We start from the raw sequence: 115,343 nt of genomic DNA on the forward strand, positions 1-115,343 counted from the left end.
GGCAGGTAGAAGATATCTGGCAGGTTTTGTATAGGGGTGGGTTTTACCGGGGCGGCCCGATCCTCATGAGCGCTATATCAGGAATAGACCAGGCGCTCTGGGATATAAAAGGAAAAGCCCTCGGCGTACCGGTATATGAGTTGCTGGGAGGTGCAGTACGCGATAAGATGAAAATCTATGGCTGGATTGGTGGTGACAAACCAGCCAATGTTGTGGCCGAAGCCAAAAAGAGGATGGAGCATGGATTCACCGCAGTAAAAATGAATGCCTGCGCTGAAATGGAATGGATCGATACACCCGATAAAATCAGGGACGCAGTAGATTGTATAGCAGCAGTGCGTGAAGCCATAGGGTATAATTCGGGCCTTGGCATAGACTTTCACGGGCGCGTCCATAAAGGGATGGCGAAGAGTTTCATGAAGGAGCTGGATTATTTAAAACCCATGTTTATTGAGGAGCCGGTATTATCAGAAAACAAGGAAGCCTTCCTGCAGCTGGCACAATATACCAGTGCGCCAATCGCAACAGGGGAAAGGATGTTCAGCAGGTGGGATTTCAAATCATTGTTTGAACAGGGCGCAGTAGATATTATCCAGCCGGACCTTAGCCATGCAGGGGGAATAACCGAGGTGAAAAAAATTGCAGCAATGGCAGAAGCATACGACGTAGCCCTTGCCCCGCACTGCCCGCTAGGCCCCATTTCATTTGCAGCGGCATTACAAATTGACTTCAACTGCATTAACGCCTTCATCCAGGAAACCAGCATGGGCATCCATTACAACCAGGGCGCCGACCTGCTGGATTATATGGAAAATCCCGAGGTATTTAATATCCATGAAGGATATATCCAACGCCCTGAATTACCCGGCTTAGGCATTGTCATCAATGAGGAAAAAGTCCGCCAGATGGCAGAGACGGGGCACGACTGGAAGAACCCGGTATGGCGCAATAAAGATGGCAGCATTACGGAGTGGTAACCTATACCAGAAAATATTTTAAAGATTAAGTTACAGATGAAAAATTTCATGGTCAGCTGTGATTGGGGAACCACGAAATTCCGGCTTTGCCTGGTAAACAGGGATGACTTCACTGTAGACAGGGAAATAATTACAAAAGACGGGATCCTGGGTTTATTCAATAAATGGAAAGAAGAAACCAGCCAGTCCGGAATAACCTTAAAAGATTATTACCTGGGCGTGTTAAGAACCCACCTGGATAAATTACTTGAAGACGCAGCAGCAGAAACCAGGTCTTTGTCGGTCGTTATTTCAGGTATGGCTTCTTCGAAAGCAGGTATTGCAGAATTGCCATATGCAACGCTACCCTTTTCACTGGATGGGAAAGATGCGGTTACAAAATGTATAGTACCCTTACAAAATTTTCCATTTGAGATCATCCTGATATCAGGGGTAAAGGCCCATGATGATGTAATGAGAGGGGAAGAAACGCAAATGGTGGGCATTGCCAACCTGGAAAGTACCCTGTTAACTGCGGATGAAGCGATCTGTATATTTCCCGGAACCCATTCCAAGCATATCAGGATCAGCAAGGGAAATATAGCCAGTTTCAAAACATACCTCACTGGCGAGTTATTTCAATTACTGTCAACACATAGTGTACTCCAGGGAGCAGTTGCCTTCCAGGATAATAGTGCTGTGCTGGATGAACGGAACATGCAGGCATTTTATAACGGCATAGCGCAATCGAATAAAGAATCAAACCTCTTGAACAAGCTCTTTACCGTGCGCACCAATGAATTAATGGGAATGCTATCGAGGCAGGAAAATTACTTTTACCTGAGCGGGTTGCTGATCGGCTATGAAATAAGGGCCCTTCAGCAGGAAAAGACCTGTCCCGTTTTTTTATGCAGCGGTAATAACATGTTCCATCTTTACCGGCTTGCCATTGAAAAACTCTGGTTAGGTGTACCCGTAAAAAATATTGCCCCGGATTTAATGGACAGAGCAGCAATTTCGGGACAGCTTAAAATCCTCCAAAACCATCACCCCCTAAAATAAAAGATTGTGAACAGCAGTTTGTATTCCAGGGAAAAATTCAACCAGCTTCCGGTTATCGGGATCATAAGAAATTTATCCATTGATGAAGTCAAAGAAATACTGCCCCTTTACAGTAAGGCAGGATTTACAACAGTTGAGATAACAATGAATACACCCGGAGCCGGAGAAATCATCCGGTATGCAGCTGAGGCCTGCAAGGGCAGCCTGAATGTCGGGGCCGGTACCGTCTGTGACCTGCACGACCTGGGACAAGCCCTGCATTCAGGGGCACAATTTATTGTTACGCCAATAGTCAGTGAAGAGGTGATAAATGCCTGCGTGCAACAGAAGGTCCCGGTTTTCCCCGGCGCCTATACAGCAACCGAAATCTATAAAGCATGGTCAATGGGCGCGGAGATCGTAAAAGTATTTCCCGCATCTTCCAGTGGCCCGGAATATATTGCTGAAATCAAGGGGCCACTGGACCGGGTCAAACTGCTGCCGGTAGGCGGCATTAGTCTTGACAATTGCGAAGCCTTTATGCGGGCCGGAGCCAGTGGATTAGGTATAGGCAGCCAGTTGTTCCATAAGAAAATGATCAGGGAGAAGAAATGGGAGGAGCTGTCTGCACATTTTGATTTATTTGCAAAAAAGATGCATCTTATACGGCAATAGATAAAATTCAGCCATGAAACCTGTTTTGATGCGGCATGTCGGGGCGATTTCCGAGTCATTTAAAGCCTGGAAGAATGGCAGTCCCTATGTACATAACCCATTTCATTACCACCCGGAAATCGAAATAACATTTATAATAAAGGGAAGCGGGACACTGATTGTGGGTGATAAAATAATACCCTACGGAGACAATGAGCTGATTTTGATAGGGCCAAACGTTCCGCATGAATGGAAAAGTGATATTACGGATATACCAGACAATTACACGCAAAGCATTTCTGTCCATTTCCTGAAAAATTTCTGTGGTGAAGATTTTTATGGGATACCTGAAGCAGTATTTATTAAACAGTTATTGGACCAGTCGGAAAAATGCTACAGGGTAACCGATACAAAACTGAAAAAACTAACCAGGGAAAGCCTGCAAAAATTATTGGAAGCAAAGGGCATTGATCGTGTTAATATACTGCTATCCATACTAAACCAGATAGCCACAACAGCAGGCATAGAAATACTTTCAGGTGTTGGGTTATCGCATAAAAATGCAGAAGAACAAAACAGCAGGATCAATAAAATAAACAGGTATGTAATGGATAATTTCAGGCACCAGGTATCCATTAATGAAGCTGCTAAAGCAGCGAACTTAACCAGCACTTCCTTCTGCAGGTTTTTCAGGCAAAGGACACATAAATCATTTATCCAGTATGTAAATGAGATCCGGATAGAGTATGCCTGCAAGCTCTTAATGGAAGGTAATGACAGTATCAGCCAGATAGCCCACGAAAGTGGATTTGAAAACATCTCCCACTTTAATACCCAGTTCAAAAAAATTGTACATATTACGCCGACACAGTTTATAAAGCTTACCAGCCCGCGAAAAACCGAAGCTTTTTTATGAAGATTATATTAATGAGTGTGGGCAAATTCCAGGACGCCGGTACCCGCGAGGCCCTGGATGATTTTACCCAGCGGATCAACCGGTATTTTCCCTGTGAATGGAAAATCATCCCTTCATCAAAAGCAACGGATCCGCTGATCATAAAAAAACAGGAAGCCCAAACCATTGCAGCAGCTTTGCAAAAAGAAGATTACCTGGTGCTGCTGGATGAGCGGGGCAAGAATATCAGCTCGCCGGACCTGGCACAACTGGTGCAGCAAAGGGCCAATGAAAGCCGGAAGCAATTAGTATTCCTGGTTGGCGGGGCATATGGGGTGGACAATAGTATTGCCGAAAGGGCCGATTTTACCTGGAGCCTCTCGAAACTGGTTTTCCCGCACCAGATCGTACGCCTGGTCCTTGCAGAACAGGTATACAGGGCCTGCACCATTCTGCGGAATGAAAAATACCACCACAGCTGACCCGGTTTCGCCCGTAAATGAAATTTATTATCTTTCCCGCATGATTAGCATTACCCTATCGATCGTTATCCTTACTGCGATCATTTCATTTACCGCATTCAGCAAAGAAAAAATAAAGGAAGACCTGTTATTCTGGCCGGCGGAAATAGACAGCCGGAAACAGTATTACCGGTTCATTACCTGCGGACTGGTGCATGGTGACCTGATGCACCTGGCATTCAACATGATCTCCCTGATGTCTTTTGGTGAATTCCTGGAGATCAATTTGTTTTCGCACCCTACTTTGTTCGGGGGATCAGGAAAAATAGTTTACCTGGCGCTTTATATTTCAGCACTGATTGTGTCTGTAATTCCGGACTATTTTCAATTCCGCAATAATTATTCCTACCGTGCACTGGGCGCGTCCGGTGCGGTATCTGCGGTCATCTTTTCAGCCATATTGCTCAACCCGTCAACCCCCATCAGGCTGATGTTCATACCCATTGATATCCCCGGTTATATTTTCGGGTTTATATTCCTTGGTTTATCGGCCTACCTGGCCCGCAGGGGTGGAGATAATATTGGTCACCGCGCGCACTTTTCCGGCGCCATTTACGGGGTGATCTTTACTATTGTGATGGCGAAATGGCTGGCACATTATGATGTGATCGGCGCCTTTGTTGAAACCATCAAAGCGCGCTATTAAAATGCAGGCAAAGCAGGGATGAAGTGGAGGGCTTTATCCTGAACCGGTCATCAATACGGTGGCCGATTACCCATACAACCTTACGGTCAGATTCAAGCACCCAAACCTTTTCTTTGAGGTGCCTGGGCAATTTTATATCAATCAGGAAGCGGGCAACTTTTTTCTTTTTGGGCATCCCCAAAGGATAAAAATAGTCGCCGGGTTTCCATGGACGTAACAGCAAGGGATAAGCGATTTTTGAAGCATCAACCCAGGCAATTTCAGGATCCGTTGGAATAGGTTGCTGTTTATTAGTTACGGTTTTCCAATGCAAATGACCTCCACCAAAATGGATATCGCCCTTTTCATCCGGTAACAAAACAGTGGTAGCGTCTTTATGGGATTTTTGGGTCAGTACAAACCAGGCCCTGTTGATGAGGACCCGGTGTGTGGCAGAATCAATGAAATGCCCTGATTCACTTTTTGCCAGTGCTGCAACTTCAGGCATTTGTGCCGGTGAAAACCCGAAAGGTTTCAGCCATGCATATAAGACGGCCGGTGCGCCCGGCAGTTTTCGCCATCGTGCAACGGGTACCTGTTGCTCCTGCCCTTTCAGCACAACGATCTTATGCAGGCATTGCTGCATGGCCTGGTCATAAAACAATTCCATTTCCCGCAAATGACCAGCAGATTCATTCAGTGTTTTTACCAGCGAGGGGTAAGCTTCCTCGATTTGCGGAATAATATTCAGCCGGATATAATTACGGGAATATTTGTCCAGCGCATTAGAACTGTCTTCCACCCAGGTAATATTATTTTGCCGGGCATATTGCAGCAAGTCATTCCTGTTTGCAAAAAGCAATGGCCGCCTGATAAGGTCCCTTGCCGGCAAAATGCCCCTGAGCCCGGATAAACCGGTACCCCGGAAAACATTCATCAAAATAGTCTCAGCGTTGTCATTGGCATGGTGTGCGGTAAGTATACAGTCAAGTGGATTACCGGATGCCTTCCGGTCTTTGATCAAACCCGAAAACCAGTCATACCGCAATTCCCGCGCGGCAACCTGCACCGACACCTTATGCTGGTGGGCGTAGTTGGCGGCATTTAAATGAGCAGTATGGACAGGAACATTCAATTTGCCGGCCAGGGCAATGGTAAACTGTTCATCCCGGTCACTTTCTGCTCCGCGCAATTGGAAATTCACATGCGCTATTTCAAAATAAAAGCCAGATTCCTTCAATAAATGGCAGAGAACTACAGAATCCAACCCGCCACTAACCCCAACCAGCAAACGATTGCTGCCGGTAAACAGCTTATTATTCCGGATATAATCCTTAAAATCTTTTACCAATTCATTCATTTGCCAAAAATTGAGTAGTTCTCCACGTAATTCTACGTTCGCATTTTCCGATTCAGGCTTTACTTTTATAATCGAAAAATCACTATATAACTTCTAACCCATCCTATAAATGCCCGTAAATGGTTTTTTAATTAACCTGATCGATAACCTCACCTTACTGCTAGTCATTTTTACAGTTGGCATTTTACTCGTTAAAAAATGCTGGATGAGCAGGGCAATGACCTGTATCCTGGTCAATTCAGTTTACAGCATTTTCCAGTTTGTAATCGTGTTGCTATTCCCAATGGAAAGTAAAGAAAATGAAATAATCACGAATTTCACCATGCACATAGATACGATCAGTGGTTTTTGCTTTTTTTTCTATCTATGGAACGATAGCAGTTACCGCAAATTCCTGGTCTATACACTAACACCGGTACTGGCAACATGGCTTATCAGTTTTGCCTTCACCCGCGACCTCAAAATACCCTCATGGAATCTGCTCCTTCCCTCTTTGTGGTTTTTCATATCGGCGATATACGCCATGTTATTATTGTACCGCAAATCGAGTTTCCAGGAAAGCGCTTCCTATATCAGCAGGTTCCTGCTGATCACCGGTTTCCTGTTCTACAACTTCATTTACCTGATCGTTGAAACCTGTTATATCTTTTTTAAGAGCGTAAGTAATGTTACCGATGCCTGGAATATTAATTACTGGGGCTATTTCATATTCCGCCTGATGATTTTAGCGGGTGTAATTGCCTGGTACAGCAGGAAACAGGATTCCGCTGTATCCTTTGCAAGGATCAGAAAGTAAGTTCCTCCAGGGCCGATCGCAATTCACCATAAGCATGCTGGTCGCCCGCTTTACGGGCCGCTTCCATCCCTTTTTCATACCAGGCAATTGCCAGGTCTGTTTCACCGGTCCTCTCCAGCAATTTAGCCAGGTGGTAGTAACTGCCGATATACATCGGGTCGGCCTCCAGGATCTCCTCAAATAAGGCCCTGGCACGGCTTTCATCACCAAGCTTAATGTACTCCAATGCCAGTGCATGCTTCAGGAAAGAATCAGCCGGACTGGCTGCCAGGTATTCTATTAATTTTTGAATCCGCTCCATAAATCTTTTACAAAAAAATATTAATGCACATTACCTAAATATCTTAACAGGACTTATATTTGTATACCATTAGTTGCATAAACAACTTTTAAATATACTCAATTGTAGCTGTATGAAAATTTTAGTTTGTATCAGTAAAACGCCGGATACAACGGCAAAAATAGCTTTCGTGGATAACAACACGAAATTCGCGGCAGAGGGAGTTCAATGGATCATTAATCCCTATGATGAATGGTATGCCCTGGTTCGGGCAATAGAGTTGAAAGAGCAGGATCCTTCCAGCATCATCCACCTGGTAACTGTTGGTACGGCAGATGCCGAGCCGATAATCCGTAAGGCGCTGGCGTTGGGTGGTGATGAAGCCATCAGGGTGAACCTTGAAAGTCACGACAGTTTTACGATAGCCAGCCAGATCAGTGCCATTGCCCGGGAAGGTGCTTATGACCTTATATTAACCGGAAAGGAAACACTCGATTACAATGGTGCTTCTATTGGCGGCATGGTAGCAGAATTGCTGGACCTGCCCTTTATTTCCCTGGCAACAAAATTTGACCTTGCCGGCAATACAGCAACAGTAACCCGTGAAATTGAAGGCGGGGAAGAAGTTGCCGAAGTGAACCTGCCCCTTGTAGTCAGCTGCCAGAAAGGCGTTGCAGAGCAGCGTATCCCGAATATGAAAGGCATAATGGGTGCCCGCAGCAAGCCGTTAAAAGTAGTTGAACCTACAGCAACAGAAGCATTAACCAGTATTGTCAATTTTGAACTGCCACCCGCAAAAGCAGGTGTGAAGCTGGTTTCAGCCGACCAACCCGAAGAACTTGTCCGCCTCCTCCACGAGGAAGCCAAACTCTTCTGACCGCTTACTGTTTACCGCTTACCGTTTACCAAAAATTAAAAAAATCTACATCATGCCCGTCTTAATATACATCGACCAGGCCGAAGGCCATATCAAGAAATCATCGTTTGAGGCTGCCAGTTATGGCGCAAAGATTGCCGCATTAACCGGTACAACTGCAGAGGCCGTTGTATTGGGAAAACTAACTGATGACCTGCCCTCTTTAGGAAATTATGGTATCACCAAAGTGCACCATGTAGCAGATGAATCCCTTAACCACCTGGATGCACAGCAGTTTACCCGCATAATTGCCGCACTAGCTACACAGATCAATGCAGGTGTTGTGGTGTTGTCTAATAATGTAAATGGCAAAGCCATTGCGCCAAGGTTATCGGCAAGGCTGAAAGCCGGACTGGTTGCCGGTGCCATCTCCCTTCCTGATACATCAAACGGATTTGTCGTTAAAAAAGGTGTTTTCAGCGGGAAGGCATTTGCCAATATCAACGTCCTGACCCCCATAAAAATCATTGCGCTTACTCCCAATGCTTTTTCGCCGGAGAAAGGCAGCGGCATTGCAGAAGTGGTTGCTTTTACACCATCGCCTGAGCCTTCCAGGGTAAAGCTGGTAGCTACCAACAAGGTAAAGGGACAGGTACCGCTTAGTGAAGCTGAGCTGGTAATCAGCGGTGGACGCGGGTTAAAAGGTCCGGAGAACTGGGGTATGATCGAAGAACTCGCGCAGTTACTGGGAGCGGCAACTGCCTGTAGCCGGGCCGTTGCTGATGCCCATTGGCGGCCACACCACGAGCATGTAGGCCAGACTGGCGGATCCGTTTCCCCTAATATGTATTTCGCAGTGGGCATTTCCGGTGCTATCCAGCACCTTGCCGGCGTAAACCGCAGTAAAGTAATTGTTGTGATCAATAAAGACCCTGAAGCACCTTTTTTCAAAGCGGCTGATTACGGTATTGTCGGCGACGCATTCGAAGTGATGCCGAAAATCATTGCGGCGGTCAGGAAGATAAAAGGGTGAATGGTGAACAGTGAATAGTGAATGGAAAAACCTCTATTCACTATTCACCATTCACTATTCACTATTTTGCCAAAATGCCTTAGTTTCGTGCCTTCATTATGAGGAAGATAGAACTGGAAATTGTTGCTTTATCGCATAGTATTACCCAAACGCATTCATATGCGGTTGTACTTGGGGAAGTAAATGGCTTGCGCAGGCTACCCATTGTTATTGGCGGGTTTGAGGCCCAGGCGATAGCGGTTGCCCTTGAAAAAATGCAACCCAGCCGCCCCCTGACCCATGACCTGATGAAGAATTTCATGAGCGCTTTCAATGTTGACCTCACAGAAATCATCATCAATGACCTGCAGGAAGGTATTTTTTACTCCAAACTGGTTTGTGTAGGCGAAAATGATACTGTAGAAATTGATTCCCGTACCTCCGATGCACTGGCATTGGCCGTGCGGTTCGGTTGCCCCATATATACGTATGAGAATATCCTGGACAGCGCAGGCATCCTGATGGAAGACACTTCCGGCAAAAAGAAAAAACAGGTGGGCGATACTGAAAAGGCCGAACCATCGGCCCATAGTGACCTGCATGCGCTGACCCTGGATGAACTTAATATCCTGTTGAATGAAGTCCTGGAGCAGGAAGACTATATCAGGGCAATTGCCATCAGGGATGAAATTAATAGCAGGAAAAATCAATAACCTTTCCTTAAAAACGGGCTTTGATAGTATTCCCAAATGCCAAAATTAACCTCGGCTTGCAGGTTACTGAAAAAAGACCGGATGGCTACCACAATATCGCCTCAGTTTTTTATCCCCTTGGATTGACAGATATCCTGGAAGCATTGCCGGCTGAAGCATTCTCTTTTACGGCATCCGGCCTTCCTATTGATGCTACCCCCGACAAAAACCTCTGCTGCAAAGCCTGGGAATTGTTGAAAAAAGATTTTTCTCTTCCCCCTGTTGCCATGTATCTCCATAAAATAATCCCGATGGGCGCGGGCCTGGGTGGCGGTTCGTCAGATGGGGCCTATACCTTAATACTGTTAAACCAATTGTTCCGGCTTAACCTGGGCGAACAGCAACTGGTCAACTACGCTTTACAACTGGGAAGTGATTGTCCCTTTTTTATTATCAACCAACCTGTCATTGCCAAAGGCCGCGGTGAAATCATGGAAAAAATTGACCTGCCGCAATTAAAAGGGAAAAAGGTCCTGTTGGTTAACCCCGGGCTTCACATTAATACCGGTTGGGCTTTTTCGCAAATCAAACCACGCGAAAACCCTGAAAGCCTGGCTGCGCTTTGCCAATTGCCCCTTGCAGCATGGAAAGGTAAAATTCAGAATGATTTTGAACCTGGCGTTTTTCATCATTACCCGCAATTGCAGCAGATTAAGGAGCAACTGTATAAATGCGGTGCTGTTTATGCCAGCATGACCGGAACGGGTTCAACTATATATGGCATATTCGACCAGCTACCTGATAATTACAGCGCCTTTTTTGAGCCAGGCTATAAACTAATTGTTGCCTGAATTACTTATCTTGCGTTTAATAGAAAGGATATCAAATCCAGTAATACCATATACGATTTCTTAGCAGGAAACCTCGATTTCCTTGACCATCGAGGTTAGGTCACTACCCCGTCTTTATTACCGTTTCCGCATTAATTACTTCATTTTTAATTATTGTCCATGTCGACAACTACAATTGCATTACCTGAAAAGTCGCAGTATTTTATAGACCTTGAAAATCAATATGGTGCGCATAATTACCACCCAATACCGGTTGTACTCAACAAAGGCCAGGGGGTCTTCCTATGGGACGTTGAAGGCAAGCGGTATTATGATTTCCTGAGCGGGTACAGTGCCGTTAACCAGGGCCATTGCCACCCAAAAATTATCCAGGCGCTGATAGAGCAGGCCGGTAAACTCACCCTGACCTCCCGGGCTTTCCACAATGACCTGTTGGGCGAATATGAAAAATACATCACCGCGTATTTTGGCTACGACAAAGTATTGCCCATGAATACCGGGGTTGAAGGTGGTGAAACTGCCATAAAGTTGGCCCGCCGCTGGGCTTATGTGAAAAAAGGGGTTGCAGAAAACAAAGCCAAAGTCATTTTTGCAGAGAATAATTTCTGGGGGCGGACCATGGCGGCCATCTCCTCTTCAACAGACCCAAGCAGTTACCGGCAATTCGGGCCTTTCATGCCCGGCTTTGAACTGGTTCCCTACAATGACCTGGCCAGCCTGGAGAAGGCGCTGCAGGATCCCAATGTGGCTGCATTCATGGTTGAACCGATCCAGGGCGAAGCCGGCGTAGTAGTCCCCGATGAAGGATACCTGAAGGGGGTCCGTGATTTATGCACCCAATACAATGTGTTATTTATTGCCGATGAGATCCAGACCGGGCTTGCCCGTACCGGCAAAATGCTGGCCTGCGACCATGAAAACGTTCGTCCTGATATCCTCATCCTGGGTAAGGCATTAAGCGGCGGGGCATTGCCTGTAAGTGCGGTACTGGCTGATGATTTTATTATGCTCAATATCCATCCGGGAGAACATGGCTCAACCTATGGTGGAAATCCGTTGGCCTGTGCTGTGGCAATAGCAGCATTGCAGGTTTTGAAAGAGGAAAAAATGGCCGAGAAGGCGGAAGAAATGGGCCAGCTATTGCGGGCAGAACTTGCAAAACTGAATTCCCCGTTTATTAAATTAATAAGGGGTAAAGGCTTGTTGAATGCCATTGTTATTGACCATCCTAATAAGGAGGCAGCCTGGGACCTTTGCCTTCACCTGAAGGACGAAGGCTTGTTGGCCAAGCCGACGCATGGCGACAAAATCAGGTTTGCCCCACCTCTAATTATTACCGGGGAACAAATACTGGAATGTGTTGGCAATATCGGAAAATGCCTGGATAAGCTGGCCTGACCTGGCAAGGCTTATTTTTTTTCTTCAAGCGGAAGGTGCGGGAAGGCTGCCATCACCATTTGCAATGCGGAGGCTGCCAGGAAAACATAGATACCCAATTCTTTTACCGGGCAGTCTCCGCCGTGGCAGGCGGTGATCAGGATATAATTTCGAATTGCCCAGGCGATATTAAATCCGGCAAAAAATAAGTTGGCCCTTTTGGCCCATATTTTTGGGACCAGGAACATCACCATGGCAATAGCGCTCATGATGGCATTCATTAATCCGGGTTTTCCAAAGCGTGTTCCTTCAGAAAAAAATCCACCTACTTTAATACCAAGGTCCGGAATAGTAACCCATATCATAAAACAGGATAATATAACTGCTACTGAGGCAATCACGCCAATATGGTTAAAATATTTCATTGCGTTTAAATCTAATTGGCAAAGATGTTATTAATAATAAAAATAAAAAAACCCGCAACCAGTGCGGGTTTTGCTTTTCAGCTGAAGTGAGGTCCCGAGCAGATTCGAACTGCTGTAGAAGCTTTTGCAGAGCTCTGCCTAACCACTCGGCCACAGGACCCTATTTTTCAATCGGGCACGAATTTAGGGATTTTTATACATTCGTTATGCATTCCTGAAAAATTCTTCCAATTAACGCAGCAAATATGAAACCTATTGCATCATCCGAATTAATTATTAACGAGCGTGGTGCGATCTATCATATCGATCTTCGTCCCGAAGAACTGGCACCAACAATAATTACAGTTGGAGATCCCGGCCGGGTTAAGGAAGTAAGTAAACATTTTGACAGCATTGAGGTCAGGCGCCAGCATCGTGAATTTATTTCGCATACCGGCTATATAGGCCAAAAAAGAATAACTGTTCTTTCAACAGGTATTGGTCCCGACAATATTGATATTGTCATGAATGAACTGGATGCGCTGGTAAATATTGATTTCAGCACCAGGACAATAAAACCAGGCTTAACCACGCTGGATATTTTCAGGCTTGGTACATCAGGTGCATTGCAGGCAGATATTCCTGTTGATGGATTTGTTGCCAGCACCCATGGTTTAGGGATCGATAACCTGTTGCATTTTTACAGGTATGAGCCGAATGACGGGGAACAACAGATGATACAGGCTTTCCTGACCCATACACAGTTCCACAACCAGATTTCGCAGCCATATATCTGCAGTACTTCGGGTTCATTAATTAAACATTTTGTGGAAGGTTTTCACCATGGCATTACGGTTACCGCCCCCGGGTTCTATGGTCCGCAGGGAAGGATCCTCCGGCTTGGCCTCAGTCACCCCGATTTGGTTGACCGATTAACCGACTTTCATTTTGGTCAGCACAGGATCACTAACTTTGAAATGGAAACTTCAGCCATCTATGGCCTTGGGCGTTTGCTGGGGCATCATTGCCTGAGCCTGAATGCCATTGTTGCCAACAGGGTAAACCGGGAGTTTTCGAAAGACGGACAGGCAGCTGTAGAAAACCTTATTAAAAAAGCACTCACCATTATATCCGTTATATAAACCTATAATTGCAAATACATGAAGCTGCACTTTTACAAATACCAGGGAACAGGAAATGATTTTGTTATCCTTGACAACCGCGAAGGTTTATATAGCCAGCTGACAACTGCGCAGGTTCATCATTTGTGCGACCGCCGTTTCGGGATTGGCGCCGATGGACTGATGCTCTTAAACAACAAGCCCGGTTACGATTTTGAAATGGTGTATTATAATTCAGATGGCGGGGAGAGTTCTATGTGCGGTAATGGCGGCAGGTGCCTTGTAAAATTTGCCTTCCACCAGGACATCATAAGGACCACCTATAATTTCCTGGCTACCGATGGTGAACACCTGGCGGAAATAGATGAACATGGTATAGTCCGGCTGAAAATGCAGGATGTAATGTCTGTATCTGACGAGCATGGCGACATGGTATTGAATACCGGCTCACCGCATTATGTAAAAACCGTAAAACACCTTTTGCAATATGATGTAGTAAATAAAGGCCGGGAAATCAGGAACAGTCCGGCATTCCAGCCTGGTGGCATCAATGTGAATTTTGTAGAGGCACAGTCACAGGATGAGATAATGGTCAGGACATATGAAAGAGGTGTTGAGGACGAGACCTTCAGTTGCGGGACAGGTGTTACTGCCTGCGCAATTGTAAATTTCCACAACGAATGCGGCTTCAACGATGTCATTGTGCACACCAAGGGCGGGCGGCTATCGGTTGAGTTTGAACGAAATGCAAATGGCACTTATACCAATATATGGCTTTGCGGCCCGGCAGAGAAGGTATTTGAGGGACTGATCATATTACCGGAATAATGCTTTTTGAAAGTATGGGTTTTATCCGTTATTTGCATTCCCTATTAACCAGTGATTCAGTACTTTAAAAATATCAACCACCAGACCGTTGCCATCAGCAAACCCGAAAACGGTGCCTGGATCAATATTCTCCCGCCCCTTAAGCTGGAAGAGTTTACTGAATTAGCAGAAGAGCTGGATATTCCCGTTGATTTCCTGACCGACTCATTGGATATTGACGAGCGGACCCGTTTTGAAGAAGACGATAAGGTGAAGCTGATTGTCATCAAGACGCCCACTGAAAATAACTCTTTCAATGACAGTGATGCATTTTACATCACTATACCGATTTGCATCATCCTTACGCATAACCACATCATTACAGTAAACTCCTTTGAGAATGATGCGATAAAAAAATTCCTTAACACTTTCCAGAACCGCCATCCCGACAACAGGAAGATGATGGCCCTGAAGATCATGGAAAAAGTGGTGCAGACCAATATGGAATTTTTGAAGGAGATCAACCATCGCAGGAACCTGACGGAACAGAAACTGTATGATGCGCACAGGAACGAGGAGTTATTGCAATTGATGCGGATCCAGAAAAGCCTTGTATATTTTGTAACTGCTTTAAGGAGTAATGAACTACTGCTTATCAAACTCGAAAGGACTAATTTCCTGGGTTTGAATGATGAAGAAAAAGAGTTCCTGAATGACCTTATTGTAGATACTTCCCAGGCCCTTGAAATGGCCAATATATACACCAATATCCTATCCAGCACCCTCGATGCATTCGCAAGTATGATTGCCAATAACCAGAATGAAGTGCTGAAAAGGCTTTCTGTAATTACCATCGTACTAACATTCCCGGTATTGGTATCGAGCATTTACGGCATGAACGTTCCTATTCCTTTTTCGGACTCCCCTTATGCCTTTTATACCCCGGTAATCCTTTCCATAGTTATTTCCCTGGTGATTGGCTGGTTCTTTTTACGCAAGAAATTGTTCTAGGGCTATTCTTTCTTTGGCCTTTTGTCAGTAACTTAAGGAATGCCATTTCTACGGTACTTAATATTGGTGGTGAATGTCTTATTCATGACTATTGCCATGGGGCAAACGACTGACAGCCTGTCCAGGGGAAATTCCAAAGGATATGGCACTATAGCTGTAGGCGTTTCCGGTGCTTATTCTGAAAACAGCACCGGTGATTACAAAAACAGTTTTTACCCGATGCTTTATTTGTCCATTGGCTATAATCAATCCATCAATAAAGATGTATCCATAGGCATCCAGGCACCTTTCAGCTTTTTCGTTCTTAACGGTTTTAATAATATTGCCAGCCAGTTCGGAGGGTTTGCCTTAGTTAATTTTGGCAATTGCGCCTCGCGTGAAAACAAATCCGCGCTTGGCTTTTTCCTTGGCCCGGGCATCCTTTCCCATTATGCGGACATAACCCATTACGACGTTGATCCGCCTCCCCCACCCATGAGGATAACCGGGCTTGCTTACCAGGCAGGCTTAAGGTTTGGATTAAAAGAAGACCGGAAAGCTGGTATCAGTGTACAATTTATATACGGCACCGATTTTCATGTTTCCGGGAAAAAACTTTACGATGTAAAAATCGCAGTATCGGGAATATTCGATTAATTGCAGAAACAATTCAGGCATGTTTAATGTAAGAGTTTATGGTATCCTGGTAAATGATGACAAAAAGGTATTGGTCAGTGATGAGAAAATCAGGGGCAGTTTCTATACTAAATTCCCCGGAGGCGGACTTGAATTTGGGGAAGGCACCCGCGATTGCCTTGCCCGCGAGTTTATGGAAGAAATGAACCTGCGGGTTGAAATTGGCGAACATATTTATACCACCGATTTTTTCCAGATGAGTGCTTTTACCCCTGAGCACCAGATTATCGCCATATATTATTTTGCGCATGCACTGGAACCGATAACTGTTCCGCTGCGCAGCATCCCCTTCGATTTTGATGAGCAACAGTTAAGGCTATACGAAACGACCCAGGAAATTGAAACTTTCAGGTTTATTGACTGGGACCTTTTCGATGAGAACCAGGTCACTCTGCCAATTGATAAGGTAGTGGCATCCATCGTAAAAAATAAACTATAGCAGAAATATCCTTTGGGCCTAAAGGCTGAACCAATAGGTGAATTTCAATACAAGGGCCCTGTTCCTTACTGAAAAATTTTCCGGTAAATAGTTATCAGTATACACAATATAGAAATCTGATGCCGGCTTGTAACGCCATTGCAGCCTGGTATTCAGATTTATATTATGTGTCTGCTCATTGTATTGGCTGAAGGCAGTGAAATATAATTTATTGGTGAAGGTCACATCGAGCCTTGGGCCAACCAGCCAGTAAGATTTGATTCCCCATGGTTGCGGCAGTGAAATATTATTATAACTGGTGCTAAGTGCAATAATGACATAAGGCTGGAACCTGTAACTTAATTCATTGGTCACCTGGAGGCGTTCGCCATTAGCATAATATCCGCCATAGCGGACAAACGCACTAAATGTGAACAGGCTTTTTTGCCTGGAAATATATTCCAGGCTAGCACTATTCCACCAATGTTCAGATCCTGCAGGCAGGGAATCCATTCCAGAGTTTGTAGGATCATAGGGTTTCAGCAACTTAACGTAATCCTTTGCCAGCACTCCTGTAAGCGTACTTTGATTGCGAAAACTAATCCTATAACCCAAAAGGGTTTCATAGTCTGTCGGCTTAAATGATTCGTCATAATAATTCGTGGCGGAAAAAATCGGGCCATGGCTTAAAATTTTGCCTGTGGGTGCAAAAAACAAATAGTTTATTACCGGATTCAATTTGAGGTAGCCCGTACGGGGCACATAACCAACTTCAGCATTAAAATTCTTACCAACAAATTGGTATTGTGCGCCGAGGGCCCAATGACGGCTGGTATAATTCAGGTTGGCAGCATGGGTGTAGGTATCGCTTGTTGTACCCGGACTAAATGACTTAAGCACCATTGCCTTTCCTGTCCAGTAGTTCCCGGGTGAAGCCAGGTTATATTCAAATCCCAGGTTCCTGTTATAATCACTGGCAACAGGTGTAAGGGAATCTTTGTCAGGGGTATAATTCAACGACTGTTTATTCACGAAAAGGACACCGATACTGGACCGCGATTGAACTTTTCGCTGCAGGGAAACCACAGCAAAATTCTGGGCCGGCATGTCTGATTCACTCACACTTTTAGTCTGCATATCCATTACGCCCATACGCCAGTCTTTATTGATCCGGCCGCTTAAACGGGCACCATACTGAATAGGCACATTCAAGCCGATACGGCGCGAGAAGAATGGCCTGATATCGGCATAACCGAAACTTCCGAAGATGTCAGAATTTTCCAGGAAAAACTGCCTTCTTTCAGGGAAAAACAATTCATACCGCTCCAGGTTAGTAACCTGCCTGTCAACTTCAACCTGTGAAAAATCAGGATTCACCGTCAGGTCTAAATTCATTGCAGAAGTGACACTGATTTTCGCATCACCGCCAATTTCCGTACGATATTCAGTGGGTGTCTTATTTTCATAATCACGGGATGCACCGCCTAGTGCATAGGGAATAATTGAAATATTAGACCCGGTTTCAGGAGGTGCCTGGTCCCAAACCAGGTCACCGGTATAGGCTAAGGAAACAGAGGGGAACTGCCTTGGCACAGGAGCCCATGCCGATTTTTCAAAAGTTTTCAGGTCATTGCGGCTGAAATTAATTCCCCATTTGGTAATGCCCTTTTTAAAGCGGATGCTTTTAAATGGAATTGCTGCTTCAAAGACCCATTTGTCCGGGTAATTTTTCACCTCAGAAACCCATTTATTCTCCCAGCTCAAATCCATTTTACCACCTTCATAAATAAATCCATCCCATTGGGCACCTGCTGCGTTTGCCCCAAATGAAAACCCGTTGGTGCGGTCATTAAAGGGATCCAAACAGAATATGAAATTATCATTCTTGCCAAAATTAAAATCACGGCGCAGGGACTCCACCACATAGTCATCAGGAAATGCTTTATAGCAGATGGCCAGCATATAAATAGCCTTATCATCGTAAGTCATCCTGACCTCTGTCTTCACATTGGCCAGGCTGGTATCCATGGGTAAAATCATGAAAAAGTCCTTCGCAACATCGGTCTTACCCCAGGCTGCATCATCTCCCACCCCATCAATTTTAATAGGGCCGGTAGCCTTTTGGATTTGTAACTGGTACTTATCGTTGATCTTTTGTGCAGAAACGGATACACACAATAATAACAAAGGAAAAAAACGTAAAAATCGAGCCATAACGCTCCAAGTTACCAAATCAATGTAAAATTTCAGGCATCAACCTGGCAATATTTCAAATAGGTTTTTTGGTGATATATCATTCCCAAACATTTCCTGATATTTACAACACAACCTGTAAAATACAAACAATGCCATCCCGCAGAGACTTCGCCCGTTACACATTAACAGCAGCAGTAATGGGTTTGCCTTCCCTATTATCAGCTGCTCCGTTACCAGGTGAAAAGAAAAGGAAAATTGTTTGTGTAGGCGGCCACCCGGATGACCCGGAAACCGGATGTGGCGGCACTTTAGCCCTGCTATCAGGTTTGGGCCATGATGTAACCATAATTTATTTAACCAGGGGCGAGGCCGGCATTGATGGCACCGGCCATAAAGAGGCTGCGGCTATCCGTTCAAAAGAAGCAGAAGCTGCCTGCCGCATATTAAAAGCCAAACCGGTTTTCGCCGGGCAAATTGATGGGGATACCGTCGTTAATAATGAATGGGTGATTACCATGAAGGATTTAATCGCCCGGGAAAAACCGGATATTGTTTTTACGCATTGGCCGGTTGACACCCACAAAGACCACCAGTCCGCAAGTTTGCTTACGATCCAAAGCTGGGAAAAACTAAATAAAAGTTTTGACCTGTATTTTTTTGAAGTGTGCACCGGCAACCAGACCCGGGGATTTAAACCAACTGACTATGTGAACATCACCACAGTGCAGGATCAAAAACGAAAAGCCGTGTATTGCCATACCAGTCAGGGCCCTGATGACATTTACAATTCTGATGATTGCAACCATGCATTGATGGAAGCATTCCGGGGAAAGGAAATTAATGTAAAAGCCGCGGAAGCATTTGTAAAACTGGGTGGAAATTCCATAGTATAATCCTTATAAAAAATCATCTGGCAAATAGCCCCATTTCATGTAATTTCCCACTCTCAAATTTATTCCAATGCCAACTATACATGCATATGCTGCCCAGAATGCAACTACACCTTTAGCCCCACATGATATCCAGAGAAGGGAACCCGGAAACCATGATGTTGAAATAGATATCCTGTATTGCGGTGTATGCCATTCCGATATCCACCAGGCGAGAAATGAATGGGGGAATTCAATATTCCCGATGGTACCCGGACATGAAATTGTTGGGAAAGTAACAAGGGTAGGCTCTCATGTAAAAAAATTCAAGGCAGGTGATTTAGCTGGTGTAGGTTGCCTGGTAGATTCCTGCCGCGAATGCAGGAACTGTAAAGAGGGACTTGAACAATTTTGTGAAGCCGGTGCAGTTGGTACCTATAACGCATATGAACGCGATGGTAAAACACCAACCTATGGCGGATATTCTACCCGCATAGTAGTTGATGAAGATTTCACACTGAAAATCCCGTCAAACCTTGACCTGGCTGCTGTTGCGCCATTACTCTGCGCCGGTATAACCACTTACTCACCCTTACGTTACTGGAAAGTAGGTAAAGGACATAAGGTGGGCGTATTGGGATTAGGCGGCCTTGGGCATATGGCGGTGAAATTAGCAGCATCTTTCGGTGCAGAAGTAACCATGCTGAGCCATACTGCTTCAAAAGAAGCCGATGCCCGCAGGTTAGGAGCGCATCATTTCGTATTAACCAGCAATGAAGAACTCCTGAACAAGCACAAAAATTATTTCGACTTCATCATCGATACTGTTTCTGCGCCACATGATTATAACATTTACTTAAACCTGTTGCGCACCAATGGCACTATGATTTGTGTAGGTGCACCACCCGCACCGGCACAGGTTCCTGCATTTAACCTGATCATGAACAGGAGAAGTATTGGAGGCTCACTGATTGGCGGGCTACCTGAAACACAGGAGATGCTGGATTATTGCGGTGAACACAATATCGTATCAGATATCGAATTGATTCCGATCCAGCAAATCAATACAGCCTATGATCGCATGTTGAAAGGGGATGTTAAATACCGCTTTGTGATTGACATTGCCTCCCTTAAATCCTGATAACAATTATTTCAGTAGTATAATAATAACCGAACCAATAATCATAATTGCAGAGCCAACCAGTTTCTGCTGAAGATGCTCTTCCCTGAATATACGGTGTCCAAGCAATACGCTAACTATTGTCGACAACTGGAAAAGTGACAGGGCATACCCAACCTGCATATGGCTAAGCACAAAGTTGGTGGTAAACTGCATAGTACCTATACAGGCCACCAGGAATACATATTTTAAGAACGCATCTGCAGTAAATGGATTTTTCAATCCGGCTATGCTTTGGCGCGCGCTTAATAAAAGGAATAAAGAAAAGATTGCCCCGAACCAACACCAGCTGATGAAGGCAGTCGTTGGGTTTGAAGCCAGGATAATTTTTTTGATGATCACGGCTTCAACGCCTGTTAATATCATTGCCCAAATCCGGTATTGGATTTCTTTCCTTTTAAGCAAAGCCCAGGTAAACCTGTCTTCCGTGGTGTCCAACACAAAGTAGCTGCCCCAGATTATTAATACGACGCCGGATAAACCCCAGATATTGGGGATTTCCCCAAGCATAAATATGCCAATAATAATTCCAACAACTGATTTATAGGAATTTACCGGACCCAAAACTGACAGGTCGCCCTTTTGCAGGGCTTTCACTAAAAACCCATTTCCTAAAGCACCGGCTATACCGCCCGCAATTGAATACCACCAAAACCTTGCTGGTAAATGGATCCAGTCGACCTGGATAGCTAAAAGGATGCAAAAAATCCCCAGGAATAAATACGTGAGGAAGTTGACCAGCAAAGGATGATGCCCCCTTGCCGTGAGTTGCTTTTGAAAGACATTCCCGGTTGGGTTTGACAAAATCCTCAAGATTACTGCCAGTGAGGTTAATAGGAGTTCAGACAATCAGCAACAGATGATCAGTATTTGAATAAATTATAGTCCCAATTTCTCAATGATAAATGTGCCCAATGCCCTACCCTGGGTCCTGCCGTTATAAATAGCAGAACGGAAATGGATCCCACCATACATCCGGCTGATGCAGGCTTCTTCCGAGGCTTTCACAAATGAAGGGAAACTGCGCGTGATCCCTATATAAGGCATTTCATAGTTATCCGTAAAGGCGAAGTTGTCGCCAAATATTTTTGTCAATACAGCTGCAATGGTGGAAGATGCGACACTATGCCCACTTGTATATTCAGGGAAAGGTGGTGTTTGCAGGAAAGGTTCCCAATTGGGGTCAATACTTTCATTGATGGCAGTAACCGGGCGAATATACTGGCTCCTGTATTTTTCATCCCAGCAGGAAATAAATGCATCATACATTGCAGTAGCGGTAAGCGCATAAGTTCTTGCAGATTGCATCCAGTTGAAGTTTGATTTCTGGCAGGCAATTGAAGTAATGTTTATCCAGTGACCACCCGGACTATTCTTTTTATTGGAAAACATGAGGTGTCCGACATGGGTAACAACTGCAGGGTTATCATCCCAGAACCTTGCGATTTCTTTCTGGGCATTATTTAATTGCCTCGAAGTATCATATACTTCTTTCATTTCTTTATAAAACTGTGAATTCTTGTTCAGGTCAAAAGCCGGTGGAGGTACAGGCTTAAACTGGCTGGAACTGTCCATCACCAATGGCTTCATCAGGGTCCAGTATGGCTGCACAGCATCCATATAATCAGGTGGCGTAGTTTTCCAGCGACCAGGAATTTCGGAAACCGAATAGCGGGGCATACCCTGCACTTCTTTGTAATTATCTTTACCTGCCCTTTTAATAATAGAATCTGCAACAGACTTGCCAAATGCAAGTGAGTTTTCATACACCTTTTCATTCATGCCTGCCTTCATTTCGCCTAAAATCTTATCGCGCGTAACCCTTGAAGAATCTTTAGTGAAAGTGTATTTTTCAACAATAGTAAAAAATGCATTTGCACCGGCTAACTGGAAATCAATCACCTGTCCTTTTTCCGGGACCGGCATTTTTGGAAATCCATTCAGTTTATCCGTAATGCTTTTATAACTGCTGTCTGCTCCCCTGCTTGCTTCGTACAAAGCCAGTGTTGAATAGGCGTAAATCCTTGATGCAACAGGAGGTGAGAATATTTCATAGATCACTATATCATTCAGGCGGCCAACCATTGCGTGGGCAAGCTTTGCATCACGGATAGTTATTTTGGACTGGTCCCGGGTGCCGTTTTTGCAACCGATAGCGGTAAGCAGGATTAGCAGGATAGCAACAATATTTTTCATACAATTAATTACAAGAGTTTTATATCAGGGTACCTGGATTGCGCGTTTTTCTCCCCTGCTGTTTATAATATCAACCGAAGAAGTCCCCGGTGGTATTACAATAAACCTGCCGGGTTGTGATAAAAACGAGGCGCCATAATAGCATTCCTGGCGCTGTGTTTTCCCATTTTTGAAATGAATGACCACAGTTACTTCACCAGGTTTCAATCGTTCATATGTCCCTGGTGCAGTGCTTGCGCTAAAAAGTTTCAATGGTCCACGGTTCTGGCTTGCGGCAATTAAATAGTTGTTGTCTTTGCCCAGCAACTTAACCAATGCTTTAGCATTACCCGGAACAAAAAGTCCGGACCTGGATATGCTTAATGGTTGAAATCCACCTTTACCATCTCCTTTTAAAATTAATCCATTCAAGGCATCATACCTTCCAACTGAAACTTCAGTGCCATAGTCATTTCCCACAATGGCTACATCAGTATTTCCATCGCCGTCAAAATCTTCAGCAATCATGCCATTGAGCGTTGAAATCTGCGCCTGCATTGGTAAAGGCTCAATACTGAATTTACCATTACCGTTATTCCTGACCAGGCAGGATTGAAAATCATTTGCTTTCAAAATAAGTGCCCCTGCCAATTGCTCTTTTGTAAAAAGTTTACTCATGGGCGTTTCAGCAAATGAATGGTAATTCGGGAACCTTTCCCTCATGCTGATCATTTGCTTTATGATATCATCCCTTGTCTGTGCGGGGAATTCAGCAACAGTTGGTTCTGAAAATTTATAAGGCAGGAAAAGGGATGGGAAAGCATCATAACTACCATTACCATCAAAATCTTTGGCATAAATGGATACCGGTCGTTCCGGACTTGCCCTGTAAAAGGAATTCAGTCCCATGTTACCAGCTATATAATCAATATCACCATCGTTATCAAAGTCGCCGGGAACAAGGCTGTTCCACCAGCCAATTTTATCGCTGATACCAGTGCCTGCGGTAACATTTTTAAAGACACCCTTATCATTTTTCAGAATGGTAATGGGCATCCATTCACCTGCGAGTATTAAGTCGGGCCAGCCATCATTATCATAATCTGTAAAAACGGCATCGCAAACCAGGCCGAGGTTATTCAGGTCTTTACCGATTGTTGCTGAAACATCCGTGAATTTTGGTACGCCGTTCTTTGAGTCATTTCTCAATAAAAAGCTGGAAACCGGTTTAGGATAAGAACCCGGTTCTACCCTTCCGGCAAGGAACAAATCGAGGTCGCCATCATGGTCGAAGTCCGCCGCCCGTACACAGGATTTACTGGTAAAATTCATGGGCATGGCCAGGGAATCTGTGTGGAAGTTTCCTTTTCCGTCATTAATATAAAGTACGTCGGAATAAGCCGCAGAGCCTGATTTTTGTTCATATCCCCCGCCGGTGGTATAAATGTCATTATCGCCGTCATTATCAGCATCAAAAATTAAAATCCCGAGTTCCTCCCTAAGTTTGTTAGAGGCGTCAGCGCCGGGTACCAAATCCTTCTGGATAAACAGGCCATTGGGCTGCTGGAAAAACAAAGTGCTGCTGTGTGAAAATGAACCGGTTGCTGCAATATCATCCAGCCCGTTACCATCAAGGTCACCAACGGACAATCCGGGGGCGTATTCCGAGAATTTATGCGGGAGTAAACGCTGAATATTAAAATCAATAAAATCGGGTTCGCTATGGATATAATTAATACCGGAAGCAGTGGTCCTGTCAACAAATAAGGCAGGTGTACCGGGAAAGTCCAACCCGTTGATGGAATCGTGGGCGTTGGCATCATTGTAATGTAAAGTAATCGTTTGGTTTGCCTTTGTGTTACGCAAAACCTGGCTTTTGTTATCGGGCCAGATGACCTTTATGGAATCCACCTGGCTAAGGGTATCCAAGCCGAAATGGGCGATCGGCTCAACCGAACTGAGGTAACCGCGGTATGGCGTATTTTCATAAGCCTGGAACAAATGGCCGTCTTTATACAGCCTGACCATCGCACCAAGTCCGCCTTTATTTTTAGCTGACCCATCAAACCGGAAGCGGATATAATTATTGTGGTCTTTTCTTTTATCCGACAGGTTTTCATAGAGGAAGGCTTTATCATCTATATTGTTGACAACATAGTCAAGGTCGCCATCCCTATCAAGGTCAACATAGGCTGCACCATTAGAAAAGGAAGGGATATCCATTCCCCATTTTTTCGTTACATCTTCAAACTGTGCATTTCCCTTATTGTGATACGCATAGTTTGGAATCTTGATCTGGGGTATCTTTTCCATCAGCACATCCCAGGTTGCAAAAGCATCATATTCACCCCTGTAAGAAACGAAATCATTATCGGTAACATCCCTGGGATAACCATTGGTAATGATGATATCCCTTAAGCCATCATTATCGAAGTCGGCAACCGCCGGGCTCCAGCTCCAGTCAGTTTCAGCCACTCCTGAGTAAAATGCCACATCACTAAAAACAGGATAGTGCATGGAATCATTTGCAGCAGAGGATACGAATCCCTGGTTCAATTGCAGGGTATTCCGGACATATTGCAGGGTGTAGCCATATTTGAGCAGACTGGTGTATCCCTGGTAACTATTCGCATTCATATTCATCTTCTTGCGATAGCTGTCCCTTGCATTCATATCCGCAGTGATTACATCAACAAGCCCGTCATTATTGATGTCTGCAATATCATTGCCCATGGCATTGAAACTCGTATGCTTGAAATACTGGTTTACCCGGTCTGTAAAGGTGCCGTTTTTATTATTGATAAACAGGTGGTCGCTGTTATTGAAATCATTGGTTACATAAATATCTTTCCAGCCGTCGAGGTTAATATCCACGATATTTATACCAAGCCCATAACCTTTTTTAGAAATGCCTGCGCTTATGGAAACATCGGTAAAAAAGGGATGACCGGATGCAGAATCGAAATCATTGCGGTAAAGCTTGTCTTCGCTGGAAAATGCGGTATCCTCCCCATAGCGGGTAAAAATTGTCGGCGACCTTTTTATGGGTGTTGTATTAACCATGTAAACATCCAGGTCGCCATCGTTATCAAAATCGAAAAATGCACTGATGACAGTATGGCTTGTATCAGCAAGACCATAGTCTGCGGCCATTTCCTTGAAATCGGGAATGCCTTCTTTTGAAATTCCCTGGTTTACGAACAATAAATTTTTACGGTCTTCGCCTTTAGGTTTAACGCTATTACTCACATAAATATCCAGGAGGCCGTCATTATTAATATCCACCACAGAAGCCGATGAACCCCATTTGCCGGCACTACCGGTATGGCTGGCTGCAGTAACATTCTCGAATTTTAAATTTCCTTTGTTAAGGTAAAGTTCATTTGAAACGCGGCTGCCAGTAAAATAAATATCGGGCAGGCTGTCGTTATTGAAATCCCCTATGGCCACGCCGCTGCCATTGTAGATAAATTCGAGGTTAAGGGGATTTACTTCTTTATCCTCAATAATAAGGTTATTGAAATTAATGCCGGATTTCTCCGCCTCTATTTTCCGGAATAGTTTATCCCCATTATTGCTGCAGGAAGTCTGGACGAGAAGCAGGATAAAAAGATACCCGAAAAAGAAGAATTTATTGGTAAGCATATTGATTGATTAGTAAAGTAAGCAAATATAAAACAGGCATACTTACCAAGCCTATCTTACTGACCTTTTTACAAAAAAGCGCTCCCCGGTTGGGGAGCGCTTATGATAGAATTTTTCTTAAAAATTAGTATCCGTCATTCTGTTTCAATGTACCTTTTGCTAAAGTGATTTCCCTTTCAGGAATCGGATAGTAATGGTTCTTAGTGCCAACAGTATTTGCAGATTTCAGGTACCCTCTCAGGTCTTTTTCTTTGCTTACATAGGCATTCAGGACATCTTCCAAGTATGTAGGTGTTGGACCATTGGGCACACTGTATCTCATCAAATCAAACCAACGAGATCCTTCCATTGCAAGTTCAAACCTTCTTTCATTACGAACCGCTTCGCGGGCTTTGGCCTTATCAGCAAAAGTCGTAACATCTCCGGCTTCAGCATAGGTTTTGATCACGTATTTTGCCGGGCTGTCTTTTACCCAACTGCCTGGATCTTCAGCCCTTTTCCTTACCATATCAACATATTTTTGGGCATTAGCTAAAGAGCCTGCTTCAACTTCACATTCTGCGGCCATAAGGAGAACGTCTGCAAAACGCATTGCATTATAATTCTTGGAAGTAACATTCCTCCAGCCAGTTGCTATAAGTCCTTCAGCTTTATCAGCCTGGGAATAGATATGCTTTTTCGGGCTAAATGGACCAGCATAACCCTGGTCACGAATCCAGAGATACCCCGGGTGTGGACCCCAATCATAAAATGGAACACTACGACGACCTGCTGACCAGTCTACACGGGGATCCATATTTTCGGTTCCAAGAGTAAACGGTTCGTCAGATTTTATACCTTGGTCGTTTTTAACAGGTGTATTCTGGGGATTTGCTTTAGGCAAGCCGTTTGCATCAGTCTGGTAGGAATTAACAAGATTCACTGAAGGTTGCATAAATCCGCAGCAACCAAAATCACCACCATAAGGGAAGGCAAGTCCGTATCCACGGCTACCATCACCTTCCTGGCTACCGGAAGCTGCATATTGAATAGCAAATACTGATTCTGATTTATTCTTATAGCGTGCATCAAAGTTCTGCCAGTAAGCGGGTAATAAGGCGTAAGGGGTACCATCCCAGGTAGTTCCTTCATTTATTACCTTAGTAAAAATTGGCAGGGCCTCAGCATAAAGTCCCTGGTATAATTTTGCTTTACCCAGGTATGCATAAGCCGCCCATTTATTAGGCCTGCCCGGTGCAGACTGCTTTCCATCTGCAGGAAGGTTATCATAAGCAAACTGAAAATCCGCTTCAATCAGCTTCCAGACATTGTCAGCATTACCAGCTGCAGTATTATCCGGCACAGTAGTCGTATCTGACATATATGGAATGTTATTCCACATCCTTTTAGCCTCAAAGTGCTGCCATCCCCGGATAAAACGGCATTCCGCCTTAATTTCCTTTTCATAAGCCTCAGTTACCTCAGAAGGATTTACTTCCTTTGTTGAGGCCAGCAACTTAAGCGTTGTATTGGCTTTGGCAATCCCATCATAAATGGCTGTCCAACGAGTCATGAAAGAACTGTTATTCGGCAGCCAGTTATAGATCTCTACAGCAGTCATCAAGGGCTGGTCATTCGCATCCGTACCTTTATAGGTATCATCCGAAGCGATATCACCAAATACCCAGTTGGTAGCAGTTGCAAACCAGTTTTCACCATACTTAAATTGTGATTCGCCATCAATTGCGCCATATGCGCCAATGAGTACGATATCAATACCGGCTTTTGTTTGAATCTGTTCAGTAGCATATTGCCCATATGGATGGGCGTCCATGAAGTTTTTCTTACAGGCCCAGAGCCCAAGCGTTGCCATCAACAGCAGGGGGACCGTAAACCTGAGTTTAAAATTATTGCTTAAATTTTTCATACACTTAGTTCTTTAATTTTTGCATTAGAAAGTCAGGTTAAGGCCAAAAGTGAGCATACGGGGAACCGGGAAGTTACCTGCATCTACGCCCATGTTGTAGTCAACTGCCTGGTTACGGTAATCGCTACGGCCTGTATTAAAGTTTCCAATCTCAGGATCAAGACCAGTGTAATTTGTAATGGTCAGGATATTTTGTGCCTGCACATAGAAACGGAGTTTATCTAATCCCACTTTACGGATAAGTTCAGGTGATAAAGTATATCCAATACTTAAATTTTTCAACCGCAGGTATCCACCTGGCTCAATATAATAATCAACTACATCCTGTCCGCTTGTACCATCAGCAGCATTTAACCTTGGCAGTTTTTTATTGTCACCAGGCTTTTCCCAGCTATCATACAAAACGCGCCTTGTGCGGTTACCCTGGAAGGTGTTGAAATCAGACCAGTACCGAACATAGTTGGCAATATCCCCGCCACATTTCCAGTAAATGAAAGCAGAAAGGTCAAAACGCTTATAGGCAAGGCCAATGTTAAATCCAGCAGTGAATTTCGGATGCGGGTTACCGATAAAGGTTTTATCAAAACCATCAATTTTGCCATCTGGCTTGCCATCAGGACCACTGATGTCTTTGTATCTCCAGCCACCGATAAATTTACCCCCCTGGTCAAGTTTGTCCAGATCGGCTTGACTTTCGAAGAAGCCATCAATTTTGTAGCCATAGAAACTCATGAAAGGTTGTCCAACTACAGAACGGTTGAACGGAGCAATCCTTGTAGCGCTTCCATCCACAAAATCCCCCACGATTTTATCAACATTGTTCTTGTACATGCTGAAGTTCATACCCACATTAAACCTCCATTCCTTATTGATAGTGCCATTGTAATTAACCGTTAAATCCACCCCATTATTAGTCATTTCCCCAATATTCTGGTACTGGCTCGCAACATAACCATAAACGGAAGGATCCAATTGAACCGGGAAAAGCAGTTTGGAAGTCTTTTTATTATAAAATTCCAGGATCACATTCAATTTGTTGTTCAGCATGGTGGCGTCGATACCAATGTTAGCAGTACCCGCAACTTCCCACTGAACTTTAGGGTTACCAACCTGAGTCAACCTGAATCCGGAATTAGCCGGAACACCACCACTCATTGGGTAAGAAGTATAACCGCTTTCTAAAGAATACAGGTCCTTGTAACCAAATCCGGGAATCCTGTTGTTACCCAGTACACCGTATCCTACGCGAAGTTTCAGGTCATTAAAGAGTTTGCTGTTTTTCATGAAACTCATTTCAGTCATTCTCCAACCTAAACTTACACCACCAAAATTACCATATTTATTATCAGGTCCAAATGCATTAGCATCACCATCCCTTCTATAAGAACCACTAAAGATATATTTACCATCAAAAGTGTAATCAAGTTTGGCAAGGATTGGCGTATACTGCCTATTATCGCTTTCATAGCTATAACCATATGGAGTAGCACTTTGGCCACTGCTAACCTGATAGAAATTCCTGTCAAAGGAGAAGTAAGTGTTTGAAGATCCGCCGGTTCCACGGTACTTGGATTGTTTCAATTCAGTACCTATGAGAGCAGAGATATCACTTTTCCCAAAAGTTTGCTGGTAGCGCAGGGTATTGAACCAGGTCATTTGGTAGCCCCAGTTCATATCTTCATTATAACTACCTGTACCGCCACGACCTTCAGAAGATTCGTAGTGCGGAACATTAAACATGTGGCCATCGTAAGTATTCCAGTCTATCCCAAAATTGGAACGGAAGGCAAAATGTTTTGCAAATTCTATTTCAGCATACACGTTACCGATAACACCTACCCTGCTGCTCTTCCCGTTTTCAGCATTCCTGTAACGGTCAGCTACCGGGTTACCGGCATTACCCAGGTTTGAACCACGGGTACCTGCCCAGTTGCCTTTAATATCATACACGGGAATAATCGGCTGGTTACGGATAGCCATCAGGATGGCATTGCTTTCATCCTGGTTGGTAAAACCAGGTTTCTCATCGATATAATTTATCTGTACGTTTTCGCCAATCTTCACATGGTTTTTAATGTTGAAGTTGGAGTTCATCCTGACTGAATAACGTTTATAACCCGTTTTAACCACCATACCTTGCTGGTCATAGTAGTTCAAACCAAATAGATAGTTGCCTTGCGCTGTACCACCTGATACAGTCAGGGCGTGGTTCATAATAGGTGCAGGCTTAATGATTTCATGCAACCAATCCGTACCTGTCTTATTGGCCTTCATGATCAGGTAGGTCTTACTGGTATCCTCAACATTCTGCAGGTCCAACTTATACCTATTAGGATCTGCTGCAGGATCCCCTTCCATAACACCAGATGAAGTTCCGGCAAAAATATAATCGGGAATTACAGGTGAAGTGGAGCCATTTTTACCGCCACCATACTGGCCGTGTTTAACATACCCGGCTGAATCCTGGCCGGCATTGATAGCCATTTTCCAGAGGTACTGGCCATATTCTTCAGTATTCAACAAGTCAAGTCCTTTATTGAAATACTGTGTGCCGTAATAAGCATCGTAAGAAACTTTTGCAGAACCTGATTTACCCCTTTTGGTAGTAATAATTACCACCCCGTTGGCAGCAGCTGAACCATAAACGGCAGCAGCAGAAGCGTCTTTCAACACCTGCAGTGATTCAATATCACCAGGGTTAAGGTCAGCAATGGAATTGAGCTGCATTCCATCCACAACGAAGAGTGGGTCATTCGAACCGAAAGTACTGAAACCGCGGATCCGGATATTGGCACCAGCACCAGGAACACCTGATGAAGTTACGTTCACACCCGAAGCACGGCCCTGCAGTAAATTCTCTACGTTAGAGTTAGGGTTTTTAGCCATTTCCTTAACATCAACAACGGCAACGGCACCGGTGATGTCTTTTTTACGCTGGGTTGTGTAACCCGTTACAATTACCTCGTTCAAACTTCCGGCAATTGATTCTACAGAAATACTCATTACCCCGGAAGCAGGAACAGTGATTTCCCTGGTTTTTACACCATTTGCAGAAACCACTAATACGGCACCTGGCTCAACATTGAGCGCAAAAGTTCCGTCGTCTAAGGTGGCAGTACCGGTTGTGGTACCTTTCACCAAAACACTGGCACCGGCTATCGGAAGGCCATCCGATCCGGTTACTTTACCAGTAACCTTTTTCTGGGCTAATGCAATCGTACTGACTAGCATCGTTAAGAATAGTAAGAGTACGCCCCTACTCATACCTCTTTGCATTTTTTGTTTCATTCAAAACAGTTAATGGATTGGTTAATGATGGAAATGTGGCAAAATCGTTTGTTAGCCATTCTATAAAAATGTTAATTTTTTAGCAAATCAAGAAAAATAATTTTAAAGATGCTTAATAATTAACCAGTGCGAAAAGCAAATAATAACCAGGGAGATTTTTTAGATAGTCTTATTTTATAATACATAACAAGCATCGTTTAAAAGTATTTATACTCAATCTGGTGCTTTAAGGCAATGAATAAGTGCTAAACGCTGCATGTAATTAAATATTTTTTAACATTGCCAGGATCAATAATACTACCGTGTATGAAATACACTAATTGGCTATTGACATTTCTTTTTATCGTATTTGCCGGCTACAGTACAATGATCCCGATCCATGGCTTTGGGGCCCTATTTACCTATATGCTGCCTGGCTTTGTTTTAGTGCCGGCAGGGGCAAGTATTTCCCAAAGTTTTATCTCGGTGGTATAGCATTTTACCTCGTTTATGCATTTTACCTGTTTGTCGATAAAAACGGCGTCTGGAACTGGGCAACCCGGCATAACGCAGAAAACCTGGTACAAACCATGAAGGCTGAGCGCCCGTGGATTGAGGAAACCCGGGAATTTGGCGGATTATTAATCGTTACCGGTGCTTTGTTGCTGAATTACCTGAAGTACCGGAAAACTGCCAGCATTTAATCATTACCTGCTGTTCAATTCCGGCTAGGTATGGTGGATGGATAATTTTTTGACCATCTCGTCGCTGATACCATCAGAATATACCCCATAGGCATTCACAAGGACACCTTTTTCACCGTGCTTTGATTCTATGGCAAATAATATAGAGGAGTCGGATGGATTGGTTTCCCCTTCAAAGCGATAGACTTCCATAATTTCAAATTCGGAAGGCATCAGGTTTATTGGAGTTTCATGACAAATAATACAGTCATAAGACAAATTGAAATCAATGGTATAACCCCGGCTCTTTAACCCGGCCATTGCCTCAGAAAGGGTATCATAAGCTGTCATAAACTTGAATTGAACTACAATTTAAGTAATCTTCCGCTTCATCGCCACCATTTTGTACAAGGCATCCGAAACCTTACCTTTGCCGCGAAATAAATGATTTCGTATGTCAACTATAACCAAGTCAAACATTGATTTTTCCCTTCCGTATAAAGTAAAAGATATTAGCCTGGCCGAATGGGGCCGCAAGGAAATCAGGCTAGCCGAAGCAGAGATGCCCGGACTGATGGCGCTTCGCGCTGAATATGGTGCAAGCCAACCCCTGAAAGGTGCAAGAATTGCCGGTTGCCTGCATATGACCATACAAACAGCGGTTTTAATTGAAACCCTCATTGCCCTTGGCGCAGAAGTTAAGTGGAGTTCCTGTAATATCTTCTCAACACAAGACCATGCAGCTGCAGCGATAGCAGCCGCGGGCATAGGCGTGTTTGCCTGGAAGGGACAGAGCCTGGAAGAAGCTGACTGGTGTATTGAACAAACGCTTTTCTTTGGTGGTGCTGACCGCCCCCTGAATATGATCCTCGATGATGGAGGCGACCTTACCAATATTGTATTTGACAAATACCCCGAACTGATCCAGTATGTTAAAGGATTAAGTGAAGAAACCACTACCGGCGTTCACCGTTTATATGAGCGCATGGCAAAAGGTACCCTGCCGATTCCCGCTATTAATGTGAACGATTCAGTTACAAAAAGCAAATTCGACAATAAATACGGTTGCAAGGAATCACTGGTTGATGCCATCCGCCGTGCTACTGATGTGATGCTGGCTGGTAAAGTTGCAGTTGTAGGTGGTTATGGTGATGTAGGAAAAGGTTCTGCAGCATCCCTTGCAGGTGCAGGATGCCGGGTTATCGTTACTGAAATAGATCCTATTTGCGCTTTGCAGGCTGCGATGGATGGTTTCGAAGTAAAGAAAATGGTTGACGCAGTTAAGGAAGCCGATATTATTGTAACTGCCTCAGGCTGCCGCGACCTTATTACAGGTGTGCATTTCAAATCCATGAAAGACAAAGCCATTGTTTGCAATATCGGCCACTTTGATATTGAAATTGATGTTGCCTGGCTGAATAACAATTATGGTCATACGAAAGATACCATTAAACCACAGGTTGATATTTATACAATAGATGGTAAAGACATCATCCTGCTTGCAGAAGGCCGACTGGTTAACCTTGGCTGTGCCACAGGCCACCCAAGTTTTGTCATGAGTAATTCATTTACCAATCAAACCCTTGCGCAGCTTGAGCTTTGGACAAACAATGACAAATACGAAAACAAGGTTTATGTGTTGCCTAAGCACCTCGATGAGAAAGTTGCCCGCCTGCACCTGGCAAAAATTGGTGTGCAACTGGAAGAACTGACTACTGAACAGGCTGAATACCTCGGCATACCACAGTTCGGCCCATTCAAACCTGAACAATACAGATATTAGGATTTTGTGTCTGGCACCTAACGGTGCCAGACACCCTACCTACCTGGGCAAATTCTTCGCCTCTTTGGCAATACAATCAGAAGTTTTCATCAGCAATTCCTGCTGCTGGGGTGTAAGTGCCAGTACCGTTTTCTTTTCATATTTATCCGTGAATATTATAGAGACTACCTTTTTTGTGGCCAGTTTCTGTAAAGTTGCCGGAGTATATTGTCCACCTTTCATGGTGATATGGAAATATCCATTACAATTATCCCCGCCGGTATTCCTTACCTCTATCTTCGACTTCCCCCCTTCGAATAAAAATGTTGCTTCCGACTCTTCGCCAATACAATTGGCGTTAGGATTGTGGATTACAAAGAAGTAATCAATCTCCTTCCCGGTTGCATCAATACTCAGGTCTGTTCCCTGGAGGTCTATAAATCCCGAGCTTAGTTTTGGCATACCACTAAAATCATCAGTAGTTTTCTGCAGTTTACACTCCTGCGAGAATCCATTCCCCGCAAACAATAAAAGCAGGCTTAAAAAGCAAATCCTGGTTATTTTCATATTTCAAAATAATAAATTCTCTTATTTTCAACCGCAATAATCTTCCTGTACTTATGTTAAGATCATTTTATTGCCTTCTGCTCCTGCTTTCCAGCTTAGCAAACAATGCACAAGATACTGTAAGCCTTCCACCACTTATTCCTGTCCCGGTCAAAATGCAGCCAGGCGCCGGCAATTATATATTCCCGCAGCAAATGAAAATAAGCATACCAGCAAACAACAATAGCGTAGCATTTGTTGCGAACCATATTGCTGCCAAACTGAAAACGGCAGCAGGTATCAGCGCTGAAATCGCCAGCCAGCCTTCTGCAGATATTGTATTATCCCTCAATAAGAAAGAGGATAAAACATTGGGTAAGGAAGGATATCAACTTGTCGTTAACCAAAACGGGATACAAATAAAAGCCAATGCAGCAGCCGGTATATTTTATGGCGCCCAGTCATTATACCAACTGCTTCCTGCCGAAATTGAAAGCAGGGAAATGGTGCCAGGCATCAAATGGTCTGTCCCATTCGTAACTATCAGTGACCAACCCCGTTTTGGGTGGCGTGGATTGATGCTTGACGTTGCGAGGCATTTTTTCACGAAGCAACAGGTTAAGGATTTTATTGATAACATGGTCCGCTATAAGTACAATATGTTGCACCTGCACCTTACAGATGACCAGGGCTGGAGGCTTGAAATCAAAAGCCTGCCCAGGCTAACTGAAGTCGGCGCATTCAGGGCTGAAAGAACCGGGCGGTGGGGAGAATTCAAACCCCAGGAACCCGGTGAACCCAGCAACTATGGCGGTTTTTACACCCAGGATGATATCCGGGAACTAATTACCTATGCCAGTGAAAGATTCGTAACCATTGTTCCGGAAATTGATATCCCTGGACACAGCCTGGCCCTCGTTGCAGCATATCCTGAATTAAGCTGCACACCAGGCACTTACCAGGTAAGCGTAGGAAACAGGTTTATGATATGGCCGGGCAATGGAACATTCTATGGCACAATAGATAATAATTTATGTCCCGCTAACGAGCAGGTATACACGATACTGGATAAAATATTCACGGAAGTCGCGGCGCTTTTCCCATATGAATATATACATATGGGTGGAGATGAAACCTACAAAGGATTCTGGGAAAAAAGTGATGCTGTTGCAGCATTAATGAAAAAAGAGAAGTTGCAAAATATGCATGAAGTGCAGAGTTATTTTGTAAAAAGGGTTTCGAAAATAATTGCATCAAAAGGCAAAAAAATGATCGGGTGGGATGAGATCCTGGAAGGCGGTGTTGCGCCGGGATCTGCTGTAATGAGCTGGCGCGGTGAAAAAGGCGGCATTGAAGCAGCTGCGCTTAAACATCCTGTTGTAATGACGCCATCCACCTATGTTTATGTAGACCTATACCAGGGAGACCCACTGGCGGAACCACCCACCTACTCTATGTTACGGCTGTCAAAAACCTATAATTTCAACCCTGTTCCCCCAGGTGTTGATTCTTCCTATATATTGGGCGGCCAGGCGAACCTCTGGAGTGAAAGACTGCACACAGTGCGACATGCAGAATATATGCTTTGGCCAAGAGGATGGGCAGTTGCAGAATCAGTCTGGAGCCCGGTGTCGAAAAAGAACTGGGCTGATTTTATAGTAAGGGCTGAAGCCCATTTTAAAAGGTATGATATTGCCGGTATAAATTATTCCAGGAGTATGTACGACCCCATTTTAGATGTGCAAAAAGTAAAAGACAGTACAATACAGGTGGCCTTAACTACAGAAGTGCCCGGACTTGATATTCATTATAGTTTCGATGAGTTTTATCCAGACCAGTATTATCCGGTTTATAGCCAGCCCTTATTGTTTCCGCCAGGGGCATCAAGCCTGAAAGTTCAGACATACAGGAAAGGAAAGCCGGCAGGAAAGCCCATCAACCTGCCATTGTCAGAACTGAAAAAGAGAGTTAAGTTATAATGCATTTAAGGCAGGTCGTCAAATTGCTCTTTAACCAAATACCAGAAGGCATCGAGGGCAATCAACCCTTGTTTTAAAAAAGCAATCAAAGCCGGCCAGTCATTTTCATTTAATACAGATACATTTTCTATCCTGTCATAAATGCGACTGACAATCTGCCCTTCGACTGACGAAAACTGTTCTGTCCATGTCCAGCCCGCTCCTGCCCCGGCTGTAAATAAGGCATGAAAGGTTTGCAGGCGCCTGAAATATTGCACCCGAATTGAAGGATCGTGATGAAATACTTCAATTCCAAATTCACAGCCTTTTTCAGGCATTTCTATGCGAAAAAAAACAGGTTTCACCCCGGTTTTATAATTAATCCAGTTAACAGGTAATCCGCCAGCAGCGGGTACAGGGGCCATATACTGGCCGAGAACAGTAAAAAACCGGCTCCTGGTTTGTGAGCCTCTCCCTTTAGGATACATAACCGCAAAATATGTTAAAAACTTTCCTGATTTATCTTGTTTTTATGAATAAGTAGCACGGGAATTGCTATTGAAATAATGGTCTGGTCCTTTTCAATGTTTATGAAATTTTAAGTAGATGCAATTTGTAAAAAACATACAATTCACCCGTTTGATTAAAGCAGATGGCCGTTTGCGTGAATTCAACTTCAGGAAAATGACCCATTTGCAGGAAACCCTTTTTTCAATTGATGTGGTGGATGACCGGGGTAACAGGATCATGTTCCGCATGCAACGTCACGATACAGACTGGCAGATTATTCCCCAGCCTATCCCTGCCTGGATCCAGCAACAGGAAAAAGTACTCAGTGATATGATCAAGGAAGAACTCAATACCCAAACTTTTACAGTTTATTAATAGATCTGTAATAACTTTCCGGAAAGAGAATCGTAAATTTTACAGATTATGGCCGGAATTTTAGACCTGGTTGGAAACACCCCCCTTGTTGCCCTGAAACATGTTATTGCCAATCCGGCAGTGACGATTTATGCAAAACTTGAAGGAAATAACCCTGGTGGAAGTGTAAAAGATCGTGCAGCATATGGCATGATCAAAGGAGCGATGGACCGGGGAGAGATTAAGCCCGGCATCAAATTAATTGAAGCCACCAGCGGAAATACAGGAATTGCACTGGCTATGATTGCCAGTGTTTTTGGCGTTGAAATAGAGTTGGTCATGCCCGAAGATGCAACCCGAGAAAGGGTTTTGGGCATGGAAGCGTTTGGTGCAAAAGTCATTTTAACCCCTAAGGAAAAATCTATGGAAGGTGCCATAGATTATGCCAACGAACAAGTTAGAAAAGGTGGCTACCTGATGCTGAACCAGTTTGCCAATCCGGATAATTACCTGATGCACTATAAAACAACCGGTCCGGAGATCTGGAAAGACACTAATGGCGCAGTTACCCATTTTGTTTCTGCGATGGGAACAACCGGAACCATTATGGGCGTTTCCCGGTATTTAAAAGAACAGAATAATGATATCCAGATCGTGGGATGCCAACCAACTGATGGCTCCAGGATTCCCGGTATCCGCAAATGGCCGGAAGCATACCTACCCAAAATTTTTGACCGGAAGCGTGTAGACCGCATCATTGAACTAGATGAAAAAGATGCAAGGAAAATGGCCATACGCCTGGCCCGTGAAGAAGCCATTTTCAGCGGGATGAGCAGTGGCGGAGCCGTTCATGCAGCCGTAGAATTATCAAAAGAACTTTCAGGCGGAATAATTGTTTGTATTATTTGTGACCGGGGCGACAGGTATTTGTCTTCTGACCTTTTTGGATGATAAAGCCTTGCTTACCATTCACTATTTACTATTCACTATTCACACCTAATGGTACAAGCATATAATTTTCTCGCATCCTGGCAATTATTTCCTGAGAAATGTGATTACGAAAAAGGCATGCCGCCCAAATCCGGGAATTACCGCATTGAAACGGCAAATAACCAACAGGAACTGGTTGTGCAGATTAATTGGGTAACCCTCGATAATGAAGCCTTCTTTTCGCAATATGATATACGTCCAGATGGTGAACAAAGACCATTTACTGACCAATCCCTTGCAGAGACCATCCGGGCAGAAATTATTAATGCATCTACCATAGAAGTCAATTTCCTCCGTCAAGAAAACCCGGTGTTGCAAATCAGGAAAGAAATACTCAGCAATGGTTATTTAAAAATAACGCAACTGGGCAAAGATGAAGCAGGCCATCCATTCAGAAATATTGATATCTACCACAAGCAGTTAAGCGTACTGCCCTATGCATCTTCAGTGGGCAGTGTAGTGGTTAAGCCTACAGAGGAAGGCGTCATCAGGCACAAGGCATTACAGGCCATGGAAGAGCAGACAAACATGCACCTTGACCAGATCAGGCAACAAATAGAATTACTGGCCAAGCAGGCCCAGGAGATCAGGAAAAGAAAAGAATTATCGCTGATGGTATACCAGGCAAAACTTAATTTCCAACCGGTAATCGGCCACCAGTATTACCTGTACCAGAAAACCGATGAAAGCCATATACTTTCCATGGTAAGTCCGAAAGAATGGGGAGGAAACGGTCCTTTTAAACAGTTCATCGCAGCGGTACGATTGTTAGCAGACCATACCTGGATAGAAGAAAAATCTGCAGCGGCGGGCTCAGGTACTAATTAACAAAACACATGCAACAACAGACCACCACATTTCGTTTATTAATCAGAAAAAGTCAAATCGACGGAAAGGGCTGTTTTGCCGGAATGGCTATACCAAAAAACAGGAAAATCGGCAACCTCGCAGGGGAAATAATATCCGTTAAAGAAGCCCGGAAAAGGATTAAACAACAGCAGCGGCTGGCAATGGTTGAATTTGGTGACGGACGTGCATTGGATGCTTCTGTAAACCCCAATGAACTGAGATATGTTAATCACTCCTGCAAACCCAATACATACATGCGGTGCTGCTATGGCAAGGTTGAATTTTACACGAAGAAAAATATCCGTAAAGGTGATGAAATCACCTGTGATTACGGGGAAACACATCATGATGGAAAGCTTGCCTGCAAATGTGGTGCGGCCAATTGCAAGGGAGCGATTTAAATACAACATTAACAATATCCACAACCTGTGTATAAGTAACTTTGTGAAATCTGTTTAAGCAGAATTATATTTGGTTAGCACCGCCAGAAGGTCCGCAACTATGAAAAGGCCGGTGATGTTGACCATCATTGTGAAAAATAAACCGCAGCGCATTGACAGAAAAAATAATCAACCTCGAAACTGTTAACCCCATTGAATTTTTTGGCGTTAACAATGGAAAACTGGACATCCTGAAGAAAAAATTCCCCCTCCTGAAAATCTTATCCCGCGGAACACAAATTAAACTAAGCGGCGCACCGGAACAGGTAGATACAGCAAAGGAAAAAATTGACCTGATTGTACAGTACCTGGAACGGAATGGCCATATGAGTGAAAACTATTTTGAACAAATACTGGGTGGCGATGATGCAGAAACTGTGGATCATTTTATTGAACGCAACCCTAATGACATCCTGGTATTCGGTCCCAACGGAAAAACTGTAAGGGCACGCACAGCCAACCAGAAAAGAATGGTTTCAGGGGCAGATAAAAACGATGTGCTATTTGCCATCGGACCTGCAGGTACAGGAAAGACCTATACTGCTGTTGCATTAGCGGTAAGGGCGCTTAAAAATAAAATTGTCAAAAAGATAATACTTACACGCCCGGCTGTTGAAGCAGGAGAAAGCCTGGGATTTTTGCCCGGCGACCTCAAAGAGAAAATTGACCCTTACTTACGCCCCTTATATGATGCACTGGATGACATGATCCCGGCAGACAAGCTAGGTTACTACATGAGTAACCGAACAATCGAAATTGCGCCATTGGCTTACATGCGCGGAAGGACTTTAGACAATGCCTTTATCATTCTTGATGAAGCCCAGAATGCGACTGACCTTCAGTTGAAAATGTTCCTGACGCGTATTGGCGCCAATGCCAAAGCAATCATCACCGGCGATCTTACACAGGTTGATTTACCGAAAAACCAAAAAAGTGGCCTTGAAAAGGCCCTTCGTATCCTGAAAAATGTTGATGGCATTTCCCACATCGCACTGGATGAGGAAGATGTGGTTAGGCACCGGCTCGTTAAAGCAATTATCAGAGCGTATGACCGTGAAAAAGAAAGAGAACAGCAGACTTCATGACCGTTGTAGCCGGAAACTCATTGGCGTCAGGTAACTAACCTGACGCCTTTTTATTTATGTTTGCACCTATGAAATACACCATCACCTTAATTCCCTTGCTGGCCGGAATGATTTTCATGGTAGCTTGTTCCGGTGAAGAGCGTTACCGCAAAGCAGAAGATGCAGAAGATGCCGGCAGGGAATTCATCCGGGCTTCACTTGACGGGGATATTAAAAAAGCCGAGTTCTACCTCCTGAAAGATTCTGTAAACCAAATGCTTTTCAACAAATGGAAAACGGATTCATACAATAAGCTTAACCCAGAAGACCGCATGAGTTTCAAACAGGCCAATATACTTCCAATTAAAATTGAAAAAGTGAATGATTCTACCGTGAATTATACTTATTCAAACACCTATAAGAATATAGATACAACCACAATAAAAATCATCAGGGTAAACGGAGTATGGCTGGTCGATTTTAAAGACATTCATTGATAAAAAAATATTGCAATTATGCTGACAGTTTCACATCCATGGCATGGTGTACCGACAGGAGAACATTCCCCCCGGGTTGTAAATGCTATTATCGAAATACCACAGGGGTCAAGGGCGAAATATGAAATTGATAAAGACAGCGGATTATTGAAACTGGACCGTATCATTTATTCATCATTTTATTACCCCTGCAATTATGGATTCATCCCCAGGACCTATGGAGATGATAAAGATCCATTAGACATTTTAGTAATCACCTCACAACCCGTTCAGGCGCTATGCCTTATGGAAGCAAAAGTTGTAGGGGTTATGCGAATGATTGACAGTGGCGATGCAGACGATAAAATCATAGCAGTTGCCGCAAATGATCCCAGCGTGAATTACTATAATAATATTGAAGAACTGCCTAAGCATTTCTTTGATGAACTACGGCATTTCTTTGAAGAATACAAAAAGCTGGAAAACAAAACCGTTGTGGTAAATGAGTTCCAGGATAAAGCTACTGCCCTGAACATTATCCAGGATGGCATTAATTTTTATAAGGAAACTTTCCAGAAATAGTATGGAAACCCAGGCTATCATAACACTTTTGATTATAGGGATAGCAGCCGGGATACTCAGCGGGCTGGTTGGCGTTGGTGGTGGAATCATACTCGTACCTGCCTTGATTTATTTCTTCAGGTACAGCCAGCACCAGGCACAGGGTACATCATTAGGTGTCCTGCTCCTGCCAGTAGTTTTCCTTGGCTTTTACCAGTACTATATTTATTGCAGGGAAGCAGGCACCCCTATTGATTTTAAAATAATCGCCTTACTTGCTGCCGGGTTTATATTCGGTGGATTTTTCGGCGGAAAAATTGCCGCCAGGATAGACACCGCAGTAATGAAAAAAATATTTGCGGTAATACTGATATACACAGCATTAAAGTTGCTTGCCTGGGACCTTTTATTCTTTAAATGGATGAGGCAGTTATTTACGGGAAATAGCGCCTGATAAGACGTAGATGATGCGTCCGGCGCAACTGGTCACGACTGACTATCCCCTCATTATCAATATCGTCGACCCTTACTTTACCGGAAGCATGTATAATTTCATGATCGTTTAACAGCATTCCCACATGGGTAATCCTGCCATCCGGCTCATCAAAGAAGGCAAGGTCGCCACACCTGGCTTCCTCCAGGAAGCCTATTGACCTGCCTTCCGATGCCTGCAGGTAAGCATCCCTGAGCAAATGGATACCCAGCTGGCGATAAACCATTTGGACAAAACCACTGCAATCAATTCCGGCAGCAGTTCTCCCACCCCATAAATAGGAAGCATTTAAATAAGCAAACGCGGTGTTTTGCAAAACATCCCGGAATGAATGCGGATCTGGCACATGGCTGAATTGCAACCCGGTAAAAGATATCCTGAACACACCGGCCCGGATATCTTCTTCATAAACAGGAGTTCCCATGAAAATACTCATCGCTTGCCCGTTAACGTTAGAAATACCCGTTGTACCTGTAAAATAACCCTTTATTTGGGCGGACGGTTGTTTTAGCTGTGCCATTTGTATTTTCTGGCACCAGCCTTCATATCCGTCATGAACAGATTTTACCAGCAGCCACTCTCCCTTGTATTCATCCAGCAACCGGACCTGTTCACCAAGCAGTAGTTGGCTGGTCATTTCACTGCGATGGTCGGCTGCTTCACGAACAGCGCAAACTGCAACAACGGGTATATATAATTCGCCTGAAGGCATATCTGCCAACAATTTATGGAAATACCAGATAACGGCATCTTATAAAAAAATGATAAATTGACCAGGTGAACGAAGACCGATACCAACATATCAGCGAACAGGAGTTGTTGAACAGGTTTTATATAGACCACAATAAAGAATGGCTGGGCATTCTACTTCAACGGTACACCCTGCTATTGCTAGGGGTATGCATGAAATATTTAAAAAATGAGGAAGCAGCCCGGGACGCTGTACAACAGATCTTTTTGAAAGTCATTTCAGAACTGGGCAAATACAAAGTTGATTACTTTAAATCATGGTTATTCATGATTGCAAAGAATCATTGCCTGATGCAATTCAGGGATAAGAACAGGCTTCCGATGGAATTGAACGAACAGGTTTTATTGCAACCTGAAAATGACAAAATCAATGAAATAAAGGAGAAGGAAAAGTTACTCGACTGGATGCATGAAGGCCTCCAGAACCTGGGTCCTGAACAAAAGCAATGTGTAACTTTATTCTATCTTGAAAAGAAAAGCTATCAGCAGGTTGCCCAGGAAACCGGATACAGCCTATTACAGGTTAAGAGTTTTATCCAGAACGGCAAACGCAACCTGAAGATGATGATTGAACGAAAACTGGGGCAAAACGAAAAGCAGTAATGAAATATAACCTCATAAATATTCTATCAAGCAGCAACAAAGAACTGGATAATCAAATGCTGATGGATTATATCAGCGGGAAACTATCTGATACCGACCAGCATGCTGTGGAAGAATGGCTGGAAGAGAACCAGTTTGCTGCAGACGCATTGGAAGGATTAAAAGAATTTGGCAATAAAGAACAGGTACAAGAATATGTATTACAGTTAAACCGCGATTTGAAAGCATTCCTTCAACAAAAAAAACAAAGAAGGGAAAGCAGGAAATGGAAAGACAAACCATGGATTTACATGGCCGTGGTACTAATTCTGTGCCTTATTATCATCGCCTATATAGTGCTTCACCTTCTTTCTGGCAGGCTCCATTAAAAAACTATATAAACCATACATTACTGGTATTGGACATACACAGGCATTGGCTTAAGTTTAACCAGTTCTTCAGGAGTCATCATCCTTGAGGGGGTTTCTTTCAGGTCATTTTTATAAAACAGTTTGAATCCGGTAAACTCTACTGGTTCTTTATAAATAAACTGGCGATAAGTATTGATTTTCCTGGCAGGAGCACCCCATCCATCCATATGCATAACAACCTGAACCTCCGGGCGTGTTTTGATTTGTTTGTAATTGGTAACCATAGCCTGGGTAAACCTGTGCACAATCAGCATTTTGGCAGGCAGGTTATATTTTTTAACAAGGTCTGCCAGGTAATCGGATGCATAGTTTACATCGGCTGCATCAAATGTGCCGATTTTTGATCCAGGCCTGTCACCTCCTTTCATGGAAAATTCAGGATCTATTCCCAGGTGAACATTCGGCATTGAAAGGTAAGGTTCCAGCAAAGGGATTTCTTCTTTTAACGTACTTAAGGCAACCTGCACATCCAGGAAAACGATAGCATCAATTCTCTTAGCCATATGCAAAACTGAATCTATCTGGCTAAAAGGCATTCTCAGGCGGTATTTTCCACCCTTACCCGGACTACCCTGTGCTGTTACAGCAATATAGTGTAAGGCTGGCTGTACAGCCATTGAAGTATCTGCAGCTTCCCATTTTTTTACTTCACCCTTCAGTTTTTCAAGCATTTGATCAGGTGGCAATTCCCCAAGGATGCCCATCCTTGTGCTGTATAAATTACCATAATATGCAATTACCCTCTTGAAAGGCAAAATTGCGCCATTTACAGGAAACCCTGTTTTTACCGGCCACCTGCCTGAAGTATCACCATTGGCAATATGGAATATATTATGGTTGAAAGTTGCCGAATCAGGAATACGGGCCAGCACCATTTTGGCTGGTGCTGCTGCTTCGGTGTTTTTGGTACTGTCTTTTATACTGTCATTTAAAGCATCCGCCTTTTTCTCAGAAAAAGCGTTTACACAGGAAGCAAAAATCATGACGGACGGAATCACAGCTAAATAGCTAAGCAGGGTATTGGATTTCATAAACCAGCAAGTTTTCAAATGATAAGTTGGAAAGATAGAATAAACTATCATTTACCTTTCCAAAAACGTTATTTTTTAAAAAAAATTATAAAAATCCGGGATAAAAAATCAATAATTACTAAACGGTTTTTTCTTTGTCTTCCTCACCCTCAAACCGGTCTTTAATTTTAGCCCACCAGTTTCCTGATTTACCTTTTAGTTCTTCCCATTTTGCTTTCGCTGTATCATCCCAGGTTTCCACTTCAGCTTTCAACTCATCAATTTTATGGGAAGCTTTTGTTTTTAAATCGGCAATTTTCTCATCACTAAAACCAGTCTTAGCCTGAAATTGCTTCCAAAGGTCTTCAGTTTTCTCTGTATCATCCGCGCCTTCGAACCTGTCTTTTATTTTAGCCCACCAGTCTCCTGATTTACCCTTTAGTTCTTCCCATTTTGCTTTGGCTGTATCATCCCAGTTTTCCATTTCAGCTTTCAACTCATCAATTTTATGGGAAGCTTTAGTTTTTAAGTCAGCAATTTTTTCATCACTAAAACCAGTCTTAGCCTGAAATTGCTTCCAAAGCTCTTCGGCCTTATCTTCAATTTTATCAAAGGTTTCCTGGATAGGCCTGGTAGTATTTGTATCTTTTACACTTTCGGTATTTGATGGATTCTCGTTCATAGTAATAATTTTAACTGGTTATGAATTAAAGGTAACCAATTATCACTTTCCATCATATATTACTCCGGAAGTCGGGGTTTCGTGTAGTTCAACTTTTACCAGTAAGGGAAGCTTAGGTTTTACCTGGTCCCAGATATAAACTGCAATTCTTTCGCAAGTAGGGTTTTGCAAACCTTCAATATTATTCAGGCATTTATGGTCGAGAGTTTCAACAACTGGTTTCACAGCATTTTTAAGGTCGGCAAAATCCATTACCCAGCCAAGGTCCTGATGTAATGGCCCTTCCAGCCATACCCTAAGCCTGTAAGTATGTCCATGCATTTCTTTGCACTTATGACCCTCTGGAACATTAGGGAGAAAATGGGCTGAATCGAAAGTAAACTCCTTAAACAATAACATACACAAAAAAATAAGAGTGCAAAGGTAAGATTTGACCCTTATTTATCAGGCTCTTTTCCTTTTGTCCGGAATTAATTCCTCTATTGCCCTTGAAATAGCTGCCGTATTTATTTTACCAGTATAAAGTTGGTCATTAATATAAATCGTCGGAACATCCCTTACTCCCTTGTCAACACCCTCCAGCAAATCTGCCCGGACGGTCCAACCATAAACGGAATCAACCAGTTTTGGGATAAAGTTTTTATCCTTAACACCGGCTTCAGCTGCATATTCCTTTAAGCTGATTGAACCAAGGCGCTTTCTATGGGCAAAAAGCAGGCGATGCATTTCCCAAAAACGGCCTTCCTGAACTGCAGCAACCGCAGCTTCTGCTGCTTTATGGGCATACTGGTGAATTCGGGTGAGAGGAAAATGCCGGTACTGAAACCTTACATTCCCTTTTTTCTGTTTCAATAACTGGTCAATTACTTCCTGGGCTTTTGCACAAGCCTCACTTTCGTAATCCCCATACATTACGAGCGTAACAGGGGCTTTATCTTCGCCGGTCCAAACGGTACGGGGATCGATTATTTCTATTTTTGTCGGATTCATGATCTTGCTCGTTTAAGAGCAGCTGGTTTGGTCATCGCCAATAATAACACTAAAACTTCATGATTGTTCATTTCCCTTTGCCCTAATCATTTCCCCATATCCCCACCCCCTACCTAAAGCATTGATTGCCATTGCAATACGTTTTTCTTTGGTGGGCTCGGATTTGGCAGATTCTATCCATTTACTAAAATAACGTTGGTGGGAACCTGGAAGCCGGTTGAAAAATTTCAAAGCAGCGGGGTCATCTTCAAGGCAAACCAACAGGTCTTTACAGATTTGGTAAGGCTGCTTGTCTTCCTGAATGCTCAGCATAAGACTATCCCCCTTTCGTTTACCAAGCTTTTTACGGAGTTCAGCATTAAGGGGAAGAATAAAATCGCCATTTCCCATTGGAATTAAGGCAAGGCATTCCACCTGCAACCCATCAAGTTTACCTTTTACCCGGAATGATTGCCTGCAGCCGGTTTTTAGCTGGTTAGCAATATTGGCAGGAATCTTAACATAGGTCCAACCGGTTTTTTCCCCCTGCTGGCCGAATTTCTCCAGTATCGTCGAAAATTTCACCATAATAGTCAGTTGGTAATTTCCGGCAGGCCTTCGTATTCCATCGGTTCTGAAGGATCAGGGGCTGTCCTGAAATCTTTAACTATCGTATAGGCTGCCATCTTTTTAGTATCATACTTATAAGCCGCTATTTCCCCAATTTCCTTTTTCGGTAAATATGGGTCGATCCATTTCCAGGCCAGCTCATCCGTTAAAATAAGTGGCATTCTCTTTTTCGTATTATGAACCTGTGCCATCAGGGAATTGGATGCAGTGGTTACAATTGCAAAACTATTGAGATGCTCACCCGTATCCTGGTCTGTCCAGGGTTGCCAGACCCCTGCCATAAAAAATACCGGCTGGCCTGGAAGGTAAACAAGGTATGGAATGGCCAAATCCTTTTTCGCGCCGGTTGGTTTCCAATGCCGCCATTCATAAAATCCACTTGATAATACCAGGCACCTTCTTTTCTGTGCTGCTTCTTTATACAAACGCGATTCAAACAGTTTTTCCCCCACGGCATTCAAAGTAGTATACTGTTGGCGGCTTGTTTCGGCAGCTTTTAAAGATTTAGTCCACGGTGCCATAAACTCCCAATGCCCTTTGACCATCTCCGGACTTTGCTTTTCTTCCGACCAGATAATTATAGGCCAGTCACCAAATTCAAAACCACTCTGCACAGGACGTGAAGTAATGAGTTCATCAGGCCATTCAACCGGGAATTCCCCGATGCTGAAGGCCTGATGAACCGGAACTATGAGCCTGTTATAATAACACATGTGTAAATTTAGTTATTCATTCCTGAATACTACCACACCATCAAAAACATCCACTAAAACGGGCTTGTTTTTATCTATATCACCCATGAGTAAGCGCTTGCTTAGCTGGTTCACGATTTCTTTCTGGATAAGCCTTTTCAATGGCCTTGCGCCAAACACAGGATCAAATCCATTTTCACCAAGGAAATCTATTGCATAATCACTGAACTGCAGGTTGATCCCATTCTTTGCAACCATCTCCTGCAATTGTTTAAGTTGTATGGTGATGATATTCCTGATATCCTTTCTCATCAATGGCTGGAACATGATGATTTCATCAACCCGGTTAAGGAATTCTGGCCTGATGGTTTGCCGCAACAAATCCATCACTTCTGACCTTGTGCGATTAACCACTTCTTCCTTATTGCTTTCTGTAACATCTTCAAAGTTGGCCTGAATAAGGTGGCTGCCGATATTACTGGTCATAATGATAATGGTGTTCTTGAAATCCACTACCCTTCCTTTATTATCTGTAAGCCTTCCATCATCCAGTACCTGCAACATTACATTCCAGACATCAGGGTGCGCTTTTTCAATTTCATCAAGCAATACAACACTATAAGGTTTTCTCCGGACTGCTTCAGTGAGTTGACCACCTTCATCATAGCCAACATATCCGGGAGGTGCACCAACAAGGCGTGATACAGTATGTTTTTCCTGGTATTCACTCATGTCGATGCGCGTCATCAAATGTTCATCATCGAAAAGATAGGCGGCCAATGCCTTTGCCAGTTCGGTTTTACCAACTCCTGTAGTACCCAGAAAAATAAATGATCCAATTGGCTTCCTGGGATCGCTCAAGCCAGCCCTGCTTCTGCGGATCGCATCAGCAACTGCGGTTATGGCTTCATCCTGTCCAACAACCCGCTCATGTAAATGGTCTTCGAGCAAAAGGAGTTTTTCTTTTTCACTTTGCAGCATTTTTGCAACCGGAATACCGGTTGATTTTGCTACAGATTCAGCAATATCTTCAGCATCTACTTCCTCCTTCATCAACCGGTTACCATGAGCACTGAAAGCCAGGAGGTCAGCTGTATGCTCAGCTATGATCTTTTCCTGTTCCTGAACTTTGCCGTACCTGATCTCAGCTACCTTACCATATTCACCGTTTCTTTCTGCACGCTCTGCTTCAAGCTTTAACTCTTCAATCCTGGCTTTTGCAGATTGTATTTTTTCGACCATGTCCTTTTCCTGCTGCCATTTGGCCTTCAGGGTATCTCGATCAACACTCAAATTGCTAATTTCAATATTCAGGTCCCTGAGCTTCTCCTCATCATTTTCGCGTTTAATAGCTTCCCGCTCAATTTCCAGTTGCCTGATCTGGCGATCGAGTTTGTCGAGCTCTTCTGGCATAGAATTCATTTCGAGCCTTAGTTTTGCTGCACTTTCGTCAATCAGGTCTATAGCTTTATCGGGAAGAAAGCGATCTGTTATATACCGGTGCGACAATTCCACTGCTGCAATAATCGCTTCGTCTTTAATGCGAACATGGTGATGGGTTTCGTAACGATCTTTTATGCCTCTCAATATGGAAATGGCATCTTCGACTGAAGGTTCATCGATCATTACTTTCTGGAACCTTCTTTCCAGGGCCTTATCTTTTTCAAAATATTTCTGGTATTCATTCAGTGTTGTTGCACCTATGGCCCTTAACTCGCCCCGGGCTAGTGCCGGCTTAAGGATATTGGCTGCATCCATTGCACCTTCCCCGCCACCTGCCCCAATGAGCGTATGGATCTCATCAATGAAAAGGATGATTTCGCCATCACTTTTCGCGACTTCGTTTACTACACCTTTCAGCCTTTCTTCGAACTCCCCTTTATATTTAGCGCCAGCAATCAACTGGCCCATATCCAAAGCAAAAATTATTTTCGACTTCAGGTTTTCCGGAACGTCGCCATTTACAATGCGCATGGCCAGTCCTTCCGCAATTGCGGTTTTACCAACACCAGGTTCACCAACGAGTATGGGGTTATTCTTTGTCCTGCGGGAAAGGATATGCAGTGTCCTCCTGATTTCCTCATCCCGGCCAATTACCGGGTCCAGCTTACCACTTCGGCCTAATTCGTTAAGGTTCTTTGCATACTTGTTAAGGGTATTAAACTGCGATTCCTGTGTTTGGGAAGTAATAGTTTCACCCTTGCGCAATTCTTTAATTGCGCTGATCAGACCTTTTTCAGTAAGGCCAGAGTCTTTCAACAATTTGGCTGTACTGTCATTACCCTGCTGAATGGCCAGTAAAATATGCTCAGGCGTTACAAATTCATCTCCAAAAGATTTTAGTGCTGATCCTGCTCTAAGGACAATATTATTGGCATCGCGACTTATGGATTGCGCTGGCTCCCCGCCCTGTACCTTTGGCAATTTGTTCAATTGCTGGTCCAGTTGAGATTCCAATTGCGCAACATTTACAGCGTTCTTTTTCAGCAGGTAGGCAACAGGTGAATCCTGCTGGTCCAAAAGTGCTTTCAGTATATGTTCACTTTCGATATTCGCATGCTGCCCGTTAAATGCAATTTGCTGGGATTGCTGAATAATTTCCGCAGCCTTTACTGTAAAATTATTTAGGTTCATAGTTTCTTATTATTCAAGGTTCGATATGTATCAACAAATCGTAATCCAAGCTTAAATTCCGGAAACTCTGTCATAAATTTTTATATTCGCCTGACTGAAATTCAGGTCAGCAAGCCTGATACTGATTTTTTTACAGTTTATGTCATTCCTCCCGATTTTAACGTTATGGGCAGTAATTGCCCCTTAAATTTAAATTCTAAAGCCAGGAAACATGCGAAATCTGCTGAAATCAGGTATTTTCTCCCTTCTGATTGTGCAATCAACATTAAGCTTTGCGCAAGCCAAACCAAACAAATTTGCTGAAATACCTGCTATAACAGCCGGACTTCAAAAATACCAGAAAGAGCTGGGGAATGATTTCGTTGTAATCATACAGAAAGATGGCAAGGAAGTATATAAACATGAGTTTGGCGAATTGAAAGCCACTTCGCAGGAAGCCATCGGTGCAGCCAGCCAGTGGTTAACAGCTGCCCTCGTAATGAGCTTTGTTGATGAAGGGAAATTACAACTCGATGATAAGCTGGGAGATTATTTACCGATCTATGGAAGTTATAGCAAAGGGTATATAACTATACGCCAGTGTTTATCCCACACCACAACTATTGAAACGGATATGCCTGTTTTCAGGACGGCCCTGAAAAAGAAAAAATTCGACACATTGGAAGATGAGGTAAAAAGTTATGCCAAAGACCGAAATATGAAAGGTAAACAAGGCACTCAATTCTACTATGGCAACCTGGGGCCCAATATTGCAGGACAGGTTTTGGAAGTAATCAGCAAGAAAGATTTCGACCGCATTTTTCGCGACCGGATCGGTAAGGCTCTTGGACTACGCCGCACTTCATTCATGAGTGATGACGTATATGCCGAGAGTCCGTCTGCCGGAGCGAAATCCTGCGCAGACGACTATATCAAATTCCTGAGTATGCTACTGAATAAGGGAATGTATAATGGCAAGCAGGTATTGAGTGAAAAAGCGGTCAATGAAATTATGAAAATTCAAACCGGCAACGCAAAAATCGTGTATACTTCGCCGATTTCACAAGGCAATGCTTATGGCTTAGGCTGCTGGTTGCAGGAAAAAGATGAACAGGGAAATGGCACCCTTGTAAATTGTCCCGGGATCAGCGGATCCTGGCCCTGGATACACCGTGGCAAGGGATATGCAGCCATCATTTTTACAAAAGGAGAAATGCCCGACCAACAGCGGGTGATCTTTGAGGAAATCCGCACATTGATCGAGCAGTCTATTCAATAATATTTATTCTATTTTCACCAGTACAGCTTTTGCCCTGTCGGCTTTAAAAACCTGTTCATAAAAATTGAGTAAATTATTATAATCAGCCGCCGCGAACTTCCCCTTGTTTAATGCCAGTGACCTGGAAAAATAAAGTTTGTCACCCTGAACTGAACAACTTGATTTATACTGTCCGAAAGGTGTTTGTATATCTAAAGGTTTAGGCAGGGACTCCGTAATATATCCTTCAGGAATTGTCAAAACAACCGAGTCTTTTTCAACCTTTTCTTCAGATAATTCAACAGGATAAAGCCGGGCAGTATCGGCAACGAGCCGCGTATCCCAACGGTTAAGTATATTCGGCATTATGAAAAGCCGTTTACCTGTTACCTGTGCATAATTAGGGGCACTGATAATTAAATTTTCGGTGATAGAAGGAACCCTGCCGACTGTTTCCTGGTAATCAAAATTGACTACATCATAATGAGGGATGTCAAGATTTTTTTTCAGGTAAATAAGTTGTTCTTCCCTAGACTGTGCATGGATGCGCATTTGCAATTGATCACTGCATTGTGCCTGGTAAAAATTCTTCGCCTTAAGATTAAGGGTTCCGGCTCCATCAACAGTTCCGGATAACTCACAGTTTTGGATATTCTGGCGTTTATCGTAGGTAGGCGTTGAAACTAGTTTACCTCCTTCTTCAGTTATTAAAAGTGCGTGCCGGTTGCCGGTAAAACTTCCCATATAGCCAGGGGGTGTAGTCTGGCTGGTACATTCCAGCCAAATTGTATCATTCACCAGTGGCACAGCACAAATGGCATGATTAAAATTTGAAGCAGGGAAATCAACAGGGATGTCCCTTTGATAAGCACCACCATTTATCAATACGTAATACGCCTTAATACCGGCAACCTTTAGTAAGGCAACCATATAATTTGATAAGGCTTTACAGTCACCATAGCCCTTTGATGCTACATAACTAGCCGGAAATGGCCTCCAGCCACCTATGCCCAGCGATATACTGATATAATGTGTGTTTTGCTGTAAAAAAGCATACAACCGGTTTACCTTTTCTTCATCGGTTTTTGCCCCGGCAACAATTTGATTTACCCTTTCTATGATAGGTTCGGGCAATTCTCCAAGACCCTCGTTCAGTTTACTGATAAATCGACCAAAGTCCTGCCAGGTGCGCATTGAACCTTTAAAATCATCCAGCTTGAAATCTGACGCACCAAAACTTATATAAGGGGCAAGTTCGTGTAAAGGCGGCGCTGCAAATTCTTTGGCAATTGCAGTTTGCGCATTAATTTCCCAAACCATAGTCTTTGCCTTTCCGTTAATAGTTACAACAGGTGGTTTAGGAAGGTTATATGCCCTGGTCCTGATTTCATAATCAGGATCTGCAACAAGGGTAAAACTGCTTTTTTCAACTGATATACTCCTGCCAGGTAATGGCGACCAATCGGGCAGGAACATTGTTTCATCATTGGTTACCTCTGCATCGTATTCAACAGTATAAGGAAATTCCTTATGGTTGAAATTATGGTACTTAATTCTTCTGTCCATCACCATACTTACCTGGGATGCCATTGGCTCATCCTGGATTTCACTTTTCTTAAGGCTCCTTATTTTATTCCCCAGCGCATCATATAAATTGCCGTCAATATGGTCAATAGACCGCATTTTGGAATAGTAGTCCTGCCAATAGGCAAACTGCTCACCAGCTTCATTTAAAATAGTAATCACATAATGATCACGTACCGTAACCTTATTCAACGAACGGATCTCAACAACCTGCTCTTCCTTCCTGATAACAGCATTTGCATGAGTCAACATTGACTTAGGGATAGCAGAAACGGGATATTCTCCAGCCTTCAGATATCCGGGAAGGATGAATAAAATAAAGATAACAAGAACAGATTTTAATTGCCGCATCAGTTAGATTTTTTCTTTAGTACAATTTGTTCCGCCTGCTTTTTTACAACATAGCCGAAAAAATCACGTAACCCTCCATAGTCTTCAGCAGGAAAATTCGCTTTTGCTAATATGAGCCTTGTACGTAATTGAAGTGTTCCTTCATTAACAGACACAATATATTCAAATGAACCTTCGTCACCATTAAATTTAACCCGGGTAGATTTTGGTAACTCATCTACAAGGTAACCTTCAGGCAATTGCATATTTAATATGTAAGTATCGTCAATACAATAGGGGATTTCAACAGGATACCTCCGGATGGCAGATTCAAACGGGTTATCCTTATACATCTGAACAAGCATCGGGTTAAAGTAAATAATATCCTCGTCAGTTTCCTTTAAGGCAATATCATAGAATATCTTAATTGGGTCATTCAATTTTTTAAGGGAATCAATACCTGTGTTGCTGATCACATAATCACTGCCATAGTTCGTTTGTATTTTTTCGAATAATGCAGCTTTCCCTTTTTCGCGAATAAATTCCCGTTTATCCAGCGATTCGAAATAGCCGGGACTTAAAGTTACTTTCCCCTTCAATTGATTCTTTTCAGCAACTACTATCGCCATACTAATACTTTTTTCCATTACAGAATCTGCAGACAGCATAATAGGAATTGCATCATCTGTTAGTACCCTGGCATGACCATTATAACATTCAGTTGAAAGCCGGCCAAATGCAAGATCAGGAATAGTGGCATCCAACAAATAATCCTGTGATCCGATAACGGCATTACAAATAACATAGTTAAACCGGTCCACTATAGGATAAACCGGATTTGTTATACCATGGCCCCTGGTGGATAAAATAACCGGATAGCATTCTATTTTTTCATGTTTCAGCATTGCTATTAATAATAAATTCATGTCTGCAACATTCCCACTCTTTGTTTTCAACATGCTCTTTAATCCGGTTGAAAGATATTTTCCACTATGCTGTTTACAAGTGAAATTATCCCTGACATAATTAAATATCTTAACAGCCTTTGCCAATGGGGATGATTCCCCACGAACCACCGGTTCAATCACATCATCAAGCCAATTATTTTCCCGGTTCAGCAACGAACCAAAATCCTCTGATTTCATAAAATCAGTGGTCACTTTTGGCCAGGATTCCATAACCATTTCAACTGGTTGTTGCGGATATTTAATGGATGAGAGCTGAAATTCAATCTTACTGCGGTGATTCTCAATAGTAGTGGTAAAATTTTCTTCTTTTATTGATGGAACATCCTTCATTACCCATCTTCTCTGGGTTACAAAACCATCCAGGGAAAACGTTTTATCAAGGCTGGATTCTGCAGACCTGTTATTACGAATCATAAATGTCCGGGCATTCTGCGATGATTTCACAATGTGGAAAGGCTGATAGCCCTGGGTAAGGAAAACATAATCATAATACTCGGGAATTTCAACCTCATAATCACTCCATAAGCAGGGATAATCATGCTGAAATTCCCAGGGCCTGAAATCAAAAATAAAATCTGAGCTAATGATATAACTGATTTCAAAAATAGAGCCTGCTTTTAGAGCAGGTAAAGAAAATTTCTTTTGCTGAAAAGCATCACTTTGCTTTTCCGTAAAAACCTGGTTATTTTCAAGTTTGGTCTCCACGATTTTACCGGCTTCCAGGTTATAGGTAACTGCCTTTAGTGAGAGCAATTCTTCCCTTGAAGTACTGGTCTTTGATCCATAAAGCGGAATCTCAAATTTACCGGCATCTACGCCATTTATATCAACGATTTTCATCCGTAATTTGCGTTGGAACTCATAGCCGAAACCACCCTTATTATTTGGGGTTATTACCGAACTTCCAACATCCCCTATAATAATAGCATGTGCGCCACTATCAAATGCAGGAACCGGTATACTAAAATCTGCCAGATTGACTTTACCAAATTTATAAGCGGGTTTATCTTGTGCTGATACAGAAAGGAGATTAACCATCAGGCACGTAAAAATGAGCATCGAAGTGCGGATTGGCATATAGTTTAAGGTTTAATTCCGGCAAAATAACAGAAATTTGTTAAATATCATAACGTATCTTAACGGATATGGTTACACTAAGCCAAAAAATAAAGCAAATAAGTTCAGACCTGGGGTTCGCATATTGTGGCATTTCACCCTCGAAAAAACTTGATGAGGATGCAAGGCGTCTTGAATCCTGGCTAAACAAAGGCTATCATGGAACCATGGAATACATGGGGAATCATTTTGATCTCCGGATTGACCCTTCGAAACTTGTTCCGGGTGCAAAGTCGGTCATTACATTACTCATAAATTATTTTCCGGAAAAGGAACAACCCCCATCAATCCCAAGAATTTCAAAATATGCTTATGGCAATGATTACCATGAAATAATCAGGGGGAAACTAAAAGAGCTTTTATTCAGGACAAGGGAAATTGCCGGGAATGTTAATGGGCGTGGGTTTGTCGATTCGGCTCCTGTTTTGGAAAGGGCCTGGGCCAGGGAAAGCGGACTTGGCTGGGTTGGGAAAAATGGAAACCTGATAACAAAAAAGACGGGGTCCTACTTTTTTATTGCAACATTAATTACGGACCTGGTTCTTGACTATGATGATGCATTCGCCCGCGACTATTGCGGAACTTGCAGGAAATGTATAGAAGCCTGTCCGACTGATGCAATATTGGAAAATAAAACCATTAATGGCAGCCAGTGTATATCCTATTTCACAATAGAACTGAAGGATCAATTCATCCCGGATGATCTGAAAGGCAGGTACAAGGACTGGATTTTTGGTTGTGATATCTGCCAGGACGTATGTCCATGGAACAGGTTTTCAACTCCCACAAGAGAGCCTGGGTTTGCTCCTTTACCTGAAATATTTGATATGACTGTGGCTGATTGGGAATCACTAGGCGAAGAAAAATTCTCATCCATATACAGGCATTCCCCTTTAAAAAGAGCGAAATACAAAGGAATTTTGCGCAACCTTCATTTTGTCAGTCCCCTCCCAGTTGAAAAAACCGGAAAAAATGAGCAGAAATAAAATTTTCCCGGTTTACTTATTCAGTAATAGCCTGGTAGCAAAACCAAAAAGCATTAAATGTTTATCAGAATTGGTTTTATCGAGATTATTCAATTGGTATTGGGCAAAAGGGCCGGCAGCGATTGCAATTTTGGGTGTTCTGTAAACTTTGTAAGTGATTGAACTAAATACACCTGACTGCCACTTGCAAAAAACTGAATTATCACTGTAGTAAACTCCGGCATTACTATTATATTGAAGTGCATTTGTGCTGACCAAATAGCCAAAACTTACACCACCAAGCCAATTCCAGCGGTCCTTTGAACCCATAGCAAAGCTGACTTCAACCGGCGCCTGGATTAAATGATACTGGTTATTATATGCCGTAACAGAATTGCCTGAAGCGGTAAATATTGAGGATGCAGAAACCCTGTCCTGGCTGCTATTATAAATTGGTATTGCCGCACTAGCGGGCTCACCTACCTGGATTTGATTAGAGAAGTAAGCATATTGAAGACCGGCACCAACACTGATTTTCTTCCCTACAAAACGATTAACCTGAATACCTAACTGGTATGCCGGACCTGGCTTTACACTAGGTTCAGGAACTGATAAAGCAGCTGCCGTAGCCTGATTGTTCAATAAGTTTAGGAACTCGTTAGTTGCAACCTGATTTTCCTGTATTGTGGATTGGTATAAAGGACTAATGCCAACTAAAGCATGAATAACACCCTGCCATTTCAATTGTGGATTCGATTTTGTATCCGGCTTTTTCGTAAATGCAGGAGTTAAACTTCCCGAACTTTTTTTTGGCCCTGCAATAACAGGCTGATTCAATGCAGGCAAATTAAGATTGACCAATGACACCCCTGGTTCTATATCAGCGATTTCGATAATGCCTATTGCTTTGGCCGTTTTATTGCTTAGGTGTGGACGCATTTTGTTCTCAACAATATTTGGTGCTTTTTTGGCAATAGTCAAATTAGGATTCATTGTAGATTTATCTTCAATATTTTGTTGATTTATGTGATCAGCAGGTAAGCCCGAAGGACCTGCAATATCGCCTGTTACAGCAGTTTTTGAAATTATCTGTTCTTTATGAATATCCTGACCCGAAAGCATGGATGGCCTTTGTTTCATGAGGATTATAGCGCTGAAAATTACCAATCCGGATAAAAGAGCAGCTGTGCTGAATATCCAGGCTGCTATTCTTCTCTTCCTGCGTTCCTGCAATTGTTTCTCCACCTTACCCCAGATTTCGGGTGAAGGCTCAAGACGCAATTGCTGCGCTTTTTCCTGCAGGACTTTATCAAAATCATGACCTGGCATAATGAGCTAATTTTATTGATTCATTTTCTTTTTGTAACCACGTGATCAGCAGGTTGCGGGCACGGGCATACTGGGAACGGGATGTGCCCTCATGGATACCCAGGATGGCACTAATTTCAACATGAGTATATCCCTCAATGGCATGCAGGTTGAATATTGTCTGGTAACCGGGAGGCAACTGCCTTACCATATCTACCAATTCTTTTGTATTGAGGGTAATTTCCGGATTTTCCGGAGATACAGGGTGCAGAAAAACCTGTTGCTCCGCATTAAAAGAAAGATCATATTGATACGGACTATTCTTCTTCAGGTAATTGATGGCCGTGGTAACCATAATCCTCCTGATCCAGGCCCCAAGGTCCCCTTCTCCCCGGAACTGACCAAGGTAGTTAAAGACCTTAATAAACCCTTCCTGCAATACATCTTCAGCATCCGCCACTGATTTTGTATACCGGTAACATACCCCCAACATTTGGGCAGCAAAATGCGTATACAGCGCTTTTTGTGCTGATGGCTTCCCTCTTAGGCATTCTTTCACCACCTGGTGTTGATTGGTCATATATCTAAGTGGCTGACAAGATAGTGTTCACATTCGTTGCATATGTGTTAAATCAAAGTTGCGGATTATTTGGGATGGTGATTTTTTGCTTCTTCAAAACATCCATTTTGCAGTATTTTCGACCTATGAACTGGCTCGAACAGGATAAAAATTATATCTGGCATCCGTTTACCCCACAAAAATCGGCCCCCGATCCGGTTTTTATTGAAAAAGGGAAAGGATCCTGGTTATACGATGACAAGGGTAACCGTTACCTTGATGCTATAAGCAGTTGGTGGGTAAACCTGCATGGACATGCGCACCCTTATATCGCTGAAAAATTATACCAGCAGGCCCTTAAACTCGAACATATTATTTTCGCAGGCTTTACGCACCAGCCTGCGATCGAGCTTGCTGGAAGATTGTTACCGCTGTTACCGGGCAACTTTTCAAGAATATTTTATTCTGATAATGGATCAACAGCAACTGAGGTGGCTTTAAAAATGGCCATTCAATTCTGGTGGAACAACGGTAAAGCAGAACGAAAAAAAATCCTGGCATTTAAGAATTCCTACCACGGCGATACTTTTGGCGCGATGTCGGTAAGTGACAGGAGCGTTTTCACTCTTGCCTTTCATGATTTGTTATTTGATGTAATTTTTATAGACGTCCCGTTGGTTGAAAACATAGAAAAACTTCAATCAATTATACAAAAGGAAGGAAAAAATATAGCAGCTTTTATTTACGAGCCCCTGGTACAGGGGGCAGGTGGCATGAAAATGTATGATGCAGCTTTATTGGAAGAGATATTGATCCTGGCGAAAAAACAGGAAATCATTTGTATCGCCGATGAAGTTATGACAGGTTTTGGCAGAACCGGGAAACTTTTTGCTTCAGATCACCTGGCACAAAAACCCGACATAATATGTTTGTCAAAAGGGTTAACCGGAGGAACGATGGCTCTTGGTGTAACAGCTTGTACCGCTAAGATTTATTCAGCATACCTGGATGATGACAAAAAAAAGACCTTTTTCCACGGGCATTCATTTACTGCAAATCCATTGGCCTGCACTGCAGCGTTAGCCAGTCTTGACCTGCTTGAGAAAGACGCCCTGAGTGGAATAAACCGATTGTGTTATTGGAATGGGGAATTCAGCAAAAAGCTCAGGGACAAGTTCCCAGACCCTTTTTTAAAAGTTCAAAATATCAGGCAAACCGGTACAATATTAGCCTTTGAAATCAACCGTGGTGAAAATGTATACCTTAATCAGGTTGGCGCAGAAATTACCAGAATAGCTATGGAAGAAGAAGTTTACCTGCGCCCATTAGGAAATACTGTTTATTTTATGCCGCCAATTTGCTTAACTGAAGAGGAATACTTTAAACTGGCAGATGTTACTGAAAGCATATTAAACAAGTTATAAAAAAAGCTGCCTTTAGGGCAGCTCTTTACAAAATGATGTAGTTCATATCAGGATGCAGGGACAGAAACCTGGGTTTTATCCCATTCAAAAGTTATTTTACCACCGGCTATTTTAATTGTAAATGATTCAGTTGAAGCACCAAGCATATTTACAGGAGCTGAAACTTCCAATACGTTCTTAGCTTTATTTTTCTCGTAATCAAAAGCACCCCACTGCTTAAGCTGGCTATTCAGGATAATGGTCCAGGATTTCTCGGTTGGGGTAATAAATAAGGTATAAGTTCCTGCTTTAACAGCCTTTCCGCCCAATGAACCATCTTTTTTGAAGGTAATTTCCGTGGCTTCATCTGCACCAGCCCGCCATACCTGTCCGTAGGGCACCAGGGCACCAAATATTTCACGGCCTTTCTTTGCAGGGCGACCGTATGTAATACTAATATTTCCACCGGTAACAGTTTCATGTGGACTTTTCCGTTCTTGTGCACAGGCAGGCAAAATTGAACTAATGGCAACAATTGCCAGAAACAGATATTTCATATGCTAGTTTTTATTTATTAAAGTTAAGGATTCGATTCTATAAGCTGCTTCAAATTAATTAGGCTTTCCTGCATAACCTGCCCCATTTGGCGATCATAAACTATACTGCCAATTTTCTCCCAGGGATACCATTTCAGGTGAAAATCAAAATACCATTGAACGGTAAGTGTACCCTCCCTTGTCTCGTATAATGCCAGCCCACTGTAAAATTCTTTGCTTCCCACCTTCCATTTGCTGGTTACCAGGCTATCGGTAACTGCAGTTAAGGTTATTTTAAAATGGCCACTTGAATCCCTGGCATATGCATTCCAGTCAGGCCAATGAGATAATTGTTGCAAATAAGGCAAAGCAGTGCTTTTTTTCCCTGAAATATCAATTGCCCTTGAAATCCTGATATGCGATGGGATTAATAAAGTAAAAGCGGATAGTAAGAGAAAAAAAAAGACAGCGCTGAGAATTGCAAGTTTAATAAGTCGCATTGAGTTTGGATTTATTCCCAACGGAAAATTTTAATGGCGGTAGAATAGACAACCAAACCCCATAGGAGCAGCACGCCAATTTGTTGCCAGCAGTCTGTTAAATGCGCGCCTTCAAAAGCAATTTTCCGCATTGCATCATTGAAATAAGTGAGAGGAAGAATTTTACAAAAAGGCTGCAACCATTGAGGGAAAACTTCAATAGAAAAAAAAGTACCCGCCAATAGAAATTGCGGCAGGGTAATAACGTTCGCAAAAGGTGGAATACTGCTTTCAGTTTTTGAGATACTGCTGACAATAAAACCGAAACCCATAAATACAAGTAAAGCAATAAAACTCAAAACCATGATTTCCAGAAAAGTTATCCATCCATGCACAAGTGTGAAATGAAATAAAAAATGGCCTATACCGATAATAATAATAGCAGTAATCAATTGAAAAATAACCCGGCTTAATCCTTCTCCTAAAACGATTGAAGTTTTACTGACCGGTGTTGCAAAAAACCTTTTGATAACCAGCTGCTGACGTAGGTTAAAAAATAAAAATGCTACACCAAAAACACCTGAACTCAGTAAAGAAAAACCTAGTTGTCCGGGTAAAATGAAGTCTATGGTCCTGTATTCACGAACCTGCCTGATAGTTGGAATTATCTGCGCTGTGGATGGCGGATTATTGGGCCTGTTTTTGTCAATCTTTGAAATAATATTTTCAAGTAAGGGCAAAAATGTTGAGAATTTATCAGCACTTGCTGTAGTTGTATTAAAAAACAGGGAATAATTCGAATTCCCGCTTAAGTCTTTGTTTTTCTGAATATTTAGCACGCCGGTTATTCTACCCTTTACCAGTTCCGATTCCAGGCTGGTGCTGTCCTTAAAACTGACAATGCGAATATTCCTGAATTGCTTCAAACTATCAAATATGGCATTACTAGTATCAGATCCGGGGGTAATGGCAATCTTGTAAAGCGGTCCGCCCCCATTTCCTATAAAACCAAAAACTAAAATAAATATTAACGGAAAGAAAACACTGAAAATCACTGCTGAAGGGCTTTTTAAAATTGCCCTGAAGCTGGCTTTGGTTATTGCCAGCATTGCCCTGGTTTGGCTGTATGGTTTGGACATAAATATTACTTGGAAAACATTTTATTTATTTAACAATAATACGGTAAGGCATTTTCGTCTGTGCCTTGCCAACAGAGGTTTTAACCTGCTGCCAGTCTTCATACAACTGGAAAGCTTCCTCTCCCATTTCCTTTTTCAGGGACTGGACGCCAACAGTCTGCTTATATGCCCCGGTAAGTTTATCTATCAGGCTAATTTGTTCAGGATATTCTCTCACCCTGTAATCTTTTAGTTTAGCGAGTTTTGCTGCGGCACCCATAGCATCACTCAACCCGCCAATACGGTCCACCAATCCTATGGTAATCGCCCGGCTACCGGTCCAAACGCGGCCCTGGGCAATACTATCCACCATGGCTACCTGCATTTTACGTCCGTCTGAAACCCTCGTTAAAAAAGTTTGGTAAATACTATCCACCCCATCCTGAAAAAACCGGCGTTCGCTATCTGTTAATGGCTCTGCAATAGAAGGTGAGTTGGCGTAAGGGCCAGTTTCGACGCCATCGAATGTCACGCCCAGTTTATCCTTGAAAAAACCCTGAAGATTTGGAATAATACTAAATACTCCTATCGATCCTGTAATTGTGGTTGGTAAAGCAAAGATGCTATCTGCATTGCAGGCCATATAATACCCGCCGGAGGCAGCTACATCTCCATAACTTACAACAACTGGTTTGTCTTTCTTTGCAAGGCTTATTTCGCGCCACATATTTTCGCTGGCCATAGCACTGCCACCGCCAGAATTAATTCGAATTACTATAGCTTTTACTTTATTGTCAAGTCTCGCTTTTCTGATGTATTTACGAAACCGGTCACCACCAATCTGGTTTTCATCACCCGGACCATCTACGATATCGCCCTGGGCGTAAATCAATGCAATACGATCAGTGCCTTTCCCTCCTTTATAATTAACAGCTTCTGAATACTTGGACATGGATACAAAATGGATATCATCGATACTGGAGCTATTTGTATTGCGCCGGATTTCTTCTTTAACCTCGTCTTCATATTTAACCCCGTCGAGCAATCCGCCAGCTACAGCATCCTGGGCTGTGCGGATAGCATAATTATCGGCCATGGCACGCAGTTTCGCGGAATCCAGTTTTCTCGCCTGGGCCGCGCCAAAAATAAAATGCCTGTATAAATCGTCCAGTAAAACAAGCGACTGCAACTTATTGGCGGGTGTCATTTGTTCTTCACGGAAAGGTTCAGTGGCACTTTTATATTTACCGGCATAAAATATCTGTGGTTGTATTTCAAGTTTATCCAGCGCTTTTTTAAAGAATATATATTGTATCCCGAAGCCCTTCCAATCAATACCCCCTTTAGGATGGGCATAAACCTTATCTGCCACATCAGCAACATGATAGGACTTTTGCGGGATAACTTCCCCATAAGCAATTACAAATTTCCCGGATTGCCGGAAATCCTTTAGTGCATTCCTCAATTCTTCATTTGTGGCAAACCCATTGGAATTTGACCCGCATTTCAGATAGATCCCATCAACCAGGTCATCTGATTTGGCGTAGTGTAACATTTGCACAACATCGTATAAACCGGGATTTTCCTGTTCATCCTCACCTGTTAATGCGGCAAACGGGTTTTCCCGGGATTGTTCCCTTATCTGCTTTCCAAGATCAAGGTACAATACAGAGTGGGGTTCCAAAACGACTTTATCTTTTGAAGCTATCGCTCCCGCAAGGCCTATTACCAGGAAAACCAATAAAAGGCAAAAAACAAATAAAGCCAAAAGTGCTGCAAAAAAGTATTTAAAGAATTGTGCCATAGATTCGAATTGTTAGAACCGGATTACCAGATATTTGGGCTGTAAAGTACAGAATCTATGCATAAAGCTTACCTGCTGGTAGGGGGGAATGTGGGCAACCGGCAAAAATACCTGCAAGAAGCCGGTGAATTTATTGGCAAACGGGCCGGGAAAGTTCTGGAATGCTCAGCTATTTATGAAACAGCAGCCTGGGGTAAAACTGACCAGGCTTCTTTTCTCAACCAGGTTCTGGCCATTGAAACTGCGTTAACAGCATCAGGTTTAATGACCAAATTACTACAGATTGAAGAAAAAATCGGAAGAAAAAGGGGTGACCGGTATGGCCCCAGGATAATTGACATTGATATCCTGCTTTTTGATAAAGAAGTTCACAATAGTGAACATATTAAAATCCCGCATCCGGAAATGACCAGGCGCAGGTTTGCACTTGTACCACTGGCGGAAATAGCCCCTCAGATATTGCACCCCATATCAGGCAAAACCATAAAACAATTGTTGGAAGAATGTCCGGATTCCCTGAGTGTGCAAAAAATCTGATCAATCATAGCAATGTTTCCATTTTCTTTGTAGAACACCCATGAATTATCATTTTATCACAATCGAAGGAAATATCGGAGCTGGTAAAACAACGCTGGCGCATTTATTATCTAAGCATTACAATGCCAGGCTGGTGCTGGAAGCTTTTGCAGAAAACCCTTTCTTACCGAAGTTTTATGAAAATCCCGCGCAGTTTGCATTCCCGCTTGAATTATTTTTCATGGCAGAGCGGTATAAGCAGCTAAAAGAATTAATCCATACCAAAGACCTGTTCCAAAGTGTAACCATTTCAGACTACCTGTTTACCAAATGCCTTTTATTCGCCAAAGTAAATTTACCCGAAACGGAATTCAGGCTTTACCAAAGCCTATTTGATATTATACACCAGCAATTGGTGCAACCAGATATCCTGATTTACCTGCATGCACCCGTTCAAAAACTGCAGGTCAATATCAGGAAGCGAAACCGGCCTTACGAACAGAATATTGCGGATGAATACCTTTTCAATATCCAGGAAACATATACTAATTATATAAGGCAACATAATATAAAAACACTTTTCATAGACACCAGCAATGCCGATTTCCTGGGCAATGAAAAACACGTGAAGGCTGTTATTGACGCCCTTGAAAAAGATTATGAAAACGGGCGCCACTTTATAGCACTTCCCTAACCAAGACGCATGACCGAAATTAAAAACAGCATCCAAGAGCAGGGCGATCCGATGGCCAGCATACGATTGCCAGAATTTCGGCGATTGATGATGGGCCGGTTTCTGTTTATTATGGCATTACGAATGATGGGGACTTTGGTCGGTTGGTGGCTTTATGAACTGACCAATGACCCCTTAGCAATGGGATTGGTAGGACTTGCAGAGGCAGTTCCTGCCATATCAATGGCATTGTATTCTGGCCATATTATCGATTTGTCTGACAAACGTAAATTGCTCATCAAGGGAGTATTGGGCTATCTAAGTTGTGCAATAGTATTATTAATCCTATCCTATTCCTACCAGCATGGTTCCTTAAAACTGGTTACTGTTGCCGGCATTTATACAGTTATTTTTTTTACAGGATTAATAAGGTCATTTACCGGTCCTTCTTTTTCCGCTATCCTCGCCCAGGTTGTTCCCCGTGCATTATTAGCCAATGCAACCACTTGGAACCAGGGCACCTGGCTTACGGCTTCAGTAAGCGGACATGCCACTGCAGGTTTTTTAATTGCAGGATTTCAGACGACGGGTACATTAGCTGTGGTTTGCACCTTTATTGGCATAGGATTATTATTCATATCCAGGTTATCGCCAAAGCCTCCAGTTTCGATAGCGGTGAACCAGAGGACCTGGGATAGCGTACTTGATGGCATTCGTTTCGTAGTTCATACAAAAGAAGTCCTGGGTGCATTAACCCTTGATCTTTTCGCTGTTTTGTTTGGCGGTGCGGTTGCTATGGTACCGGTTTTTGCCAAGGATATTCTGAAAGTCGGACCAATCGGGTTTGGGTGGCTCAATGCGGCAGCAGATATTGGTGCAATTTGCGTGGTGCTGCTGCTTGCCCTGTTTCCCATGAGAAAAGAACAGGGAAGGAAGTTGTTTTTTGCAGTTGGGGGGTTTGGCGTTTGTATAATCGTATTCGCAGTTTCAAAAATTTTCTGGCTATCTTTTGTAGCACTGTTACTCAGTGGCATTTTGGATGGGGTAAGTATGGTCGTCAGGGGAACAATCCTCCAGTTAAAAACGCCTGACAAAATGCGCGGCCGGGTAATGAGCGTAAACAGTATGTTCATTAATAGTAGTAATGAGATCGGCCAATTTGAAAGTGGTGTTGCAGCTAAACTAATGGGATTAGTGCCTTCAGTAGTTTTTGGGGGGTGCATGACCCTTCTGGTTGTTTTTAGCACCTGGGTGAAATCGCCATCATTAAGAAAAATGGAATATTAAGTCCCCACTTAGATATTTTGCGAAAGTTTTTCCAGCACATAATAAACTGCCGGACAGAAGCTGCTGTTTTTGAGTGTAAGTTGGGGGCGCTTCAGTAAAACGTCTTCATCAGTATAAGGAAACCGGGTACAATCTGAAGGCCTGACAGCATAAATACTACAGGCATTATCTGCCCCTAAAAATGGGCAAGGTTTGGATTTTGCGACATAATCACCTTCCTCATCGAGTTTCAGGTAGGTCTCAATAAATATGCTTTCCTTCATTTTCAGCGTTTTGCTGATCCGCTTTATATCTGTAGTCTTGAACCGGGGGGAATAATTCTTACAGCAGGCAGCACAATCCAGGCAATTGATATGGCTGAAGGCTTCGGCATGTAATTCGGGTAAAACCTCATAGGTTTTCCGGGGATTGAGGGTTTGTAATAACCGTTTATAATGTTTTTGCCGCTCAGCACTCTTTTTTTCCCAGTCCTGCAATATTGGAATTTCTGCCATTTAATAAAATCTATAATATTCCTGCAAATTACTGTTTAAAGCAGAAGATATATCCATCCTATTTCTTAAAACCATTACATTAAATTTTTTCATAATTAAAAATTTCACGCCGGGTGGAAAAATTGGGAACAAACGATTACCGGATGGCCGAACAAACAGGGGATTGTTTCGGAGCCAAATTGTACCTTTGCGAATCCCAAAAAAGGTCAACCTGATACATTTATGAATTTATTCCAATTACAATCAAATGAATTTCCAGCGCGCCATATAGGCACCATCCATTCAACTCAGAATTTGCTGGCTACCATTGGATATAATAGCCTTGAAGAGCTCATCAACCAGACAGTACCGGCATCTATCCGTAAAAATGACCCTCTGGCTGTTCCGGATGCGGTAAATGAAGCTGAACTGCTAAAAGAATTAAAAGAAATTTCCTTAAAGAATAAAGTTTTTCGTAGCTATATCGGGCAGGGATATTATGACACCCTGACCCCCAGTGTAATTTTAAGAAACATCTTTGAAAACCCGGGATGGTACACACAGTATACACCTTACCAGGCCGAAATTTCCCAGGGAAGGCTGGAAAGCTTACTGAACTACCAAACAATGGTCTGTGACTTGACCGGTTTGCCCCTCGCCAATGCATCCTTATTAGACGAAGCAACCGCAGGTGCCGAAGCTATGAACATGTTTTTCCACCATGTTAACAGGACCGAGGTAATTGCCCAACCCAGGTTTTTCGTTGACAACGATGTTTTTCCTCAAACAAAGGACCTGATCATTACCCGTGCCACGCCAATTGGCATTGAAGTGGAATTTGGTGATTACAGATCTGCAACTATAGATGGTCGTTATTTTGGTGCCCTGGTGCAATATCCAAATGACAAGGGTAGCATTGAAGATTATCGCGGCTTTATTGAAAAAATTCACAGCGTTGGGGGCTTTGTTGCAATGGCTACCGACCTATTGGCACTTACCCTGCTTACTCCACCTGGCGAATTAGGGGCTGACGTTGCATTCGGATCAGCACAACGATTTGGTGTTCCACTGGGTTATGGTGGCCCACATGCGGCTTTTTTTAGTGCTAAGGATGAATTTAAGCGGGCACTTCCGGGAAGGATTATTGGTATTAGTATTGATGCAGAGGGTAACAGGGCATTGAGAATGGCTTTACAAACACGTGAACAACATATCAAACGTGAGAAAGCCACTTCAAATATTTGTACTGCCCAGGCCCTGCTGGCAAATATGGCAGCCATGTACGCGGTATACCATGGTCCGGACGGCTTGCAGAATATTGCTAAAAGAATTGCTTTATTAACCAGAAGCCTTGCAGAAGGATTGAAAGAACTTGGCATTCCCCTGGTAAACGATACTTTCTTCGACACAATTACGATTTCCGTAAGCAATAAGACTGCAGTTCAGCAGGCAGCGATTACAGAACAAATCAATCTTCGCTATTCGGACAACAATTCGATTAGTATTTCTTTAGACGAAACAACAACCCAAAGGGATATCCTGGACATTATTCATGTGTTTTCTGTAGTTGCAGGCCTCAATACCTCAGGGATCAGTTTTGATAATGAAAGTGCATTATACAATATCCCTTCTTCCTTAACCCGCACTTCAGAATTCCTTACGCATCCTGTGTTTAATACGCATCGCAGTGAAAGCCAAATGATGCGTTATATCAAATCACTGGAAAATAAAGACTTGTCTCTTAATACATCGATGATTTCCCTCGGCAGTTGCACTATGAAACTGAATGCTGCAACAGAAATGATGCCTTTGAGTTGGAGTCATTTTAGTAAAATACACCCTTTTGCGCCTGCTGATCAGGCAGCCGGATATCACCAGATCATCAAGGAACTTTCTGATTTCCTTTGCAGTATAACAGGTTTTGATGCCTGCAGTATGCAGCCAAATAGCGGGGCCCAGGGAGAATATGCAGGATTGCTGACCATCCGGAATTTCCATTTGGCAAATGGAGATGATCACAGAAATGTAATTCTTATCCCCATTTCGGCACACGGAACCAACCCGGCTTCTGCAGTAATGGCCGGTATGAAGGTTGTTGTGGTAAAAGCCCTTGAAAACGGGTATATCGATGTAGCCGATTTTAAAGCTAAAGCAGAGCAATACAGTAGTACACTTGCCGGCACAATGATTACATATCCAAGCACCTACGGTATTTTCGAAGAAAGTGTAAAAGAGATCTGTGAGCTTGTTCACCAGCATGGAGGACAGGTTTATATGGATGGTGCCAACATGAATGCGCAGGTGGGGCTCACTTCACCCGGATTGATCGGTGCAGATGTTTGCCATCTCAACCTGCACAAAACATTTGCAATTCCACATGGTGGTGGTGGCCCTGGAATGGGTCCGATTTGCGTTAAAGCCCATCTTGCGCCGCATTTGCCCGGCCATTGGATTTTAAGTGGTGAAAATCATCAGTCAGGTGCTGTTTCCGCAGCACCTTACGGTTCAGCATCTATATTACTGATCAGTTACGCTTATTGCAGGATGTTAGGCGCTGAAGGCCTTCGCAAAGCAACCGAATTTGCTATTCTTAATGCGAACTATATGAAAGCCCGGCTCCAGCAGGCTTACCCGATCCTTTATACCGGTCACAACGGAACCTGCGCACACGAATTCATAGTTGACCTTCGTCCATTCAAAACCACTGCCGGCATTGAAGCAGAAGATGTAGCGAAAAGACTTATTGACTATGGCTTCCATGCTCCAACCATGAGTTTCCCGGTTCCTGGAACAATTATGATTGAACCTACTGAAAGCGAGGATAAAGCAGAACTTGACAGGTTTTGTGATGCGTTATTGGCAATCCGGGAAGAAATCCGGTCCATTGAAAATGGCACAAATGATAAAGTCAGTAATGTGCTGAAGCATGCACCACATACCCAATTTGTCATTACCAGTGATGAATGGAGCAGGCCCTATACCCGTCAGGCTGCAGCTTATCCCCTGCCATATGTTAAGGAAAATAAATTCTGGCCAAGCGTAAGCAGGGTTAATAATACTTATGGAGACAGGCACCTGATTTGCACATGCGAGCCGGTTAGCTCATATGCCGAAGAATAAATTTTAAAAAGCCATATGCGCAAATCTAAAACAGAAAGCTGCCGGTGATTTATGCCGGCAGCTTTCTGTTTTATAATAAGTCCTTTATAACTTTCAATTAATCTAACCTCTTCTTCCCATTCATAATTCACTATTTACGATTTACTTAAAACATGCATTCATATGCTTAATCAATTGGGGACCATTAAGATCACCGGTTACAATTATTCTTCGAATGGTATATAAAGGTTCTGCCTGGTCTCTCGCAACTGATAATTGAAATGCCGCTTTCAATCCCCTGTTTTTTAATTCCGGAATAACAGACTCATTCCATAAACCAAACGGATACGCAAAAAACTGAACCGGCTTACCTATGATTTTTTCCAGCTGCACTTTTGGCTTTTCAATTTGTTTTTCCCAATCAGTACCCTGGTATTTTTTCACATTATGGTGATCCCAGGTATGTAAGCCAATAGAATGCCCTTCATCGGACAATTGCCTGATTTGTTCAGCCTTCATATAATTTGGCCTGTTAACTGACACGGTCATAATAAAAAAACTAGCCTTAAAATGTAACGGGTCTAATACAGCATGCGTAACATCAAACTGTTCATCACAGCCATCATCAAAAGTGATCAGCACAGGATTTTGAGGCAATGATTCTCCTGTTGCCAGGTATTTATATAACTGTTCCGGCAATATTGAAGTATAACCATTAGCAGCCAAAGCCTTCATCTGGGCTTCAAATACCGAAGGGGGAACTATATAGTCTTTTGAAGACCGGGAATCCGTAGCACGGTAATCGCGTACCTGGTGATAGCATAAAATGGGAATTTGTGGCCTCGCAAATATCTTATCACTGGACGCTATAACAACAGGGTCAGCAACAGGCAAACTCACTTTTTCAGTGGCAGTTTTTTCCGTAGCAGACCGAAAAGCCTCCTTTTCTACAGTTTTTTTATCAGGTATGCTGATTATGCTGGCCTGCGATGATGGGCCCTCCCAATTACAGGATTGAAGGCCAATTATAGTACAAAACATAAAAAAAACCAGCCGAAATGTCGGATTACCTAAATTTTTCATACGATAAATGGATATTGATCATTATTAAAAACGATGCAATATCCTATTTCTTGTACAGAATCTGAAATTACCTGTGCAATCATACCTTTGTAAGTCAAGTATGGTAATTAAGGATTATTACGAAATCCTGGAAATACATCCCGGAGCTTCCCCCGCGCAGATAAAAAAGGCTTATCGCAAGCTGGCAATGCGGTTTCATCCCGATAAAAACATTGGCAATCCTTATGTAATTCGCCATTTCCACGAAATCCAGGAAGCTTATGAAGTTCTTTCGAATCCGGTAAGGAGGAATGAATACCACCAAAAAAGGTGGCAATATCCCGAAATGAATATTCGTTCCCACACCAATTATGAAGTTACTCCTGAACTATTGCTTCAGGATGCCTTAAAGACCGAAAAATATGTACAGCGATTGGATGTTTTCAGAATGAATTATGCTGCCCTGAATGTTCAACTGGAACAATTATTGAACGACAACCACTTAAACTTGTTGTTAGACCGGCAAATGGTGGATACCAATGAAAAAATAATCAAGGCTGTACTCAATGCTGCTAAACCACTTCCCTATAGGTACTATTCTGCATTATCAGGCAAACTGGTAAAACTGGCAGGCACAGGTAATGACATCATCTTTATAATTTATAAACAACTCCAGAAAAAAAGAAAACAATATTTGTGGGATAAATACAAGGGGATACTGATGATTTCAATAGCTTTAGTTATCTGTTATCTCATTTATAAAATTGCTTAAAACCAGCACATGCGTTCGAAAATTAATACCTGGCAAATACTTCCTGCTTTTACTTTAATGTTTTTATGCCAGGCTCTTTCGGCTCAAAAATATTATCTGTTCACGGGCACCTATACAAAGGGAACAAGTGAAGGTATTTATGTATACAGGTTTGACGCAGGTTCAGGCATGGTAATACCGGTTGATACAGCAAAAAATATCCAGAACCCATCTTATCTTACAATTTCCAGGGATGGAAAATCAGTTTATGCAGTAACAGAAAACGGCGGAGATAAACCAGGCCAGCTTAATGCTTTTTCTTTTGATTCCCGACAGGGTAAACTGCGTTTACTGAACCAGAAAAACAGCCAGGGGGATTATCCCTGTTATATAACGGTATCCAGTAATCGTAAATGGGCAATTGCAGCTAATTATGGTGGTGGAAGTCTCGTTGCTTACAAATTGAACAAAGATGGAAGTCTAACAGACCAGTACCAATTGATAAAACATAGCGGTAGCGGACCAAATAAGGACCGCCAGGAAAGTCCACATGTTCATTCAACTGTTATTACTCCGGATGGTCATTACCTGTTGGTGCCTGACCTTGGAATAGACAAAGTAATGATCTACCAGTTTAATGAAGCATCAACTGAAAATCCGCTAAGGCCGGCTTCAAAGCCTGCCATTACAATAACTCCCGGTAATGGCCCAAGGCACCTGGCCTTTCACCCAAATGGGAAATGGGTTTATCTAATGGAAGAAATGGGAGGACAGGTAAGTAGCTGGACGTACAAAAATGGCAACCTCACCAATTTTCAGCACATAGATGCGCATCCGGAAAATTATACAGGTGAACGTGGAAGCGCTGATATTCATATATCCCCGGATGGGAAATTTCTTTACGCATCCAACAGGTACCAGGCCAATAACCTTGCCATATACAGCATCGATCCATTATCAGGCATGTTAAAACTGCTGGGATTTCAGGATGTTCTTGGTTCAAAACCCAGGAATTTTATTATTGAACCATCTGGCAAGTATATCCTTGTTGCCAACGAAGAGTCTAATGACATCAGGATATTCAAAAGGGACAAAGAATCAGGATTATTGAAACCAACCCAAACCATTATTACCGTTGGCAATCCTGTTTGCCTGCAGTTACTGCCAATCAAATAATCAGGGCAAGGCTGAAATAATGCGGGAAAGAAAGCCACTGGCATCAAACCAATCGCCCGCAGTCTGTCCCAATCGGACCACTACCAGTTTTTTTGAAGGGATTATAAATACGAACTGGCCTTCATAGCCATCAGCATAATACATATCCGATGGCAAATCTGGAAATTTCCGGTTAACCGCATTCCCGGCTTGTCCTGCATTTAACCAAAACTGGTAGCCATACTCACCCTGGGGCGCAACCGGACAAGGCGTCGTTGCCTCCTTCACCCAATTTTCAGGTAATATCCTTTCGGTTCCCCAAATACCGTTATTAGCATAAAAGAGTCCAAATCTTGCCCAATCACGTGCATTAGCAAATACATAAGAAGATCCTACAAATGTCCCTGATGCATCCGGCTCCATCACTGCACTGAACATACCCAGCTTATGAAATAATACTTTGGCCGGAAAAGCATGATATTCCTGTTCTCCCACAGTCTGCCTGATAATCCGTGACAATACATTCGTGTTACCACTGGTATAATAGAATTTAGTTCCCGGCCTATCCCTATAAGGTATTGAGGCAGTAAAAGCGCCCATATCTGCCCTGCGAAATAACATATTGGTTGCACTAGAAGATTTTGAATAATTTTCTTCGAAGTCCAACCCGGAAGTTTGCTGCAATAAGTTCTCAAGGCTGATATTTTCACGACCATCCTTAACCGAACGCCATTCCTGAACAGGAGCCGGTTGGTGAACATTCAATTTACCCTGCCCGACCAGGATGCCAATAAGTGTACCGGTAATACTTTTTGCCATAGACCAACTGAGCATGGGTGTATGCCTGTCAAATCCTGGCGCATAATGTTCTGCCACCAGCTTCCCGTCATACAATACAATTACCCCGCGGGTCCGCCACAATTTCCCGGGGTCTTTTTCGGTAAATGCATACTGGACAGCCTTTTCAAGTTTTTCCCTTTGTACGCCAGGGGGAAAACTATCAGGTAAAAGATCACCCTGCGGCCATGGTATGGTATCCTGGTTAATGTCGGGATGGGTTGCAAGCTTTATTAACTGACGGCGAATTTCCGCTTCCGGAATTTCATTCACCAGTGTACATCCCAATCCCGGACGATATATGGCTTTCTGACGGGCCATGCCAAATAAAGATGCCGTAACCGAATGGTCGCTGGTATCTAATTTTATACTGGCCATTTTTAACGGGAAACTTCCAAGTTCCTCTGCTTCTACATTTTCCAATTCGCGTCCACTCAGGAAAACGCAGGAGCAAGCCATTTTTGCATTATATCCTGTTATAATGGGAAAAGATAACCAGGCATAACGAACGCCATACAACAGTAAAGCAAGAAATAAAAGTACAGCTGTGCGTTTCAGCAATCCAACAGACACTTTTTTCATTATTCCCTAGGTTTAAAGTCAAGAAATTTCAAATATTTCATTAGCCTTGGGCCAGGTAAAAACCGTCTCGAAAGCGTTAGCCTTAAATTTCCGGTACTGAAATAGTACAAATCAGGTGTGCTTTCACCACGAACCGCTATCCTGTTACCCACCCAGGAGAAATTCAGGTTCCATAAGCGACTACTATAACCAATTACTCCCCTGTAGAGCAGGTTGGGCCTGATACTCAACTGGTCCCTGAAATCTTCCTGCAAAAACTCCCTGGAAAATCCGAGATCGAGGGTTGCTGTAGCCGAACCCATTATAAAAAAATGTTTCTTTATAACTATCGTGTACGCATAGCCTACACCCGGACCAAGTTCAAAGAAACCGATGGTACTCACATTCCTTTGGGCATATTGTTCCTTAAGCTGCGAAGGTATAATCGCGCTATCACCTGAAACTGAACCACCATATACCTCTCCACCAATAAGCCAGGTACCCGAGGATTTTTGCTGCCATTCGCTTTGTAATAATGCAGCCCTGTAAGAAAATTTACGGCCATTCAGCATGTTATAGACAGTTAATCCAAAAAGTTTCGCGCTTAAATCAGGACGGAGATAATAGGCATCACTATTATTATTACCAAACCCTTTTGGAAAAAGGAAATAGCCCTTGTACAGCTGGCCGTTAAAGTCTATGGACAATTTCCTGGTGTAAATATGGCTTTGAAGATCAAGGTATCTGGTATCCCCCTTTTGGTTATCACGATTCATAAAGGGAAAACCATATGCCAGGTTAAGGGTAAGCAATTTGTAAGTGGCACCAATTCCAATGTTAAGGGTAGTGTTGGGCCTGTACCGAACGCTTTCAATTCCTTTGGCACCGCTTAGTTCAATCGCGGTATACTTTTGGGAGAAAAAGAACCGGACAGGCATTTCAGTCCCAAAAGTCTTTATGTATTCAGTATCGACCCCAAACCGCCGTTTGATCAGTGCACTGTCTTGCGAGAAAATGATTCCCGGGAAGTAAATCAGCGCAAAGCCAAACAATATTTTCAGAATGGTATAACGAACTAAATACATACGTTAACCTGCAAAATTGCAGGAATTAAATGTAATAACCCGACTTATCTTTGCAGCATGCATTACGTCTCTGTTGAAGGATTGGCCAAGAGTTATGGTATCAAACCATTGTTTGAAAATATTTCATTTCATATTGAAGAAGGTGATAAAATTGCCCTCGTCGCAAGGAATGGATCGGGTAAATCTACACTATTAAAAATCCTTTCCGGTAAGGAAGTGCCCGACCGGGGTAAAGTATGGATCAACAAAGATGTTACCGTAGCACTTTTTGACCAGGAGCCTGAATTTGTGGATGAATGGTCGGTATTAAACAACATTTTCCACCACGACCATCCCACCCTGAATGCCATAAAAGCATTTGAAGCTGCCAGCGATGCAGAAGACGGCGAAGCGATGTCGGAAGCCATTTCCCGAATGGACGAAACTGGTGGCTGGGATTTTGAAGTTAAGGTAAAACAGATCTTGGGAAAACTGAATATCCATCACCTGAATCAATTGCTCGGAACATTATCAGGCGGACAAAGAAAAAGGGTTGCCCTTGCGCGTACACTAATTGATATTGGTTTTGAACACAAGCACACCCTGCTGATTATGGATGAGCCTACCAACCACCTGGATGTAGAAACCGTAGAATGGCTGGAACATTACCTGAACCAGGAAAAAGTGACGCTTTTATTGGTTACCCACGACCGCTATTTCCTGGATGCTGTTTGCGAAGAAATATGGGAGCTTGACGGGAATGACATCTTCGTATGTAAAGGAAATTATGAATTGTTCATGGAAAGAAAAGCTGCGCGTGCTGAACAGCAGGCTTCAACGGTGGATAAAGCCAGGAACCTGTATAGGAAGGAACTTGAATGGATGAGGAAACAGCCAAAGGCAAGAACCACAAAATCAAAAAGCAGGCAGGATAATTTCTACGAGGTAGAAGCCAAGGCAAAGCAGCGACTGGAAGAACAGCAACTGCAATTGCAAATGAAAATGAACAGGCTCGGAGGAAAAGTTATTGAGCTGAAAAAGATTTATAAGCAATATGATGGAAAAAATATTTTAAAAGGATTTGATTACACTTTTAAAAAAGGTGAACGAATTGGAATTGTCGGGAAAAACGGGGTTGGTAAATCTACCTTCCTGAACATTATACAGGGACTTGAGGAACCGGATAGCGGAAAAGTAAATATAGGTGAAACAATAGTTTTTGGATACTATTCGCAGCAGGGTTTGCAATGGAAAGAAGACATGCGGGTAATAGAATATGTGAAAAGCTTTGCAGAAAGTTTTCCGCTTGCAGGTGGAGGCAGTTTAAGTGCCGCTCAGTTTCTGCAACTGTTCTTATTCAATCCGGATCAGCAATACAGCTATATAAGCAAGCTAAGCGGAGGTGAAAAGAAAAGGCTTTTATTATTAACCATGTTATTCCGTAATCCCAATTTCCTGATCCTGGATGAACCTACCAATGACCTTGATTTGCCAACTTTATCAGTCCTTGAAAATTTTCTTTCGGAATACCAGGGTTGCCTGCTGATTGTGTCACACGACCGGTATTTTATGGATCGACTTGTAGACCACTTATTTGTTTTTGAAGGCGATGGTTTTATCAGAGATTTCCCGGGTAATTATAGTTTATACAGGATATGGCTAAAGGAACAGGAATTCATCCAGGAAATAAAACCAGCCACAGTTAGTGCTCCTGTCAATGCCCCATTATCTGCAATAGATAACACTCCAAAAAAGAAATTTTCCTTTAAGGAAAAAAGGGAATTTGAATTATTGGAAGAAACGATTGCTAAACTTGAGCAGGAAAAATCTTCGTTAAGTGAACAGTTGGCCAATGGGCAGCTAGAGTATGAAACCTTGCAAAATATTGCAGCGCGGATTGGCCAGGTGTCACAGGAACTGGAAGAAAAGGAAATGCGTTGGCTTGAGTTAAGTGAGATGGCCGGTTAAGTATCATTATGTTTCACGAAGCCTTGTCCTTAATTGCCAAAAGATAAAGGCTACAAAAAGAGCGATACATCCAATTACAACCCAGGTAAGGCGGAATCCGGCATGTTCGGCCAATTGCGCTGACAACATGGGTCCCATGGTTTGCGCAGCAGACCAAGCCATAGTATATAAAGCGGCGTATTGTCCGCGATTGTATGTCTTACTGCGACCTATCCAATAACTATTCATAAAAGGCATCGATAAAATTTCACCGATAGTAATCAGTGCAATCAGCAGTAAGGCCGGGACATGTCTGATTGGGCCGGTACCCAGTAGCAAATAAAAGATAGCAACAAGGCCAACACCAATGGCTATATAGGTTATCTGGTTTTTTCTTCCTTCTAATTGATGAATAATGACCATTTCTACTACCACAATCAAAAGCCCATTTGTAGCCATCAACAAACCAATAAATGGTTCCGAAAAATCCAACTCCTGCCGAAAATATACTGAAACGTTAGAAAACAATTGAAAAAAGCAGGCTCCAAATAAAGTAACAAGCCCAATAAAAATAAGGTACTGCCGGTCTTTATAAGCCGATTCCAGGTGTGGTTGTAAGTCTGAATCTGCAATGTTCCGGGTACTGTTTTTTAATTTTTGGTGCTGAAAACCTGCTTGCCTTAAAAGGCGCCACATCAGTACTGCAGCATTAAGGTTCGTGAATCCATCAATCCAAAACAACCATTCATAACTAAAGCGGGCAATAATTCCCCCCAATGCACTTCCAAATGCCCAGCCCAGGTTTACTGCAAGCCGATTAAGTGAGTATGACCTTGTGCGGTTTTCTGCCGAACTGTAATAAGCGACAGCAGTTGAATTTGCAGGCCGAAAAGCCTCATTGACAAAACTGAGCAGGAAAGTAAAAATACAAATCAGGTAAAGGCTCTTCATCTGGCTGAGTACAATAAATAAAATCGCTCCGCCAATTAATGTCATCATTTGTACAGCAAAAAAACCAATTTTATCAGTCAGCCTGCCACCAAAATAAGCGCCGCTAAATGCCCCTGCACCAAAGCAACCAAAGACAAATCCGGCCTGGCCAATAGAATACCCCATTCCCTTGCTGGTCAGATACAGGGTAAGGAAAGGAACGACCATGGTTCCGCTTCTGTTGATCAGCATTATCAACGACAATATCCAGGTATCCCTGGACAATCCAGCATAGGCTATGCGGTAAAGGGAAATTGTTTTGGTTAACATGAATGGCACAAAGGTATTTTGCACCATCATGTTAATGAGACAATTAAGGAAATTAATTATTTACCTTTTGCCAAACACTTTTTGCAAGATGTCTGAAACCCGGGCAGCAGGATTGGTGCGAATTTTTTTCTCCTCCTCGGCAACATAATAGAAAATTCCATTCATTGCTTTGTCGGCAACATATGCCGAAAGATCAGGATTAACAGGTTTTATTGAAAAGCGGTTGTAGGTATCAAAAACATCTTTCCAATATTTTGTAGCCCCTGTTTTTTGCAGAGAGGAATCTATAACAGGATGAAATGCTGCCATAAGTTCTGGTGATGTGGATTTGCGCAAATATCCTGTTGCTGCTGTATCTGCACCCTGAAGTATACTTAATCCATCCTGTACAGTCATTTTTTTCACAGCATTAATAAAAATGGGAGTAGCTGATTTCGATGCATCCTCTGCGGCTCTGTTCATGCTCAAAATAGCATCATCCACCAATTTACCCATTCCTAGCTGGCGCAATTTCTGCTCAACTTTCCTGGCTTCTTCGGGCATCAGTACTTTAACAGCAGCATCTTTGAAAAAACCATCTGCTGCTGATAATTTTCCCGTGCTGTTTTTGGCGCCTACCACTAATGCTTCCTTTAATCCGGCTACAATATCATCACTGCTAAGGGAATTTGAACCAGAACCGGTTTTCCCAAATAAACCATTGGCTTTTTTAAGCAATGAACCGGTACTGCTTTCTGAACTTTGTGAAAAAGCAGCCGAAAATAGAAACAAGACGGTCGCAGTCATATAGAGTTTTCGCATAGGGATTTTATTTTTATTATAACGAAGATTGTCATTTTAATGGTATACAAATATTACCAATGGGATATTTAACACCTTTTCTACAATAATTAACCGTTTTCATATATTGATCAGCCCAATTCGACAAGATTTAATCAAGCAGATTATCCTAATTTCGGGCCTTCAAAATAAATTCATGCGAAAAACCCTTTTTACATCCGCGATTTTACTGGCTGCAATTGTGGGCAATTCCCAGGCAACAAAACCGGGAACAAAACCTGTAGCCAAGAAATCGGGACAGGCTCCTGCACCTGTTTTGAAAAACAGTATTGATTCTGTTAGCTATGCTATAGGTATAAGCCTTGCTTCCTTTTATAAAGAACAGGGAATTCAAAAGGTCAATACCACAATGGTTTCCAGGGCATTGAATGATGCCATGGCCGGACAAAAAACATTACTCACTGAAGAACAATGTAACATGAGCATTTCAAATTACCTGCAACAACTGAAAAAAGAAAAATCTGCTGTAGCAAGAAAAGCTGGGGAAGAATTCCTGGCAGCAAATAAATCAAAACCGGGCGTAGTAACATTACCCAGCGGGTTACAATACCTGATAGTACAGGAAGGAACCGGGCCCAAACCAGTACTTACAGACAAAGTTAAGTGCCATTACCATGGTACGCTAATTGATGGTACTGTATTCGATAGTTCGGTAGATCGGGGCACGCCGATTGACTTTCCCGTAAATGGTGTAATAAAGGGTTGGGTTGAAGCTCTTCAACTTATGCCTGTAGGAAGTAAATGGAAATTGTTTATCCCGGCTGACCTTGCTTATGGAGATAGCCAGGCAGGTGCTAAAATAGCACCGGGTTCAACATTGATCTTTGACGTTGAACTGATTGAAATAGTGAAATAATAAAAAGTGGTTAGGTATAAGTATTTATGATGACAAATACTTATGCCTAACCTTCTTAATTAAGTACGATCAACCAGGTTAGTCTTTAATAGCCATTTTAACTTCATCTGAGCTTACTGCTCCTCTATCGTCTGTTACCGTTAAGCGGAATGTATAATCTCCTTTAGCATAACCCTGTAATGCAGTGATAGCCGCATTTGGATTTACAATTGTAACAGGCGTGCCGGCTACCTGGCTCCATTGATACCTGGAAATGATGCCATCCTGTTCACGGGAGGAAGTTCCATCCAACTGAACAATTTCTTTAGAAGAAACAGTCAGGTCATTGCCAGCATTAGCCTGGGGAGGTATATTTTTCACAACTTTCACCGGGTCGTTTTGGTGAAAAGAAAAAGAAGAAGTCAACGAAAGAATTATAATAATCGCTTTCATAGAGGGGATTTTTAATGATAAATAATAACGCAGGTCCATTCGCTATTATTATGCCAGAAAGGCATAATTATTTATCAAAATTTCCTTTCATTTCCTGGATCTGTCGCCTGGTGCCAAGTAAAAATATTTTCATTCCCTCCTTAAGTTTGGTGTAGTCTGGTGGATTAATGATAAATTTTCCATCGCTGTTTTTGATACCAATGCAATTAACACCGGTCTTTTTCCAGGACATGATTTCACTTAGGCTGCCATCTCTTATTTCCATTGGAATCTGCTGATAATCAATAGATTCCATATGAATCGACTCCCCTTCCTCACCACTCAGGTAGTCAATAAACTCAATTACGTCGGGTTTGGAGACCAGGGTAGCCATATGTGTACCACCGATTTTATCGGGCATAATTACGTGGTCGGCACCCGCTTTTTTAAGTTTTGGCGTAGCGGAGCTTGCAGAGGCCCTGCTGATTATCCTGATATCAGAATTTAATGACCGGGCTGATAAAACAATAAATACATTGTCTGAATCGGCAGGTAGGCTGCAAATTAGGGAATGTGCCCTTTCAATACCAGCTTTCCGCAAAAGATCATCATCGGTAGCGTCACCTACCAGGTATATCAGATTGGGGAATTCAAGTGAACTTTTCTGCAATAATTCCTCATTTTTTTCAATAACAACAAAGGATTTATTATGGTAACTAAGCGTTTGGGCCACTTGTTGCCCATTACGGCCAAATCCACATATTATCACATGATTCTTCAGTTTATCAATACTCCCCATAATTTTCCGGTTTTTGAAGTATTTATTGACCTCTCCATTGATAATATATTGAATGATCCTTGTTATAGCCCATGCAAGAGCTATATAACTCAGGATCAATAAGAAAATTGTAAATAACTTTCCATTGTCAGACAAGGGCTTCACTTCAGTAAAACCAGCAGTCGTAATTGTGATAACCGCCATGTATAGGGCGTCCAGGAAGCGGAAATCCTCAACTACCATATATCCTATTACACCAATAGCACCTACTGACAATAATAACAACAAAGGCAGAAGTAAGTCCTGGAGTCTGGTTTGCAATGGTCCTGTTTTCTATAAATTTAACATACCGCAGTAATTACTGAAAGTTGACTTTAATACGGTGCATTGTAAAGAAGATCATAATACTCATGGGCCATCCGGTTACTTTCGAATTGATAACGGACATCCCGCATACCATTTTTAACAACCTGGCGCCAGGTATCGCGATTACTATAATACAGAGGCAATACCTGTTCTTCCAGGATTTTATACATCATTTCAAGGTCGTATTCATCCTGCTCCTGGGTATTCATATTCGCATAATCGGCTTTGGGAATTACGAAACCATTGTTTCCATGATTAACGAATTCCGGTATCCATCCATCATCTGTACTAAAATTAACGGCTCCATTCATAGCTGCAGTCATACCGCTAGTCCCTGATGCTTCCCTGGGTACCCTGGGGTTATTCAGCCATAAATCTGCGGCTTGTTTCAGGCGCTTAGAAAGACCTAATTCATAGCCAACCAAAACAGCCATATTCTTGTAATTCTTGCTCAGGTGAACAAGATTGTTGAATTCGTTGATTGCAGGATAGTCCATAGGGTATGGCTTCCCCGCCCAGATAATCTGTACAGGGTATTTTTTACTTTCCAATAATGCTGTAAACCTTGCGATATTGCGGGTAATCATTTCAGCCCGCTTATAACCAGCAAAACGACGTGCCCAAACAATAGTAAACACATTAGGATCATACACCTTTCCGGTTTGGTCTGCAACAATTTCAAAAGCCCTGCTTTTCAGGTATTGTTTGCGGTCATCAAAAACATGGTCATTACCTTCTTCCATTGAACGGTACAATTGCTTGTCTGCCCAATAGCGCCAGTTTTGTGCATTTGTTATAGAAAGAATCGGGCAAATGCCACTATATTTTTCCCATAAAGCCCGGGAAACATGACCGTGGAGTTGAGAAACTCCATTGGCAATCCTCGCAAAACGGAGCGCAACAAGGGAATGGTTAAACTGGTCGTCCTGTATTCCTGTCAATTCCCTCACTTCATCTAAATTAAGGCCACAGAAATAACTCATCTTCAGACATAAATAAATATCATGTTTTTCATTCCCTGCTTCTTCTGGTGTATGCGTTGTAAATACCAGTCTTTTCTTAACTTCTTCCAGGTTATTGTTATACTTGCGATAAAGGTAAAATCCCGCACTGATACCATGTGCTTCATTTAAATGATACACCTCAGGATTAAAGTTAAGTTCATCCATTAGTTTAGCCCCACCAACACCCAGAAGAATGAATTGCGCAACTTTAGTAGCCACATTCGCATCATATAACCGATGGGTTATGGTTTGAGATACATAATCATTCTCCGGAAGATCTGTACTTAGTAAAAACAGCGGTGCAGATTTAAAGGTTTCAGGATTTAAATAATACACTTTAACCCAAACTGGATGATCATGAATATCAATCTGAAATTTAATGCCGGTATCTTCCAAAAAACTATATTGTTTTTCCATCCAGGTAACCTGCAGGGTCTGGTCCTGGTTGCGGGCCTGGTCATAATATCCATATTTCCATAAAATACCAATTCCAACCAGGTTTTGCCTTAATTCATAGGCACTCCTCAAATGCGAACCCGAAAGAAATCCTAACCCGCCACTATATATTTTTAAGGGTTGATGAATGGCGAACTCCATGGAGAAATAGGCCACTTTTTTGTTATAATGATCCTCGCTCTGGTATGGTACTTTATAATTTCTAAAACTCATAATTGTCTTTTTCTAATTCTATCGTGTATCGGGTACGCAATATATAAGATTATTTGAAATCCATTACTTACTTCTTTTTCTTCGGGTTTTTCTGTAATGCCTTTTTCTTGCGTGTATAATTACCTTCAAAAAAACATTTAATGTCCCGGTAGGAGCCGCATCCCTCTATTTCTTTCATAGTTACAGTATTGCCCGAAAAGCTAAAATCAATGGAACAGGTACCAGTACTTTCCGTATAGCGGGCAGAATTGGGCGAAGTAATCTTTGCATCACCCTTCAATTCACCTTTACATGCCCCACCATCTTTTTCAAAATGAATAAAAAATAACAGAAATCCAGCTTTTCTTCCATCCCTGAAACTCACAATATTCTTCCTATCCTGCATGTAATCGCCTGTCAGCTTATGCATGGTGGCAAGGGTATCAATTGGATTAATTATCCTGGCTTCAGCATTATTACGGTCATTTGATTCTGTCAGTATCATTGTAAATACACCCGCATTATTATATACATAAACCTTTTTATTATATACCACCTGCCCATCCGCTGCTGTTTTCTGCCTCAAAGTTGTTATTGTATATCGGCTGTCCATATTTACCAAAGAGCGGTCATTGGATTTGGGAATACCGTTAATGACAACCGCAGGCATGGCAGTTACAAATTTCTCCTTTTCAAATACTGCAATTACAGCTGCCTGCTTCGCTGCCTGAACTGCTTTCACGAACACATAAGTTTCACCATCTTTTACCTCAATTTTTCCGATTGGGAAAAACTGTGGTTTGGATCCTTTTCCAAAAAGAAATTGTGCTACACTATCAGGAACGAACTGATTAAAAATTTTATTGCCAATCCGGCGAGAATCAGGAGTTTTTGTCAGGAGGCTGGTATCAGAAAATTCAAAAGGCAATTTAATAACTGGGAAAAAATCAATAAAATCAGCAAATACTACAGGCTCGGAATCAGACAACTGCTTTTTCTTTTCTTTACAGGCAACCAGTAATATCAAATATAAAAAAACCGAAATACAGCGGTTTATTCTCATAGCAATTCTTTTCCGTGATTCGCTAAAATAACCCTTTTACATTTTCTTGCCTTTTTTGATTTGTTTATTTTTTTTAGATTTGTCTAAATAAATATTTAGTTCAATTGAAATATTCAAGCAGCAAGGAAAATTATATTAAGGCCATTTTCCACTTGCAACAGGAAGAAAATGTGGTTAGTACAAATGGACTGGCCAGGGCATTATCGACCAAACCGGCATCGGTTACTGATATGCTTAAAAAATTAAAAACACAGAAATTGTTGCAATACCAGCCTTATAAAGGGGTAAAATTGTCAGCAGAAGGAAAGAAGCTTGCCCTTCAAATTATAAGAAAACACAGGCTTTGGGAATATTTCCTGGTCGAAAAACTGGGATTTGGCTGGGAAGAAGTACATGAAATAGCGGAAGAACTTGAGCATATAAGCAGTAAAAAACTGATAGAAAGGCTCGATATATTCCTTGGTTTGCCAAAAACCGACCCTCATGGTGACCCGATTCCTGATGGTCAGGGAAGAATGCCATTGATTGAGCAAACATCCTTACTGGAATTACCGCATAATATTCCGGCTAAAATTGTAAGCGTAAGCAATCAATCGACAAGTATGCTGGAACTATTGCGGCACAATAAAATCGGCATTGGAACAAAATTATCCATTATCAGGCGCTTTGAATTTGACCATTCCCTTGAAATCAGCATTACCGGACAACCTTTTATAACAATCAGTGAACAGTTGGCTGCGAATTTATACGTATCATATGATGCAACAGGCAAACCGTGATGTTTCGCTAAGCGAAGTTCACGGATCAATAGACACGACCCAACAGAAAGGCTTCTGGAAGAAAGTGCTTTCATTCTTTGGACCAGCATACCTGGTGAGTGTTGGTTATATGGATCCAGGAAACTGGGCAACTGACCTGCAGGGTGGTAGTCAATTTGGCTATTCATTACTGTGGGTGCTGCTTATGAGCAACCTTATGGCAATTCTGCTGCAGGGATTATCAGCCCGGCTGGGAATTGTACGCGGTCGCGACCTTGCCCAGGCTAACCGGGAAACCTACCCCCGCACTATTAATTTCCTGCTCTATATACTTGCTGAAATTGCAATAGCAGCCTGCGACCTGGCTGAAGTACTGGGAATGGCAATTGGCATCCACCTGCTTACCGGTCTTCCAATCCTGGGAGGGGTATGTATTACTGTATTAGATACTTTCCTACTATTATGGCTTCAAAAATTAGGGATGAGAAAGATGGAATTGTTCATTATTGGACTGATTACCATCATTGGGTTCTCTTTTTTAATTGAAATTATTATGGTAAAGCCCCATTTGCCGGAGGTTGCAAGGGGATTAATTCCGGGTATTCCCAATAATACTGCCTTATATATTGCTATTGGTATTATTGGTGCAACAGTGATGCCACATAACCTGTACCTGCATTCTGCCCTGGTACAAACCCGCAAAATTCACAACAATGATTCAGGTAAACGCAAGGCGATCCGGATGAATATGATAGACAGTGCGATTGCACTGAACCTGGCTTTCTTCGTAAATGCGGCGATCCTGATACTTGCTGCAACAGCTTTTCACAAAGCCGGACAAACCCAGGTTGCTCATATAGAGGAAGCACATCAATTATTGCATAACCTGCTGGGAAGCAAACTGGCCCCTGCCCTTTTCGCTATAGCCCTGATTGCCGCCGGGCAAAGTTCTACCATTACCGGCACACTTGCCGGTCAAATAGTAATGGAAGGCTATCTAAGGTTGCGTATCAATCCATGGCTGCGCAGGCTATTGACCCGTTTAATTGCCATATTACCTGCATTACTGGTGATCTATTATTTTGGGGATGATGAAATAGATAGCCTGCTGGTACTAAGCCAGGTAATCCTGAGCCTTCAACTGGGATTTGCAATAATTCCGCTCATTCATTTTGTTAGTGACAAAGAAAAAATGGGCAATTTCAAAATAGGTACAGTTACAAAAATAATGGCATGGCTGGTAGCAACCATATTGGTCTATTTGAATCTTCGGATGGTAATCAATGAAGCTTATACATATATCAGTAACAGTAAATCTATCTGGATGGATGCCTTGATTATTGCAGGTTTGCTTCTACTGGTCGCACTATTGGTAACCGTAATTCTTTATCCCTGGATCAGCAAAAAAAGAAAGGCTGTCCCATTGGCCATCCACGAAGACCTCAGATCCCTGGAAATTAAAAACCTGCCAGATTACAAACGAGTTGCAATTGCCCTGGAATTCAGCCAGCATGACAGTACATTAATAGCACATGCCATGTCACAAACCAAACCTGGTGCAACACTTATCCTAATCCATGTTATTGAAAGTGTAACGGCAAAATTTTATGGTAATGATAGCGAAGACATGGAAACACAACAGGATACACGGCAACTTGACCAATATGTACAGCAACTTAAAGCAAAAGGCTATGCTGCAGTTGCGAGATTGGGGCACCAGCAAAGGAAGTCTGAAATCGTAAGAATAACCCAGGAAGAAAAAGCACAATTACTGGTAATGGGTGCCCATGGCCACCGTGGCATGGAAGATATCCTTTACGGAGACACCATTAATAAAGTTAGGCACGAATTGCGTATACCCGTGCTTGTTGTAAATGTTTAATTTCCCTTTTTTTGCTGCAGCAGATGCTTTAACCTGCTGAATGTTTCCGGCTTGATATGAAGATAAGAGGCAAGGTATTTCTGGGAAACCCTCTGTAGCATTTCAGGGTGGCGTGTTACATATTGTAAAAACCTTTCTTTGGCACTAAGCCGCAGGAAGGACAGATCACGCATTTCCTTTTTTACATACATCTCTCCTATCATTAGCCTTGCCAGCTTATTCAGTTCGGGTATTTCAGTATACAACCTTTCCAGGTCATCATAATGAATTGAAAAAAAAACAGTTGGTTCAATCGGTTCAATAAAACAATCTGCTGGTGCCTTAGTAAAAAAAGATGATTCAGCGTGTATAAAATGGCCTTCGGTAGACAATTGTAGGGTCACTTCCTTTTTTCCTGAAAAGATATATTTACGAACAACGCCCCGAACAATAAAATTAAAGTACTCGTCAACTTCTCCTGGTTTAACCACCATTGTCTTTCTCTTAAACTGGCGGATCAGGAAAAATCCGGATAAACTATTAAACCGCTCCCGGCTCATGCCAATATTGGAATGAATATAGGCATATAAGGCATCAAGAGCCTTCTCGTATTGTTTAAACGCCTGTATAGGCATCAGCTTCGGTTTCAAATGGCTCAATATGAAAATCAAATAATTTCTTATACCGGCTAAAGGTTTCTGGTTCAATATTTAATAATGATGCCAAGTATTTCTGGGGTACCCGTGATAACAGTTGCGGTTTTTCCTTCAATAAAGCCAGATATCGCTCTTTCGGCGTATTAATCATTCTTGATGTATCCCTTCTTTCTTTATCCAGCATCCATTCCAGCAGGATCAGGCGGCCCATTTTTTCAAAATTATGGCTATAAGAATACAGGGTTTCGAGCGATGATTTGGTAATAAATGCCAGCGTGGCTGGCTCTAAAGTTTCAATTACATAATCTGATAAAACGCCCGACAAAAAAGAAACATTTGAAGAAATCAGATCGCCTTCAAGGGCAAGTTGTACGGTCACTTCAAAATTATCACGGCAAAAATATTTCCGAACTATTCCCTTCTGGACAAAATAAACATGCTGTTCCAGTTCACCAACACTTGTAAGCACCTGTTTTGGGAAACAGGTCATGATTTGCAAATGGCTCCCGAAAAGCGTTTTTTCTGCTTCAGAGAGTGTTACAAACCTTGAAATATATGAAAAAGCATCACTCGACATCATCTGGCACATTGAAGTAAAATTACGACAATCTTGCATTTGACATTTTTACCATTTGTTTTTTTATTCATTTCCCTTAGGTTTGCAGACTTGCAATAAAACAGCTAAATATGAGTACAAAAATCAAGGTAACCAATCCTGTTGTTGAGCTTGATGGAGATGAGATGACAAGAATCATCTGGCAATTCATCAAAGATAAACTGATCTTACCCTATCTTGAACTGGACATTAAATATTATGACCTGGGCATAGAATATCGTGATGCCACTAATGACCAGGTTACTGTGGATGCAGCCAATGCAATTAAAGAATATGGCGTAGGTATTAAATGTGCCACCATTACTCCCGACGAAGCCAGGGTTAAAGAATTCAACCTCAAGCAGATGTGGAAAAGCCCGAATGGAACTATTCGCAATATCCTCGATGGTACGGTTTTCAGGGAACCTATTGTAATTAATAATATCCCAAGGCTTGTAACTAACTGGACCGCCCCCATAATTGTCGGCCGGCATGCTTTTGGTGACCAATATCGTGCTACAGATACTGTTATAAAGGGAAAGGGTAAACTGACCATGACATTTACCCCGGAAGACGGTAGTGCTCCCCAAGTCTTTGAGGTGTTTAATTTCAAAGGAGATGGCGTAGCGATGTCTATGTATAATACCGATGAAAGTATTATTGGATTTGCCAGGAGTTGTTTCAATATGGCACTTAGCAAAAAATGGCCTTTATACCTGTCCACAAAGAACACCATACTAAAGAAGTATGATGGCAGGTTTAAGGACATATTCCAGGACATATACGAGAAAGAGTTTAAGGGAAAATTTGAGGCGGCAGGAATCGTTTACGAGCACCGTCTCATTGATGACATGGTAGCCAGTGCCTTAAAATGGAATGGTAATTTTGTTTGGGCCTGTAAGAATTATGATGGAGATGTTCAGAGTGATACGGTTGCCCAGGGATTTGGATCTCTCGGCTTAATGACTTCCGTGTTAATTACTCCCGATGGTAAAACAATGGAGTCTGAAGCTGCCCACGGAACAGTAACAAGGCACTACCGTGATCACCAAGCTGGCAAGCCAACTTCAACAAATCCGATTGCCTCTATTTTTGCCTGGACCAGGGGATTAGCTTTCCGCGGTAAATTAGATGGCAATCAACCTCTTGTTGATTTCTGTAATGCGCTGGAAGCAGTTTGTATTGAAACTGTAGAAAGTGGAAAAATGACCAAGGATCTTGCTGTTTGTGTTCACGGAAATAAAGTGAGGCATGGCGAACATTTCCTGTACACACAGGAATTCCTTGATGCACTCGATGAAAACCTGAAAAAGAAAATGGGTTTATAAAAAATGGGGCCGCCTCAAACTTTTGAGGCGGCCGCTTTTTTATTTATTAGAAACAACTGGTTGTAAGGTTCTTCTATTATCGATTGGTTGTGACTGAGGCACCTGGCTTTTTTCCTGCTCCGCCCTTTTCAACTGCATTTGTTGTTGGCGTGCCGCTGCCCGCATCGTTTCAATTTTGCGCTCCAAAATCCTTTTATCGGGCATTGGTCTGTTGCTGGGCAATTTAGCTTGTTCCGCGGTACGGATTGATTGTGCTTTCAAGCCGCCCGAAACAATTACAAGGAAGGTCGAGGCAATTAAAATCTTAGTATATTTTTTCATTTTCAATGATTTTGGGATTATTTATTTTACGCTAACCAACACATTAATTTTTCCAATTCCATTACCGGAAAAATCCTGCAAGGCCTTACCCAATACCTGTCCAACCCTCACTTTATCCGGATCTGCTTTCATCGCAACTCCGGAAAGAGAAGAAGTAACCAACAAATCACCTCTCTTTATAGCACCACCTTCAAGGCAAACTTTAGTAGGGATAACACCTATTACACCCATTGGAACACCATTGTCCAGGGCACTATTTACTGCATCTTCTTCTGTAAGTAAGAGCCCGGGTTTGGTGGCATAAACACCTGCAACAAGAGTCGAATATGGTCCGGAAGATTTTACAACCTGGCGATCAGCATCAGTTGAAATTTCCAATACATCACCTGGCTCATAACCAGCTAAAGCACCCTGTACGCCAAAGAATTCAGCAACATCAGCACCATTGTTCTGGGTACCGCCATTAAAAAATGCCTTTCCGGTCCTATCAATCCTTGCTACATTGGATAAGCCCACCTTAAAAATTGCGAGGTTACCAGTTCCGGCTGCCTCAAGTCTTGCTACAAAAGCAGTTCCTGTGGTACCGCCATCTGTATTTGATTCAGCAAGCACACCAATACCTGAAGGTGAATTACCACGTACCCCGGCATAATTCCCATAGTTCGTACCTGCAATCGCACCCGCAATATCACTGATGGTTTGACCGGTTACACCTTCCCCACCCCCTACATGAACACCATACAAACCTGCCCCTGAAATATCGTTTGCAACACCAAATACACCAGTTCCTTTTATGCTGGAAGCACTTATAGCGTTATATTGTTCATTGGTTACCAATAAAGCATCACTTCCGTTTGCTGCATTGGTAATATCAAAGAATCCGGCAGTTCCACTGGTGCTTGAACCATAAACCCCATAAACATTTTCACTGAAACCACTAATTCCATATCCATTCACAGAATAGCCTGACACACCCGGTCCATTAACAGAAGTACCATTTACTCCGGTTCCGGAACCATTGTGCTTTCCCCAAACACCATATCCATTGGCAGTTGCTGCATTAATAACACCATAAACACCAATTGCACTTGCAGCAGGAGCAGCAGCAGTAATTCTTCCTGCAACTCCGGTAGCGCCTGCACCAGGTGAGCTATTTGAGCCAGCAAGTGCGGTACCAAAATCAGTATTGGTCAATCCGAACATATCACTGGTTGTTGCTATACTAGCGGTAAATGGAAAAGTGAGTCCGCCACCACCTGTATTATCAGCAGCTGGCGCCCATTGTGTACCATTGTATTTAAGAACCTGTCCGCTTGCTGGAACAGTAGCACTTAATGCCACACCATTTAATTTACCGATAACGGGGTTGGGATATGTTCCACTTAGATCCCCTCCGGCTGCGCCAGAAGGAGAAAATATGGTAGGTATAACACCAGGGGCCAGTTTTGCAGCAGTAATAGAGGCATCTGCTACTTTAGTAGTAGTGATGGCATTTGCAGCAATCGTTGGGTTAGGGTAAGTTCCGGTCAGGTCACCACCAGCTGCACCGCTAGCAGGTAAGCTGGTTGGGATAACACCCGGGGCCAGTTTAACCGCAGTAATAGAGGCGTCGGCTACTTTAGTGGTAGTAACTGCATTATCTGCAATTTTAGCATTGGTTACTGCAAGCGCATTCAGTTTTATTGTAGTTATTGCATTATCGGCAATTTTAGTCGTATTTACAGCATTTGCACCAATTGTCGGATTAGGGTAAGTCCCGGTCAGGTCACCACCTGCTGCACCGCTAGCCGGAAGACTGGTCGGAATAACGCCAGGAGCCAGTTTAGCCGCAGTAATAGAGGCGTCGGCTACTTTAGTAGTAGTGATCGCATTTGCACCAATTGTTGGATTAGGATAGGTACCTGTTAGGTCACCACCAGCGGTACCGTTAATTGGTAAGCTGGTTGGAATAACACCAGGAGCAAGCTTTGCCGCAGTAATAGAGGCATCAGCCACTTTGGTAGTAGTGATAGCATTATCGGCCACTTTAGCATTTGTAACTGCGTTAGCACCAATCGTTGGGTTAGGGTAAGTTCCGGTCAGGTCACCACCTGCAGCACCGCTTGCAGGTAAACTGGTTGGGATAACGCCCGGAGCCAGTTTAACCGCAGTAATAGAGGCGTCGGCTACTTTAGTGGTAGTAACTGCATTATCTGCAATTTTAGCATTGGTTACTGCAAGCGCATTCAGTTTTGTTGTAGTTATTGCATTATCGGCAATTTTAGTCGTATTTACAGCATTTGCACCAATCGACGGATTAGGGTAAGTCCCGGTCAGATCACCACCTGCTGCACCGCTAGCCGGAAGACTGGTCGGAATAACGCCAGGAGCCAGTTTAGCCGCAGTAATAGAGGCGTCGGCTACTTTGGTAGTAGTGATCGCATTTGCACTAATTGTTGGATTAGGATAGGTACCTGTTAGGTCACCACCTGCTGTTCCACTTACCGGAATAGAAGTTGGAATAACCCCGGGAGCAAGCTTCGCAGCTGTTATAGATGCGTCAGCCACTTTAGTGGTAGTAATCGCATTATCTGCAACTTTGGCATTAGTAACAGCAAGCCCATTCAATTTCGTGGTAGTAATTGAATTATCAGCAATTTCAGCTGTACTAACAGCATTTGCAGCAATAGTTGGATTTGGATAGGTTCCGGTAAGATCACCACCTGCAGTACCGCTAACAGGTAAAGAAGTCGGGATAACACCTGGAGCAAGTTTTGCCGCTGTAATAGCCCCATCTGCTACTTTAGTAGTGGTAATAGCATTAACCCCAATTGTCGGATTTGGAAATGTTCCGGTCAGGTCACCACCCGCTGTGCCACTAACCGGCAGACTGGTTGGGATAACACCAGGGGCTAATTTGGATGCAGTAATTGATCCATCAGCAATTTTTGCCGTAATAACTGCATTATCAGCCAGTTTTGAACTATTTACAGCATTTGCACCTATTGAGGGGTTTGGGTAGGTACCAATTAAATCCCCTCCAGCTGTTCCACTAACAGGCAAACTGGTGGGAATAACACCCGGAGCTAATTTGGCTGCGGTAATTGATGCATCAGCTACTTTTGAAGTAGTCACAGCATTATCAGCTAGTTTAGTATTATTCACTGCATTGTCTGCAATTTTTGAAGTATTAATAGCATTTCCAGCAATAATTGGATTCGGGTAAGTTCCGGAAAGATCTCCACCTGCCGTACCACTAATTGGGATTGATGTTGGAATTACTCCTGGCGCCAGCTTTGAAGCTGTAATTGCCCCGTCTTTGATAGTTGGATTAGGGAAATTACCACTTAAATCGCCACCAGCTTGTCCTACTGGTGAAGCAGATTCGGCCCTAAATGCGAACGGAACGCTGGTTAATGGCGAAGCACCTAAAAAACTGAATTGTGTGCCACCTTTAGGATCCATTTCAACTTCCAGGAACTTTGCAATTCCATTGGCCCAGTTTACCCCCGAAAGACTACCGGAAACAGCAGTTGCCCCATCACTACCAATGGCAGTTGCAAAAAGCCCAAACTGATTGGTTTGAACACTACGGGTTTCCTGATACATTACGGTGCCGGATGCACTGGACTCCCGTATTGTTAAACGAAGGGAGAGGGACTGATTGGCTAAAGCCGTCCCATAAGCGTTTCTGGCAATTCCCTGGTAATTAATTTGTTTTGGCACCTGTGCCATGAGAGAACTGCATAAAAACAGGCCTACCACAAATGGCATAACTTGTTTTATCATTGGATTTGGATTTAAGCGGGTTAATCGATCTTTAATATCTTGAATGAACCTTTTCTGACCACTGGCCCTTCTGTAGGCTCAAGCTCTACGTATAAAAAATATGTTCCAGTTGCTAATTTTGCCATATTGATAGACTGCGTGTAACCATATCCATAATAAGTAAAGCTGGTTTGGTAAAGGCGTTGCCCTTTTTCGCTGAACAACATGCACCTCACATAACCAACCTGACGGAGGGACAGTTGTAATTGAAGGATAGATTTAACTGGATTGGGCAATATTTTAATTTCACCAGGCGTAAAAGCAGGATCAGCAACAAAAACAACCTGTCGGCCAAGGTCGGGTTGAAGGAGGCCCTGTGTAACCAAAAGGGAATTATTGGGAGACGCCTTTGTATCAATCCTTGATAATTCCCCAATGCTCCAGTCAACAATGAGTTTGTCATTACCGAAACTCCCGCCGGCTGCATTTATGGTCCCACTATGGCTATCCTGGGCAGAAACTGCGCCGAATACCAAACAGCAGAATTGCAGGCATACTAGTGGCTTTTTCATCGATAAGAATTTCATAGGCTGAGTTACAATTATTTTTTAGGGGTAAGGACCATTTTTTGGGTAAATAATTTTTCACCCACCTGAACCTGAACCGGATAGATACCGCTGCTCCAATTTCCAAAGTCCTGGAAGCTTATAATATTGTTTCCGGTAATTAAGGATACCCTTCTCATTTCCAATAACGAACCAAGTGCATTAAAAATTTTAACAACACCTACCTGATTTTTTTCAGCCTGAATAATTATCTGCATTTTACTTGAAACAGGATTTGGGGAAATTATAAATCCTGTTAGTTGGGAAGAGGATCTATTAAGTAATAAAGGGGACGAATACCGGGTACTGCCATCTATCCTAACTATCTTAACCCGATAATATAACTGGTTCCCCTCCAATTGAGAAATATCATCATCTATTAAATAAGAGGAAAATCCTGAATTATTATTAGCATTCAATGTTTTAGAGATTTTATATGTTTTTCCATCTAAGCTCCTTTCAACGGTATAATACTTCACATTTTCATTGGAAGAAACCTCAAAATCAAGTTTTGCTACCTGCCCCTGGATATTGCCTTTCAAGTCAATCCTGTTTTGTGGTAATAATGCACAGGTAGGGTCTAGTTTAACCACCACCGTATCTGCCGCATATTGGTTGCATCCACTTAATAATTGTTGCCGGACAATATATGTACCTGGCGTATCTACTGTTATCTGGTAACCAAATGTATCACCCAATATTTTTCCGTCGGGTGTTACCCATGAATATGTTGAAGTTGGTAATGGGTTGGTTACGCTAATAGTACTGATCATATTATCCCCACAAATCATGGGAATGTCTGCTGCCGCATCTGCAGCTTTAAATTCAAAGAAATCGAAAGGCCCGACAAAATCTTTTAATTCAGCGGTAAAAGCAGAGGATGACCTGGATTTAACCAGTATCCTGCGGAATGGTAAACCACAGGGATCACCACCTAAAAGGGAAATGGGGTCTAAACCCAGTGTACCCATATTCACAGAGAATTCCAAAAACTGGTTGGGATCGTATGTTGTTTGTACTGAATTATCTGCCCTAACCAGCTGGAATGGTCCAGACCAGGTGGCAGTACTATTTTGGAGACCAGTATAAAAGAATTGGTTTGTTTTAGGTACAATACTGGCGTAACCAAAAGTCGAACTGGAAGTAGCTCCATCAAAAGTACCGGCCCAGTCAAAGTTTGGCGAATTAATTAATAAAGCACTTTTATTTACCCAGATTCTGGCCACGAGGTCTTGCAGACCGCTTCCCCCAAAATTGGCGGAAAAAATAACATCACCGGGCTTTGTAACGGCACCAGTCACCGGGTCAAACTGCCAGCTTGTATGTCCTGCATCGGGACCATAACCTGTAAAAGAAAGTGTAGAACGGTTATAGAATATATCAGTTTGATATAATTCAAAATCAAAATAACGGTTTCCGGCAGTAGCATCCAGCGAAATTCCTCCTATAAACCACAGGGAATCCTGAAGTCTCGGTAATGATCCTGCTCTCCTTACATGTACAAACATGTCGAGGAGGTCATTTTTATCAGGAACATTTTGGGATGCTGCGCCACTCCAGCTCTGCGGACTGTCCCCATTTTTATTAGACATTGCAAAAGTTGTGGAGTCTATACCATGGTAATCCCTGATATAAACCGCATCAATGAGCATTCTTCCATCCAGTATTGTAAACGGATCATACTTTAAAACCCTGAAAAAAGGCAGTTTCCTGAAGTTAAGATCTGTAACATACCTGGCTGTAATGGCAGCTGCGCCTGTCGTATCTATCATAAAACGGGGGGGGCCGGAAATTGTATTGGCAAACCAATCATGGGAAGTTGCCGCGGGCTGGGGAAGCAGTCCAAGAAAACTAGCCCTTACTTCTCCGTCAACCCCAAAATTGGCTTTATTTGTTGGTGAAGTAATCTGGCTTATTGCATTTGGCAATCCAAATAAACTTAATATAATAATGATTATAAGCTTCTTCATAAGGATTAATTAAAATTAAAAAACTACTAAATTGTCTTTAGTAATAAATCATTCTATTAACCACAATGAATTGACTTGTAATTGCTTAGAGAAGAGGTGGCAAATCGATTAAATAATTCGCCTGTAATAGGTATAAGTAAATCTGTTTTCATAAGGATTTATTTTGCGTTGGATCAGGATATCTTTAATAACAACGACTAAATAAGTGGAAATATTCTTTGAAAACTAATTATTTACCATGATTTTTTGAGGATTAGTATATTTTCAAAATAACCCTCGTAAAGCTTCGAATAAATTGCATAAATTACCCATATACCCTAACAAAAAAATAGTCGATACTTAAGTATCGACTATTTTTTTACAAGCTGGTAGAAATGCCATCCTGCGAACAGGACGGCATCTAACATTTGCTTGCCATATGAAAAATTTTACTTTTTCGGTGCTTCAACCTGGGCTTTTACAGTATCAACAGCAGCCTTTGCAGTTGAATCGATAGTTGCTTTTGCACTGTCAACAGTAGCAGTAACAGCAGAATCAACTGCAGCTACAGTAGAATCAGCAGTAGCTTCAGTAGTTTCAGCAGCATTGTTACAAGCTGCGAATGCGCCAATAACCAGAACAAAAAGGAGCTTTTTCATTTGATCTCTTTTAAATTTTTTGAATGAATGATTTGGTATTTATACTATAATCAGAAAAAGGTAACCCTCACATTAATTTATTTTTTTGCCGGGCTTTCCGGGTTACTATTTGTTATTTTGGGTATTAAATAAAGCAGCGTGACGACAGATCCATTTGAAAAAACATTGCTGAAAGGATTGGCAGAGAATGACCGGAGGGCAACTGAAACCATATACAAAGACAATTATCCTATGGTTCAATCGCTGATTATTAATAACAATGGAAGTGTAGATGACGCCAGAGATATTTTCCAGGAAGCGATGCTCGTTTTGTATGAAAAAGCAAAGTCAGAAAAATTCGAACTGAGCTGCCAAATAAAAACATATTTATATTCTGTATCCAGAAGACTGTGGCTCAAGCGTTTACAACAATTACAGAAGTATTCATCTGAAGTAGAGGGCTTTGCTGAAGTTGTTCCAGTTGAGGACGAACTGGAATTACATGAAATGAAAAATATGGAATTCCAGGTAATGGAAAAAGCAATGATGGGATTAGGTGAACCCTGCAGAAGTTTATTGGAAGCCTATTATTTGCAGAAAAGAAGCATGATTGAAATAGCTGGTAATTTTGGCTATACTAATGCAGATAATGCGAAGAACCAGAAGTATAAATGCCTGACCCGATTGAAAAAACTGTTTTTTGCTCAATATAAAAACCAGGTAATATGAACGACGATGTACAAATTTTGGAAGCTGTGGAAAGATATATCCTGGGTGAAATGAATATTCAGGAAAAGGAATATTTTGAGCAATTGCGCAGAACAAACCCGGAAATCGACCAACTTGTTGTTGAGCATGCTATTTTTTTACAGCAGCTAACGCATTTCGGCGAAAGGAAGTCTATTAAGGGTTTATTACACGAAACCCATAACCATCTTATAAATACTGGCGAGATCAAAGATGTAATGCCTAAAATCCGGGTTTTACAACAGGTAAATAAGTATAAAAAGGTTTTTGCTATGGCAGCGTCAATTGCCGGACTAACTGCTTTGGCGATCAGTGGCCTTGTTGCTTTCCTGAGTCCGAAAAGCAGTCCTCATGAAATTGCTCTGCTTAAAAAAGAGATCAATGCAGTAAAAATATCCCAAAAACAAACCCAAAAGGAAATTAGTTCGTTTAAATCAATACCTAGTAAGCCAGATGCACCTGGTAAATTTGGTGGAACCGGATTTTTAATTGACGGTAAAGGTTATCTCGTAACATCAGCCCATGTAATTTCAAAAGCCGATTCCATTTATATTATTAATAATAAAGGAGAATATTTTAAGGCAAAGACAATGCTTGTCAACGATAATACCGATATCGCCATACTCAAAATTGACGACAACCGCTTTGTTCCTGTTGACCATTTACCATACGGCATCCGTAATGGAAAGGCTGAACTGGGGGAGCAAATATTTACGCTTGGATTCCCTCGTACAGAAATTGTGTACAATGAAGGTTATCTTAGTGCTAAAACGGGATTTGATGGTGATACAATTACGTACCAGATTGCAATTTCAGCAAATCCAGGTAACTCAGGTGGTCCAATCTTTAACCATGCAGGAGAAGTAATTGGTGTTTTAAGCGGAAAACAACTGACTGCAGAAGGCGTTGTATTCAGTAGCCAGAGTAAAAATATCTTCGCCGCCCTCGATTCTTTAAAAGTTGATAGTTCGCTATACAGCCTCAAAGTGCCTACCCGTTCCAGTGTAAAAGGCATTGATCGTGTACAGCAAATTAAAAAGATTGAAGATTGTATTTACAACGTGATGACTTACTAAGTATTAGGCAGCATTAAATACTGCCTAATACTTAATGTTCATCATTTTCCTATGAAACCCATAGGTTTTGTGGATACTCACCCTTTTCAACCAGTGCATCTAGGCTTGCCTGCACACTTGGAGCGTCTTCCTTATAAGTCACACCAAACCAGTTTGATGATGTAGGTATAACCGGTATTACACCCAAGCCTGATTTAGTAAATTTGTCTGCGACAATCGGTATAAAAAACTCGGATTTGGGGTTATTTGCATTTTCCTTCAAAAAAGCATCAAACATTTCCTGGCTAACCGCAAAAACCGAAGGATGAAAACACCAGAAATTCATGGATACACTTGATTTTAACGGCAATACCTTGGGCTCCAGGTTGTCATCGCACTGGATTTGTCCATCCTTTAATGAAATATTCAGCCTTTCTGCTATGGATTCAAGATTTCCTTTACTGTCCACCTGGCAAACCCCTCTGTTTACGGTTCCATGCTCAGAAAGTGTTTTTAATAATTCATATCCAATGATCGCATAGGTTTTTTCATTACAATCTCGAACTAGGAACCTATAAGCCTGCTCAAAAGCATCCCGACCATAAAAATCGTCTGCATTGATTACGGCGAATGGTTCATTCACTGCAGTTTTTGCACAGAGTACTGCATGGGCTGTTCCCCAGGGCTTAGTTCGGTCTGCAGGAACTGGGGCACCATTTAAGAATGCATTCAGGTCCTGAAACACATAATCAACCCTTACCCTGCCCTGCAATTTTTCCCCAAAAATTTCCCTGAAGTCCTGCTCAAATTCCTTTCTGATAATAAATACTACTTTTCCAAAGCCGGCACGGATAGCATCATAAATTGAATATTCCATGATTGTTTCTCCACTCGGTCCAAATGATTGGATCTGCTTAAGACTCCCATACCGGGAAGCCATTCCCGCAGCCAGTATCACAAGTGTTGGTTGCATTCTTCTATTTTTGTTTAAAACACGAATATAAATATTCCGATATGAATTTACCGGTAACAAACAATATGGCAACAATGCAACCGGTTGAGTTTTTCCGGAAACAACGGATACAGGTTGATTTATTGCGGCTGGATAAAATCCATACGGTTATTTCCGGTAATAAATGGTATAAGCTAAAGGAATGGTTGAAAATAGCTATAGAGCAAAGAAAAGAAGGGGTATTTACAGCAGGCGGAGCATATTCTAACCATATTGTTGCAACCGCATGTGCAGCCCAATACGCCGGATTGAAAAGTGCCGCGATAATCCGGGGAGAACAGGGAGAAAAACAAAGCAAAACTCTGGCTGATGCACGTTCTTATGGAATGGAATTGCACTTTTTCTCAAGGAAAGATTATGGCTTGTTGAAAACCGGTTTGGAAAATTCCGGACTTATACCTGCTAACTGGCTGGCAATCCCGGAAGGAGGACAAGGGCAGCCCGGCGTTTTGGGTGCTTCTTCAATTCTTGATATTGTGCCCTCATTGCATGACTACAGCCATATTATTTGTGCAGTTGGAACAGGCACAATGCTTGCTGGCCTTACAAATGCAGCATTTGGGCATCAAAAATTAATAGGCATCAGCAGTTTAAAAGGGGATGACAACCTCACTAGTGAAATTAAAAAATGGCAAAACGAAAATGCAGCCCCTTTTAGCCTGCTTTATGATTATCATTTTGGCGGTTACGCTAAACACCCCCCCTCCCTTCTCAATTTCATGAACGAACTGTACCGCATAACCGAAATACCCACTGATATTGTTTATACCGGTAAAATGCTGTTCGGCCTTCAAGACCTGGTTAAAAAGGGCCATTTTCAGGATTCCGACAAAGTATTAGCCATTCATAGTGGTGGGCTTCAGGGTAACCGTTCGTTAAATTCCGGCCAATTGATTTTTTTATAAGGGATTAAAATTGCCCTACCTTATATTTGCCGCGATGGCAAGTATAAACTGCAAAACTCGAATATTTGTAACTGTACTTATTGTATTATTCTTAGATTTCAATGCTCATGGACAGGATACTTTACCTTCTTTTTCAGCAGTAATCAGGTCGGGCAATAAAGTATTGATCAGCTGGACCAATCTTTTTGGCAATAAAACCAAACAATTAAGTATACAGCGTTCCCGGGATAGCCTGCGCCAGTTTAAAACTATAGTTTCCATTCCGGATCCAACTGTTTTATTAAATGGATATGTTGATAATAAATCAACTGATAGCAATTATTACTACAGGTTGTATATTTTATTAGATAGCGGACGATATTTATTTAGTCCATCGAGGAAACCTACAAAATACATACCTCCGACGCCCAAAAAACAAATTGACAACCCTGATCCTTCCAATAAAAACAAATCAAATTATCCGGATGCGGGAGTCGTTCCACCACGTCCTGTGCTAACTGAAGTAGACCTTCCCAATAAAGCAAAGGGGCAAATGAAAGAACCTGAAAAAACTTACACTATCAAAAAGGGCAGCCTGATTGTTGACAATTTAAAGGAATCTGAACTTAAACGTTTCAGGGATTCTGTTTCCCTAAAAACCAAGGACACGATTTCGAGCATTTCGAAGGATACAATATTTATTAAACCATTTATTCCCAAAGATGTATACAAATTATCTAAATATATCTTCCCCGATAAAACAGGTTTGCTGCATATAGAACTTCCTGATGCACAAAAAAGGAAATATCAAATCAGGTTTTTCGATGAAAACAAAACTTTCTTATTTGAGGTGAAAAACATCAGAGACCCGGTATTATTGCTTGACAAAGCAAATTTTGAACATGCCGGCTGGTTTCTTTTTGAATTATATGATGACTATACGCTGATTGAAAAGAACCGTTTTTTTATTGGCAAGGATTTCTAAACCTGGACCTAAAGGTCTTGTACAAGTTTAACAGCGAAAACATCCTCGAAATTTTTTTTAACACTGTCTTTTACAAGGTTAAAAGGAATTAATCCGCCCAATTCTTTCTCCATTGAGGTAACCGATTTTTGTTGTATACCACAGGGTATTATATGGTCAAAAAAAGAAAGGTCCGTATTTACATTCAGGGCAAAACCGTGCATGGTGACCCAACGGCTGCAACGTACGCCCATAGCGCATATCTTCCTTTCTTTACCTGGCAGGTTCGCATCAAGCCAAACCCCCGTTTCCCCTGGTGACCGTTCACCTTTTAAGCCAAAATCGTTTAGGGTCTGGATAATAACTTCCTCGAGGCTCCGCAGGTAACGGCCAATATCGGTATAGAATTTTTCCAGGTCCAGTATAGGGTAACCAACCAATTGTTGCGGCCCATGGAAAGTAATATCACCGCCCCGGTTTATTTTAAAAAATTCAATACCCCGCTGGATTCTAGTATCCTCATCAATCAGCACATGCTCCATCTTGCCACTTTTACCAAGCGTATACACAGGCAGGTGCTCTACAAAAAGCAAATGGTGGATAGTATCCTCGCCCGACTCCTGCCTTTCAGCCTTTTTTCTGAGGTTTTCCTGCAACAAGACCTCCTGAAGGTCCCAGGCCGATTGATAATTCATTATTCCCAGGTCATTGAACATTACTTGCTGCATCCGGCAAAATTAGCGGAAGGCTGGCTACAGTTGCCTATTTTTGTCAAAATTTCTTAGCCCATGCTCATTGATCCTGTTGCAGAAGAACTTGAAGACCAGGTAGATTCAACAGAAGAACTTTACGAACAGCATACCCTTACAATCGATGCAGGCCAGGAACCCATCCGTATTGATAAGTTCCTTGTTGCAAGAATTGAATATGCAACCAGGAATAAAGTACAGAAAGGCATTGAAGCAGGGAGGGTTACGGTAAATGGGAAACCGACCCAATCAAATTACAAAATCAAGGCTGGAGATGAAATTGTTGTTTATTCACACCGCGAAAAGAAAGGGGAACATATTGTTCCTGAACAAATGCCCCTTAATATTCATTATGAGGATAATGATATCCTGATTATTAATAAACCAGCCGGACTTGTTGTGCACCCCGCATCGGGAAACCCCGGTGGGACGTTAATTAATGGCATAGCCTGGTATCTTCAACAACAAAATAAAGAAATTACAGAAGAAAACCTGCCAAGGTTTGGGATGGTACACCGGATCGATAAAAATACAAGCGGTTTAATGGTACTGGCTAAAACTGACCGGGCAGTGACTTCCTTAGCCAGGCAGTTTTTTGACCATACTGTCTACCGGCGTTATATCGCCCTGGTTTGGGGTGACCTTGCGGAAGAGGAAGGAACGGTGATTGCCCATATTGGCCGCCATAAAAGATTTAGAAAACTTTTTGACGCCTATCCGGAAGGTGAATATGGTAAGGATGCAATTACCCATTATAAGGTACTTGAGAGATTTGGATATGTAACCCTGGTTGAATGCCGTTTAGAAACCGGCCGCACCCACCAGATAAGGGTCCATATGCAACATATTGGCCACCCTTTATTCAATGATGATTTTTATGGCGGGGACAGGATTGTAAAAGGCACTGTTTATACTAAATACAGGCAATTTATTGACAACTGCTTCAGTATTTGCCCAAGGCATGCATTACATGCAAAAAATATTGGTTTCAAACATCCGGGAACTGGGGAGCAGGTTTTTTTTGAGAGTGAATTGGCAAAAGATATGGAAGAGCTGATTGAAAAATGGCGGAATTATGTAAAGTTCAAAGGGAAAAATATGGAAGATTAAGTTTTACTGTTTTCTTCCCTTTTATTTTTTTGCATTAAAGATTGTAGCGGTAAATACCCCCCGCTCCCTTTTTTTAAATGCCAGTTTCCAGTTGCCCGTATACCGGATTAAAGAAGGCAGCCAGATATCTTCCAATGGGCTAATCTCCACTTCCATCTGAACATCAAAATCATAAACCGCGGCATCATAACTGAGGTCATACCTGCGTGCAACAATACTCATTTTTTGCTGGTCAAACCAGGTGGTTATGCTATTAAAAACAACTTTATCCTTCTCAAAACCTGAAAGGTCTTTTTTCGCTGAAATGGTAAATACATAGCAGTTTTGCCCGTGATATGGCTGGATATCTAATTCGAAGTCATAATATGAAGAATTGGGTTCTTCATATATATTGATTTTATCACCGATAAATGGTATACCCGGAATACGCCGCCCTGGATTAAAGAACATCATTTTTAGCTGCTCCTTGTGTTTTTCCAGTCCGTGCTTATCATGCAGACTCAATTCAGATGCTTTTACAGAAGTGTTTTCCCCGCAAACCTCCCCCTGGGTGAAAAATAAAGCGGCATACATTTCGGCGGTATAATAATTCCAATCGCCACCAGGTGTTTTTATATCACCACTGCTTTGTTCTTCCAATACAGCCATTCTGCGGCAGCCATTGCTAAAGTCCTGCTGTGTCTTACTTTGTAGGGATGCCTTTAATTCACCTTTCTTATCGAGCATCCTTACATCATTAAGTGCAGTATAACTTATTTCATGTAAATTTTTGAAAGCCCGGTAAAAACTGGTATCAAGCTGGATGCGGCGAATAAAGGAAGGAACGTCCATATTACTGCGTACTACCACTTCCTTAAGTGTAATCACTTTCTGGTTTATAATTACCATTGAATCCTGCGCACTGATTTGCAGGGCAGCCAGGCAACATAAAAAAATGCTTATTGCAATAGTTTTCACTTATTTGGCGAACATCATGCGGTAATCAACCCTTACTTTCCCTTTGGAAATATCATCAAGCTTGCCTTTAAGTAATTTTCGCTTTAAGGGCTTAATATGGTCAATAAAAAGCTTTCCTTCCAGGTGGTCATATTCATGCAGAATAACCCTTGCCGTTATTCCATTAAAAGTTCTAGACTGAGGCTGGAAATTTTCATCAAAATATTCAATAGTCACTTCCTCAGGCCGTAATACATCTTCCCTGATTTTGGGTATGCTAAGGCAGCCTTCATTGTAAGGCCAGTCTTCTCCAGTCAATTCTTTAATATGAGCATTTATAAAAACAGACTTAATGCCTTCGTCGTCAGGGTATTCTTTCTTTTCATCTGGTTCAAGGTTATCAAAAATCTGGGCACTATCCACGACAAAAAGCCTGATATCCCGGTTAACCTGGGGAGCTGCGAGCCCAACACCATTACTATAATACATTGTTTCCCACATATCCAGAATGAGTTGGTCCAGGGCCGGGAATTCGGGGGTAATATCTTTAGCTACTGTTCTTAAAACCGGATGACCATATGCAACAATGGGTAAAATCATGCTTCTCTCATTTTTCAAGGTGCGAAGGTAAGAAAAGAAGGAAGACAGTCCTTGGGTTGTGGCTTATAGATTGGTTAAAAGCTTCTGCCGAGGTATTCCTGCAGCATAATTGTTGCAGCGATTTCGTCAACCAGTGCCTTGTTCCGGCGGTCTTTTTTTTTCATGCCGCTTTCCAGCATGCTTTGTTTGGCCATTTTAGAGGTATATCGTTCATCTACTTTAAGGATAGGCTTATCGGGGAAGTTCTTTTTAAGGCTTTTAATACAGGCTTCAACAAGCGGGGTAGCATGGGTATCTGAATCATCCCAGTTTTTGGGTTCACCGATGATGATAAGTTCTACAACTTCCTGCTGAAAATAGTTCTTCAGGAAAGCAATGAGTTCACCTGATGGTACCGTAGTAAGTCCGCTTGCGATAATCTGGAAGGGATCAGTAACTGCCAGTCCGGTCCTTTTACCACCATAATCAATTGCTAATATCCTGGCCATTTTAATGTACAATTAAATCAGTGATGACAAATCCTGCAAAAACAACGCTGGCTATACCATTGGCAGTCATGAAGGCAATGTTCACACGGCTCAGGTCATTGGGTTTTACAATGGAATGCTGGTACAGGAGCATTCCTGTAAAAATTAATACACCCAGCCAATACCACCAGCCAAATTGACCATAGATGCCTGCCAGGACAACAGCCGTGGCACTTAGCGAATGCAGGAATTCTGACACCCGGAGGGCTTTTATCCGGCCAATTGCGGCCGGAATGGAGTGAAGTTCCTGGGACCGGTCAAATTCTTCATCCTGCAGCGCATAAATGATATCAAAACCGCTTACCCAGAAAATTACAGCAAATGAAAAAAGAATGGGCAGCCAGTTAAATGTACCCGTTACCGCCAGGTAGGAACCTATTGGTGCAAGCGAAAGCCCCAATCCTAGTACAAGGTGGCAGAGCGCAGTGAATCTTTTTGTAAAGCTGTATCCGAGTATTACCAGCAAGGCAATTGGTGAAAGGAAAAAACAGAGCGGGTTTATCAACCAGCTGCAAACTACAAACAGAAGGCTACAAATAATGGTAAACAATAATGCGCGGTCTGCGGAAATTATACCTGCGGGAATTTCCCGGATAGCGGTTCTTGGGTTTTTCGCATCGAAATGCCTGTCCAGGTAACGGTTAAAAGCCATAGCTGCACTTCTGGCCATTACCATGCAGGCAATAACCAGTGCAAGCTTTTTAATAATTACCTGACCGGATAAGTGCGTACTCAAATCCATTGTTTCATTCAATGTCCCATATAAAGGGGGCTTGAAAACGGCCAGGAAAAAACCGATCATTGCAAAAGGCATAGCAAAAATGGTATGCGAAAATTTAATGAGGCTCAGGTAATTCTTGATCAGTGACATTTTAATTTCCCAATTAGTTAATCAATAAGCTTAGAGCCTTTCACGCATCAGTTCCCACATAACTATACCAGCCGCAACTGATATATTCAGGGAATGTTTCATGCCAAGCTGGGGTATTTCAATAGAGCCGTTGCATTGCTCTAAAACTGCGGCATCTACCCCAACCACTTCATTTCCAAAAACAATAGCCAGCTTTTCCTTTGGTTCAATATCGAGCTGGTTCAATAAAAAACTACCGGTAACCTGTTCAATGGCATAAATCCCATATCCATCCTTTTTTAAATACTCCACTGCATTGAGTGTTTGGGGGAAATACTTCCAGGTTACAGTTTCTGTTGCGCCAAGGGCCGTTTTATGAATATCACGATGTGGTGGCACAGGTGTATATCCACAAAGTAAAACAGCTTCTACCAGGAATGCATCTGCAGTGCGGAACACGCTGCCAACATTGTGCATACTGCGTACATTATCCAAAACAATTACAATAGGCGTTTTCTGGGAATTCCTGAACTCTTCTACACTCTTACGATCGAGGTCATGCATGGACTTTTTCTGCATGCAGCAAAGATAAGTGCTTAATAAACTGCATTAAGCGTCCCACTTCCTTAATTTTGCCCACTTTCCGGTGAATCCGGTGGAATTCCCTATTTTTCAGTTATGTCGAAAAGCAGCGCCGATACCCCCCTAATGCAGCAGCACAAGGCTATCAAACAAAGGTATCCTGATGCAGTGCTGTTGTTCAGGGTGGGTGATTTTTATGAAACCTTTGGACAAGATGCAATAATTGCTTCCCAGGTTCTGGGCATTACCTTAACCCGCCGTAATAATGGTGCTGCTTCATCTTCTGAACTGGCTGGTTTTCCTTACCATTCCCTGGATACCTACCTACACAAGCTGGTAAAAGCAGGTTACCGCGTGGCTATTTGTGATCAGCTGGAAGACCCCAGGCAGGTAAAAGGAATTGTCAAAAGAGGTGTAACAGAAATGGTTACACCGGGTACAGCTACCAATGAGAAATTGCTGGAGCACCATTCCAATAACTTCCTGGCCAGTTTATGTTTTGTGAGCGATGATAGTTACGGGATCGCTTTCCTGGATATTTCAACAGGTGAATTTTTCATTGCTGAAGGTGACCGCGAGTATGCCGATAAATTGCTGCAAAGCTTCCAGCCTGCGGAAGTGTTGTTCCAACGTCACCGGCAAAAGCAATTCAAGGAATATTTCGGCACCAAATTCTATACATACACCCTGGATGAATGGATATTCCAGGATAACTATGCAAAGGACATTCTGCTAAAACACTTCCAGACCCATTCGTTGAAAGGATTTGGCGTAGAGAGCCTTACTAACGGCCTGATTGCAGCTGGTGCCATTTTACATTACCTGAAAGACACAGAGCATCCCAACCTGCAGCATATCACATCCATGCAAAGGATTGACAAGGAGGATTTTTTATGGATGGACCGGTTCACGATCAGGAACCTGGAATTACTTGGGGTACCAAACAGTGAAGGACATACGTTATTGAAAGTGTTGGACCAAACAGTATCACCAATGGGTGCCCGTCTCTTGAAACGCTGGATCGTCTTCCCATTGAAAGATGCCGTACGGATTAATGAGCGGCTCACCCTTGTGGAACACCTTATAGGTGCGGTTGATCTTCGCACCCACCTGGCACAAAATATTAAACAGTGTGGTGATGTGGAAAGGCTGGTGAGCAAGATTCCCCTGAAAAAAATTGGCCCGAGGGAAGTGCTGCAGTTGTCAAGGGGACTACAACAGGTTGCCGCCATTAAGGATTTGTGTGGCGGAAGCAGTAATGATTATTTGAGAAGGCTTTCTGACACACTGAATCCCTGCACTTTTATTGCCGGGAAGATTCAGGCCGAACTGGTAGAAAACCCACCACCCACAACGTCAAAAGGAAGTTTTATCCGGCAGGGAATACATGGCGAACTGGATGAGCTCCGCCAGATAGCAAGTAATGGCAAAGAGTACCTGGTGCAAATGCAGCAACAGGAATCCATAAATACAGGAATACCTTCCCTTAAAATCGGGTTCAATAATGTATTTGGTTACTTCCTTGAAGTAACAAATACCCATAAAAACAAGGTACCCGCAAGCTGGACGCGTAAGCAAACCCTTACCAATGCAGAACGATATATTACCCCCGAGCTTAAGGAATATGAGGAAAAAATCACCGGGGCAGAAGATAAAATCTTCCAGATTGAACTTGCATTATTTGAAGCATTGCTAAATGAATTGCAGGATTACCTTTCGCCTATACAAACCAATGGTAATATCCTGGCCATCCTGGATTGCCTGCTTTGCTTCGCGCAAAATGCCCTCCAGTTTAATTACAAGCGGCCACGAATACACGATGGCGAGGAATTAATAATAAAAGCTGGCAGGCACCCTGTAATAGAACGGTTTTTAAATGCAGGAGACCAATACGTTTCCAATGATATTGTACTAAACAAAACAGACCAGCAAGTTATAATCCTGACTGGTCCGAATATGAGCGGTAAAAGCGCTTTGTTACGACAGGTGGCAATAATTACCCTGATGGCCCATATGGGTTCCTTTGTTTCTGCTGACGATGCATTTCTGCCTGTAACTGATAAAATTTTTACAAGGGTAGGCGCTTCAGATAACCTTAGCGGGGGGGAATCTACATTCATGGTTGAAATGAATGAAACTGCCAGCATCCTGAACAATGTAACCAGCAGAAGCCTTATTTTGCTTGATGAAATTGGCCGTGGTACATCAACCTATGATGGAATTTCCATAGCATGGAGTATCGTGGAATACCTCCATCAGGCAGCACAAATGCCATTGACTTTGTTTGCCACCCACTACCATGAACTGAATGAACTGGAGAACAAATGGCAAAGGGTAAAAAATTTCCATATCACCAATAAGGAAATAGGCAATAAAATCATTTTTTTAAGGAAGCTGGCACCTGGAGGCAGTACACATAGCTTTGGTATACACGTGGCGAAAATGGCAGGTATGCCCGCACCCCTGATTACAAGGGCCAATGAAATTTTATTACAGTTGGAAGCAAAACAGGTAGGTGATGTAACCGAGAAAGTTAAGGACCTTGGCGGCCCACGAATGCAATTGTCGATTTTTGATGTACATACTCAAACATTCGACAATATCCGGAAAATGCTGGAAGGCCTCGACATTAACAGGCTTACCCCAGTAGAAGCACTACTTAAACTTCAGGAGATCAAAAATATGATCCATTAAATCATCCTCTTCAATTTTTCAACGACAAGGTCAATTTCTTCTTTTGTATTGTGCCGGCTAAAGGAGAACCTTACGGCAACAAGGTTGGGATTATTGTTAATATGCCTTATCACGTGCGAGCCCATATCCACGCCGCTGGTGCAGGCGCTTCCGCCGGAAGCACAAATCCCATTGATATCGAGGTTGAATAATATCATTTCAGACTTTTCTGTCTTAGGGAAGGAAACATTCAAAACAGCATACAGGCTATCACCAAAAACATCTCCGTTGAAATGAACGCCTTCAATATTTTGCTCCAATTGCTCTGCCATATATTTTTTCAATACGGTGATATACATCCGATCTTCATCGTAACTGTCCGTGGCCAATTCCAGGGCTTTCGCAAAACCCACAATTCCATAAAGGTTTTCTGTGCCGGCCCGCATATTCCTTTCCTGTGAACCCCCATGGATCATTGGCTTAATTTGCACATTCTCATTAATGTATAAAATCCCGACCCCCTTGGGACCATGAAATTTATGTCCGGCCCCGGTAATAAAATGAACAGGGGTATTCCTCAAATCAAAAGGATAATGGCCAACGGTTTGAACAGTATCGGAATGAAATATAGCGTTGTGTTTTTTACAAAGTTCACCAACTGAATGCATATCGAGCAGGTTGCCGATCTCATTATTGGCATGCATCAGGCTGACCAGGCATTTCTCAGTACTTTTTTTAAGTAATATTTCCAGGTGACTCAAATCTATATGCCCATCAGGTTTAATTTTTACATAACTCAAAGCTGCTTCACCATTGTGGGACAGGTATTCTACAGTATGTGTTGTTGCATGATGTTCAATAGGCGAACTTATAATATGCCTGCAACCAAGATCCCGGACCGATGCACAAATAGCGGTATTGCTGCTTTCAGTTCCCCCTGATGTAAAAAAAATTTCTGCAGGATGTGCACCTAGGATTTTTGCTACTGATTTACGGGCGTTTTCAATGGCGAGGCGGCTTTCCCTTCCATAGGAATAAATTGACGAGGGATTGCCGAATTTTTCCGTCAGGTATGGCATCATGGCCTCTAAAACCCGGGGGTCGAGGGAGGTTGTTGCTGCGTTATCCAAATAAATCCTTGCCACTTGTTGAATTTTATACAAAAAAAGCTCCCCTAATCCCGGGGAGCCGCAAATTTCCGTAAATATTTTGACTTATCAGATGAACTCTTTTATATCCTGCATCAGCCTGAGGGCTATATTATTTGCAGTTGTCTCGAAATTACTTTCTGCATAAATGCGAATAATCGGCTCTGTATTTGAGGTGCGCAAATGCACCCAATCATTATCAAATTCGATTTTCAGTCCGTCTTCCGTATTAATTGGCTGTTTTTTATACTTCTTTTTAATTTTATCAAATATATCAGCCACATTAATGTGTTTCTCCAGTTCAATTTTATTCTTTGAGATAAAATAGTCGGGGTACCTGGTCCTGAATGACTTAATCCCGTTTTTATGCTGGGCCAGTGCGCTCAGGAAAAGGCCGATACCAATCAGCGCATCCCTGCCGTAATGGAAGTCTGGGACGATAATACCGCCATTTCCTTCTCCACCTATTACCGCGTGTTTTTCCTTCATACGATTAACCACATTCACTTCACCTACCGCTGAGGGGAAATATTCCCCGCCATGCTTAAGGGTTATTTCCTTAAGTGCTTTTGTGGAAGACATATTTGAAACACTATTTCCAGGCCTATGCGACAGCACATAATCTGCAACTGCAACAAGGGTGAATTCTTCACCGAACATACTACCATCTTCGCAAACGAAGCAAAGCCGGTCTACATCGGGATCTACTGCTATGCCAAAAGATGCCCCGTTTTTTTTCACTTCAGCACTCAATTGCACCAGGTTTTCCGGCAAAGGCTCCGGATTATGGGCAAACCGGCCATTTACTTCTTCATTTAATACAATAACATCATCTACACCAAGTGCTTTGAGCAAACCTGGGATAGCAAATGCCCCCGATGAATTGATCGCATCAACCACAACTTTAAAATGCCTGGACCTGATAGCCGCGGCATTTACCAAGGGATAATGCAAAACCGCATCAATATGCTTAACGAGGTAATCCTTATTGATAGCATAGCTGCCCAATTTATCAACGCTTATAAATTGAAACGCATCGCGTGCGGCGAGGTCAAGTACCTGCCTGCCTGCTTCTGCTGAAATAAATTCACCGTCTTTATTTAGAAGTTTCAAAGCGTTCCATTCTTTGGGGTTATGGCTGGCGGTAATAATAATACCACCATCTGCTTTTTCCCAGGTGACTGCCAATTCAACAGTTGGGGTCGTAGATAACCCAAGGTCAACGACATGGATGCCTAGTCCAATTAATGTTTGTACAACCAGCTGGCTCACCATTTCACCAGATATCCGGCCATCACGGCCAATAACCACCTTTGGGGTTTTATTTTGGACAGCAAGCATAGTGCCGTATGCTGCTGTGAACCTGACGATATCAAGCGGCGTTAAATTTTCCGTAGGATGCCCACCAATGGTGCCACGAATGCCAGAAATGCTTTTTATCAATGCCACAGTTTCAGAGGTTTAATTGTATCAAAAATAAGCGATTCCTTGGAGTGTCGAACAGATTTGGATATTAAGATTTCCGATAATTTGCCCCCGCCACATTACTTTTGGTGAAAATTTAGGTACATGTCGACCGGCAGTTGGTTCCAGGATTGGTTTAGCTCTCCATATTATCACCAGCTTTACTTCAAACGTGATGAGGCAGAAGCCGATAAATTTATCAATAAGCTGATTAAACACCTGAAACCCGCACCGGGAGCAACTATGCTGGATGTTGCCTGTGGCAGGGGCCGGCATGCAAGGAGCCTGGCAGCCATGGGCTTTGATGTTACCGGCATTGATATTTCTAAAGATAGTATTGCTGAAGCATTACTTGCAGAAAATGAAAACCTCCACTTTTACAAACACGACATGCGCCTTCCTTTTAGGGTGAATTACTTTCAATATGCGTTTAATTTCTTCACCAGTTTCGGATATTTCAGAACTGAAAGGGAACACTATAATGCCATACGCACCATTGCCCAATCTTTAAGTGCCGGCGGGACTTTTGTAATGGATTACCTGAATGTGCATTATGCTGAAGACCACCTTGTTTTTAAACAGGACGAGCAAATTGACGGGGTGAACTATTATATCACAAAATGGCACGATGAAACCCATTTCTATAAAAAAATAATCGTGGAAGATGAAGCACTCGGCGCACCATTGGAATTCATGGAGAAAGTCGCCAAATTTTCGCTTGGCGACTTCAACGATATGTTTTCCTTCCACCATTTGCAGATCCAGGAGGTTTTTGGCGATTATGATTTTGGTAATTACGACGTAAAAAAATCACCCCGGCTAATTATGATTGCCCGGAAACAGGCCACCTGATCTCCCCTATTTTTTATTGTGCAGCAACATATACCGGGCTGTTTGGAAATATGCCTGCGACCACCATTCATAATCTGTGGTTGCAGGAATTGTTCCCTCCGGCCGACGGTTAAAATCAGCCCATACCATGGCACTGGCCTTCCCCTCCATTTTTTTTGTATAATAATATGGTTCCTGGATAACGCCAAGGCTTTTATTGTTGTAATCCAGAATAAATGCCTTGTTGTGGAGGCCATTATCCAACTGATGAGACACCAAAAGGTCGCGCCCGAGGCTGGTATTCCGGTAAGGAATATTAGCAATACCTGCTATGGTAGGCAAAACATCTACCTGGGAGGCAAGGTCATGTAACCGGGCTGCTTTGATTTTACCCGGAGCATAAAACAAGAGGGGAATATGATGGGCTGACAAATGGTTTTCTGTCCAGGACTTTGGAAACAAGGGGCCTGCATTGCCGGCAATGCCATGGTCACCTACAAATACAAAAATGGTATTTTCGAAATAGGGTGATTTCCTGGCCGCTTCCATAAACTGTTTGAAACAATAATCGGTATACCTGAAAGCATTCAGTTCGTCATTCGATTCAAAGCCGTATTTGTGCAGGCTGTCAGTAGGGAAATTGATCAGTCCCACTCCTGCCCTGTCTTCCTCCGGTATAGTATACGGCCTGTGGTTATCAGCAGTTTGAATTACTGCGAAGAATGGCTTGTCTTCCTTTTGTAATACTTTATCTGCTTCCAGGAAAAGATTTTTATCACTGATTCCCCAAACATCAACTTTTGGCACATCATAACTTCCCTCCTCATATATATTTAACCCATGTATATTATTAGTCAATATACCCCGGATATTTGCCCAGCTGGTACTTCCACCCAGGAAATAATACTTCTTATGCTGATCGAAATTATTAATGATAGTATGCTGATCAACCATCATTGGATTTCGGCTGGCGGTTTTTACGAGTTCAACATCAGGAATGCCGGTAAGTGTAGCCCAAACGCCTTTTGCTGTACCGATAAGCGGACTGAAACAATTGTCAAAAAACAGCCCATTTTTGCAGAGTTCTGCGAAATAGGGTGTAGTATTCAGGGGGCTGCCCCACATTGAGCTCTTATAACCACTAAAACTTTCACAGATTACCAGGATAATATTCGGTTTGCCTTGCCCCTGCCAGTTTGCAATGGTATCAGGCTGAACCTGCCTTTCGAAAGTAAACTTCGTGCTATCGGGATGTTCAACGCCAAGATAGGCGGCCATTGCCGGGTATACCTGTTTAAGTTTCGCAGCATCATAGGAAGAAGACCGAAAACTAAATGAACTGAAAAAGGATTGAACGGGATTGAGTGCAATATTGGCCTTAAAATCATTGCCCAGGTTAAAAGCATCGCTCCACCTGAGGGGATATTGGCCAACACGCCCAAAAATACAAACCGCAAAAAACAAACCGCAAATAATGCTGGAACTGATACCCATCCACCTGGCTTTAACCAAAGTGCCATTTGCAATTGACCGGAATAAGCTTTTAACAAAGCGATAAAACAGCCAGGTGGCAATAATAACGACCAGGAATATTCGAAGTACCGGGTAGGTCTGCCAAACCATACCAGCAGAGATGGAAGTATCTTCCAGGTAAGTAAGGGCACTTGCATTCAAGCGCTGGTTCAGATAGCGAAAATGTAAAAAATCAACTACATAAAACAAGGTCAGGGTGAGGCAAATGATGACAAAAAACCAGTTCCATCCCCTGATTGCACGGGGATTCCGAAAAGGGTTAAGCACTGGAAAACTGCATAATAATAGTATAAACAGGCCTATTGCTGCTGCCACCCTGGCATCGTAGCGAAGTCCCAGCCAAAAGGTGGGCCCAATCCCCCCGCTTTCAACTACAGGTATACGAAAAACATACCAGGCAAAAATCCGAGCAGCAGTCATTGCCAAAAGCAATATGCCGAAAATCGTAAGGGTCCATCTAACGGGACGGGGCACTTTATTCATAGTATGCAAAAGTCGGAATTATT

The 115,343-nt window shown here is 42.5% G+C and carries 108 protein-coding genes and 1 tRNA gene (1 of these 109 only partly in view); 53 read left to right on the top strand and 56 right to left on the bottom strand.

Annotation, left to right across the window (positions count from 1 at the left end; all coding sequences use genetic code 11):
- The 6 genes in view from dgoD to LAQ65_RS04900 are tightly spaced (at most 36 nt apart) and all read left to right on the top strand, a layout consistent with a single transcriptional unit that may run on beyond the window.
- Positions 1 to 977 carry the 3' portion of a galactonate dehydratase gene (gene dgoD / locus LAQ65_RS04875; RefSeq protein ID WP_224115818.1) on the top strand. Its footprint begins 172 nt before the window's first position, so 977 of the gene's 1,149 nt are visible here — the last part of the coding sequence; its start codon lies off the left edge, out of view; its stop codon occupies positions 975 to 977.
- A 36-nt stretch (positions 978 to 1,013) separates the two neighbouring features.
- Positions 1,014 to 2,018, top strand: coding sequence for a 2-dehydro-3-deoxygalactonokinase (locus tag LAQ65_RS04880; protein WP_224115819.1), 1,005 nt, complete (start codon positions 1,014 to 1,016; stop codon positions 2,016 to 2,018).
- Between the two features lie 6 nt (positions 2,019 to 2,024).
- Positions 2,025 to 2,672 (top strand): bifunctional 4-hydroxy-2-oxoglutarate aldolase/2-dehydro-3-deoxy-phosphogluconate aldolase, encoded by a 648-nt coding sequence (locus LAQ65_RS04885; protein ID WP_224115820.1) that lies wholly within the window; start codon positions 2,025 to 2,027, stop codon positions 2,670 to 2,672.
- Between the two features lie 13 nt (positions 2,673 to 2,685).
- A complete protein-coding gene (locus LAQ65_RS04890) occupies positions 2,686 to 3,567 on the top strand; it encodes an AraC family transcriptional regulator (RefSeq protein ID WP_224115821.1) in 882 nt (293 codons plus the stop codon).
- A complete protein-coding gene (locus tag LAQ65_RS04895; RefSeq protein ID WP_224115822.1) occupies positions 3,564 to 4,028 on the top strand; it encodes a 23S rRNA (pseudouridine(1915)-N(3))-methyltransferase RlmH in 465 nt (154 codons plus the stop codon). The genes LAQ65_RS04890 and LAQ65_RS04895 overlap by 4 nt, the downstream gene beginning before the upstream one ends.
- A complete protein-coding gene (locus tag LAQ65_RS04900; RefSeq protein ID WP_224115823.1) occupies positions 4,006 to 4,713 on the top strand; it encodes a rhomboid family intramembrane serine protease in 708 nt (235 codons plus the stop codon). Before LAQ65_RS04895 ends, LAQ65_RS04900 begins: the two co-directional genes overlap by 23 nt.
- Here the strand turns inward: LAQ65_RS04900 and tilS are convergent.
- Positions 4,697 to 6,052 carry a tRNA lysidine(34) synthetase TilS gene (tilS, locus tag LAQ65_RS04905; protein WP_224115824.1) on the bottom strand — a complete coding sequence of 452 codons (1,356 nt, stop codon included), beginning with the start codon at positions 6,050 to 6,052 and terminating at the stop codon, positions 4,697 to 4,699. The two genes, LAQ65_RS04900 and tilS, sit on opposite strands and share 17 nt — an antisense overlap.
- 109 nt (positions 6,053 to 6,161) lie before the next feature.
- On the opposite strand from tilS, the gene LAQ65_RS04910 reads away from it, so the two are divergent.
- On the top strand, positions 6,162 to 6,848 hold the full coding sequence (locus tag LAQ65_RS04910; protein WP_224115825.1) for a hypothetical protein: 687 nt from the start codon (positions 6,162 to 6,164) through the stop codon (positions 6,846 to 6,848).
- Here the strand turns inward: LAQ65_RS04910 and LAQ65_RS04915 are convergent.
- Positions 6,838 to 7,149, bottom strand: coding sequence for a tetratricopeptide repeat protein (locus tag LAQ65_RS04915; RefSeq protein WP_224115826.1), 312 nt, complete (start codon positions 7,147 to 7,149; stop codon positions 6,838 to 6,840). The genes LAQ65_RS04910 and LAQ65_RS04915 overlap by 11 nt on opposite strands.
- 112 nt (positions 7,150 to 7,261) lie before the next feature.
- On the opposite strand from LAQ65_RS04915, the gene LAQ65_RS04920 reads away from it, so the two are divergent.
- From LAQ65_RS04920 to rocD, 5 genes are all read left to right on the top strand, one after another.
- Positions 7,262 to 8,005, top strand: coding sequence for an electron transfer flavoprotein subunit beta/FixA family protein (locus LAQ65_RS04920; protein WP_224115827.1), 744 nt, complete (start codon positions 7,262 to 7,264; stop codon positions 8,003 to 8,005).
- Between the two features lie 52 nt (positions 8,006 to 8,057).
- Positions 8,058 to 9,017 (top strand): electron transfer flavoprotein subunit alpha/FixB family protein, encoded by a 960-nt coding sequence (locus LAQ65_RS04925; RefSeq protein ID WP_224115828.1) that lies wholly within the window; start codon positions 8,058 to 8,060, stop codon positions 9,015 to 9,017.
- A gap of 98 nt (positions 9,018 to 9,115) precedes the next feature.
- The gene (locus tag LAQ65_RS04930) at positions 9,116 to 9,709 is read left to right on the top strand and encodes a bifunctional nuclease family protein (RefSeq protein WP_224115829.1); all 594 of its coding nucleotides are present in this window, start codon (positions 9,116 to 9,118) and stop codon (positions 9,707 to 9,709) included.
- A gap of 20 nt (positions 9,710 to 9,729) precedes the next feature.
- The gene (gene ispE, locus LAQ65_RS04935) at positions 9,730 to 10,539 is read left to right on the top strand and encodes a 4-(cytidine 5'-diphospho)-2-C-methyl-D-erythritol kinase (protein ID WP_224115830.1); all 810 of its coding nucleotides are present in this window, start codon (positions 9,730 to 9,732) and stop codon (positions 10,537 to 10,539) included.
- Between the two features lie 159 nt (positions 10,540 to 10,698).
- Positions 10,699 to 11,937: an ornithine--oxo-acid transaminase gene (gene rocD, locus LAQ65_RS04940; RefSeq protein ID WP_224115831.1), complete on the top strand. Its 1,239-nt coding sequence runs from the start codon at positions 10,699 to 10,701 to the stop codon at positions 11,935 to 11,937.
- An 11-nt stretch (positions 11,938 to 11,948) separates the two neighbouring features.
- Here rocD and LAQ65_RS04945 read toward each other — a convergent pair whose 3' ends face one another.
- Together LAQ65_RS04945 and LAQ65_RS04950 are read right to left on the bottom strand one after the other, a co-directional pair.
- A complete protein-coding gene (locus LAQ65_RS04945; protein ID WP_224115832.1) occupies positions 11,949 to 12,341 on the bottom strand; it encodes a hypothetical protein in 393 nt (130 codons plus the stop codon).
- Between the two features lie 89 nt (positions 12,342 to 12,430).
- Positions 12,431 to 12,501: transfer RNA gene (locus LAQ65_RS04950), tRNA-Cys, on the bottom strand.
- A gap of 85 nt (positions 12,502 to 12,586) precedes the next feature.
- Between LAQ65_RS04950 and LAQ65_RS04955 the strand changes: the two genes are divergently transcribed.
- The 5 genes from LAQ65_RS04955 to LAQ65_RS04975 are packed head-to-tail and all read left to right on the top strand — an operon-like array spanning position 12,587 to position 16,373.
- Positions 12,587 to 13,462 (top strand): nucleoside phosphorylase, encoded by an 876-nt coding sequence (locus LAQ65_RS04955; protein ID WP_224115833.1) that lies wholly within the window; start codon positions 12,587 to 12,589, stop codon positions 13,460 to 13,462.
- An 18-nt stretch (positions 13,463 to 13,480) separates the two neighbouring features.
- Positions 13,481 to 14,269 carry a diaminopimelate epimerase gene (gene dapF / locus LAQ65_RS04960; RefSeq protein WP_224115834.1) on the top strand — a complete coding sequence of 263 codons (789 nt, stop codon included), beginning with the start codon at positions 13,481 to 13,483 and terminating at the stop codon, positions 14,267 to 14,269.
- Positions 14,270 to 14,320: 51 nt separating this feature from the next.
- Positions 14,321 to 15,259: a magnesium transporter CorA family protein gene (locus LAQ65_RS04965; RefSeq protein WP_224115835.1), complete on the top strand. Its 939-nt coding sequence runs from the start codon at positions 14,321 to 14,323 to the stop codon at positions 15,257 to 15,259.
- Positions 15,260 to 15,298: 39 nt separating this feature from the next.
- Complete coding sequence (locus tag LAQ65_RS04970; RefSeq protein WP_224115836.1) at positions 15,299 to 15,895, top strand: hypothetical protein; 597 nt, start codon at positions 15,299 to 15,301, stop codon at positions 15,893 to 15,895.
- A 19-nt stretch (positions 15,896 to 15,914) separates the two neighbouring features.
- Positions 15,915 to 16,373: an NUDIX domain-containing protein gene (locus LAQ65_RS04975; RefSeq protein ID WP_224115837.1), complete on the top strand. Its 459-nt coding sequence runs from the start codon at positions 15,915 to 15,917 to the stop codon at positions 16,371 to 16,373.
- Positions 16,374 to 16,391: 18 nt separating this feature from the next.
- Here LAQ65_RS04975 and LAQ65_RS04980 read toward each other — a convergent pair whose 3' ends face one another.
- A complete protein-coding gene (locus LAQ65_RS04980) occupies positions 16,392 to 18,566 on the bottom strand; it encodes a DUF5916 domain-containing protein (protein WP_224115838.1) in 2,175 nt (724 codons plus the stop codon).
- Between the two features lie 131 nt (positions 18,567 to 18,697).
- On the opposite strand from LAQ65_RS04980, the gene LAQ65_RS04985 reads away from it, so the two are divergent.
- Together LAQ65_RS04985 and LAQ65_RS04990 are read left to right on the top strand one after the other, a co-directional pair.
- Complete coding sequence (locus LAQ65_RS04985) at positions 18,698 to 19,441, top strand: PIG-L deacetylase family protein (protein WP_224115839.1); 744 nt, start codon at positions 18,698 to 18,700, stop codon at positions 19,439 to 19,441.
- 67 nt (positions 19,442 to 19,508) lie between these two features.
- Positions 19,509 to 20,558, top strand: a complete 1,050-nt coding sequence (locus tag LAQ65_RS04990; RefSeq protein ID WP_224115840.1) for an NAD(P)-dependent alcohol dehydrogenase — start codon at positions 19,509 to 19,511, stop codon at positions 20,556 to 20,558.
- A 6-nt stretch (positions 20,559 to 20,564) separates the two neighbouring features.
- Here LAQ65_RS04990 and LAQ65_RS04995 read toward each other — a convergent pair whose 3' ends face one another.
- The 5 genes from LAQ65_RS04995 to LAQ65_RS05015 all read right to left on the bottom strand — a co-directional run bounded on the left by LAQ65_RS04995 (position 20,565) and on the right by LAQ65_RS05015 (position 31,611).
- A complete protein-coding gene (locus tag LAQ65_RS04995) occupies positions 20,565 to 21,401 on the bottom strand; it encodes a DMT family transporter (RefSeq protein ID WP_224115841.1) in 837 nt (278 codons plus the stop codon).
- Between the two features lie 75 nt (positions 21,402 to 21,476).
- The gene (locus LAQ65_RS05000; RefSeq protein ID WP_224115842.1) at positions 21,477 to 22,793 is read right to left on the bottom strand and encodes a vanadium-dependent haloperoxidase; all 1,317 of its coding nucleotides are present in this window, start codon (positions 22,791 to 22,793) and stop codon (positions 21,477 to 21,479) included.
- A 24-nt stretch (positions 22,794 to 22,817) separates the two neighbouring features.
- Positions 22,818 to 26,417 carry a VCBS repeat-containing protein gene (locus LAQ65_RS05005; RefSeq protein WP_224115843.1) on the bottom strand — a complete coding sequence of 1,200 codons (3,600 nt, stop codon included), beginning with the start codon at positions 26,415 to 26,417 and terminating at the stop codon, positions 22,818 to 22,820.
- Between the two features lie 124 nt (positions 26,418 to 26,541).
- On the bottom strand, positions 26,542 to 28,323 hold the full coding sequence (locus LAQ65_RS05010) for a RagB/SusD family nutrient uptake outer membrane protein (protein ID WP_224115844.1): 1,782 nt from the start codon (positions 28,321 to 28,323) through the stop codon (positions 26,542 to 26,544).
- Between the two features lie 24 nt (positions 28,324 to 28,347).
- Entirely contained in the window at positions 28,348 to 31,611 is a 3,264-nt protein-coding gene (locus LAQ65_RS05015) for a SusC/RagA family TonB-linked outer membrane protein (protein ID WP_224115845.1), read from the bottom strand.
- A gap of 320 nt (positions 31,612 to 31,931) precedes the next feature.
- Here LAQ65_RS05015 and LAQ65_RS05020 point away from each other — a divergent pair, with 320 nt between their 5' ends.
- Complete coding sequence (locus tag LAQ65_RS05020) at positions 31,932 to 32,294, top strand: transmembrane 220 family protein (protein ID WP_224115846.1); 363 nt, start codon at positions 31,932 to 31,934, stop codon at positions 32,292 to 32,294.
- A 24-nt stretch (positions 32,295 to 32,318) separates the two neighbouring features.
- Here LAQ65_RS05020 and LAQ65_RS05025 read toward each other — a convergent pair whose 3' ends face one another.
- Positions 32,319 to 32,624, bottom strand: a complete 306-nt coding sequence (locus LAQ65_RS05025) for a phosphoribosylpyrophosphate synthetase (protein ID WP_224115847.1) — start codon at positions 32,622 to 32,624, stop codon at positions 32,319 to 32,321.
- A 103-nt stretch (positions 32,625 to 32,727) separates the two neighbouring features.
- Here LAQ65_RS05025 and ahcY point away from each other — a divergent pair, with 103 nt between their 5' ends.
- Positions 32,728 to 34,056, top strand: a complete 1,329-nt coding sequence (gene ahcY, locus LAQ65_RS05030; RefSeq protein ID WP_224115848.1) for an adenosylhomocysteinase — start codon at positions 32,728 to 32,730, stop codon at positions 34,054 to 34,056.
- A 39-nt stretch (positions 34,057 to 34,095) separates the two neighbouring features.
- On the opposite strand, the gene LAQ65_RS05035 is transcribed toward ahcY, so the two are convergent.
- Positions 34,096 to 34,602: a hypothetical protein gene (locus LAQ65_RS05035; RefSeq protein ID WP_224115849.1), complete on the bottom strand. Its 507-nt coding sequence runs from the start codon at positions 34,600 to 34,602 to the stop codon at positions 34,096 to 34,098.
- 53 nt (positions 34,603 to 34,655) lie between these two features.
- On the opposite strand from LAQ65_RS05035, the gene LAQ65_RS05040 reads away from it, so the two are divergent.
- Positions 34,656 to 36,560 (top strand): beta-N-acetylhexosaminidase, encoded by a 1,905-nt coding sequence (locus LAQ65_RS05040; RefSeq protein ID WP_224115850.1) that lies wholly within the window; start codon positions 34,656 to 34,658, stop codon positions 36,558 to 36,560.
- A gap of 5 nt (positions 36,561 to 36,565) precedes the next feature.
- Here LAQ65_RS05040 and LAQ65_RS05045 read toward each other — a convergent pair whose 3' ends face one another.
- Positions 36,566 to 37,027 carry a DUF4268 domain-containing protein gene (locus tag LAQ65_RS05045; protein WP_224115851.1) on the bottom strand — a complete coding sequence of 154 codons (462 nt, stop codon included), beginning with the start codon at positions 37,025 to 37,027 and terminating at the stop codon, positions 36,566 to 36,568.
- Between the two features lie 118 nt (positions 37,028 to 37,145).
- On the opposite strand from LAQ65_RS05045, the gene LAQ65_RS05050 reads away from it, so the two are divergent.
- The 8 genes from LAQ65_RS05050 (at position 37,146) to LAQ65_RS05085 (ending at position 42,237) form a co-directional block, all read left to right on the top strand.
- Entirely contained in the window at positions 37,146 to 37,424 is a 279-nt protein-coding gene (locus tag LAQ65_RS05050) for a hypothetical protein (protein WP_224115852.1), read from the top strand.
- Positions 37,425 to 37,472: 48 nt separating this feature from the next.
- Positions 37,473 to 38,354: a cysteine synthase CysM gene (cysM, locus tag LAQ65_RS05055; RefSeq protein WP_224115853.1), complete on the top strand. Its 882-nt coding sequence runs from the start codon at positions 37,473 to 37,475 to the stop codon at positions 38,352 to 38,354.
- Positions 38,355 to 38,402: 48 nt separating this feature from the next.
- Positions 38,403 to 39,221 carry a DUF2452 domain-containing protein gene (locus LAQ65_RS05060; protein WP_224115854.1) on the top strand — a complete coding sequence of 273 codons (819 nt, stop codon included), beginning with the start codon at positions 38,403 to 38,405 and terminating at the stop codon, positions 39,219 to 39,221.
- Between the two features lie 8 nt (positions 39,222 to 39,229).
- Positions 39,230 to 39,643, top strand: a complete 414-nt coding sequence (locus LAQ65_RS05065) for an SET domain-containing protein (protein ID WP_224115855.1) — start codon at positions 39,230 to 39,232, stop codon at positions 39,641 to 39,643.
- Between the two features lie 152 nt (positions 39,644 to 39,795).
- Complete coding sequence (locus LAQ65_RS05070; protein WP_224115856.1) at positions 39,796 to 40,767, top strand: PhoH family protein; 972 nt, start codon at positions 39,796 to 39,798, stop codon at positions 40,765 to 40,767.
- 68 nt (positions 40,768 to 40,835) lie between these two features.
- Positions 40,836 to 41,243, top strand: coding sequence for a hypothetical protein (locus tag LAQ65_RS05075; RefSeq protein ID WP_224115857.1), 408 nt, complete (start codon positions 40,836 to 40,838; stop codon positions 41,241 to 41,243).
- Positions 41,244 to 41,261: 18 nt separating this feature from the next.
- On the top strand, positions 41,262 to 41,804 hold the full coding sequence (locus LAQ65_RS05080) for an inorganic diphosphatase (protein WP_224115858.1): 543 nt from the start codon (positions 41,262 to 41,264) through the stop codon (positions 41,802 to 41,804).
- 1 nt (position 41,805) lies between these two features.
- Entirely contained in the window at positions 41,806 to 42,237 is a 432-nt protein-coding gene (locus LAQ65_RS05085; protein ID WP_262901401.1) for a TSUP family transporter, read from the top strand.
- On the opposite strand, the gene LAQ65_RS05090 is transcribed toward LAQ65_RS05085, so the two are convergent.
- Entirely contained in the window at positions 42,218 to 42,988 is a 771-nt protein-coding gene (locus LAQ65_RS05090) for a C40 family peptidase (RefSeq protein WP_224115860.1), read from the bottom strand. The genes LAQ65_RS05085 and LAQ65_RS05090 overlap by 20 nt on opposite strands.
- 65 nt (positions 42,989 to 43,053) lie before the next feature.
- Here LAQ65_RS05090 and LAQ65_RS05095 point away from each other — a divergent pair, with 65 nt between their 5' ends.
- The gene (locus LAQ65_RS05095; protein WP_224115861.1) at positions 43,054 to 43,629 is read left to right on the top strand and encodes an RNA polymerase sigma factor; all 576 of its coding nucleotides are present in this window, start codon (positions 43,054 to 43,056) and stop codon (positions 43,627 to 43,629) included.
- A complete protein-coding gene (locus LAQ65_RS05100) occupies positions 43,629 to 43,997 on the top strand; it encodes an anti-sigma factor (protein ID WP_224115862.1) in 369 nt (122 codons plus the stop codon). Before LAQ65_RS05095 ends, LAQ65_RS05100 begins: the two co-directional genes overlap by 1 nt.
- Before the next feature lie 20 nt (positions 43,998 to 44,017).
- Here LAQ65_RS05100 and LAQ65_RS05105 read toward each other — a convergent pair whose 3' ends face one another.
- From LAQ65_RS05105 to clpB, 7 genes are all read right to left on the bottom strand, one after another.
- On the bottom strand, positions 44,018 to 45,070 hold the full coding sequence (locus tag LAQ65_RS05105) for a hypothetical protein (RefSeq protein WP_224115863.1): 1,053 nt from the start codon (positions 45,068 to 45,070) through the stop codon (positions 44,018 to 44,020).
- Between the two features lie 118 nt (positions 45,071 to 45,188).
- Positions 45,189 to 45,731 carry a hypothetical protein gene (locus LAQ65_RS05110; RefSeq protein WP_224115864.1) on the bottom strand — a complete coding sequence of 181 codons (543 nt, stop codon included), beginning with the start codon at positions 45,729 to 45,731 and terminating at the stop codon, positions 45,189 to 45,191.
- Between the two features lie 42 nt (positions 45,732 to 45,773).
- Positions 45,774 to 46,130, bottom strand: a complete 357-nt coding sequence (gene queD / locus LAQ65_RS05115) for a 6-carboxytetrahydropterin synthase QueD (RefSeq protein ID WP_224115865.1) — start codon at positions 46,128 to 46,130, stop codon at positions 45,774 to 45,776.
- A gap of 45 nt (positions 46,131 to 46,175) precedes the next feature.
- Positions 46,176 to 46,721, bottom strand: coding sequence for a DsbA family protein (locus LAQ65_RS05120; RefSeq protein ID WP_224115866.1), 546 nt, complete (start codon positions 46,719 to 46,721; stop codon positions 46,176 to 46,178).
- Between the two features lie 57 nt (positions 46,722 to 46,778).
- A complete protein-coding gene (locus LAQ65_RS05125; protein WP_224115867.1) occupies positions 46,779 to 47,288 on the bottom strand; it encodes a YdeI/OmpD-associated family protein in 510 nt (169 codons plus the stop codon).
- A gap of 5 nt (positions 47,289 to 47,293) precedes the next feature.
- On the bottom strand, positions 47,294 to 48,043 hold the full coding sequence (locus tag LAQ65_RS05130; RefSeq protein WP_224115868.1) for an SOS response-associated peptidase: 750 nt from the start codon (positions 48,041 to 48,043) through the stop codon (positions 47,294 to 47,296).
- A gap of 12 nt (positions 48,044 to 48,055) precedes the next feature.
- On the bottom strand, positions 48,056 to 50,656 hold the full coding sequence (clpB, locus tag LAQ65_RS05135) for an ATP-dependent chaperone ClpB (protein WP_224115869.1): 2,601 nt from the start codon (positions 50,654 to 50,656) through the stop codon (positions 48,056 to 48,058).
- 211 nt (positions 50,657 to 50,867) lie between these two features.
- On the opposite strand from clpB, the gene LAQ65_RS05140 reads away from it, so the two are divergent.
- Positions 50,868 to 51,914, top strand: coding sequence for a serine hydrolase domain-containing protein (locus tag LAQ65_RS05140; RefSeq protein ID WP_224115870.1), 1,047 nt, complete (start codon positions 50,868 to 50,870; stop codon positions 51,912 to 51,914).
- A 3-nt stretch (positions 51,915 to 51,917) separates the two neighbouring features.
- Here LAQ65_RS05140 and LAQ65_RS05145 read toward each other — a convergent pair whose 3' ends face one another.
- Positions 51,918 to 53,828, bottom strand: a complete 1,911-nt coding sequence (locus LAQ65_RS05145) for a DUF3857 domain-containing transglutaminase family protein (protein WP_224115871.1) — start codon at positions 53,826 to 53,828, stop codon at positions 51,918 to 51,920.
- Positions 53,828 to 55,852, bottom strand: coding sequence for a DUF3857 domain-containing protein (locus tag LAQ65_RS05150; protein WP_224115872.1), 2,025 nt, complete (start codon positions 55,850 to 55,852; stop codon positions 53,828 to 53,830). Before LAQ65_RS05150 ends, LAQ65_RS05145 begins: the two co-directional genes overlap by 1 nt.
- Before the next feature lie 68 nt (positions 55,853 to 55,920).
- Between LAQ65_RS05150 and queG the strand changes: the two genes are divergently transcribed.
- On the top strand, positions 55,921 to 56,877 hold the full coding sequence (queG, locus tag LAQ65_RS05155; RefSeq protein ID WP_224115873.1) for a tRNA epoxyqueuosine(34) reductase QueG: 957 nt from the start codon (positions 55,921 to 55,923) through the stop codon (positions 56,875 to 56,877).
- Positions 56,878 to 56,889: 12 nt separating this feature from the next.
- On the opposite strand, the gene LAQ65_RS05160 is transcribed toward queG, so the two are convergent.
- Positions 56,890 to 58,185, bottom strand: a complete 1,296-nt coding sequence (locus LAQ65_RS05160) for a hypothetical protein (RefSeq protein WP_224115874.1) — start codon at positions 58,183 to 58,185, stop codon at positions 56,890 to 56,892.
- Complete coding sequence (locus LAQ65_RS05165; RefSeq protein ID WP_224115875.1) at positions 58,172 to 58,744, bottom strand: RNA polymerase sigma factor; 573 nt, start codon at positions 58,742 to 58,744, stop codon at positions 58,172 to 58,174. Before LAQ65_RS05165 ends, LAQ65_RS05160 begins: the two co-directional genes overlap by 14 nt.
- Before the next feature lie 125 nt (positions 58,745 to 58,869).
- Between LAQ65_RS05165 and bioA the strand changes: the two genes are divergently transcribed.
- The gene (gene bioA / locus LAQ65_RS05170; protein WP_224115876.1) at positions 58,870 to 60,147 is read left to right on the top strand and encodes an adenosylmethionine--8-amino-7-oxononanoate transaminase; all 1,278 of its coding nucleotides are present in this window, start codon (positions 58,870 to 58,872) and stop codon (positions 60,145 to 60,147) included.
- 47 nt (positions 60,148 to 60,194) lie between these two features.
- Here bioA and LAQ65_RS05175 read toward each other — a convergent pair whose 3' ends face one another.
- From LAQ65_RS05175 to sppA, 4 genes are read right to left on the bottom strand one after another with little or no spacing between them, the layout of a single operon-like run.
- Positions 60,195 to 60,683: a DUF2911 domain-containing protein gene (locus tag LAQ65_RS05175; RefSeq protein ID WP_224115877.1), complete on the bottom strand. Its 489-nt coding sequence runs from the start codon at positions 60,681 to 60,683 to the stop codon at positions 60,195 to 60,197.
- 23 nt (positions 60,684 to 60,706) lie between these two features.
- Complete coding sequence (locus LAQ65_RS05180; RefSeq protein WP_224115878.1) at positions 60,707 to 61,162, bottom strand: SRPBCC family protein; 456 nt, start codon at positions 61,160 to 61,162, stop codon at positions 60,707 to 60,709.
- An 11-nt stretch (positions 61,163 to 61,173) separates the two neighbouring features.
- On the bottom strand, positions 61,174 to 62,280 hold the full coding sequence (locus LAQ65_RS05185; RefSeq protein WP_224115879.1) for an ABC transporter permease: 1,107 nt from the start codon (positions 62,278 to 62,280) through the stop codon (positions 61,174 to 61,176).
- A 25-nt stretch (positions 62,281 to 62,305) separates the two neighbouring features.
- A complete protein-coding gene (gene sppA / locus LAQ65_RS05190; RefSeq protein ID WP_224115880.1) occupies positions 62,306 to 64,063 on the bottom strand; it encodes a signal peptide peptidase SppA in 1,758 nt (585 codons plus the stop codon).
- A gap of 57 nt (positions 64,064 to 64,120) precedes the next feature.
- Here sppA and folK point away from each other — a divergent pair, with 57 nt between their 5' ends.
- The 3 genes from folK to LAQ65_RS05205 are packed head-to-tail and all read left to right on the top strand — an operon-like array spanning position 64,121 to position 66,539.
- Positions 64,121 to 64,600 carry a 2-amino-4-hydroxy-6-hydroxymethyldihydropteridine diphosphokinase gene (folK, locus tag LAQ65_RS05195; RefSeq protein WP_224115881.1) on the top strand — a complete coding sequence of 160 codons (480 nt, stop codon included), beginning with the start codon at positions 64,121 to 64,123 and terminating at the stop codon, positions 64,598 to 64,600.
- Between the two features lie 40 nt (positions 64,601 to 64,640).
- Positions 64,641 to 65,273 (top strand): deoxynucleoside kinase, encoded by a 633-nt coding sequence (locus tag LAQ65_RS05200; RefSeq protein ID WP_224115882.1) that lies wholly within the window; start codon positions 64,641 to 64,643, stop codon positions 65,271 to 65,273.
- 9 nt (positions 65,274 to 65,282) lie between these two features.
- Positions 65,283 to 66,539: an MFS transporter gene (locus LAQ65_RS05205; RefSeq protein WP_224115883.1), complete on the top strand. Its 1,257-nt coding sequence runs from the start codon at positions 65,283 to 65,285 to the stop codon at positions 66,537 to 66,539.
- Between the two features lie 8 nt (positions 66,540 to 66,547).
- On the opposite strand, the gene LAQ65_RS05210 is transcribed toward LAQ65_RS05205, so the two are convergent.
- Entirely contained in the window at positions 66,548 to 67,033 is a 486-nt protein-coding gene (locus LAQ65_RS05210; RefSeq protein WP_224115884.1) for a YkgJ family cysteine cluster protein, read from the bottom strand.
- 222 nt (positions 67,034 to 67,255) lie between these two features.
- Between LAQ65_RS05210 and gcvP the strand changes: the two genes are divergently transcribed.
- Positions 67,256 to 70,132 carry an aminomethyl-transferring glycine dehydrogenase gene (gene gcvP / locus LAQ65_RS05215; RefSeq protein WP_224115885.1) on the top strand — a complete coding sequence of 959 codons (2,877 nt, stop codon included), beginning with the start codon at positions 67,256 to 67,258 and terminating at the stop codon, positions 70,130 to 70,132.
- Between the two features lie 141 nt (positions 70,133 to 70,273).
- Here gcvP and LAQ65_RS05220 read toward each other — a convergent pair whose 3' ends face one another.
- Positions 70,274 to 71,194, bottom strand: coding sequence for a polysaccharide deacetylase family protein (locus LAQ65_RS05220; protein WP_224115886.1), 921 nt, complete (start codon positions 71,192 to 71,194; stop codon positions 70,274 to 70,276).
- A 100-nt stretch (positions 71,195 to 71,294) separates the two neighbouring features.
- Between LAQ65_RS05220 and LAQ65_RS05225 the strand changes: the two genes are divergently transcribed.
- Together LAQ65_RS05225 and LAQ65_RS05230 are read left to right on the top strand one after the other, a co-directional pair.
- Positions 71,295 to 71,945 carry a J domain-containing protein gene (locus tag LAQ65_RS05225; protein WP_224115887.1) on the top strand — a complete coding sequence of 217 codons (651 nt, stop codon included), beginning with the start codon at positions 71,295 to 71,297 and terminating at the stop codon, positions 71,943 to 71,945.
- Between the two features lie 9 nt (positions 71,946 to 71,954).
- Positions 71,955 to 73,100 carry a lactonase family protein gene (locus LAQ65_RS05230; protein WP_224115888.1) on the top strand — a complete coding sequence of 382 codons (1,146 nt, stop codon included), beginning with the start codon at positions 71,955 to 71,957 and terminating at the stop codon, positions 73,098 to 73,100.
- Here LAQ65_RS05230 and LAQ65_RS05235 read toward each other — a convergent pair whose 3' ends face one another.
- The gene (locus LAQ65_RS05235; protein WP_224115889.1) at positions 73,101 to 74,498 is read right to left on the bottom strand and encodes a serine hydrolase domain-containing protein; all 1,398 of its coding nucleotides are present in this window, start codon (positions 74,496 to 74,498) and stop codon (positions 73,101 to 73,103) included.
- Complete coding sequence (locus tag LAQ65_RS05240; RefSeq protein ID WP_224115890.1) at positions 74,498 to 75,562, bottom strand: DUF4421 domain-containing protein; 1,065 nt, start codon at positions 75,560 to 75,562, stop codon at positions 74,498 to 74,500. Before LAQ65_RS05240 ends, LAQ65_RS05235 begins: the two co-directional genes overlap by 1 nt.
- 57 nt (positions 75,563 to 75,619) lie before the next feature.
- On the opposite strand from LAQ65_RS05240, the gene LAQ65_RS05245 reads away from it, so the two are divergent.
- Positions 75,620 to 77,509: an ABC-F family ATP-binding cassette domain-containing protein gene (locus LAQ65_RS05245; RefSeq protein ID WP_224115891.1), complete on the top strand. Its 1,890-nt coding sequence runs from the start codon at positions 75,620 to 75,622 to the stop codon at positions 77,507 to 77,509.
- A 6-nt stretch (positions 77,510 to 77,515) separates the two neighbouring features.
- Here LAQ65_RS05245 and LAQ65_RS05250 read toward each other — a convergent pair whose 3' ends face one another.
- Together LAQ65_RS05250 and LAQ65_RS05255 are read right to left on the bottom strand one after the other, a co-directional pair.
- On the bottom strand, positions 77,516 to 78,748 hold the full coding sequence (locus LAQ65_RS05250; protein ID WP_224115892.1) for an MFS transporter: 1,233 nt from the start codon (positions 78,746 to 78,748) through the stop codon (positions 77,516 to 77,518).
- A gap of 60 nt (positions 78,749 to 78,808) precedes the next feature.
- Positions 78,809 to 79,549: a DUF4197 domain-containing protein gene (locus LAQ65_RS05255; RefSeq protein WP_224115893.1), complete on the bottom strand. Its 741-nt coding sequence runs from the start codon at positions 79,547 to 79,549 to the stop codon at positions 78,809 to 78,811.
- A gap of 175 nt (positions 79,550 to 79,724) precedes the next feature.
- Here LAQ65_RS05255 and LAQ65_RS05260 point away from each other — a divergent pair, with 175 nt between their 5' ends.
- On the top strand, positions 79,725 to 80,444 hold the full coding sequence (locus LAQ65_RS05260; RefSeq protein WP_317196986.1) for an FKBP-type peptidyl-prolyl cis-trans isomerase: 720 nt from the start codon (positions 79,725 to 79,727) through the stop codon (positions 80,442 to 80,444).
- Positions 80,445 to 80,522: 78 nt separating this feature from the next.
- Here LAQ65_RS05260 and LAQ65_RS05265 read toward each other — a convergent pair whose 3' ends face one another.
- The 4 genes from LAQ65_RS05265 to LAQ65_RS05280 all read right to left on the bottom strand — a co-directional run bounded on the left by LAQ65_RS05265 (position 80,523) and on the right by LAQ65_RS05280 (position 84,714).
- On the bottom strand, positions 80,523 to 80,876 hold the full coding sequence (locus LAQ65_RS05265) for a PKD domain-containing protein (RefSeq protein WP_224115894.1): 354 nt from the start codon (positions 80,874 to 80,876) through the stop codon (positions 80,523 to 80,525).
- Positions 80,877 to 80,943: 67 nt separating this feature from the next.
- Positions 80,944 to 81,954 (bottom strand): potassium channel family protein, encoded by a 1,011-nt coding sequence (locus tag LAQ65_RS05270; RefSeq protein ID WP_224115895.1) that lies wholly within the window; start codon positions 81,952 to 81,954, stop codon positions 80,944 to 80,946.
- A gap of 53 nt (positions 81,955 to 82,007) precedes the next feature.
- Positions 82,008 to 83,672, bottom strand: a complete 1,665-nt coding sequence (gene glgP / locus LAQ65_RS05275; RefSeq protein WP_224115896.1) for an alpha-glucan family phosphorylase — start codon at positions 83,670 to 83,672, stop codon at positions 82,008 to 82,010.
- 67 nt (positions 83,673 to 83,739) lie between these two features.
- On the bottom strand, positions 83,740 to 84,714 hold the full coding sequence (locus LAQ65_RS05280) for a hypothetical protein (protein ID WP_224115897.1): 975 nt from the start codon (positions 84,712 to 84,714) through the stop codon (positions 83,740 to 83,742).
- 104 nt (positions 84,715 to 84,818) lie between these two features.
- Between LAQ65_RS05280 and LAQ65_RS05285 the strand changes: the two genes are divergently transcribed.
- Together LAQ65_RS05285 and LAQ65_RS05290 are read left to right on the top strand one after the other, a co-directional pair.
- Positions 84,819 to 85,493 (top strand): metal-dependent transcriptional regulator, encoded by a 675-nt coding sequence (locus LAQ65_RS05285; protein ID WP_224115898.1) that lies wholly within the window; start codon positions 84,819 to 84,821, stop codon positions 85,491 to 85,493.
- Complete coding sequence (locus LAQ65_RS05290; protein WP_224115899.1) at positions 85,471 to 87,354, top strand: Nramp family divalent metal transporter; 1,884 nt, start codon at positions 85,471 to 85,473, stop codon at positions 87,352 to 87,354. Before LAQ65_RS05285 ends, LAQ65_RS05290 begins: the two co-directional genes overlap by 23 nt.
- On the opposite strand, the gene LAQ65_RS05295 is transcribed toward LAQ65_RS05290, so the two are convergent.
- Both LAQ65_RS05295 and LAQ65_RS05300 read right to left on the bottom strand, forming a co-directional pair.
- Complete coding sequence (locus LAQ65_RS05295) at positions 87,351 to 87,968, bottom strand: Crp/Fnr family transcriptional regulator (RefSeq protein ID WP_224115900.1); 618 nt, start codon at positions 87,966 to 87,968, stop codon at positions 87,351 to 87,353. The genes LAQ65_RS05290 and LAQ65_RS05295 overlap by 4 nt on opposite strands.
- Complete coding sequence (locus LAQ65_RS05300) at positions 87,949 to 88,605, bottom strand: Crp/Fnr family transcriptional regulator (RefSeq protein ID WP_224115901.1); 657 nt, start codon at positions 88,603 to 88,605, stop codon at positions 87,949 to 87,951. The genes LAQ65_RS05295 and LAQ65_RS05300 overlap by 20 nt, the downstream gene beginning before the upstream one ends.
- A 71-nt stretch (positions 88,606 to 88,676) precedes the next feature.
- Here LAQ65_RS05300 and LAQ65_RS05305 point away from each other — a divergent pair, with 71 nt between their 5' ends.
- Positions 88,677 to 89,912, top strand: a complete 1,236-nt coding sequence (locus LAQ65_RS05305; RefSeq protein ID WP_224115902.1) for an isocitrate dehydrogenase (NADP(+)) — start codon at positions 88,677 to 88,679, stop codon at positions 89,910 to 89,912.
- Between the two features lie 39 nt (positions 89,913 to 89,951).
- On the opposite strand, the gene LAQ65_RS05310 is transcribed toward LAQ65_RS05305, so the two are convergent.
- The 5 genes from LAQ65_RS05310 to LAQ65_RS05330 all read right to left on the bottom strand — a co-directional run bounded on the left by LAQ65_RS05310 (position 89,952) and on the right by LAQ65_RS05330 (position 97,193).
- Positions 89,952 to 90,233 carry a hypothetical protein gene (locus LAQ65_RS05310; protein ID WP_224115903.1) on the bottom strand — a complete coding sequence of 94 codons (282 nt, stop codon included), beginning with the start codon at positions 90,231 to 90,233 and terminating at the stop codon, positions 89,952 to 89,954.
- 21 nt (positions 90,234 to 90,254) lie between these two features.
- Entirely contained in the window at positions 90,255 to 94,001 is a 3,747-nt protein-coding gene (locus LAQ65_RS05315; protein ID WP_224115904.1) for a beta strand repeat-containing protein, read from the bottom strand.
- 20 nt (positions 94,002 to 94,021) lie between these two features.
- Positions 94,022 to 94,552 carry a T9SS type A sorting domain-containing protein gene (locus LAQ65_RS05320; protein WP_224115905.1) on the bottom strand — a complete coding sequence of 177 codons (531 nt, stop codon included), beginning with the start codon at positions 94,550 to 94,552 and terminating at the stop codon, positions 94,022 to 94,024.
- Between the two features lie 29 nt (positions 94,553 to 94,581).
- Complete coding sequence (locus LAQ65_RS05325; protein WP_224115906.1) at positions 94,582 to 96,555, bottom strand: T9SS type A sorting domain-containing protein; 1,974 nt, start codon at positions 96,553 to 96,555, stop codon at positions 94,582 to 94,584.
- Positions 96,556 to 96,983: 428 nt separating this feature from the next.
- Positions 96,984 to 97,193, bottom strand: a complete 210-nt coding sequence (locus LAQ65_RS05330; protein WP_224115907.1) for a hypothetical protein — start codon at positions 97,191 to 97,193, stop codon at positions 96,984 to 96,986.
- A gap of 138 nt (positions 97,194 to 97,331) precedes the next feature.
- On the opposite strand from LAQ65_RS05330, the gene LAQ65_RS05335 reads away from it, so the two are divergent.
- Both LAQ65_RS05335 and LAQ65_RS05340 read left to right on the top strand, forming a co-directional pair.
- Entirely contained in the window at positions 97,332 to 97,901 is a 570-nt protein-coding gene (locus tag LAQ65_RS05335) for an RNA polymerase sigma factor (protein ID WP_224115908.1), read from the top strand.
- A complete protein-coding gene (locus LAQ65_RS05340) occupies positions 97,898 to 98,995 on the top strand; it encodes a S1 family peptidase (RefSeq protein ID WP_224115909.1) in 1,098 nt (365 codons plus the stop codon). The genes LAQ65_RS05335 and LAQ65_RS05340 overlap by 4 nt, the downstream gene beginning before the upstream one ends.
- 49 nt (positions 98,996 to 99,044) lie before the next feature.
- On the opposite strand, the gene LAQ65_RS05345 is transcribed toward LAQ65_RS05340, so the two are convergent.
- On the bottom strand, positions 99,045 to 99,947 hold the full coding sequence (locus tag LAQ65_RS05345) for a nucleotidyltransferase family protein (protein ID WP_224115910.1): 903 nt from the start codon (positions 99,945 to 99,947) through the stop codon (positions 99,045 to 99,047).
- 41 nt (positions 99,948 to 99,988) lie between these two features.
- Here LAQ65_RS05345 and LAQ65_RS05350 point away from each other — a divergent pair, with 41 nt between their 5' ends.
- Together LAQ65_RS05350 and LAQ65_RS05355 are read left to right on the top strand one after the other, a co-directional pair.
- On the top strand, positions 99,989 to 100,891 hold the full coding sequence (locus tag LAQ65_RS05350; protein WP_224115911.1) for a 1-aminocyclopropane-1-carboxylate deaminase/D-cysteine desulfhydrase: 903 nt from the start codon (positions 99,989 to 99,991) through the stop codon (positions 100,889 to 100,891).
- A gap of 34 nt (positions 100,892 to 100,925) precedes the next feature.
- Entirely contained in the window at positions 100,926 to 101,855 is a 930-nt protein-coding gene (locus LAQ65_RS05355; protein ID WP_224115912.1) for a hypothetical protein, read from the top strand.
- Between the two features lie 8 nt (positions 101,856 to 101,863).
- Here the strand turns inward: LAQ65_RS05355 and lipB are convergent, their stop codons facing one another.
- Positions 101,864 to 102,562 (bottom strand): lipoyl(octanoyl) transferase LipB, encoded by a 699-nt coding sequence (gene lipB / locus LAQ65_RS05360; protein WP_224115913.1) that lies wholly within the window; start codon positions 102,560 to 102,562, stop codon positions 101,864 to 101,866.
- 60 nt (positions 102,563 to 102,622) lie between these two features.
- Between lipB and LAQ65_RS05365 the strand changes: the two genes are divergently transcribed.
- Positions 102,623 to 103,693: an RluA family pseudouridine synthase gene (locus LAQ65_RS05365; protein WP_224115914.1), complete on the top strand. Its 1,071-nt coding sequence runs from the start codon at positions 102,623 to 102,625 to the stop codon at positions 103,691 to 103,693.
- 21 nt (positions 103,694 to 103,714) lie between these two features.
- Here LAQ65_RS05365 and LAQ65_RS05370 read toward each other — a convergent pair whose 3' ends face one another.
- The 5 genes from LAQ65_RS05370 to LAQ65_RS05390 form a co-directional block, all read right to left on the bottom strand.
- Entirely contained in the window at positions 103,715 to 104,650 is a 936-nt protein-coding gene (locus LAQ65_RS05370) for a hypothetical protein (RefSeq protein ID WP_224115915.1), read from the bottom strand.
- Complete coding sequence (gene def / locus LAQ65_RS05375; protein WP_224115916.1) at positions 104,651 to 105,229, bottom strand: peptide deformylase; 579 nt, start codon at positions 105,227 to 105,229, stop codon at positions 104,651 to 104,653.
- A gap of 74 nt (positions 105,230 to 105,303) precedes the next feature.
- Positions 105,304 to 105,717: a Holliday junction resolvase RuvX gene (gene ruvX / locus LAQ65_RS05380; protein WP_224115917.1), complete on the bottom strand. Its 414-nt coding sequence runs from the start codon at positions 105,715 to 105,717 to the stop codon at positions 105,304 to 105,306.
- Position 105,718: 1 nt separating this feature from the next.
- Positions 105,719 to 106,627, bottom strand: a complete 909-nt coding sequence (locus tag LAQ65_RS05385; RefSeq protein ID WP_224115918.1) for a UbiA-like polyprenyltransferase — start codon at positions 106,625 to 106,627, stop codon at positions 105,719 to 105,721.
- A 30-nt stretch (positions 106,628 to 106,657) separates the two neighbouring features.
- Positions 106,658 to 107,185: an RNA methyltransferase gene (locus LAQ65_RS05390; RefSeq protein ID WP_224115919.1), complete on the bottom strand. Its 528-nt coding sequence runs from the start codon at positions 107,183 to 107,185 to the stop codon at positions 106,658 to 106,660.
- A 99-nt stretch (positions 107,186 to 107,284) separates the two neighbouring features.
- On the opposite strand from LAQ65_RS05390, the gene mutS reads away from it, so the two are divergent.
- A complete protein-coding gene (gene mutS / locus LAQ65_RS05395; RefSeq protein ID WP_224115920.1) occupies positions 107,285 to 109,882 on the top strand; it encodes a DNA mismatch repair protein MutS in 2,598 nt (865 codons plus the stop codon).
- On the opposite strand, the gene LAQ65_RS05400 is transcribed toward mutS, so the two are convergent.
- On the bottom strand, positions 109,879 to 111,006 hold the full coding sequence (locus LAQ65_RS05400; RefSeq protein ID WP_224115921.1) for a cysteine desulfurase family protein: 1,128 nt from the start codon (positions 111,004 to 111,006) through the stop codon (positions 109,879 to 109,881). The genes mutS and LAQ65_RS05400 overlap by 4 nt on opposite strands.
- Positions 111,007 to 111,078: 72 nt before the next feature.
- Positions 111,079 to 112,458, bottom strand: coding sequence for a phosphoglucosamine mutase (gene glmM / locus LAQ65_RS05405; protein ID WP_224115922.1), 1,380 nt, complete (start codon positions 112,456 to 112,458; stop codon positions 111,079 to 111,081).
- Positions 112,459 to 112,578: 120 nt separating this feature from the next.
- On the opposite strand from glmM, the gene LAQ65_RS05410 reads away from it, so the two are divergent.
- On the top strand, positions 112,579 to 113,325 hold the full coding sequence (locus LAQ65_RS05410) for a class I SAM-dependent methyltransferase (RefSeq protein ID WP_224115923.1): 747 nt from the start codon (positions 112,579 to 112,581) through the stop codon (positions 113,323 to 113,325).
- A gap of 6 nt (positions 113,326 to 113,331) precedes the next feature.
- Here LAQ65_RS05410 and LAQ65_RS05415 read toward each other — a convergent pair whose 3' ends face one another.
- A complete protein-coding gene (locus LAQ65_RS05415) occupies positions 113,332 to 115,320 on the bottom strand; it encodes an LTA synthase family protein (RefSeq protein ID WP_224115924.1) in 1,989 nt (662 codons plus the stop codon).
- Positions 115,321 to 115,343: the final 23 nt, after the last annotated feature.

Origin of the sequence: Flavihumibacter profundi (assembly GCF_020076305.1) — a bacterium.
Classification (GTDB): domain Bacteria; phylum Bacteroidota; class Bacteroidia; order Chitinophagales; family Chitinophagaceae; genus Flavihumibacter; species Flavihumibacter profundi.

Excerpts from the sequence above, each read along its gene's own strand:
- LAQ65_RS05075 (WP_224115857.1), top strand. The coding sequence starts at position 40,836 with ATGAAATACACCATCACCTTAATTCCCTTGCTGGCCGGAATGATTTTC.
- LAQ65_RS04915 (WP_224115826.1), bottom strand. The coding sequence starts at position 7,149 with ATGGAGCGGATTCAAAAATTAATAGAATACCTGGCAGCCAGTCCGGCT.
- LAQ65_RS05350 (WP_224115911.1), top strand. The coding sequence starts at position 99,989 with ATGAATTTACCGGTAACAAACAATATGGCAACAATGCAACCGGTTGAG.
- LAQ65_RS05265 (WP_224115894.1), bottom strand. The coding sequence starts at position 80,876 with ATGAAAGCGATTATTATAATTCTTTCGTTGACTTCTTCTTTTTCTTTT.
- LAQ65_RS04910 (WP_224115825.1), top strand. The coding sequence starts at position 6,162 with ATGCCCGTAAATGGTTTTTTAATTAACCTGATCGATAACCTCACCTTA.
- LAQ65_RS05175 (WP_224115877.1), bottom strand. The coding sequence starts at position 60,683 with ATGAAATATCTGTTTCTGGCAATTGTTGCCATTAGTTCAATTTTGCCT.
- LAQ65_RS05330 (WP_224115907.1), bottom strand. The coding sequence starts at position 97,193 with ATGAAAAAGCTCCTTTTTGTTCTGGTTATTGGCGCATTCGCAGCTTGT.
- LAQ65_RS05315 (WP_224115904.1), bottom strand. The coding sequence starts at position 94,001 with ATGATAAAACAAGTTATGCCATTTGTGGTAGGCCTGTTTTTATGCAGT.
- LAQ65_RS05415 (WP_224115924.1), bottom strand. The coding sequence starts at position 115,320 with ATGAATAAAGTGCCCCGTCCCGTTAGATGGACCCTTACGATTTTCGGC.
- LAQ65_RS05060 (WP_224115854.1), top strand. The coding sequence starts at position 38,403 with ATGGTACAAGCATATAATTTTCTCGCATCCTGGCAATTATTTCCTGAG.
- LAQ65_RS05120 (WP_224115866.1), bottom strand. The coding sequence starts at position 46,721 with ATGAATCCGACAAAAATAGAAATAATCGATCCCCGTACCGTTTGGACC.
- LAQ65_RS04930 (WP_224115829.1), top strand. The coding sequence starts at position 9,116 with ATGAGGAAGATAGAACTGGAAATTGTTGCTTTATCGCATAGTATTACC.
- LAQ65_RS05205 (WP_224115883.1), top strand. The coding sequence starts at position 65,283 with ATGACCGAAATTAAAAACAGCATCCAAGAGCAGGGCGATCCGATGGCC.
- bioA (WP_224115876.1), top strand. The coding sequence starts at position 58,870 with ATGAACTGGCTCGAACAGGATAAAAATTATATCTGGCATCCGTTTACC.
- LAQ65_RS05250 (WP_224115892.1), bottom strand. The coding sequence starts at position 78,748 with ATGTTAACCAAAACAATTTCCCTTTACCGCATAGCCTATGCTGGATTG.
- LAQ65_RS05045 (WP_224115851.1), bottom strand. The coding sequence starts at position 37,027 with ATGTATCCTAAAGGGAGAGGCTCACAAACCAGGAGCCGGTTTTTTACT.
- ahcY (WP_224115848.1), top strand. The coding sequence starts at position 32,728 with ATGTCAACTATAACCAAGTCAAACATTGATTTTTCCCTTCCGTATAAA.
- LAQ65_RS05125 (WP_224115867.1), bottom strand. The coding sequence starts at position 47,288 with ATGGTGAAATTTTCGACGATACTGGAGAAATTCGGCCAGCAGGGGGAA.
- LAQ65_RS05065 (WP_224115855.1), top strand. The coding sequence starts at position 39,230 with ATGCAACAACAGACCACCACATTTCGTTTATTAATCAGAAAAAGTCAA.
- LAQ65_RS05300 (WP_224115901.1), bottom strand. The coding sequence starts at position 88,605 with ATGCAAGATTGTCGTAATTTTACTTCAATGTGCCAGATGATGTCGAGT.
- cysM (WP_224115853.1), top strand. The coding sequence starts at position 37,473 with ATGGCCGGAATTTTAGACCTGGTTGGAAACACCCCCCTTGTTGCCCTG.
- LAQ65_RS05235 (WP_224115889.1), bottom strand. The coding sequence starts at position 74,498 with ATGAAAAAAGTGTCTGTTGGATTGCTGAAACGCACAGCTGTACTTTTA.
- LAQ65_RS04990 (WP_224115840.1), top strand. The coding sequence starts at position 19,509 with ATGCCAACTATACATGCATATGCTGCCCAGAATGCAACTACACCTTTA.
- LAQ65_RS05345 (WP_224115910.1), bottom strand. The coding sequence starts at position 99,947 with ATGCAACCAACACTTGTGATACTGGCTGCGGGAATGGCTTCCCGGTAT.
- sppA (WP_224115880.1), bottom strand. The coding sequence starts at position 64,063 with ATGGCACAATTCTTTAAATACTTTTTTGCAGCACTTTTGGCTTTATTT.
- LAQ65_RS05025 (WP_224115847.1), bottom strand. The coding sequence starts at position 32,624 with ATGACAGCTTATGATACCCTTTCTGAGGCAATGGCCGGGTTAAAGAGC.
- LAQ65_RS05390 (WP_224115919.1), bottom strand. The coding sequence starts at position 107,185 with ATGCAGAAAAAGTCCATGCATGACCTCGATCGTAAGAGTGTAGAAGAG.
- LAQ65_RS05200 (WP_224115882.1), top strand. The coding sequence starts at position 64,641 with ATGAATTATCATTTTATCACAATCGAAGGAAATATCGGAGCTGGTAAA.
- LAQ65_RS05140 (WP_224115870.1), top strand. The coding sequence starts at position 50,868 with ATGCGAAATCTGCTGAAATCAGGTATTTTCTCCCTTCTGATTGTGCAA.
- LAQ65_RS05110 (WP_224115864.1), bottom strand. The coding sequence starts at position 45,731 with ATGAACGAGAATCCATCAAATACCGAAAGTGTAAAAGATACAAATACT.
- LAQ65_RS05225 (WP_224115887.1), top strand. The coding sequence starts at position 71,295 with ATGGTAATTAAGGATTATTACGAAATCCTGGAAATACATCCCGGAGCT.
- LAQ65_RS05290 (WP_224115899.1), top strand. The coding sequence starts at position 85,471 with ATGATGCAACAGGCAAACCGTGATGTTTCGCTAAGCGAAGTTCACGGA.
- LAQ65_RS04920 (WP_224115827.1), top strand. The coding sequence starts at position 7,262 with ATGAAAATTTTAGTTTGTATCAGTAAAACGCCGGATACAACGGCAAAA.
- LAQ65_RS05100 (WP_224115862.1), top strand. The coding sequence starts at position 43,629 with ATGAAATATAACCTCATAAATATTCTATCAAGCAGCAACAAAGAACTG.
- LAQ65_RS05040 (WP_224115850.1), top strand. The coding sequence starts at position 34,656 with ATGTTAAGATCATTTTATTGCCTTCTGCTCCTGCTTTCCAGCTTAGCA.
- LAQ65_RS04890 (WP_224115821.1), top strand. The coding sequence starts at position 2,686 with ATGAAACCTGTTTTGATGCGGCATGTCGGGGCGATTTCCGAGTCATTT.
- LAQ65_RS05015 (WP_224115845.1), bottom strand. The coding sequence starts at position 31,611 with ATGAAACAAAAAATGCAAAGAGGTATGAGTAGGGGCGTACTCTTACTA.
- LAQ65_RS05160 (WP_224115874.1), bottom strand. The coding sequence starts at position 58,185 with ATGCCAGGTCATGATTTTGATAAAGTCCTGCAGGAAAAAGCGCAGCAA.
- LAQ65_RS04880 (WP_224115819.1), top strand. The coding sequence starts at position 1,014 with ATGAAAAATTTCATGGTCAGCTGTGATTGGGGAACCACGAAATTCCGG.
- LAQ65_RS04980 (WP_224115838.1), bottom strand. The coding sequence starts at position 18,566 with ATGGCTCGATTTTTACGTTTTTTTCCTTTGTTATTATTGTGTGTATCC.
- LAQ65_RS05385 (WP_224115918.1), bottom strand. The coding sequence starts at position 106,627 with ATGTCACTGATCAAGAATTACCTGAGCCTCATTAAATTTTCGCATACC.
- LAQ65_RS05310 (WP_224115903.1), bottom strand. The coding sequence starts at position 90,233 with ATGAAAAAATATACTAAGATTTTAATTGCCTCGACCTTCCTTGTAATT.
- queD (WP_224115865.1), bottom strand. The coding sequence starts at position 46,130 with ATGTTATTGTTTAAGGAGTTTACTTTCGATTCAGCCCATTTTCTCCCT.
- LAQ65_RS05150 (WP_224115872.1), bottom strand. The coding sequence starts at position 55,852 with ATGCCAATCCGCACTTCGATGCTCATTTTTACGTGCCTGATGGTTAAT.
- LAQ65_RS04925 (WP_224115828.1), top strand. The coding sequence starts at position 8,058 with ATGCCCGTCTTAATATACATCGACCAGGCCGAAGGCCATATCAAGAAA.
- LAQ65_RS05365 (WP_224115914.1), top strand. The coding sequence starts at position 102,623 with ATGCTCATTGATCCTGTTGCAGAAGAACTTGAAGACCAGGTAGATTCA.
- LAQ65_RS04945 (WP_224115832.1), bottom strand. The coding sequence starts at position 12,341 with ATGAAATATTTTAACCATATTGGCGTGATTGCCTCAGTAGCAGTTATA.
- LAQ65_RS04955 (WP_224115833.1), top strand. The coding sequence starts at position 12,587 with ATGAAACCTATTGCATCATCCGAATTAATTATTAACGAGCGTGGTGCG.
- LAQ65_RS05220 (WP_224115886.1), bottom strand. The coding sequence starts at position 71,194 with ATGAAAAATTTAGGTAATCCGACATTTCGGCTGGTTTTTTTTATGTTT.
- LAQ65_RS05090 (WP_224115860.1), bottom strand. The coding sequence starts at position 42,988 with ATGCCTTCAGGCGAATTATATATACCCGTTGTTGCAGTTTGCGCTGTT.
- LAQ65_RS05230 (WP_224115888.1), top strand. The coding sequence starts at position 71,955 with ATGCGTTCGAAAATTAATACCTGGCAAATACTTCCTGCTTTTACTTTA.
- mutS (WP_224115920.1), top strand. The coding sequence starts at position 107,285 with ATGTCGAAAAGCAGCGCCGATACCCCCCTAATGCAGCAGCACAAGGCT.
- rocD (WP_224115831.1), top strand. The coding sequence starts at position 10,699 with ATGTCGACAACTACAATTGCATTACCTGAAAAGTCGCAGTATTTTATA.
- LAQ65_RS05245 (WP_224115891.1), top strand. The coding sequence starts at position 75,620 with ATGCATTACGTCTCTGTTGAAGGATTGGCCAAGAGTTATGGTATCAAA.
- LAQ65_RS04900 (WP_224115823.1), top strand. The coding sequence starts at position 4,006 with ATGAAAAATACCACCACAGCTGACCCGGTTTCGCCCGTAAATGAAATT.
- LAQ65_RS05180 (WP_224115878.1), bottom strand. The coding sequence starts at position 61,162 with ATGCGACTTATTAAACTTGCAATTCTCAGCGCTGTCTTTTTTTTTCTC.
- LAQ65_RS05145 (WP_224115871.1), bottom strand. The coding sequence starts at position 53,828 with ATGCGGCAATTAAAATCTGTTCTTGTTATCTTTATTTTATTCATCCTT.
- folK (WP_224115881.1), top strand. The coding sequence starts at position 64,121 with ATGCATAAAGCTTACCTGCTGGTAGGGGGGAATGTGGGCAACCGGCAA.
- gcvP (WP_224115885.1), top strand. The coding sequence starts at position 67,256 with ATGAATTTATTCCAATTACAATCAAATGAATTTCCAGCGCGCCATATA.
- LAQ65_RS05005 (WP_224115843.1), bottom strand. The coding sequence starts at position 26,417 with ATGCTTACCAATAAATTCTTCTTTTTCGGGTATCTTTTTATCCTGCTT.
- LAQ65_RS05305 (WP_224115902.1), top strand. The coding sequence starts at position 88,677 with ATGAGTACAAAAATCAAGGTAACCAATCCTGTTGTTGAGCTTGATGGA.
- LAQ65_RS05000 (WP_224115842.1), bottom strand. The coding sequence starts at position 22,793 with ATGAAAAATATTGTTGCTATCCTGCTAATCCTGCTTACCGCTATCGGT.
- dapF (WP_224115834.1), top strand. The coding sequence starts at position 13,481 with ATGAAGCTGCACTTTTACAAATACCAGGGAACAGGAAATGATTTTGTT.
- LAQ65_RS05035 (WP_224115849.1), bottom strand. The coding sequence starts at position 34,602 with ATGAAAATAACCAGGATTTGCTTTTTAAGCCTGCTTTTATTGTTTGCG.
- LAQ65_RS04985 (WP_224115839.1), top strand. The coding sequence starts at position 18,698 with ATGCCATCCCGCAGAGACTTCGCCCGTTACACATTAACAGCAGCAGTA.
- LAQ65_RS05080 (WP_224115858.1), top strand. The coding sequence starts at position 41,262 with ATGCTGACAGTTTCACATCCATGGCATGGTGTACCGACAGGAGAACAT.
- ruvX (WP_224115917.1), bottom strand. The coding sequence starts at position 105,717 with ATGGCCAGGATATTAGCAATTGATTATGGTGGTAAAAGGACCGGACTG.
- LAQ65_RS05255 (WP_224115893.1), bottom strand. The coding sequence starts at position 79,549 with ATGCGAAAACTCTATATGACTGCGACCGTCTTGTTTCTATTTTCGGCT.
- def (WP_224115916.1), bottom strand. The coding sequence starts at position 105,229 with ATGATTTTACCCATTGTTGCATATGGTCATCCGGTTTTAAGAACAGTA.
- glgP (WP_224115896.1), bottom strand. The coding sequence starts at position 83,672 with ATGAGTTTTAGAAATTATAAAGTACCATACCAGAGCGAGGATCATTAT.
- LAQ65_RS05340 (WP_224115909.1), top strand. The coding sequence starts at position 97,898 with ATGAACGACGATGTACAAATTTTGGAAGCTGTGGAAAGATATATCCTG.
- LAQ65_RS05185 (WP_224115879.1), bottom strand. The coding sequence starts at position 62,280 with ATGTCCAAACCATACAGCCAAACCAGGGCAATGCTGGCAATAACCAAA.
- tilS (WP_224115824.1), bottom strand. The coding sequence starts at position 6,052 with ATGAATGAATTGGTAAAAGATTTTAAGGATTATATCCGGAATAATAAG.
- LAQ65_RS04970 (WP_224115836.1), top strand. The coding sequence starts at position 15,299 with ATGCCATTTCTACGGTACTTAATATTGGTGGTGAATGTCTTATTCATG.
- LAQ65_RS05240 (WP_224115890.1), bottom strand. The coding sequence starts at position 75,562 with ATGTATTTAGTTCGTTATACCATTCTGAAAATATTGTTTGGCTTTGCG.
- LAQ65_RS05280 (WP_224115897.1), bottom strand. The coding sequence starts at position 84,714 with ATGAGAATAAACCGCTGTATTTCGGTTTTTTTATATTTGATATTACTG.
- queG (WP_224115873.1), top strand. The coding sequence starts at position 55,921 with ATGGTTACACTAAGCCAAAAAATAAAGCAAATAAGTTCAGACCTGGGG.
- lipB (WP_224115913.1), bottom strand. The coding sequence starts at position 102,562 with ATGCAGCAAGTAATGTTCAATGACCTGGGAATAATGAATTATCAATCG.
- LAQ65_RS05050 (WP_224115852.1), top strand. The coding sequence starts at position 37,146 with ATGCAATTTGTAAAAAACATACAATTCACCCGTTTGATTAAAGCAGAT.
- LAQ65_RS05260 (WP_317196986.1), top strand. The coding sequence starts at position 79,725 with ATGCGAAAAACCCTTTTTACATCCGCGATTTTACTGGCTGCAATTGTG.
- LAQ65_RS04975 (WP_224115837.1), top strand. The coding sequence starts at position 15,915 with ATGTTTAATGTAAGAGTTTATGGTATCCTGGTAAATGATGACAAAAAG.
- LAQ65_RS05085 (WP_262901401.1), top strand. The coding sequence starts at position 41,806 with ATGGAAACCCAGGCTATCATAACACTTTTGATTATAGGGATAGCAGCC.
- LAQ65_RS05410 (WP_224115923.1), top strand. The coding sequence starts at position 112,579 with ATGTCGACCGGCAGTTGGTTCCAGGATTGGTTTAGCTCTCCATATTAT.
- LAQ65_RS05210 (WP_224115884.1), bottom strand. The coding sequence starts at position 67,033 with ATGGCAGAAATTCCAATATTGCAGGACTGGGAAAAAAAGAGTGCTGAG.
- LAQ65_RS05320 (WP_224115905.1), bottom strand. The coding sequence starts at position 94,552 with ATGAAAAAGCCACTAGTATGCCTGCAATTCTGCTGTTTGGTATTCGGC.
- LAQ65_RS05165 (WP_224115875.1), bottom strand. The coding sequence starts at position 58,744 with ATGACCAATCAACACCAGGTGGTGAAAGAATGCCTAAGAGGGAAGCCA.
- clpB (WP_224115869.1), bottom strand. The coding sequence starts at position 50,656 with ATGAACCTAAATAATTTTACAGTAAAGGCTGCGGAAATTATTCAGCAA.
- LAQ65_RS04895 (WP_224115822.1), top strand. The coding sequence starts at position 3,564 with ATGAAGATTATATTAATGAGTGTGGGCAAATTCCAGGACGCCGGTACC.
- LAQ65_RS05295 (WP_224115900.1), bottom strand. The coding sequence starts at position 87,968 with ATGCCTATACAGGCGTTTAAACAATACGAGAAGGCTCTTGATGCCTTA.
- LAQ65_RS05355 (WP_224115912.1), top strand. The coding sequence starts at position 100,926 with ATGGCAAGTATAAACTGCAAAACTCGAATATTTGTAACTGTACTTATT.
- LAQ65_RS05105 (WP_224115863.1), bottom strand. The coding sequence starts at position 45,070 with ATGAAATCCAATACCCTGCTTAGCTATTTAGCTGTGATTCCGTCCGTC.
- LAQ65_RS05325 (WP_224115906.1), bottom strand. The coding sequence starts at position 96,555 with ATGAAGAAGCTTATAATCATTATTATATTAAGTTTATTTGGATTGCCA.
- LAQ65_RS05010 (WP_224115844.1), bottom strand. The coding sequence starts at position 28,323 with ATGAAAAATTTAAGCAATAATTTTAAACTCAGGTTTACGGTCCCCCTG.
- LAQ65_RS05130 (WP_224115868.1), bottom strand. The coding sequence starts at position 48,043 with ATGTGTTATTATAACAGGCTCATAGTTCCGGTTCATCAGGCCTTCAGC.